The 115343-nt window shown below is 68.2% G+C and carries 98 protein-coding genes, 2 tRNA genes and 3 pseudogenes (1 of these 103 running past the window's edge); 41 read left to right on the top strand and 62 right to left on the bottom strand.

Annotation, left to right across the window (positions count from 1 at the left end):
• Positions 1 to 225: the start of a lytic polysaccharide monooxygenase auxiliary activity family 9 protein gene (locus YWY_RS0102695; protein WP_028846352.1), read on the bottom strand. Its footprint begins 288 nt before the window's first position; 225 of the gene's 513 nt are visible here — the first part of the coding sequence; its start codon is at positions 223 to 225; its stop codon lies beyond the left edge, outside the window.
• A gap of 158 nt (positions 226 to 383) precedes the next feature.
• Between YWY_RS0102695 and YWY_RS19950 the strand changes: the two genes are divergently transcribed.
• Positions 384 to 932: a GNAT family N-acetyltransferase gene (locus tag YWY_RS19950; protein WP_051309682.1), complete on the top strand. Its 549-nt coding sequence runs from the start codon at positions 384 to 386 to the stop codon at positions 930 to 932.
• Positions 933 to 939: 7 nt separating this feature from the next.
• Here the strand turns inward: YWY_RS19950 and YWY_RS0102685 are convergent, their stop codons facing one another.
• Positions 940 to 2586, bottom strand: coding sequence for a PucR family transcriptional regulator (locus tag YWY_RS0102685; protein WP_028846351.1), 1647 nt, complete (start codon positions 2584 to 2586; stop codon positions 940 to 942).
• Between the two features lie 135 nt (positions 2587 to 2721).
• Between YWY_RS0102685 and YWY_RS0102680 the strand changes: the two genes are divergently transcribed.
• Positions 2722 to 4014, top strand: a complete 1293-nt coding sequence (locus YWY_RS0102680) for an aspartate aminotransferase family protein (protein ID WP_028846350.1) — start codon at positions 2722 to 2724, stop codon at positions 4012 to 4014.
• Positions 4011 to 5504, top strand: coding sequence for a CoA-acylating methylmalonate-semialdehyde dehydrogenase (locus tag YWY_RS0102675; RefSeq protein WP_028846349.1), 1494 nt, complete (start codon positions 4011 to 4013; stop codon positions 5502 to 5504). The genes YWY_RS0102680 and YWY_RS0102675 overlap by 4 nt, the downstream gene beginning before the upstream one ends.
• Before the next feature lie 81 nt (positions 5505 to 5585).
• Here the strand turns inward: YWY_RS0102675 and YWY_RS0102670 are convergent, their stop codons facing one another.
• From YWY_RS0102670 to YWY_RS0102660, 3 genes are all read right to left on the bottom strand, one after another.
• Positions 5586 to 6560: a formylglycine-generating enzyme family protein gene (locus YWY_RS0102670; protein ID WP_028846348.1), complete on the bottom strand. Its 975-nt coding sequence runs from the start codon at positions 6558 to 6560 to the stop codon at positions 5586 to 5588.
• A gap of 67 nt (positions 6561 to 6627) precedes the next feature.
• Entirely contained in the window at positions 6628 to 8991 is a 2364-nt protein-coding gene (locus YWY_RS0102665; RefSeq protein ID WP_028846347.1) for an arylsulfatase, read from the bottom strand.
• A 283-nt stretch (positions 8992 to 9274) separates the two neighbouring features.
• The gene (locus YWY_RS0102660) at positions 9275 to 10051 is read right to left on the bottom strand and encodes an IclR family transcriptional regulator (protein ID WP_028846346.1); all 777 of its coding nucleotides are present in this window, start codon (positions 10049 to 10051) and stop codon (positions 9275 to 9277) included.
• Positions 10052 to 10317: 266 nt separating this feature from the next.
• Here YWY_RS0102660 and YWY_RS0102655 point away from each other — a divergent pair, with 266 nt between their 5' ends.
• Both YWY_RS0102655 and betA read left to right on the top strand, forming a co-directional pair.
• On the top strand, positions 10318 to 11802 hold the full coding sequence (locus tag YWY_RS0102655; RefSeq protein WP_028846345.1) for an aldehyde dehydrogenase family protein: 1485 nt from the start codon (positions 10318 to 10320) through the stop codon (positions 11800 to 11802).
• Positions 11799 to 13517 (top strand): choline dehydrogenase, encoded by a 1719-nt coding sequence (betA, locus tag YWY_RS19945; RefSeq protein ID WP_051309579.1) that lies wholly within the window; start codon positions 11799 to 11801, stop codon positions 13515 to 13517. Before YWY_RS0102655 ends, betA begins: the two co-directional genes overlap by 4 nt.
• Before the next feature lie 64 nt (positions 13518 to 13581).
• Here the strand turns inward: betA and YWY_RS0102645 are convergent, their stop codons facing one another.
• Genes YWY_RS0102645 through YWY_RS0102635 form a run of 3 tightly spaced genes read right to left on the bottom strand, consistent with a single transcriptional unit; the run spans position 13582 to position 17109 of the window.
• Entirely contained in the window at positions 13582 to 16206 is a 2625-nt protein-coding gene (locus YWY_RS0102645) for a valine--tRNA ligase (RefSeq protein WP_028846344.1), read from the bottom strand.
• Between the two features lie 33 nt (positions 16207 to 16239).
• Complete coding sequence (locus tag YWY_RS19940; protein ID WP_051309577.1) at positions 16240 to 16728, bottom strand: SRPBCC family protein; 489 nt, start codon at positions 16726 to 16728, stop codon at positions 16240 to 16242.
• Between the two features lie 33 nt (positions 16729 to 16761).
• Complete coding sequence (locus YWY_RS0102635) at positions 16762 to 17109, bottom strand: DUF488 domain-containing protein (RefSeq protein WP_028846343.1); 348 nt, start codon at positions 17107 to 17109, stop codon at positions 16762 to 16764.
• 75 nt (positions 17110 to 17184) lie between these two features.
• Here YWY_RS0102635 and YWY_RS19935 point away from each other — a divergent pair, with 75 nt between their 5' ends.
• Complete coding sequence (locus tag YWY_RS19935) at positions 17185 to 19512, top strand: FdhF/YdeP family oxidoreductase (RefSeq protein ID WP_051309680.1); 2328 nt, start codon at positions 17185 to 17187, stop codon at positions 19510 to 19512.
• Here the strand turns inward: YWY_RS19935 and YWY_RS0102625 are convergent.
• A complete protein-coding gene (locus YWY_RS0102625; protein WP_028846342.1) occupies positions 19493 to 20152 on the bottom strand; it encodes a GOLPH3/VPS74 family protein in 660 nt (219 codons plus the stop codon). The two genes, YWY_RS19935 and YWY_RS0102625, sit on opposite strands and share 20 nt — an antisense overlap.
• A 62-nt stretch (positions 20153 to 20214) precedes the next feature.
• Here YWY_RS0102625 and fdhD point away from each other — a divergent pair, with 62 nt between their 5' ends.
• Positions 20215 to 21087, top strand: coding sequence for a formate dehydrogenase accessory sulfurtransferase FdhD (fdhD, locus tag YWY_RS0102620; RefSeq protein ID WP_028846341.1), 873 nt, complete (start codon positions 20215 to 20217; stop codon positions 21085 to 21087).
• A 313-nt stretch (positions 21088 to 21400) separates the two neighbouring features.
• Here fdhD and clpX read toward each other — a convergent pair whose 3' ends face one another.
• The 6 genes from clpX to YWY_RS0102585 form a co-directional block, all read right to left on the bottom strand.
• The gene (clpX, locus tag YWY_RS0102615) at positions 21401 to 22696 is read right to left on the bottom strand and encodes an ATP-dependent Clp protease ATP-binding subunit ClpX (protein WP_028846340.1); all 1296 of its coding nucleotides are present in this window, start codon (positions 22694 to 22696) and stop codon (positions 21401 to 21403) included.
• 299 nt (positions 22697 to 22995) lie between these two features.
• Positions 22996 to 23634, bottom strand: coding sequence for an ATP-dependent Clp protease proteolytic subunit (locus YWY_RS0102605; RefSeq protein WP_028846339.1), 639 nt, complete (start codon positions 23632 to 23634; stop codon positions 22996 to 22998).
• Between the two features lie 17 nt (positions 23635 to 23651).
• Positions 23652 to 24263, bottom strand: a complete 612-nt coding sequence (locus YWY_RS0102600) for a ClpP family protease (protein WP_028846338.1) — start codon at positions 24261 to 24263, stop codon at positions 23652 to 23654.
• A 143-nt stretch (positions 24264 to 24406) separates the two neighbouring features.
• Positions 24407 to 25810, bottom strand: coding sequence for a trigger factor (gene tig / locus YWY_RS19930; protein ID WP_038044337.1), 1404 nt, complete (start codon positions 25808 to 25810; stop codon positions 24407 to 24409).
• 284 nt (positions 25811 to 26094) lie between these two features.
• Positions 26095 to 26307 (bottom strand): KTSC domain-containing protein, encoded by a 213-nt coding sequence (locus YWY_RS0102590; protein ID WP_028846337.1) that lies wholly within the window; start codon positions 26305 to 26307, stop codon positions 26095 to 26097.
• A 123-nt stretch (positions 26308 to 26430) separates the two neighbouring features.
• Positions 26431 to 26504, bottom strand: a tRNA-Pro gene (locus tag YWY_RS0102585).
• 79 nt (positions 26505 to 26583) lie between these two features.
• On the opposite strand from YWY_RS0102585, the gene YWY_RS0102580 reads away from it, so the two are divergent.
• Positions 26584 to 26654, top strand: a tRNA-Gly gene (locus YWY_RS0102580).
• A gap of 22 nt (positions 26655 to 26676) precedes the next feature.
• Here the strand turns inward: YWY_RS0102580 and YWY_RS0102575 are convergent.
• A complete protein-coding gene (locus tag YWY_RS0102575) occupies positions 26677 to 27207 on the bottom strand; it encodes a cytidine/deoxycytidylate deaminase family protein (RefSeq protein ID WP_028846336.1) in 531 nt (176 codons plus the stop codon).
• 189 nt (positions 27208 to 27396) lie between these two features.
• Positions 27397 to 27765, bottom strand: coding sequence for a hypothetical protein (locus YWY_RS0102570; protein ID WP_156899080.1), 369 nt, complete (start codon positions 27763 to 27765; stop codon positions 27397 to 27399).
• 212 nt (positions 27766 to 27977) lie between these two features.
• On the opposite strand from YWY_RS0102570, the gene YWY_RS0102565 reads away from it, so the two are divergent.
• Positions 27978 to 28760: a hypothetical protein gene (locus YWY_RS0102565; RefSeq protein ID WP_028846334.1), complete on the top strand. Its 783-nt coding sequence runs from the start codon at positions 27978 to 27980 to the stop codon at positions 28758 to 28760.
• 112 nt (positions 28761 to 28872) lie between these two features.
• Here YWY_RS0102565 and YWY_RS0102560 read toward each other — a convergent pair whose 3' ends face one another.
• The 3 genes from YWY_RS0102560 to YWY_RS0102550 form a co-directional block, all read right to left on the bottom strand.
• Positions 28873 to 29769, bottom strand: coding sequence for an acyl-CoA desaturase (locus tag YWY_RS0102560; protein WP_051309677.1), 897 nt, complete (start codon positions 29767 to 29769; stop codon positions 28873 to 28875).
• Positions 29770 to 30034: 265 nt separating this feature from the next.
• Positions 30035 to 30841, bottom strand: coding sequence for an Fpg/Nei family DNA glycosylase (locus YWY_RS0102555; RefSeq protein WP_028846332.1), 807 nt, complete (start codon positions 30839 to 30841; stop codon positions 30035 to 30037).
• Entirely contained in the window at positions 30842 to 31336 is a 495-nt protein-coding gene (locus YWY_RS0102550; protein WP_028846331.1) for a ribose-5-phosphate isomerase, read from the bottom strand. It abuts the gene before it with no gap.
• A gap of 109 nt (positions 31337 to 31445) precedes the next feature.
• Here YWY_RS0102550 and YWY_RS0102545 point away from each other — a divergent pair, with 109 nt between their 5' ends.
• Positions 31446 to 32117: an MBL fold metallo-hydrolase gene (locus YWY_RS0102545; protein WP_028846330.1), complete on the top strand. Its 672-nt coding sequence runs from the start codon at positions 31446 to 31448 to the stop codon at positions 32115 to 32117.
• Here the strand turns inward: YWY_RS0102545 and YWY_RS0102540 are convergent.
• On the bottom strand, positions 32098 to 33531 hold the full coding sequence (locus YWY_RS0102540) for an aldehyde dehydrogenase family protein (RefSeq protein ID WP_028846329.1): 1434 nt from the start codon (positions 33529 to 33531) through the stop codon (positions 32098 to 32100). The genes YWY_RS0102545 and YWY_RS0102540 overlap by 20 nt on opposite strands.
• Before the next feature lie 126 nt (positions 33532 to 33657).
• On the opposite strand from YWY_RS0102540, the gene YWY_RS0102535 reads away from it, so the two are divergent.
• The gene (locus tag YWY_RS0102535; RefSeq protein ID WP_038044336.1) at positions 33658 to 34191 is read left to right on the top strand and encodes a DinB family protein; all 534 of its coding nucleotides are present in this window, start codon (positions 33658 to 33660) and stop codon (positions 34189 to 34191) included.
• Positions 34192 to 34673: 482 nt separating this feature from the next.
• Here the strand turns inward: YWY_RS0102535 and YWY_RS0102530 are convergent, their stop codons facing one another.
• A complete protein-coding gene (locus tag YWY_RS0102530; protein WP_028846327.1) occupies positions 34674 to 35312 on the bottom strand; it encodes a mycothiol-dependent nitroreductase Rv2466c family protein in 639 nt (212 codons plus the stop codon).
• 169 nt (positions 35313 to 35481) lie between these two features.
• Here YWY_RS0102530 and pepN point away from each other — a divergent pair, with 169 nt between their 5' ends.
• Entirely contained in the window at positions 35482 to 38040 is a 2559-nt protein-coding gene (gene pepN, locus YWY_RS0102525) for an aminopeptidase N (protein ID WP_028846326.1), read from the top strand.
• A gap of 143 nt (positions 38041 to 38183) precedes the next feature.
• Here pepN and YWY_RS0102520 read toward each other — a convergent pair whose 3' ends face one another.
• The 3 genes from YWY_RS0102520 to YWY_RS0102510 form a co-directional block, all read right to left on the bottom strand.
• The gene (locus tag YWY_RS0102520) at positions 38184 to 38663 is read right to left on the bottom strand and encodes a DUF5130 family protein (protein ID WP_028846325.1); all 480 of its coding nucleotides are present in this window, start codon (positions 38661 to 38663) and stop codon (positions 38184 to 38186) included.
• Positions 38650 to 38883: an aa3-type cytochrome oxidase subunit CtaJ gene (ctaJ, locus tag YWY_RS0102515; protein WP_245566540.1), complete on the bottom strand. Its 234-nt coding sequence runs from the start codon at positions 38881 to 38883 to the stop codon at positions 38650 to 38652. Before ctaJ ends, YWY_RS0102520 begins: the two co-directional genes overlap by 14 nt.
• 80 nt (positions 38884 to 38963) lie before the next feature.
• On the bottom strand, positions 38964 to 39461 hold the full coding sequence (locus tag YWY_RS0102510; RefSeq protein WP_028846323.1) for an HNH endonuclease: 498 nt from the start codon (positions 39459 to 39461) through the stop codon (positions 38964 to 38966).
• Between the two features lie 332 nt (positions 39462 to 39793).
• Here YWY_RS0102510 and YWY_RS0102505 point away from each other — a divergent pair, with 332 nt between their 5' ends.
• Genes YWY_RS0102505 through YWY_RS0102495 form a run of 3 tightly spaced genes read left to right on the top strand, consistent with a single transcriptional unit; the run spans position 39794 to position 42745 of the window.
• Positions 39794 to 40789 (top strand): mechanosensitive ion channel domain-containing protein, encoded by a 996-nt coding sequence (locus YWY_RS0102505; protein WP_038044386.1) that lies wholly within the window; start codon positions 39794 to 39796, stop codon positions 40787 to 40789.
• A 13-nt stretch (positions 40790 to 40802) separates the two neighbouring features.
• Positions 40803 to 41195: a globin gene (locus YWY_RS0102500; RefSeq protein WP_245566529.1), complete on the top strand. Its 393-nt coding sequence runs from the start codon at positions 40803 to 40805 to the stop codon at positions 41193 to 41195.
• Positions 41192 to 42745, top strand: a complete 1554-nt coding sequence (locus YWY_RS0102495) for a glycoside hydrolase family 13 protein (RefSeq protein WP_028846320.1) — start codon at positions 41192 to 41194, stop codon at positions 42743 to 42745. The genes YWY_RS0102500 and YWY_RS0102495 overlap by 4 nt, the downstream gene beginning before the upstream one ends.
• Before the next feature lie 88 nt (positions 42746 to 42833).
• Here the strand turns inward: YWY_RS0102495 and YWY_RS0102490 are convergent, their stop codons facing one another.
• The 7 genes from YWY_RS0102490 to YWY_RS0102460 all read right to left on the bottom strand — a co-directional run bounded on the left by YWY_RS0102490 (position 42834) and on the right by YWY_RS0102460 (position 56820).
• The gene (locus YWY_RS0102490; RefSeq protein WP_028846319.1) at positions 42834 to 43493 is read right to left on the bottom strand and encodes a DUF8185 domain-containing protein; all 660 of its coding nucleotides are present in this window, start codon (positions 43491 to 43493) and stop codon (positions 42834 to 42836) included.
• An 84-nt stretch (positions 43494 to 43577) separates the two neighbouring features.
• Positions 43578 to 43931, bottom strand: coding sequence for an SSI family serine proteinase inhibitor (locus tag YWY_RS19925; protein WP_051309575.1), 354 nt, complete (start codon positions 43929 to 43931; stop codon positions 43578 to 43580).
• Between the two features lie 313 nt (positions 43932 to 44244).
• Positions 44245 to 49212 carry an NAD-glutamate dehydrogenase gene (locus YWY_RS0102480; RefSeq protein ID WP_028846318.1) on the bottom strand — a complete coding sequence of 1656 codons (4968 nt, stop codon included), beginning with the start codon at positions 49210 to 49212 and terminating at the stop codon, positions 44245 to 44247.
• 407 nt (positions 49213 to 49619) lie between these two features.
• On the bottom strand, positions 49620 to 52430 hold the full coding sequence (locus tag YWY_RS0102475; protein WP_028846317.1) for a hypothetical protein: 2811 nt from the start codon (positions 52428 to 52430) through the stop codon (positions 49620 to 49622).
• Between the two features lie 46 nt (positions 52431 to 52476).
• A complete protein-coding gene (gene ettA / locus YWY_RS0102470) occupies positions 52477 to 54153 on the bottom strand; it encodes an energy-dependent translational throttle protein EttA (protein ID WP_028846316.1) in 1677 nt (558 codons plus the stop codon).
• Positions 54154 to 54340: 187 nt separating this feature from the next.
• Positions 54341 to 54745: a single-stranded DNA-binding protein gene (gene ssb / locus YWY_RS19920; protein ID WP_051309573.1), complete on the bottom strand. Its 405-nt coding sequence runs from the start codon at positions 54743 to 54745 to the stop codon at positions 54341 to 54343.
• A gap of 116 nt (positions 54746 to 54861) precedes the next feature.
• Positions 54862 to 56820, bottom strand: a complete 1959-nt coding sequence (locus YWY_RS0102460) for a bifunctional copper resistance protein CopD/cytochrome c oxidase assembly protein (RefSeq protein ID WP_084608907.1) — start codon at positions 56818 to 56820, stop codon at positions 54862 to 54864.
• Positions 56821 to 57033: 213 nt separating this feature from the next.
• On the opposite strand from YWY_RS0102460, the gene YWY_RS0102455 reads away from it, so the two are divergent.
• The gene (locus tag YWY_RS0102455; RefSeq protein ID WP_245566528.1) at positions 57034 to 57495 is read left to right on the top strand and encodes a peptidase inhibitor family I36 protein; all 462 of its coding nucleotides are present in this window, start codon (positions 57034 to 57036) and stop codon (positions 57493 to 57495) included.
• A 19-nt stretch (positions 57496 to 57514) separates the two neighbouring features.
• Here YWY_RS0102455 and YWY_RS0102450 read toward each other — a convergent pair whose 3' ends face one another.
• Positions 57515 to 57943 (bottom strand): SRPBCC family protein, encoded by a 429-nt coding sequence (locus YWY_RS0102450; RefSeq protein ID WP_245566527.1) that lies wholly within the window; start codon positions 57941 to 57943, stop codon positions 57515 to 57517.
• 196 nt (positions 57944 to 58139) lie between these two features.
• Positions 58140 to 59066 (bottom strand): LLM class F420-dependent oxidoreductase, encoded by a 927-nt coding sequence (locus tag YWY_RS0102445; protein ID WP_028846312.1) that lies wholly within the window; start codon positions 59064 to 59066, stop codon positions 58140 to 58142.
• Positions 59067 to 59123: 57 nt separating this feature from the next.
• On the opposite strand from YWY_RS0102445, the gene YWY_RS19915 reads away from it, so the two are divergent.
• Positions 59124 to 60287: an MFS transporter gene (locus tag YWY_RS19915; protein WP_051309569.1), complete on the top strand. Its 1164-nt coding sequence runs from the start codon at positions 59124 to 59126 to the stop codon at positions 60285 to 60287.
• A 29-nt stretch (positions 60288 to 60316) separates the two neighbouring features.
• On the opposite strand, the gene YWY_RS19910 is transcribed toward YWY_RS19915, so the two are convergent.
• On the bottom strand, positions 60317 to 61024 hold the full coding sequence (locus YWY_RS19910; RefSeq protein ID WP_245566526.1) for a tryptophan-rich sensory protein: 708 nt from the start codon (positions 61022 to 61024) through the stop codon (positions 60317 to 60319).
• Between the two features lie 378 nt (positions 61025 to 61402).
• On the opposite strand from YWY_RS19910, the gene YWY_RS0102430 reads away from it, so the two are divergent.
• The 10 genes from YWY_RS0102430 to YWY_RS0102390 all read left to right on the top strand — a co-directional run bounded on the left by YWY_RS0102430 (position 61403) and on the right by YWY_RS0102390 (position 70232).
• Positions 61403 to 62335: a glutathione S-transferase family protein gene (locus YWY_RS0102430; RefSeq protein WP_051309567.1), complete on the top strand. Its 933-nt coding sequence runs from the start codon at positions 61403 to 61405 to the stop codon at positions 62333 to 62335.
• A 1198-nt stretch (positions 62336 to 63533) separates the two neighbouring features.
• Complete coding sequence (locus tag YWY_RS19905; RefSeq protein WP_245566525.1) at positions 63534 to 64466, top strand: GntR family transcriptional regulator; 933 nt, start codon at positions 63534 to 63536, stop codon at positions 64464 to 64466.
• A gap of 99 nt (positions 64467 to 64565) precedes the next feature.
• Positions 64566 to 65585 (top strand): 1-aminocyclopropane-1-carboxylate deaminase, encoded by a 1020-nt coding sequence (locus tag YWY_RS0102420; protein WP_028846310.1) that lies wholly within the window; start codon positions 64566 to 64568, stop codon positions 65583 to 65585.
• A gap of 633 nt (positions 65586 to 66218) precedes the next feature.
• A complete protein-coding gene (locus YWY_RS24510; RefSeq protein WP_028846309.1) occupies positions 66219 to 66875 on the top strand; it encodes a class I SAM-dependent methyltransferase in 657 nt (218 codons plus the stop codon).
• Positions 66876 to 67244: 369 nt separating this feature from the next.
• Complete coding sequence (locus YWY_RS0102410; protein WP_245566524.1) at positions 67245 to 67988, top strand: SigB/SigF/SigG family RNA polymerase sigma factor; 744 nt, start codon at positions 67245 to 67247, stop codon at positions 67986 to 67988.
• A gap of 22 nt (positions 67989 to 68010) precedes the next feature.
• Positions 68011 to 68268: a DUF6158 family protein gene (locus tag YWY_RS0102405; protein WP_028846307.1), complete on the top strand. Its 258-nt coding sequence runs from the start codon at positions 68011 to 68013 to the stop codon at positions 68266 to 68268.
• A gap of 31 nt (positions 68269 to 68299) precedes the next feature.
• A complete protein-coding gene (locus YWY_RS19900) occupies positions 68300 to 68935 on the top strand; it encodes a TetR/AcrR family transcriptional regulator (protein WP_051309564.1) in 636 nt (211 codons plus the stop codon).
• Between the two features lie 462 nt (positions 68936 to 69397).
• Entirely contained in the window at positions 69398 to 69541 is a 144-nt protein-coding gene (locus YWY_RS24860) for a class I SAM-dependent methyltransferase (protein ID WP_342665087.1), read from the top strand.
• Between the two features lie 27 nt (positions 69542 to 69568).
• Positions 69569 to 70036 (top strand): methyltransferase, encoded by a 468-nt coding sequence (locus tag YWY_RS19895; RefSeq protein ID WP_342665091.1) that lies wholly within the window; start codon positions 69569 to 69571, stop codon positions 70034 to 70036.
• Entirely contained in the window at positions 70023 to 70232 is a 210-nt protein-coding gene (locus YWY_RS0102390) for a CDGSH iron-sulfur domain-containing protein (protein WP_028846306.1), read from the top strand. Before YWY_RS19895 ends, YWY_RS0102390 begins: the two co-directional genes overlap by 14 nt.
• 44 nt (positions 70233 to 70276) lie before the next feature.
• Here YWY_RS0102390 and YWY_RS19890 read toward each other — a convergent pair.
• The 3 genes and pseudogenes from YWY_RS19890 to YWY_RS24985 all read right to left on the bottom strand — a co-directional run bounded on the left by YWY_RS19890 (position 70277) and on the right by YWY_RS24985 (position 72778).
• A pseudogene (locus YWY_RS19890) lies at positions 70277 to 71262 on the bottom strand (iron-containing redox enzyme family protein).
• Positions 71259 to 72359, bottom strand: coding sequence for a carboxylate-amine ligase (locus YWY_RS19885; protein ID WP_038044334.1), 1101 nt, complete (start codon positions 72357 to 72359; stop codon positions 71259 to 71261). The pseudogene YWY_RS19890 and the gene YWY_RS19885 overlap by 4 nt, the downstream one beginning before the upstream one ends.
• Positions 72356 to 72778 (bottom strand): DUF6098 family protein, encoded by a 423-nt coding sequence (locus YWY_RS24985; protein ID WP_425426108.1) that lies wholly within the window; start codon positions 72776 to 72778, stop codon positions 72356 to 72358. The genes YWY_RS19885 and YWY_RS24985 overlap by 4 nt, the downstream gene beginning before the upstream one ends.
• Before the next feature lie 141 nt (positions 72779 to 72919).
• Here YWY_RS24985 and YWY_RS0102370 point away from each other — a divergent pair, with 141 nt between their 5' ends.
• Together YWY_RS0102370 and YWY_RS0102365 are read left to right on the top strand one after the other, a co-directional pair.
• On the top strand, positions 72920 to 73105 hold the full coding sequence (locus YWY_RS0102370; RefSeq protein WP_028846305.1) for a hypothetical protein: 186 nt from the start codon (positions 72920 to 72922) through the stop codon (positions 73103 to 73105).
• 40 nt (positions 73106 to 73145) lie between these two features.
• On the top strand, positions 73146 to 74933 hold the full coding sequence (locus YWY_RS0102365; protein ID WP_028846304.1) for a thiamine pyrophosphate-requiring protein: 1788 nt from the start codon (positions 73146 to 73148) through the stop codon (positions 74931 to 74933).
• Here YWY_RS0102365 and YWY_RS19875 read toward each other — a convergent pair whose 3' ends face one another.
• The 4 genes from YWY_RS19875 to YWY_RS24975 form a co-directional block, all read right to left on the bottom strand.
• Positions 74934 to 77414, bottom strand: a complete 2481-nt coding sequence (locus YWY_RS19875) for a molybdopterin oxidoreductase family protein (protein ID WP_038044333.1) — start codon at positions 77412 to 77414, stop codon at positions 74934 to 74936.
• Between the two features lie 35 nt (positions 77415 to 77449).
• Positions 77450 to 77692, bottom strand: a complete 243-nt coding sequence (locus tag YWY_RS23040) for a cytochrome c oxidase assembly protein (protein ID WP_028846303.1) — start codon at positions 77690 to 77692, stop codon at positions 77450 to 77452.
• 105 nt (positions 77693 to 77797) lie between these two features.
• Positions 77798 to 78196, bottom strand: coding sequence for a cytochrome c oxidase assembly protein (locus tag YWY_RS24980; RefSeq protein ID WP_169725206.1), 399 nt, complete (start codon positions 78194 to 78196; stop codon positions 77798 to 77800).
• Between the two features lie 34 nt (positions 78197 to 78230).
• Positions 78231 to 78698: a DUF2243 domain-containing protein gene (locus tag YWY_RS24975; protein ID WP_425426107.1), complete on the bottom strand. Its 468-nt coding sequence runs from the start codon at positions 78696 to 78698 to the stop codon at positions 78231 to 78233.
• Positions 78699 to 78992: 294 nt separating this feature from the next.
• Between YWY_RS24975 and YWY_RS0102340 the strand changes: the two genes are divergently transcribed.
• Complete coding sequence (locus YWY_RS0102340; protein WP_028846301.1) at positions 78993 to 79400, top strand: hypothetical protein; 408 nt, start codon at positions 78993 to 78995, stop codon at positions 79398 to 79400.
• A gap of 161 nt (positions 79401 to 79561) precedes the next feature.
• Here the strand turns inward: YWY_RS0102340 and YWY_RS0102335 are convergent, their stop codons facing one another.
• From YWY_RS0102335 to YWY_RS0102325, 3 genes are all read right to left on the bottom strand, one after another.
• Positions 79562 to 80764 (bottom strand): NlpC/P60 family protein, encoded by a 1203-nt coding sequence (locus YWY_RS0102335; RefSeq protein WP_028846300.1) that lies wholly within the window; start codon positions 80762 to 80764, stop codon positions 79562 to 79564.
• 34 nt (positions 80765 to 80798) lie between these two features.
• Positions 80799 to 81143: a hypothetical protein gene (locus YWY_RS0102330; RefSeq protein ID WP_245566523.1), complete on the bottom strand. Its 345-nt coding sequence runs from the start codon at positions 81141 to 81143 to the stop codon at positions 80799 to 80801.
• Between the two features lie 185 nt (positions 81144 to 81328).
• The gene (locus YWY_RS0102325) at positions 81329 to 82075 is read right to left on the bottom strand and encodes a DUF4328 domain-containing protein (protein WP_028846298.1); all 747 of its coding nucleotides are present in this window, start codon (positions 82073 to 82075) and stop codon (positions 81329 to 81331) included.
• A 743-nt stretch (positions 82076 to 82818) separates the two neighbouring features.
• Between YWY_RS0102325 and YWY_RS19860 the strand changes: the two genes are divergently transcribed.
• The 11 genes from YWY_RS19860 to YWY_RS19845 all read left to right on the top strand — a co-directional run bounded on the left by YWY_RS19860 (position 82819) and on the right by YWY_RS19845 (position 93479).
• Positions 82819 to 83601 (top strand): GntR family transcriptional regulator, encoded by a 783-nt coding sequence (locus tag YWY_RS19860; protein WP_051309560.1) that lies wholly within the window; start codon positions 82819 to 82821, stop codon positions 83599 to 83601.
• A complete protein-coding gene (locus YWY_RS0102310) occupies positions 83598 to 85052 on the top strand; it encodes an NAD-dependent succinate-semialdehyde dehydrogenase (protein ID WP_038044332.1) in 1455 nt (484 codons plus the stop codon). The genes YWY_RS19860 and YWY_RS0102310 overlap by 4 nt, the downstream gene beginning before the upstream one ends.
• Positions 85045 to 86724: a thiamine pyrophosphate-dependent enzyme gene (locus YWY_RS19855; protein ID WP_084608833.1), complete on the top strand. Its 1680-nt coding sequence runs from the start codon at positions 85045 to 85047 to the stop codon at positions 86722 to 86724. The genes YWY_RS0102310 and YWY_RS19855 overlap by 8 nt, the downstream gene beginning before the upstream one ends.
• The gene (locus YWY_RS0102300; RefSeq protein WP_245566029.1) at positions 86708 to 87580 is read left to right on the top strand and encodes an ABC transporter ATP-binding protein; all 873 of its coding nucleotides are present in this window, start codon (positions 86708 to 86710) and stop codon (positions 87578 to 87580) included. Before YWY_RS19855 ends, YWY_RS0102300 begins: the two co-directional genes overlap by 17 nt.
• 83 nt (positions 87581 to 87663) lie before the next feature.
• On the top strand, positions 87664 to 88425 hold the full coding sequence (locus YWY_RS0102295; RefSeq protein ID WP_028846294.1) for an ABC transporter permease: 762 nt from the start codon (positions 87664 to 87666) through the stop codon (positions 88423 to 88425).
• Between the two features lie 83 nt (positions 88426 to 88508).
• Complete coding sequence (locus YWY_RS0102290; RefSeq protein ID WP_169725205.1) at positions 88509 to 89552, top strand: ABC transporter substrate-binding protein; 1044 nt, start codon at positions 88509 to 88511, stop codon at positions 89550 to 89552.
• Positions 89549 to 90268, top strand: coding sequence for an aconitase family protein (locus tag YWY_RS24855; protein WP_028846292.1), 720 nt, complete (start codon positions 89549 to 89551; stop codon positions 90266 to 90268). The genes YWY_RS0102290 and YWY_RS24855 overlap by 4 nt, the downstream gene beginning before the upstream one ends.
• Before the next feature lie 135 nt (positions 90269 to 90403).
• Positions 90404 to 90844 (top strand): aconitase family protein, encoded by a 441-nt coding sequence (locus YWY_RS24850; protein WP_028846291.1) that lies wholly within the window; start codon positions 90404 to 90406, stop codon positions 90842 to 90844.
• Positions 90831 to 91361 (top strand): LeuD/DmdB family oxidoreductase small subunit, encoded by a 531-nt coding sequence (locus YWY_RS0102275; RefSeq protein WP_038044331.1) that lies wholly within the window; start codon positions 90831 to 90833, stop codon positions 91359 to 91361. Before YWY_RS24850 ends, YWY_RS0102275 begins: the two co-directional genes overlap by 14 nt.
• Before the next feature lie 130 nt (positions 91362 to 91491).
• Positions 91492 to 92319 (top strand): enoyl-CoA hydratase/isomerase family protein, encoded by an 828-nt coding sequence (locus YWY_RS19850; protein ID WP_169720989.1) that lies wholly within the window; start codon positions 91492 to 91494, stop codon positions 92317 to 92319.
• Positions 92316 to 93479: a TetR/AcrR family transcriptional regulator gene (locus tag YWY_RS19845; protein WP_051309552.1), complete on the top strand. Its 1164-nt coding sequence runs from the start codon at positions 92316 to 92318 to the stop codon at positions 93477 to 93479. The genes YWY_RS19850 and YWY_RS19845 overlap by 4 nt, the downstream gene beginning before the upstream one ends.
• A gap of 138 nt (positions 93480 to 93617) precedes the next feature.
• Here the strand turns inward: YWY_RS19845 and YWY_RS23030 are convergent, their stop codons facing one another.
• From YWY_RS23030 to YWY_RS19815, 17 genes and pseudogenes are all read right to left on the bottom strand, one after another.
• Positions 93618 to 94970 carry an alpha/beta hydrolase gene (locus YWY_RS23030; protein ID WP_156899075.1) on the bottom strand — a complete coding sequence of 451 codons (1353 nt, stop codon included), beginning with the start codon at positions 94968 to 94970 and terminating at the stop codon, positions 93618 to 93620.
• A 92-nt stretch (positions 94971 to 95062) separates the two neighbouring features.
• Positions 95063 to 96610, bottom strand: coding sequence for an acyl-CoA synthetase (locus YWY_RS0102255; RefSeq protein ID WP_028846289.1), 1548 nt, complete (start codon positions 96608 to 96610; stop codon positions 95063 to 95065).
• 121 nt (positions 96611 to 96731) lie between these two features.
• Positions 96732 to 98786, bottom strand: a complete 2055-nt coding sequence (locus tag YWY_RS0102250; RefSeq protein WP_028846288.1) for a heavy metal translocating P-type ATPase — start codon at positions 98784 to 98786, stop codon at positions 96732 to 96734.
• A gap of 83 nt (positions 98787 to 98869) precedes the next feature.
• Entirely contained in the window at positions 98870 to 99631 is a 762-nt protein-coding gene (locus YWY_RS0102245; protein ID WP_051309548.1) for a cache domain-containing protein, read from the bottom strand.
• Positions 99628 to 100371 (bottom strand): FadR/GntR family transcriptional regulator, encoded by a 744-nt coding sequence (locus YWY_RS0102240; RefSeq protein ID WP_038044330.1) that lies wholly within the window; start codon positions 100369 to 100371, stop codon positions 99628 to 99630. The genes YWY_RS0102245 and YWY_RS0102240 overlap by 4 nt, the downstream gene beginning before the upstream one ends.
• A gap of 15 nt (positions 100372 to 100386) precedes the next feature.
• Positions 100387 to 102003 carry a PucR family transcriptional regulator gene (locus YWY_RS0102235; RefSeq protein WP_028846285.1) on the bottom strand — a complete coding sequence of 539 codons (1617 nt, stop codon included), beginning with the start codon at positions 102001 to 102003 and terminating at the stop codon, positions 100387 to 100389.
• 50 nt (positions 102004 to 102053) lie between these two features.
• A complete protein-coding gene (locus tag YWY_RS19835; protein WP_038044329.1) occupies positions 102054 to 103085 on the bottom strand; it encodes an NAD(P)H-dependent amine dehydrogenase family protein in 1032 nt (343 codons plus the stop codon).
• A gap of 82 nt (positions 103086 to 103167) precedes the next feature.
• Positions 103168 to 104694, bottom strand: a complete 1527-nt coding sequence (locus YWY_RS19830; RefSeq protein WP_038044328.1) for an APC family permease — start codon at positions 104692 to 104694, stop codon at positions 103168 to 103170.
• Between the two features lie 262 nt (positions 104695 to 104956).
• Positions 104957 to 105247, bottom strand: coding sequence for a hypothetical protein (locus YWY_RS19825; RefSeq protein ID WP_051309544.1), 291 nt, complete (start codon positions 105245 to 105247; stop codon positions 104957 to 104959).
• Between the two features lie 3 nt (positions 105248 to 105250).
• Positions 105251 to 106759 carry an FAD-binding oxidoreductase gene (locus YWY_RS0102215; RefSeq protein WP_028846284.1) on the bottom strand — a complete coding sequence of 503 codons (1509 nt, stop codon included), beginning with the start codon at positions 106757 to 106759 and terminating at the stop codon, positions 105251 to 105253.
• A complete protein-coding gene (locus YWY_RS0102210) occupies positions 106756 to 108036 on the bottom strand; it encodes a (Fe-S)-binding protein (protein ID WP_084608826.1) in 1281 nt (426 codons plus the stop codon). The genes YWY_RS0102215 and YWY_RS0102210 overlap by 4 nt, the downstream gene beginning before the upstream one ends.
• A gap of 33 nt (positions 108037 to 108069) precedes the next feature.
• On the bottom strand, positions 108070 to 109503 hold the full coding sequence (locus YWY_RS0102205) for an aminobutyraldehyde dehydrogenase (RefSeq protein ID WP_028846282.1): 1434 nt from the start codon (positions 109501 to 109503) through the stop codon (positions 108070 to 108072).
• A gap of 101 nt (positions 109504 to 109604) precedes the next feature.
• Complete coding sequence (locus tag YWY_RS19820; RefSeq protein WP_038044326.1) at positions 109605 to 111164, bottom strand: AMP-binding protein; 1560 nt, start codon at positions 111162 to 111164, stop codon at positions 109605 to 109607.
• A complete protein-coding gene (locus YWY_RS0102195; RefSeq protein ID WP_342665086.1) occupies positions 111161 to 112042 on the bottom strand; it encodes a hypothetical protein in 882 nt (293 codons plus the stop codon). The genes YWY_RS19820 and YWY_RS0102195 overlap by 4 nt, the downstream gene beginning before the upstream one ends.
• Before the next feature lie 382 nt (positions 112043 to 112424).
• Positions 112425 to 112631: pseudogene (locus YWY_RS0102190) on the bottom strand (integrase core domain-containing protein); the annotation flags it as partial.
• 16 nt (positions 112632 to 112647) lie between these two features.
• On the bottom strand, positions 112648 to 113724 hold the full coding sequence (locus tag YWY_RS0102185; protein WP_156899074.1) for an IS110 family RNA-guided transposase: 1077 nt from the start codon (positions 113722 to 113724) through the stop codon (positions 112648 to 112650).
• A gap of 220 nt (positions 113725 to 113944) precedes the next feature.
• Positions 113945 to 114846 (bottom strand): annotated as a pseudogene (locus YWY_RS19815) (IS3 family transposase); the annotation flags it as partial.
• Positions 114847 to 115343 lie beyond the last annotated feature (497 nt).

The following is a 115343-nucleotide window of genomic DNA, read 5'->3' as shown; positions in this document are numbered from 1 at the left end:
CCTGGCATTGCCGCCACTGCAGCTGCGCAGGCCCTTCGGCCCTTCGACGCTCTGCGGCTCCCAGGTGATCTGCCCGCATTGCACGATGCCTTGCGCGCACTGGGCTTGCCTGCTCGGCGGGTTGGAGATGTATCCGTGTGCACTGGCCGACGCGGTGGGGAGCACCAGCATGGCCAACGGCGTCAAGGCCACGGCGGCGAGCATCGTCGAGATGCGTTTGGTCATGATTCCTCCTCGATACGGCAGGGACCTCGAGACGAGATGTGGTCTAGACCACTTTTCAGCATGACTCCCGCGCTCACCTGCGCCTAGGCCGTGCCGGCCGGCCTGCCCGTTCATGCCATCGGCACGTGTTCGCTCCGACACCGCTAAGGTGCACGTTGGTGCACTCTTTGGACTTACCGCTCAAAACCGACCGGCTCGTGCTCCGTCCGCATCGGCCGGAAGACGCCGCGGAGTTGCTCAGGTTCCACTCCCGGCCCGACGTCGCGCGCTACCTGCTCGTCGGGCCCTGGACGGCGGAGTACGCCGAGCAGGAGGTCGCCAAGCGCATCCCCAAGACCGGCCTGGACACCGACGCCAAAGCGCTCGCGCTGGTGCTGGAGCACGACGGCGTCGTCATCGGGGACCTCGGGCTGTGGACCACCGAGCATCCCCGGCTGGCCGAGATCGGCTGGACCCTCGACCCCGACTACGGCGGCCGGGGCCTGGCGGCGGAAGCGGCGCGTGCGGTGCTGTCCGCCGCGTTCGAGGTGTACGGACTGCACCGGGTGGCCGCGCAAATGGACGCGCGCAACACCGCTTCGGCCCGGCTGGCCAGGCGCGTGGGCATGCGACAGGAGGCCCACTTGCGCCGGAACTGGTGGTGCAAGGGCGAGTGGACCGACACGCTGATCTTCGCCAGGCTCGCCGACGACCCGCCGCCGCCGTGACGCGCCGTCAGCGCGACTGGCGGATCTCCCGGGCGAGCAACGCGACGTAGAGCGACAGCACCGACTCCGGGTCGTCCAGCGAGACACCGAGAACCTGCTCTATGCGCGCCAACTGCTGGTAGTAGGCGGTGCGCGAGAGGTGCGCCGCGGCAGCCGCAGCGGACTTGTTGCCGCCGTGCACGCAGTAGTGCTTGAGCGTGTCCACCAGGCGGCTCCCTCGTGCCTCGTCACGCGCCAGCAGGGGGCCGAGCTCGCGCTCGGTGAACGCCACGACGCGTTCGTCGTCGGCCAGCAGGTGCAGCAGGCCGCGCAACCGCACGTCGTGCAGCCGGTGGAATCCCTTCGATTCCCCCGAGGGATTCGGCTGCACCGGTACCGCCCTGGCGACCTGCCCGGCTTCCAGCAGGCTGCGGCGTGCCTGGGAGATCTCCTCGACCGCCGTCCCGACGCCGATCACCACCGGCATCGGCTGCGCCGCCGCGGCGGAGGCCCGGTGAATGGACGACGACAGCCTGGACAGCACGGTGTCCACGTCCGCTTGCAGGGGAAGCGACAGCAACACCGTGACGTCGGTGTCGTCGACGACGCCGACGAGCGCGTCGACTCGTGTGCGGCGCGCGGCCAGCACGGTCGCTTCCGCCAGGTCACGCAGCACTTCCTGGGTCGCCATCGCCATCGCAGGCCGCCGCCCCGGCGGGGTGAGCGTGCGCGGACGCACCGACACCCCGACCAGCCTGCGATGCTGCAGCGGCACCCCCAGCGCGTTCGCCCGTGCGGCCAGGTCGGTCGGCGCGACCGGCGACGACACCAGCTCGGACAGCAAGGTTCGGTGGGCGTGCCGCTCCAGGCTCTCCCGTTCCCGTGCCGCCAGCCGGTGCACGGCCAATGCCGAAGCGGCCCGCTCGATGAGCACGATCAGCCGGTGGTTGGGTTCCTCGGGGCACATCAGCACCAGCCGGCCCCAGTCGTTGCGCCTGGCCCCGACCACCGTCACCAGCCAGCCGGCATCCTCGTCCCACCCGGTGCGCTCGTCCACCGTCACCGCTTTCGACCGCTCCGCCCAGTTGGCCAGCAGCTCGCTCGCCGACTCGCCCGCGGTGTCGTAGGCGAGCACGTCGTGGCCGAGCGTCTCCAGCACCACCGGGCGCCCGCACGCCGCCACGACCTCCCGGAGCACTTCCGCGGGCTCGGCACCCGCGACGGTGAGCGCGGTGAACGTCTCGTGAATCTGTTCCGCGGCACGCAGCTCGGCGACCTGCGCCTCGGAGATCATCCCGGCGATCGCCTCGGTCACCGCGACGTAGCGGGTCTCCTCGGCGAGCGTGATCACCGGCAGGTCACGCCGGTCCGCGGCGGCGATCAGCGCGGGCGGCAGCCGGTCGGTCCACCGGCGCACCAGCTCGATCACCAGGCCGGCGATCCCGATCTCGGCCAGCTGGTCGATGTAGGCGGCGAGCCCGTCGTCGTCCTTGGGCATCGCCACGCCGGTGGTGAGCACCAGCTCGCCGCCGCTGAGCAGCTGTGCGACCTCGGGCACCTCGACCACGTGCACCCAGCGCACCCGGTTGTTCAGCCCACCGGCCCCGGCCACCACGCTGGGCCGCCCGACCCGCAGCGGCTCCAGCCGCAGCACCTCGGAAATCGTCGGATACACCGGTTTCTCCTCCCCCTCGCGGCGGCCGTGCCGGCGTAAGTTTCCCGCCGGTTAAGACACAATGTACGGCGATTGCCGCGCAGGCGATACATGTTGTGCATGGTGTCCGCCGGTGGCCGCGGCGACACTCGAGACATGGAGCTCATCGATCGGCACCGCGCCGTGCTACCCAGCTGGCTGGCGCTGTACTACGACGAACCCATCGAGATCGTGCACGGCAACGGACGGCGGGTGACCGACTCGACTGGTCGAACCTACCTGGACTTCTTCGCGGGCATCCTGACCAACGCCCTGGGCTACGGGGTGGCCGAGGTCAACGACGCGGTCCGCAAGCAGCTCGACTCCGGGGTGCTGCACACCTCGACGCTGTATCTCATCCGCAGCCAGGTCGAGCTCGCCGAGCGGATCGCCGAGCTGTCCGGCATCCCCGACGCCAAGGTGTTCTTCACCAACTCCGGGACCGAGGCCAACGAGACCGCGCTGCTGCTGGCCACCCAGTACCGCCGCAGCGACCAGGTGCTGGCCATCCGCAACAGCTACCACGGCCGGGCGTTCGCCACCGTCGGCGTCACCGGCAACCGGGGCTGGTCGGCCAGCGCGCTGTCGCCGGTGCGGGTGTCCTACGTGCACGGCGGCTACCGGTACCGCAGCCCGTTCGCGCACCTCGACGACGAGGAGTACATCCAGGCCTGTGTGGACGACCTGCGCGATGTGCTCCAAACGGCGACCTCGGGCGACGTGGCATGCATGATCGCCGAGCCCATCCAGGGCGTCGGCGGGTTCACCGTGCCACCGGACGGCCTCTACGCGGCTTTCAAGGAGGTCCTGGACGAGTACGGCATCTTGTTCATCTCCGACGAGGTGCAGACCGGCTGGGGCCGCACCGGGGAGCACTACTGGGGCATCCAGGCGCACGGGGTCACGCCGGATCTGATGACGTTCGCCAAGGGCCTCGGCAACGGCTTGGCGATCGGTGGTGTGGTCGGGCGCGCGGAGATCATGGACTGCTTGAGCGCCAACTCGATCTCCACGTTCGGCGGCAACCCGGTGGCCACCGCCGGCGCGCTGGCGGTGCTCGACTACGTGGAGTCGCACGACTTGCAACGCAACGCCGCTGTGCAAGGCGCCAGGCTGCTCACCGGCCTGCAGGCGATCGCCAACGATCACGACATCATCGGTGAAGTGCGAGGAAAGGGGCTGATGGTCGGCATCGAGCTCGTCGAGCCGGGCGGGAAGGTTCCCAGCCCGACCCTGGCGACGGCGGTGTTGGAGGAGACCCGGGCACGGGGTGTTCTGGTGGGCAAGGGCGGTCTGCACGGCAACGTCATCCGGCTGGCCCCACCGATGACGATCACGACCGAGGAAATCGACGAAGGCTTGGCAGCCATTCGGGACGCCGTGGCGGCGGCACAGGAGGTTACGCGATGACCGCGCGAATCACGCACTGGATCGACGGCAAGCTGTGGGACGGTGAGGCCGAGCGCAGCGGTGAGGTCTACAACCCGGCGACGGGTGAGGTCACCGCGCGGGTCGACTTCGCCGGCCCCAAGGAGATCGAGGCCGCCGTGGCCAGCGCGAAGGCCGCGTTCCCGAAGTGGCGGGACACCTCGCTGGCGAAGCGGCAGGCGGTGCTGTTCGCCTTCCGCAGCCTGCTCGACGCCAAGCGGCGCGAGCTGGCCGAGATCATCACCAGCGAGCACGGCAAGGTGGTCGACGACGCGCTGGGCGAGATCGCCCGCGGCATCGAGTCGGTCGACTTCGCCTGCGGCATCCCCGCGCTGCTCAAGGGCGGCTTCAGCGAGAACGTCTCGACCAACATCGACGTGTACTCGATCCGGCAGCCGCTCGGCGTGGTCGGCATCATCTCGCCGTTCAACTTCCCGGCCATGGTGCCGCTGTGGTTCATCCCGGCCGCGCTGGCGTGCGGGAACGCCGTCGTGCTCAAGCCGAGCGAGAAGGATCCGTCCGCGTCGATCCTGCTCGCCCAGCTGCTGAAGGAGGCGGGCCTGCCGGACGGCGTGTTCACCGTGCTGCACGGTGACAAGGTGGCCGTGGACGGCCTGCTGGCGCACGAGGACGTCAAGGCGATCTCGTTCGTCGGTTCCACCCCGGTGGCGCGCTACATCTACGCCACCGGCACCTCGCACGGCAAGCGGGTGCAAGCGCTCGGCGGCGCGAAGAACCACATGGTGGTGCTGCCCGACGCGGACATCGACCGCGCGGCCGACGCCGCCGTGTCGGCCGGTTTCGGCTCGGCGGGTGAGCGCTGCATGGCGGTGTCCGTGGTGGTCGCGGTCGACCCGATCGGTGACGAGCTGGTCGACAAGATCGTGGAGCGGGCCAAGAAACTGCACGTCGGAGACGGCAAGCGGGCGGGATGCCAGATGGGCCCGCTGGTGACCAAGCAGCACCGGGACAAGGTGGCCTCGTACATCGACGCCGGCCTGGAAGCGGGCGCCAAGCTGGTGCTGGACGGCCGCGAGCACACCATCGACGGCGAGCCCGGCGGCTTCTGGCTCGGCCCCACGGTGTTCGACCACGTCAAGCCGGACATGTCGATCTACACCGACGAGATCTTCGGCCCGGTGCTGTCCGTAGTGCGCGCCGGCTCGTACCCGGAGGCGGTGGAGCTGATCAACAGCAACCAGTACGGCAACGGCACCGCGATCTTCACCAACGACGGTGGTGCGGCGCGCCGGTTCCAGCACGAGATCGAGGTCGGCATGGTCGGCGTGAACGTGCCCATCCCGGTCCCGGTCGGGTACTACTCGTTCGGCGGCTGGAAGGCGTCGCTGTTCGGCGACACGCATGCCTACGGACCCGACGCGGTGCACTTCTTCACCCGCACCAAGGTGATCACCAGCCGCTGGCTCGACCCGTCGCACGGCGGAGTCGACCTCGGCTTCCCGCAGAACTGATTCATCACTGATCCGGTCGTTCACCGACCGCTGGGCGCCCGTCGCAGCGATGCGGCGGGCGCCTGCTGCTTCGGGCGGTCGTCAGCTCCGCGGGACGTCGGCGGCGACCCGGAATCCGGTGTTCCCGGTGGACGAGTCCGGCGTCAGTCCTTGCCGGGCGCTGACCCGGTAGCGGCGGCAGTACGACTCGTGGCAGAGGTACGAACCGCCGCGCGTGCTGCGCAGCACGCCCGACTCGGGTCCGCGCGGGTTGTCACCGACGCGACGCAGGTAGTACGTCGGGTCGAACCAGTCATGGCACCATTCCCACACGTTTCCGGTCATGTTGTAGAGACCGAAAGCGTTGGGCTCGTACTCCCGCACCGGACATGTACCCAGCCACCCGTCGGCTTCGGTGTTGTGCTGTGGGAAGGTTCCCTGCCAGACGTTCATCCGGTGCTTGCCGCCGGGTTCGAGCTCGTCGCCCCACGGAAACGCGCAGCCGGTGAGCCCGCCGCGGGCGGCGTACTCCCACTCGGCTTCGGTCGGCAGCCGTACCCCCGCCCACGCGCAGTAGGCCGCCGCATCATGCCACGACACGTGCACCACCGGGTGGTCCTCCAGCCCGTCGAGATCGGACTGCGGACCGCACGGATGCCGCCAGTCTGCGCCCTCGACCTGCCGCCACCACGGCGCCGCCGCCACCCCGCGGGTCGGTGGGAAGTCGTCCGGGAGCAGGCCCGCGAAGACGAACGACCAGCCGTACCGTTCCGCCTCGGTGCGGTAGCCGGTGGCCTCGACGAAGGCGGCGAACTCGGCGTTGGTCACCGCGGTCGGGCTGATCAGGAACGGGGCGAGCCGCACCCGGTGCACCGGTCCTTCCCCGTCCTCCGGATACGCCCGAGGATCCTCGCTGCCCATGAGGAATTCGCCGCCGTCGAGCCGGATCAGGCCATCGGTGCCGGGCGGGTCGCCGGGCGGCCGAGCGTCAGGCGAACGAGCCGATGTGCGCGCCGCCGGAACCTCCGGCCGCGCCCCGGAGGCCCGCGATGCCGACACCTCGGGTGACTGCGGCATAGCCGGGGCGCCGCCTGGACCCGTGCGTGCGGCGGAGACACCGCAACAGCCGGAACGTCCGCCGCCGTCACTCGTGGGCGGCACGGCACCGCTCCCTCGCCTGCTCGCTGGCCAGATCGCTGCACTGGTCGTCGGCAAGATCGAACCGCACCGTGTGCAGCGTGCCGGTGAACGCGTTGTCGACCACCGGATAGTCGTCGGTCACCGGGGTCGCCCGGTCGCAGCCGACGTCGAAGGTCTCGTCGAAGGCGAAGTAGTACGGGATCGTCGCCTCGATCTGTCCTTGCGCCACCTTCTCCCCGTCGACCAGCAGCGCCCCGGTGCCGCCGCGACCGACCCCGCCGCCGTGGTACCTGAAGTCGAACACCAACTCGTGCCTGCCGGGCAGCAGCGGTGCCGGGGCGGTGATCTTCTGCACGGACAGCCCGAAGTAGTTGTAGGCATAGCTCGGCTTGCCGTCCACCAGGTAGAACGACCAGCCGCCGAAGCGACCGCCCTGCGCCACGATCACCCCGCCTGCGCCGCCGTCCGGGATCTCCACCTGGGCGGTGATGGTGAACGAGCGGTTCTTGACGTTCGGCGCGGTCTCCTCGGTCAGGCGCAGCCCTGGGCCGTGGAACGTGATGACGTTGCGGTCGCCGTGCAGGTCGAGCCTGCCCGCTTCCTTGGGGTTCTCCCGCTCGGTCATCCGGTCGTCGAGCGGGAAGACGTTGTGCTTGGCCGCTTCGATCATGAACAGCTGCTGCAGCTCGCGCAGCTTCTCCGGGTGCTCGGCAGCCAGGTCGCGCGCCTGGGAGAAGTCCTCGGCCACGTGGTACAGCTCCCAGACGTCGTCGTCGTAGGAGCGCGGTGTGCCGGACTGCACCATCTCCCACGGCGTGCCGTGCCGGGTGACCGCCATCCAGCCGTCGTGGTAGATGCCGCGGTTGCCGACCATTTCGAAGTACTGCACCCGCCGCCGGTCCTCGGCGTCCGGGTCGTCGAACGTGTAGCGCATGCTGGTGCCCTCGATGGGCTGCTGCGCCACCCCGTCGACCGAGGCCGGCTGCGGGATCCCGGCCACGTCCAGGATCGTCGGCATGATGTCGATGACGTGGTGGAACTGCTGCCGGATGCCGCCGCGGTCGGCGATCCCGTTCGGCCAGTGCATGATCATGCCGTCCCGGGTGCCGCCGAAGTGGGAGGCGACCTGCTTGGTCCACTGGAACGGGGTGTTCATCGCCAGCGCCCAGCCGACCGGCCCGTGCACGTGGGTGGTCGGATCGCCCAGCACGTCGTCGTGCGCGTTGATGAACTCGGCGGAGTCGACCAGCCCGCTGGCGATCCGGTGCTCGTTCAGCGTGCCGCCGACACCGCCCTCCCCGGAAGCGCCGTTGTCGCCCAGGATGTAGACGATCAGCGTGTCGTCCAGCACGCCTAGCCGTTCCAACGCGTCCACCAGCCGCCCGACCTGCACGTCGGTGTGCTCGGCGAACCCGGCGTACAGCTCCATCAACGAGGCCGCCGCCCGCTTCTCGGCGCCGGACAGCTCGTCCCAGTGCGGCACGTCGTCCGGCCACGGCGCCAGCTCGGTGTCCGGTGGCACGACACCCAGCTCTTTCTGCCGCTGCAGGGTGATCTCGCGCTGTCGGTCCCAGCCGTGGTCGAACTTGCCCCGGTACTTCTCCCGGTACTCCTTGGGCACGTGGTACGGCGCGTGCGTGGCGCCGAAGGCCAGATAGACGAAGAACGGCACATCCGGCTTGAGGGTGTGCTGGTCGGTGATCCAGGAGATCGCCTGGTCCACCAGGTCCTCGGACAGGTGGTAGCCGTCCTCGGGGCGGCGGTCCGGCTCGATCGGCGTGGTGCCGTCGAACAGCAGCGGATACCAGTGGTTCATCTCCGCGCCGAGAAAGCCGTAGAACTTCTCGAACCCTTCCCCGGTCGGCCACCGGTCGAACGGGCCGGCAGGGCTGACGTCCCGCACCGGCGTCTGGTGCCACTTGCCGAACGCCGCCGTGTTGTACCCGTTGCCCGCCAGCACTTGGGCCAACGTGGCCGCACTGCGCGGCCGGATGCCGTTGTACCCGGGGGCGGCGCTGCACATCTCGGTGGTCACGCCCATTCCCACCGAATGGTGGTTGCGCCCGGTCAGCAACGCCTGCCGGGTCGGTGAGCACAGCGCCGTGACATGGAAACGGGTGTAGCGCAGGCCGCCTGCGGCCAGCCGCTCGGCCGTGGGCATGTGGCAGGGCCCGCCGTAGGCGCTCGGTGCCCCGTAGCCCATGTCGTCGATGAGCACCACCACCACGTTCGGCGCGCCCTCCGGGGGACGCACTGGCCGCGGCGGCGAGAAGGGCGGGTGCTGGTTGCGCACATCGACCGCCGTCGCCGACGGGCGGGGATCGTCCGGTATCGGCAGGTGATACCTGCCGGCGTGCGGTTCAGGCATCGCGGTACTCCCTCGGTGCTCGCCTGCGCGACACGAACCGTGCAGCCTCGCCACTTCGCCCAGCCCCGGCTCCTGCGGCGCACGCGCAGGCCTCGGTCGGCGCGACGCATGGAAGGCATACAGGCACCGCCACGTCCACGACGGTCGGGAGGCCAAGCCGAAGCGGCTGGGTCGCGTAGTACGCAACTAATTGGCCTATATGCAACTTCGACGATGCAGTCGGACGGCCGGGGTTGTCAATACCGCCCAATGGGCGAACGATCGGGTGCCGCTTACGACCGGATCACCGGTGGCCCAGGCGCGCGGACAGCTCGCGCGCAGCTACCTGCAGCTCGGCGACCATCTCGCGCATCTGCTTGCGCTTCATCCGGTAGGCCGGCCCGGAGGCGCTGATTGCAGCGATCACGGCGTCCCCCCTGCCGTGCACCGGCACCGCGACGCCGTGCAAGCCAGGTTCGAACTCCTCGATGGCCACCGCGTAGCCGTCGCGGCGTACCCGCTCCAGTTCCTCGCGGAGCCTGCGCGGGTCGGTGATCGTGCGCGGCGCGACCGCCTCCAGCTCCTTGCTCAGGATCTCGTCCTGCTGCGCCCGTGACGCGGCGGCCAGCAGCACTTTGCCACTGGAGGACGTGTGCGGAGGCGTCCGCTGTCCGATCCAGTTCTGTGTCGACACCGCCGCAGGGCCGCGCGCCTCGCAGATGTTGATGACGTCGGCGCCGTCGAGCACCGCGATGTGCACCGATTCGCCGAGCTTGTCCGCCAGCTCCTCGCACAACGGCGTCCCGACCCGGACGATCTCGGACTGACGACCGAGGGCCCCGGTGAAGCGCAGCACGCCGATGCCCAGGGTGAAGCGGCCGCGCTCGCCGTGCTGCTCCACCAGCTCGCGCGCCTGCAACGTGGCCACCAGGCGGGAAGCGGTCGACTTGTGGACGCCGAGGTGTTCGGCGATCTCGGTGATGCCTGCCTCGCCCGCGCTCGCGAGCAGTTCCAGGATCGCGATGGCGCGATCGACCGACTGCACCACGCCCGCCTCACGGTCGTGCGGCGAGTTGCCCATGTCGCAACAGTAATCGCTACCCTGGCGGCTGGCGCCGCGATGTGACGACCCGCCGCAACCTCCGTGACTCTGTTGCGCATCAGTACACTGGTTTCGGACTACGCAACTTTGGCCGTCGGTCGGCGTGTGCGCCGCGACGGCCGAGCGTAGGGTGGGCTCGGCACGCCGTACGCCGTCGACGAGGACGGCGGCTCCCGGACGGGCCGCGTCGGCCCGCGGAGCTCGACGTGCCGGAACGACGTACCCGAGCGGATGACTTCGGCGGCATGAAGGACTTGTTCATCGCGGGGGCCTGGACCAATTCCACGGCACAGACGCCCGCCACACGCACGATCTACAACCCGTTCGACGGCTCGGAGCTGGCGACCGTCTCGGAGGCCACGGCGGAGGATGTCGACGCCGCAGTGGCCGCGGCGAAGCGTGCCCAGCCCGAGTGGTGGGGGTCGACCAGCGCCACCGAGCGGGGCGACCTGCTGCGCCGGGTCGCGGACCTGCTGGTGCGGGACCGCGAGGAGCTGGCGCGCACCGAGTGCCTCGACACCGGAAAGACCGTCAAGGAGGGCCGCATCGACGTCGACGACGTCGTGTCGGTCTTCCGCTACTACGCGGACCTGGCGGACAAGGACGCCGGGCGCGTGGTCGACACCGGCAATCCGGACGCGATCAGCCGCATCGTCCACGAACCGGTGGGGGTCTGCGCGCTCATCGCGCCGTGGAACTACCCGCTGCTGCAGATCTCCTGGAAGATCGCTCCGGCGCTGGCCGCGGGCAACGCCGTGGTCGTCAAACCGAGCGAGCTGACGCCGATGACCACCATCCACCTGGTCCGGCTGCTCGCCGAAGCCGGTGTCCCGGACGGCGTGGTCAACCTCGTGCTTGGGTCGGGGGCCGTGGTGGGCGAACGCATGGTCTCCCATCCGGACGTGGACATGGTCTCGTTCACCGGCGGGCTGGCCACCGGACGGCGGATCATGGCCGCCGCCGCGGCCGGGCCGAAGCGGGTCGCGCTCGAGCTGGGCGGCAAGAACCCGAACGTGGTCTTCGCCGACGTCGACCTCGACACGGCGGTGGACTACGCCCTCGCCGCGGCGTTCCTGCACTCCGGCCAGGTGTGTTCCGCCGGTTCGCGGCTGATCCTGCACGAGGACATCCACGACGACTTCGTCGCCGAAATGGCCCGCCGGGCCGAGGCGATCGTGCTGGGCAACGGCCTGGACGACGACACCGAATGCGGGCCGCTGATCTCCGCCGAGCACCGCGCGAAGGTGGAGAAGTACATCGAGCAGGCGGTCGCCGACGGGGCGCGGCTGGTGTGCGGCGGCACCCGGCCGGACGACCCCGAGCTGCGCGACGGCTACTTCCTGCGGCCGACGATCTTCACCGACGTCGCCTCGGACTCGGCCATCGTGCAGGAGGAAGTCTTCGGACCGGTGGTCACCGTCGAGCGGTTCCGCACCGAGGAAGAAGCCGTCCGGCTGGCCAACGACACCGAGTACGGCCTGGCCGGCGCCGTGTGGACCAACGACGCCTCGCGCGCCCAGCGGGTCGCCGGGGCGCTGCGGCACGGCACCGTCTGGATCAACGACTACCACCCGTACCTGCCGCAGGCCGAGTGGGGCGGCTTCGGCAAGTCCGGGATCGGCCGGGAACTGGGGCCGACCGGGCTGGACGAGTACCGGGAAAGCAAGCACATCTACCAGAACACGCGGCCCGCGCCGCTGCGCTGGTTCGCCGGGAACGGAGGCGTATGAGCACCGCGACGTACGACTACGTGATCGTGGGCGGCGGTTCGGCCGGTTGCGTGCTGGCGAACCGGCTGTCCGCCGACCCGTCGACGACCGTCCTCGTGCTGGAAGCCGGCCGGAGCGACTTCTCCTGGGACATCTTCACGCACATGCCGGCGGCGTTGACGATGGTGATCGGCAACCCGCTGTACGACTGGCGCTACGAGTCCGAGCCCGAGCCGTACATGGGCGGCCGCCGCGTCTACCACGGCCGCGGCAAGATGCTGGGCGGCTCCAGCTCCATCAACGGCATGATCTTCCAGCGCGGCAACCCGATGGACCTGGAGCGCTGGGCGTCCGACCCGGGCATGGAGACCTGGGACTATGCGCACTGCCTGCCCTACTTCAAGAAGATGGAGCACTGCACGGCGGGCGCGGACGACTGGCGCGGCCAGGGCGGCCCGCTCTGGCTGGAGCGCGGCCCGGCCACCAACCCGCTGTTCTCCGCCTTCCTGGAGGCGGCGACCCAGGCCGGCTACCCGCTCACCGACGACGTCAACGGCTACCGGCAGGAAGGCTTCGCGCGGTTCGACCGCACCATCAAGAACGGCAGGCGCTGGTCGGCCGCTCGCGCCTACCTGCACCCGGTCAAGCACCGGGAGAACCTGACCGTGAAGACCCTCTGCCACGTGCACCGGGTGGTCTTCGGCGGGCCGGACGGCAAGCGCGCCGTGGGCGTGGAGTACACCCGCTTCGGCAGCCGCCGCGTGCGCCGGGTCAGCGCGGGAGAGGTCATCCTGTGCGGCGGCGCCTTCAACACCCCGCAGCTGCTCCAGCTGTCCGGGGTGGGTGATCCCGAGCTGCTGCGCCCGCTCGGCATCGACGTGGTCGCGCCGCTGCCGGGCGTCGGCCAGAACCTGCAGGACCACCTCGAGGTGTACGTGCAGCATGCGTGCAAGCAGCCGATCAGCCTCAACCCGGCGCTGAAGCTGCGCAACCGCCCGAAGATCGGCCTGCAGTGGCTGCTCGGCAGGAAGGGACCCGGAGCGACCAACCACTTCGAGGCGGGCGGCTTCGTCCGGGGCAACGACGAGGTCGACTACCCCAATCTGATGTTCCACTTCCTGCCGATCGCGGTGCGCTACGACGGCACACCGGTCGGCGCGGAACACGGCTACCAGGTGCACATCGGGCCGATGTACTCCGACGTGCGCGGGTCGGTGACGATCAAGTCCGCCAACCCGAAAGAGCCACCCGCGCTGCGGTTCAACTACCTGTCCACGCCGAACGACCGCAAGGAGTGGGTCGAGGCGATTCACGTGGCGCGCAAGATCCTCAGCCAGCCCGCTCTCCGACCGTACGACGCGGGCGAGATCTCGCCGGGGCCGTCGGTGCAGACCGACGAGGAGATCCTGGCTTGGGTGGCCAAGGACGCCGAGACGGCCTACCACCCGTGCGGCACCGCGCGGATGGGTATCGGCGAGAACGACGTGGTCGATCCGCTCAGCATGCGCGTGCACGGGGTGGAAGGGCTGCGCGCGGTCGACGCCTCGGTGATGCCGTACCTGACCAACGGCAACATCTACGCGCCGGTGATCATGCTCGCGGAGAAGGCAGCCGACCTGATCACGGGCAACACCCCCCTGCCGCCCGCGGATGTGCCGTTCTACCGGCACCGCAAGGAGGAACAGAAAGCCGGCGAGAAACAGAAAGCCGACGCCGAAGAGCAGCCGGAGCAGTAGCCGTCCGCAGCAGACAGCCGGCCCTCGCGACGGCGGAGGGCCGGCTGTCGCACACCTCGGGTGATCAGGCGGTCGGCAGCGCCTCCAGCCGGGCGGTGATCCGCTCGATGTCGGCTTCCGCCGCGGCCTTGCGCGCCTTGACCTTCTCCACCACGTCGGCCGGTGCCTTCTCCAGGAACGACGGGTTGGACAGCTTCTTCTCGGCCTGCTCCAGCTCCTTGCGGGCGGCGGCCAGGTCCTTCTCGGCGCGCTTGCGCTCCGCGGCCACGTCCACGGCGCCGGACAGGTCGAGTTCCACCGCCACCACGCCGCCGGTCAGGTTCACCTCGACCGAGACCGTGGCATCGAATCCGTCGTCCGGCGTGTTCAGCCGGGCCAGCGAGCGCACCGCCGCTTCGTGCGCGGCCAGCTCCGCCAGTCCGGGGCCGGACAGCCGGGCCGCCACCCGCTGCCCCGGCTTGAGGCCCTGGTCGGAGCGGAACCGCCGGATCTCGGTCACCAGCCGCTGCACGTCCGCGATCCGTCGCGCCGCCGCCTGGTCGGGCTGCTGCCCGGCCGGCTTCGGCCACTCGGCGATCACCAGCGATTCCCCGCCGGTCAGCGACGTCCACAGCACCTCGGTGACGAACGGGATCACCGGGTGCAGCAGCCGCAGCAGCGTGTCCAGCACCCGGCCGAGCACCACCCGCGTGGTCTCGGCGCGCTGGCCGCCCTCCGCCAGCTGCACCTTGGCCAGCTCCACGTACCAGTCGCAGAACTCGTCCCAGGTGAAGTGGTAGAGCGCGTCGCACAACTTGGCGAACTCGAACTGCTCGAACCGCTCGTCCACCTGCACCACGAGCTGGTCGAGCTGGTCCAGGATCCACCGGTCCGCGTCGGTGAGCTCGGCGCCCTCCGGCAGGTCCGCCACCCGCGCCCCGTTCATCAGGGCGAACCGGCTGGCGTTCCACAGCTTGGTGCAGAAGTTCCTGGACCCAGCGGCCCACTCCCGCGCGATCGCCATGTCGGCACCCGGGTTCGCCCCGCGGGCCAGAGTGAACCGGGTGGCGTCCGCGCCGAACTCGTTCAGCCAGTCCAGCGGGTCGATGACGTTGCCGCGCGACTTGGACATCTTCTTGCCCGTCGCGTCGCGGATCAGGCCGTGCAGGAACACGTGGTCGAACGGCTGCTTGCCGTCCATCGCGTAGGTGCCCAGCATCATCATCCTGGCCACCCAGAAGAACAGGATGTCGTAGCCGGTGACCAGGACGGTGGTCGGGTAGAACGTGCGCAGGTCGGCGGTGTCCTCCGGCCAGCCGAGCGTGGAGAACGGCCACAGCCCGGAGGAGAACCAGGTGTCCAGCACGTCGGGGTCCTGCTCCCACTCCCCCGGCGGCAGCTCGTCGTCCGGGCCGAGGCAGATCTCCTGGCCGTCCGGGCCGTAGTAGACCGGGATGCGGTGGCCCCACCACAACTGGCGCGAGATGCACCAGTCGTGCATGTCGTCGACCCAGTCGAAGTAGCGCTTGGCCAGCTCCGGCGGGTGGATGGTGGTCCGGCCGTCGCGCACCGCGTCGCCGGCGGCCTTCGCCAGCGGCGCCACACGCACCCACCACTGCATGGACAGCCGGGGCTCGACGATCGTGTCGCACCGCGAGCAGTGGCCGACCGCGTGCACGTACGGGCGCTTCTCCGCGACGATCCGGCCCTGCTCCCGCAGCGCCGCCACCACGGCGGGCCGTGCCTCGAACCGGTCCAGGCCCTGGAACGGGCCGGGCGCGGTGATCACGGCCTGCTCGTCCATGATCGTCAGCGCGGGCAGGTCGTGCCGCTTGCCGATCTCGAAGTCGTTCGGGTCGTGCGCCGGGGTGACCTTGACCGCACCGGTGCCGAACTCCGGGTCGACGTGCTCGTCGGCCACGATCGGGATCCGCCTGCCGGTCAGCGGCAGCTCCACCTCCGTGCCGACCAGGTGCTTGTACCGCTCGTCGTCCGGGTGCACGGCCACCGCCGTGTCGCCGAGCATCGTCTCGGCCCGGGTGGTGGCCACCACGATGGAGTTCTCCCCGTCGCCGTAGCGGATCGACACCAGCTCGCCGTCGACGTCGGCGTGCTCGACCTCGATGTCGGACAGCGCGGTGTGGCACCGCGGGCACCAGTTGATGATGCGCTCGGCGCGGTAGATCAGCCCGTCGTCGTAGAGCTTCTTGAAGATCGTCTGCACCGCGCGGGACAGCTGCTGGTCCATCGTGAAGCGCTCACGGGTCCAGTCCACGCCGTCGCCGAGGCGGCGCATCTGGGACAGGATCTTGCCGCCGTAGGTCTCCTTCCACTCCCACACGCGCTCGACGAACTTCTCGCGGCCGAGGTCGTGGCGGGACAGGCCCTCGTTGGCCAGCTCGCGCTCGACGACGTTCTGCGTCGCGATGCCCGCGTGGTCGGTGCCGGGCAGCCACAGCACGTTGTAGCCCTGCATGCGGCGGCGCCTGGTCAGCGCGTCCATCAGGGTGTGGTCCAGGGCGTGCCCCATGTGCATCGCACCGGTGACGTTCGGCGGCGGGAGCACGATGGTGTACGGCGGCTTCTCCGAGTCCGCCTCCGCCGTGAAGTAGCCCGCGTCTACCCAGCGCTGGTACAGCTCGGCCTCGTGCTCGGCCGGGTTCCATGCGGTGGGCAGATCAGTGCTGGGGCGAGAAGCGTTGTCGGTCACGTTCTGCAGTCTACGAATCCGCTGTTGGCCGCCTCACTCGGATTCCCCCTTCGCCGCCCGCCCGGCCGCACCGGGGCCGTCTCGCCGGACGAGTCGCGACCAGCGGCGATGGCGATACCGGAACAGCCACCGTGCGAACTTCGCGACCACCGGCGTGAGCATCCCGGTGTCGATCAGCACGGTGTCGGTGTATCGGCACCGTCCCGGCCCGGCCGGCTCGGCGTGCAGGGTGTGCTGCCAGCGACGCACGACGCCGCCGCGTTCCTCGCTGCGCAGCGTGCGGCTCGCCGGATCCACCTTCGCCACGGTGATGGTGTAGCGGCCGAGCGGGACGAGGCCGAGCAGGAACAGCCAGCCGGTCAGCGAATCGCCTTCTCGGGGCAGGTCGGTGTACGAGCGCAGCACCGGCAATCGGATCCACGGGCGTAGCACGTAGCTGACGGTCTCCGTCCGTTGCAGTCGCTCCCATACCGCGTCGGCGTCGGCGTTCAGCACCGACTCCACGCGCACCGTCCTGTCCATGACGGCGTCGATCCCTTTCGTCGATCCCTTTCGTCAATCGCTTTCGTCGAGCACCTTGGCCAGCACCGCGGCGTGTGAATGCCGGACGTCCCGCGTGGCCGTCAGCAACGTCACCGGTCCCCTTTCGGCCAGCTCGCGCAACCGGTCCAGCCCGCGTTGCGCGGCCTCGGACTCCAGCTCGGCGCGATAGCGGCGCGCGAACTCGGCGAAGCGCTCCGGATCGTGCCCGAACCAGCGGCGCAGTTCGGCCGACGGCGCCACGTCGGTGAGCCATTCCGCGTCCAGACTGTCCTTGCGGACGCCGCGTGGCCACACACGATCCACCAGCACACGGGTGCCGTCGCTGGGGGACGGCTCGTCGTAGACCCTGCGGACGCGCATATCGCCAGCGTAACGATCCCCAACGGCCCCTTTCGGCCCTCGGTTCCGGTTGCCAACGGGTGCATCATGGGGAACGTGGCACGCAAAGCACCCCGGACGGACATCGACGAATCGCAACTGGAAGTCAGCAAGCCGAAGGACTGGGCGGCCGGCCTTCCGGGCGTCGCCGTCTCGGTCAAACGGACGGTCGAGCAGGTCGGTCCGGTGCGCAGTGTGCGCGCACTCCGGCTGATCAACCAGCGGGACGGCTTCGACTGCCCGGGATGCGCCTGGCCGGAGCCACAGGAAGCGGCAGGCGAGAAACGCAAACCGATCGAGTTCTGCGAGAACGGCGCCAAGGCGGTCGCCGAGGAGGCCACCAAGCGGCGGGTGACACCGGAGTTCTTCGCCCAGCACCCGATCGCGGAACTGGCCGAGCGCACCGACTACTGGCTCGGCCAGCAGGGCCGGATCACCGAGCCGATGGTGTTGCGGCCGGGCGCCACGCACTACGAGCCGATCGAGTGGGACGACGCGTTCGCGCTGATCGCCGCGAAGCTGAAGGGGCTGAGCAGCCCGGACGAGGCGATCTTCTACACGTCGGGCCGCACGTCCAACGAAGCCGCGTTCGCCTATCAGCTGCTGGTCCGCAGCTTCGGGACGAACAACCTGCCGGACTGCTCCAACATGTGCCACGAGTCCTCCGGTGCGGCGCTGACCGAGACGATCGGCGTCGGCAAGGGCTCGGTCACCCTGGCCGACTTCGCCATGGCCGACCTGATCGTGGTGGTCGGCCAGAACCCGGGCACCAACCACCCGCGGATGCTGTCCGCGCTGGAACGGGCCAAGGACAACGGCGCCAAGATCATCGCGATCAACCCGTTGCCGGAAGCGGGCCTGATGCGCTTCCGCAACCCGCAGAAGGTGCGCGGGCTGATCGGCAAGGGCACCCCGCTGGCCGACGAGTTCGTCCCGGTGCGCATCGCGGGCGACCTGGCGTTGTTCACCGCCATCGGCAGGCTGCTGGTGGCCAAGGACGCGGTGGACACCGAGTTCGTCCAGCGGTACACCGCGGGCTTCGAGGACTACCGCAAGCACGTGACCGAGGTGTCGTGGGACGACATCCTCGAAGCCACCGGGCTGACCCGGGAGAAGATCGAGCGGGTCGCGGACATGTTCGCCGCCTCCGAGCGCACCATCGTGTGCTGGGCGATGGGCCTGACCCAGCACCGCAAGGCGGTGCCGACGATCCGCGAGATCGTCAACGTCCTGCTGCTGCGCGGCATGATCGGCAAACCGGGCGCGGGCGCGTGCCCGGTGCGCGGCCATTCGAACGTGCAGGGCGATCGCACCATGGGCATCTACGAGAAGATGCCGGAGCCGTTCCTGGCCGCGCTCGAGCGCGAGTTCGACATCAAGGTGCCGCGCAAGCACGGCTACGACACCGTGGAAGCGATCAAGGCGATGGCCGACGGCCGCGCGAAGGTGTTCATGGCCATGGGCGGCAACTTCGTGTCCGCCACCCCGGACACCGCGTTCACCGAGCAGGCGCTGCGGTCGTGCGAGCTGACCGTGCACGTGTCGACCAAGCTGAACCGGTCGCACGTGGTGCCCGGCCGCACCGCGCTGATCCTGCCCGCGCTCGGCAGGACGGAGCGCGACCTGCAAGCCGGCGGGGAGCAGTTCGTCACGGTCGAGGACTCCATGTCCGTCGTGCACCGTTCGCGGGGGACGCTGGCGCCTGCCGGCCCGAAACTGCGCAGCGAGGTGTCCATCGTGTGCGGCCTCGCCCGAGCGCTGTTCGGCCCGGATCACCCGGTGCCGTGGTCGTCGTTCGAGAAGGACTACGACACCATCCGGGACTACATCGCCCGCGTGGTGCCCGGCTGCGACGACTACAACGCCAAGGTGCGGCAGCCGGACGGGTTCGTGCTGCCGCATCCGCCGCGGGACCGGCGTGAGTTCCCCACCGCCACCGGGCGGGCGAACTTCACCGTCAACGAGATCGAGGTGCTGCGGGTCCCGCCCGGGCGGCTGATCCTGCAGACGCTGCGCAGCCACGACCAGTACAACACCACCATCTACGGCCTGTCCGACCGTTACCGGGGCATCGAGAACGGCCGCCGGGTGGTGCTGGTCAACGCCGAGGACCTGGCCGAGCGCGGGCTGCGCGACGGTCAGTTGGTGGACGTGATCTCCGAGTTCGAGGGCACCGAACGCCGGGCGGAGCGGTTCCGGACCGTCGCCTACCCGACACCGCGTGGCTGTGCGGCGGCGTACTTCCCGGAGGCCAACGCCCTGGTTCCGGTGCAGGCGGTCGCGGAGATCTCCAACACGCCGGCGTCGAAGTCGATCATCGTGCGCCTGGAGCCCAGGGACGACGGCCAGGACGCGGCGCGGCCGGTCACGAACCGGCCGCGGTGATGACGGGGATGATGGCGGCGGTGGCCACCACCGCGGTCATCTCCTCGATCGCCTTCCGGGTGGCGTCCGAGGCCCAGTTGCCTTCCGCGATGGCTTTGGCGCGCTGCTTGGCCAGCTTGCGGTCGGCAGCGCCGACCACCCGCGGCACCGCGTCGACGGCGTGCAGCAGGGCGATCAGCGCGGCCAGCCGCGGCTCCGGCTGGACACCGTCGACCAGGGCGCGGCGCAGGTGAGCCCGCAGTTCGGCTTCGTGCGTGGAGTCGTGGGCCGGCCATCGGGTGGTCGGGAACAGCCCGAGGATCCTGTCCCGCTCCCTGCGCAGGATGCCGCGCTGGGCCAGGTGGTCCAGCAGCCGCTCGCGCAACCCGGTGGCCAGCTTCCCGACGACGTCCTTGGGCTTGCGGCCCGCCTGGTCGGCCACTTTGCCCTGCCATGCGTCGAGCACCGGATGACCGGTGGGCGACGTGCTGCGGACCACCAGGCGTGCCTCGCGGCCCGTGCCGTCCAGCCGCACGTGGTCGAGGTCGGCCAATTCAATCAGCACGGCACCGGCCAAGGCGTAGTCGATGTTGGAACCCCACGCCTGGCGACCCGTATGGTCGTCGTAAGCGAGCAACAGGAGTTCTTCGGCGAGCAGCATCTCGCCACAGTAGTGCGTTTCGTGGCTCGCGCACAAAGGCCGCGGCGGAAGAGGTGGCACCGATGGGCAGGATCACCACGCGCACCAAGGTCCTCGCCATCAACGACGACGACGCGCGCCGACGCGAGGACGTGCTGGCGGCGGAGGAGCCGCTGGAGCTGCGGGTCGACGGGAAACCGCTGGCGGTGACCATGCGGACGCCGGGGGACGACATCGAGCTGGCCCACGGATTCCTGCTCGGCGAGGGCGTCATCGCCTCCCGTGAGGACGTGGCGGCTGCCCGCTACTGCGACAGCGTCGACGAATCAGGACGCAACACCTACAACGTGCTGGACCTGACGCTCAGCCCCGGAGTGCCCTCCCCCACCGTCGGCGTCGAGCGCAACTTCTACACGACATCGTCGTGCGGGATCTGCGGCAAGGCTGCGCTGGACGCCGTGCGCACCAAAACGCGATTCGACCCGGCGTCCGATCCCGTTCCGGTCGACCCCGCCGTCCTGGCCGGGCTGCCCGATGCCTTGCGGCAACGCCAGCGGGTGTTCGCGGCGACCGGCGGGCTGCACGCCGCCGCGTTGTTCGACCACTATGGGAAGCTGCACGTGGTGCGGGAGGACGTCGGCAGGCACAACGCCGTCGACAAGGCGATCGGATGGGCGGTGCTGCAGGGCCGGGTGCCGCTGGCCGGCGCCGGGCTGCTGGTCTCCGGCCGCGCGTCGTTCGAGCTGGTGCAGAAGGCGGCCATGGCTGGCATCCCGGTCCTCGCCGCCGTCTCGGCGCCGTCCTCGCTCGCCGTGGAGCTGGCGGCGGAGCAAGGCATGACGCTCATCGGATTCCTGCGCGGCAAGAGCATGAACGTCTACACCGGGCACCATAGGCTCACCGGAACGCTCGCACAGCCGGCTCACCGATCGGCATCGCGCGGCCCAGCCCGCTAGCGGCAGCTCCCGGTACGCCTCCTCCGGCTCGTCCTCTGCGCGGTAGACACCATCAGAAGACGCAGGCGCCCCTGACACGGGGTCTGCGCTCGCATTGCGGCTGCGCGATCGGCCCGCAATCAACGCGCGTCCCGGGCGCCGCAGCGTAGGATCACCGAGCTGCCGCTGGTCGGCTCTGTGCACCGCGACACGCTTGTCCCCTCGGACCGCGTGACCCTCCCGGCGAGAGATCGTCCAACCGGCGCGCCGCGGCACCGGACACGAAAACGGCCCACCGCCGGATGACGGTGGGCCGCGGGGAGTCCTGGTGCTGTCAGGCGGTCTTCTCGCCGCGCTCCTGCTGGGCGCGCCGCCGCGCCGGGTGCCGGGACACGATCGTCGGGTTGACGTTCTCCCGCACGGTCTGCTCGGTGATCACGACCTTGGCCACGTCCGGCCGGGACGGGATGTCGTACATCACCTGCTGCAGGACCTCCTCCATGATGGCCCGCAGCCCGCGCGCCCCGGTGCCCCGCAGCAGCGACTGGTCGGCGATCGCCTCCAGCGCGCCCTGGGTGAACTCCAGCTCCACGCCGTCCAGCTCGAACAGCTTCTTGTACTGCTTGACCAGCGCGTTGCGTGGCTCGGTGAGGATGCGCACCAGCGATTCCTTGTCCAACGCCGTCACGCTGGCCACCACCGGGAGCCGGCCGATGAACTCCGGGATGAGGCCGAACTTGATCAGATCCTCCGGCATCGTCTCGGCGAAGATGTTCTCCGACTCCAGCTCCGCCTTGGAGCGCACCTCCGCGCCGAAGCCGAGGCCGCGCTTGCCGATCCGCTCGTTGATGATCTTCTCCAGCCCGGCGAACGCGCCGGCCACGATGAACAGCACGTTCGTCGTGTCGATCTGGATGAACTCCTGGTGCGGATGCTTGCGCCCCCCCTGCGGCGGGACGGACGCCGTAGTGCCCTCCAGGATCTTCAGCAGCGCCTGCTGCACGCCCTCACCGGAGACGTCCCGCGTGATCGACGGGTTCTCGCTCTTGCGGGCGATCTTGTCGACCTCGTCGATGTAGATGATGCCGGTCTCGGCCCGCTTGACGTCGTAGTCCGCGGCCTGGATCAGCTTCAGCAGGATGTTCTCCACGTCCTCGCCCACGTAGCCGGCCTCGGTCAGCGCCGTGGCGTCGGCGATCGCGAACGGAACGTTGAGGAACTTCGCCAGCGTCTGCGCCAGGTACGTCTTGCCACAGCCGGTCGGCCCCAGCATGAGGATGTTCGACTTGGCGATCTCGACGTCGTCGTCCTTCGAGTCCTTGCCGCCCCGCGCCTCGTTCTGAATCCGCTTGTAGTGGTTGTACACCGCCACCGACAGCGAGCGCTTGGCTTCCTCTTGCCCGATCACGTACTGCTCGAGGAAGTCGTGGATCTCCTGCGGCTTGGGCAGCTCGTCGAACTTGACGTCGCGCGTCTCGGCGAGCTCTTCCTCGATGATCTCGTTGCAGAGGTCGATGCACTCGTCGCAGATGTACACGCCGGGACCGGCGATGAGCTTCTTGACCTGCTTCTGGCTCTTTCCGCAGAACGAGCACTTCAGCAGGTCGCCACCGTCGCCGATTCGCGCCATGACCTTAGACCTCTGTCCCCTCCGGTGCGACCAACCGATGCACCTGGTCCGTCCTTGTGGCCGTCGCGGGCAACGCAGCCAGTTGTCACTGTCGACGCTACCCCGTCACCAGCTCCCGCGGGAGCCATTTGCCGGCGTGCCGTAGACCGCCGTAGTGGCACCCTAGCTGCTTCACCTCGAGCGTGCCCGCCATCGACACGCCTCGCCAAGAACGGCCAGATCACGATTTCGTCGACACATGAACCCGGTCGGCTCGGCGAACCGTGCGCGGTGCCCGCAGCAAGAGCTGACAATCCAGCTTACGCGGAACCTTTCCGGTATTGCAGGACTTCGTCGACGATTCCGTACTCGAGCGCCTGCTCCGCGGTGAGGATCTTGTCGCGCTCGATGTCGGCGCGGATCTCCTCCGGGGACTTGTGGGTGTGCTTGGCCAGGGTGTGCTCGAGCAGCGACCGCACCCGCTGGATCTCGTTGGCCTGGATCTCCAGGTCCGACACCTGACCGTAGGTGCCCTGCGTCGACGGCTGGTGGATCAGCACTCGCGAGTTGGGCAGCGCGAACCGCTTGCCCTCGGTGCCCGCGGCCAGCAGCACCGCAGCGGCGGACGCGGCCTGGCCGAGGCAGTAGGTCTGGATGTCCGGCCGGACGAACTGCATCGTGTCGTAGATCGCCATCAGCGACGTGAACGAGCCGCCCGGCGAGTTGATGTACAGCACGATGTCGCGGTCCGGGTCCTCGTGCTCCAGGTGCAGCAGCTGGGCCATCACGTCGTTGGCCGAGGCGTCGTCCACCTGCACGCCGAGGAAGATCACCCGCTCCTCGTACAGCTTGTTGTACGGGTTGGACTCCTTGATGCCGTAGCTGGTGCGCTCGACGTAACTCGGCAGGACGTACCGCGACTGGGGTAGGTGCAGCTGGTGGTGGGGGTACGGGTACATCGTGTTTCCTCTCCGGGTCAGCGGGCCGAGCGGTGGTTGGCCAGCATTTCGGGCGTGAGCACCGCGTCGACGAAGCCGTACTCCTTCGCCTCCTCCGCGGTGAACCAGCGGTCCCGGTCACCGTCGGTGATGATCTGCTCGACGGTCTGGCCGGTCTGCTGCGCGGTGATCTCCGCCAGTTCTCGCTTCCACCTGCTGAAGACCTGGGCCTGGATGGCGATGTCGGACGCGGTACCGGTGACCCCGGCCGACGGCTGGTGCATCAGGATCCGCGCGTGCGGCAGGGCGTACCGCTTGCCCGGCGTGCCCGACGAGAGCAGGAACTGTCCCATCGACGCCGCCAGCCCCATCGCGTACGTCGCCACATCCGGCTCGATGAGCTGCATGGTGTCGTAGATCGCGAACCCGGCCGTCACCGAGCCACCCGGGGAGTTGATGTAGAAGCGGATGTCCTTCTCCGGGTCCTCGGCGGCCAACAGCAGCAACTGGGCAGTGATCCGGTTGGCGACCTCGTCGTTGACCTCGGAGCCGAGCACCACGATGCGCTCTTGGAGCAGCCGCTCGTACACCGAATCGGTCAGGGAAAGGCCTTGCGTGGCCGTCCGCATGCTAGGTGGTTGCTGCGTCACGTCTGCCTGCCTCACATCAGGTCCAGCGGACCGTCGTCGGTCTTGAAGGATTGCCGTCGGTGGGATGCCACCGCTGTCGTCATCGACACTAACGAACGCCGGCGGCCGGACATGCCGGATCCGGCCGCCGTTCGCTCACAGCGTCACGCGTCGGTGGCCTGCTCGCCCGCCTTGGCCTCGCCGGCGTCCTTGCCCCCGTCGTCACCGGCCTGCTGCTCCTCGCCGCCGAACAGGTCGGACAAGTCCACCTCGTTGCCGCTGGCGTCGGTCACCTTGACCTTGCGCACCACGCCCGCCAGCGCCTTGCCCCGGCGGATGTCGGCGTAGATCGCGCCCAGCTGACCGGACTGCTGCGCCCGCTGCACGTACTCGTCGGGCGAGATGCCGAAGCGCTGCGCCTGGTACACGATGCGCTCGGTCAGCTCGTTGTCGTCGACCGTCACGTTCTCCGCGTCGGCGATGCTGTCCAGCAGCAGCTGGGTGCGCACCGTCTTCTCCGCCTCGCTGCGCAGCTCCTCGTGCCACTGCTTCGGGTCCTGACCCGAAGCCTCCAGCGCCCGGTTGAGCAGCTCCTCGTCGTCGTGCGTGTCGGCCAGCTGGTGCATCGCCTCGTGCTTGCGGTTGGCCACCTCGGCCTGCACCACGCCCTCGGGCACCGGCACGTCGGCGGCCTCCAGCAGCGCCTCGAGCACCTTGTCCCGCGCCTGCACGCCCTGCTGCATGCGCTTCACCCGGCGCAGCCGCTCGCGCAGGTCGTCCCTGAGTTCGTCGATGGTGTCGAACTCGGAGGCCATCTGGGCGAACTCGTCGTCGGCCTCCGGCAGCTCGCGCTGCTTGATCGACCGCGCAGTGACCGTGACCTGCGCCTCCTGCCCGGCGTACTTGCCCGCCAGCAGCTTGGTGGTGAACGTCGCGCTCTCGTCCTTGGACAGGCCGATCAGTGCCTCGTCGATGCCCTCGACCAGCTGGCCCGAGCCGATCTCGTACGACAGGCCCTCGGTGGCGGCGTCCTCCACCGGCTCGCCGTCCACCTCGGCGGACAGGTCGATCGACACGAAGTCGCCCTGCTGGGCGGGACGGTCGACGCCGACCAGGGTGCCGAACCGCGCGCGCAGCTCGTTCAACTGCTCCTCGACCTCGTCGTCGGTCAGCTCGATGTCGTCGACGGCGATGGTCACGTCCGACAGGTCCGGGATCTCGATCTCCGGGCGCACGTCCACCTCGGCGGTGAACTCCAGGACCTCGCGGTCCTCCAGCTTGGTGACCTCGAAATCAGGCTGCCCGAGCGCCCGTACCTGCTCGGCCTGCACCGCCTCGATGTACTTGGCGGGGATCGCCTCGTTGACCACCTCTTCGAGCACTGGGCCGCGTCCGATGCGGCTCTCCAGCACGGGAGCGGGAACTTTGCCGGGACGGAAGCCGGGGATGCGGACCTGCTGCGCGATCTTGCGGTAGGCGCGGTCGAAGTTCGGCTTCAGCTCGTCGAACGGCACCTCGACATTGATCTTTACGCGCGTCGGGCTCAGCTGCTCGACGGTGCTCTTCAACGTGTGCTCCTTGAGGGCTTGACAGATGTGGACCCCGTGTTGTTCGCGGGCGATTGCCCGAGTCTAGATGCTGCGTTCGCGCGCCGTCGCAAGACCTCTGTTTTCGTGCAGGCCAGGGCACACTTCCGAGCGGCCAGTCACCGGATCGGGGCAAACCCGCGGCCGTGCGTACTCCGCCGTGTGCCGGCACGCGGATCACGCCACCACGGATTCCGATCCGGCGTTCGCCGGCACCCCGGACGGCCGCCGTGCTGCATGCGCGGCGATGGCCCGCCGGCGAGCCGTCAGCGGACCTGCCGCACGGGATACCGGTCCCTGACGGTCTGGTTGAAACAGCGGCCGGGGTTGGACGAAGCCAGCAGCGCGACGTACACGCGACGCGGCACGACGAAGTAGCGATACACCTCGCGGTTGGTGAACTCGACCTCCAGCACGGCCTCGTCCTGGGCGTAGCCGACCGATCGCAACACCGTCGACTTCACGGGCACGCGCTCCATACGTCGAACGTGCCACATCGGCGGGATCGACGGGACCGATTCGCCGCCACATCGCCCGCGAACAGCAGCGAGCCCGGAGCCACCACGTGGATCCGGGCCGCGCTCGTGCGACGGCACGAAACGTCGGGGTGACAGGATTTGAACCTGCGACCCTCCGCTCCCAAAGCGGATGCGCTACCAAGCTGCGCCACACCCCGCCGGGCCGCCTGGGCCGTGCTCGGCCAGCATATCGGTACCCGTTAAACTGGCGACGCGCCCGGTCACCGGACCGGGACTGCGGGCGTAGCTCAATGGTAGAGCCCCAGCCTTCCAAGCTGGTGGTGCGGGTTCGATTCCCGTCGCCCGCTCAACGCGATCGGCCGCCGTCGATCAGCCGGAAGCGGACGATATCGATTTTGGTGGCCTCCTCGATCCCCGGGTAGTGCGTCTGCAAGGCGTGGTGCAGGCCGGCGGACGTGGCGAAGCCGTCCCGCCGGGCGTCTTCCTCGGTGGGCTCGCCGACCGCCCCTCGACCACTTTGATGACCTCCACGAGCAACGTCGTGACGATGCCGTCCGCGTCGTGGTCGAAGACCCAGCTGACACCGCCCTGGCGCCTCGGAATCGTCGAGGCGGATCGTGCCGTCCAGCGGTCGGCGCGGATGTCCTCCAGACGGTCTTCCCACACGTACTGCCGCTGCGACACATCCGGCTCGACGGCCCGCCAGTCGGACACGTACGACAGGAAGTCGCGCACCGGGACGGCTTCACCGGGACGGCTTCGGGGGGGGCCGATCTTGGTGCGCACCACCGCGCGGATGTCCGGATCCAGGTCGAACAGCATCTGACGGCACGAACCGCACGGGGAGACGATCGTGAACTGCTCCGGGCCAGTCGCGATGGCGCCCACGGCACCGGCCACACGGGGAGACGACCACGCGGTCGTGCACCGCTGCGATGCACACCAACGGAAGCCGGGCGTGCGGCGAGGCCACGACCTGGCCGATGGCCACCGGCTCGGCGCACGGGCCGCCGATGAAGTGGTGGACGTCGATCCCGGTGAAGATGTCGCCTGCGCGAGTCGAGCACGGCCGCGGCCACCGAGTGGTCCTCAGATCGATGTGCCTCGCGCAACGTTGTCGTCGCCACCTCGACCAGGCGTTGTTCCTGCTTGGTCAGCACGGCCGAAGCCCAACCGGCGAAGATCGGGTACCTCGGCCGAACTGTCCGACAGCGATACCGACGGCCGGCGGCGCGCCAGCGCCCGGTCGATCCAGGCGCAGACGCCGAACAGCAGCGCAGCCTGCACCGCGCCCGCCAGGACGCACAACAGGGCACCCATAGGGCCGGGCGTGGGTTCGATCAGCGGCACGACACCGGCCAGCGGCCGGGCCACCAGGCACAGCGGCTCGGCCCAGTACCAGCCGTCCGGCCGTGTCACGATATACCACACGAACACGTAGCTGGCGGCGCCGAGCACGAAGACGGCGTAGCTCAATGCGAGCCAGCGCACCCGCCACGGTGTCGGCGTCGGAGTACTACTTGCCCGCATGCCCGGCTATCGGGCTGCACGCCGCGATTGTTACCGCCGGGTCGCACCACCCGGTGGCCACCGCACGGGCACGGGCAGGGAACGATACGCGCAGCGGTTTCGTTGACCGGGCAACGTGGCAACGGCTGGAAGTGGGAGCGATGGGCGAGGCAGGTCTGCTGATCATCGTGCTGATCGTGGTCGTCATGGGCGGGATCTACCTGTCCCAGCAGCGAGCCACTCAGCGCCGCGACGAACTCGAGGACGCCAAGGCGGAAGCCCGCCGCTGGGTGGAGCGGCTCGGCGGCCAGGTGCTCAACCTGACCGGCACGAACGCGGCCTCGAAACAAGCGCTCGCCGACGCGGCCGAGCGGTACACCGCCGCCGGCTCGCAACTCGAGCAAGCGCAGACCGCCCACCAAGCCCGGCTGGTCATCGACACCGCGCTGGAGGGCTTGTACTACGTGCGCGCGGCCAGGACCGCCATGGGCCTGGACCCCGGCCCCGAGCTGCCGCAGGACCGGGAGCGCGAGCGCGCCGGCGCGGTCTCCGAGTTCCGCAGCGTGGACGTCGAGGGCAAGCACTACGAGGCGTCGCCGGAGCCCGGCGACCGCACCCCGTACTACTACCCGGGCGGCCGGGTGGCCGGGCGCCCGGTGCCGCGCGGATGGTACTCCGAGCCGTGGTGGAAGCCCGCCCTGGTCGCGGGGGCGTGGGGCTTCGGCTCGATGATGCTGTTCAGCGCGCTGTTCTCCGGCATGGCCGGGATCGCCAGCGCATCGGCATGGGAAGCGGGCGCCATGAACGACGCCGAGATGGCTGGCGGTGACGCGGGCGATGCCGGCGACATGGGCGACTCCGGCGGCGACTTCGGCGGTGACTTCGGCGGCGGCGACTTCGGGGGCGGCGACTTCGGTGGTGGTTTCGACTTCGGCGGCTTCTAGGCCCGCCGGGGCACGGCATCGCACCCACCTAGAACGAAACCGGCGGGGCCGGCCGTAGTGGCCGTCACCCCGCCGGTCGTGCGCAGCAGCACATGCCGCGCGTCGACGTCGCTCAGTGTGCCTTGGACAGCTTCGCCAGCCGTTCCGGTCGCGGCCACCGCACGTCGTAGACCCAGCCGAACTTCTCGAACAGCCAGATCAGGCGCGCGGTGATGTCGATCTGCCAGCGGCCGACGCCGTGCCGGGCCGACGTGGGGTCGGCGTGGTGCAGGTTGTGCCACGACTCCCCCATCGACAGGATCGCCAGCGGCCAGAAGTTCGCCGACTTGTCCCTGGCCTTGTACGGCCGGTCGCCGATGATGTGGCAGATCGAGTTGATCGACCAGGTCACGTGGTGCACCACCGCCACACGCACCAGGCTGCCCCAGAAGAACGCGGTCAACGCGCCCCACCAGGACCAGGTGACCAGTCCGCCGATCACCGCGGGAGCAAGCAACGTGGCGACGGTGAGCGGCACAAACAGCTTGTCCACCCGCCGCATGTCCTTGTCGGCCAGCAGGTCGGGCGCGAACCGCTCCTGGTTGGTCAGCGTCCGGTTGAACAGCCAGCCCATGTGCGCGTGCCAGAAGCCGCGCAGGATCGCGCCCGGGGAGGTACCGAACGCCCACGGCGAGTGGGGGTCTCCCTCACGGTCGGAGAACGCATGGTGCCTGCGGTGGTCGGCGACCCAGTGCAGGATCGGCCCCTGCACCGCCATGCTGCCCAGGACCGCGAGCGCGATGCGCATCGGACGTTTGGCCTTGAACGATCCGTGGGTGAAGTACCGGTGGAACCCGGCGGTGATGCCCAGCACCGACAGGGTGTAGAAGAACGCCAGCAGCCCGAGGTCGAGCATGGTGACGCCCCAGCCCCACAGCAGCGGGATGGACGCGATCAGCGCGATCGCGGGAATGATGGCGAACAAGTAGACCGTGATGTGCGCAGCCAGCGGGCGCGCACCGCTCTCGATGGGTTTCGGCCCGGATCTGGGGCCGCGTCGGGCCGGGCGCTCCGGCTCCGATCGGGTCTCCGGCCCGGCCTCGTGCCGGGGACCCTGGTCATGCTTTGTCGAAGGGGAAGCGTCGACGCTCACCGTGGTTGTACCTCTCCTGTCAGGTGCGCACCGGCCGGTGCACGCGAACTTGCGGAGCAGTCGTGCCACCCCTTGCGCCCAGACGGTACACGTCCGACCGCGTTGACAGGAGGGGTCTTACCGAACTGGTCGTCGCAGGGGCTCAGCTCTGGCACGTCGGGCACCAGTAGAGCTTTCGACCCTGCAGCGTTCGCATCGCCACCGTTGTGCCACATATCAGGCAGGGACTACCCGCGCGCCGGTACACGTAAACCTCGCCCCCGTGCCGATCCTGCCGCGGCTGCCTGCCCATGGCCTGCGGGGTGTGCTCGGGACGGACCGTGTCGATGCGGCCGCGCGCGACGCCGTCGGCCATCAACGCGACCAGGTCGTCCCACAGCTGCCCGGCCCGCTCCCGGCCGATCGACCGGCCGGGCAGCATCGGGTCGATCCCGTGCCGGAACAGCACCTCCGCGCGATACACATTGCCGACACCGGCCATGATCCGCTGATCCAGCAACAACGCGGCGATCGGCGACGCCGACGACGCGATGCGGTCCAGCGCGGGCCCGGGGTCGGCGTCCGGCCGCAGCGGATCCGGCCCCAGCCTGGCCGTGATCGCCGTGACCTCGGCCTCGGTGAGCAGCTCACAGCGATTCGGGCCGCGCAGGTCGGTGGCGTGCGTCGGACCGACCAGGCGCATCCGCACCTGACCGGCCGGGGCTGGTTCGGGCCGCTCGAACTCGGTGAACGTGCCGTAGAGGCCGAGGTGGATGTGCACGACACCCTGGCCGCCGTAGTGGTGGAACAGGTGCTTGCCGTATGCCTCCGCCGCGGTGAACACCTTGCCGTCGAGCAGCGCGGCCTCCGCCGCGAAACGCCCTTGCGGGCTGGTCACCGCGACCGGGTGGCCGGCGTAACGTGCCTGGTGCAGCCGGGCCAACCGGTGCAGCGTGTGTCCTTCGGGCATTCAGCTGGTCTGCCCGTGCCCGCCCGTCTGCGGCAACGCCGGCGGGGTGCCGGTGCGCTCGTAGTCCGTCAGCTGCCCGACCCGGCGAACGTGGCGTTCGTCGGTGTCCGGCTCGGCCGCGAGGAAGGCCTCCACGATCTCCGTGGCCTCCTCGACGCTGTGCATCCGTGCCCCGATGCCGACGACCTGGGCGTGGTTGTGCTCCCGCGTCAGGCGGGCGGTCTCCACGCTCCACGCCAGCCCGGCGCGGATACCCTTGACCTTGTTGGCGGCGATCTGCTCGCCGTTGCCGGAGCCGCCGATGACGATGCCCAGGCTGCCCTCGTCGGCGGCGACCCGCCGGGCGGCCTCGACGCAGAACGGCGGATAGTCGTCGGCCGGGTCGTACTCGTAGGGCCCGACGTCCACCACGTCGTGCCCGAGCCCGCTCAGATGCTGCACCAGATGGTTCTTCAGCTCGAAACCCGCATGGTCGGCGGCAAGGTAAACACGCACGACGTGGAGTCTGCCAGCCGGATCGGTGCACACCGTTTCCGGGCCTGACGCGGTGCGTCGTGCCCCACCCTCGGTGCGGCCGCGGCGCACGCGCGGTATAGGTGAAGCGATGTCGAACGAATCCGCGCCGGGACGGTGGCTGGTGCTCGCCGACGGTGTCTACGCCCGCCGGTATGCCGAGTTGGACCAGACCCTCGGGCTGGTGGTCGGCCGGGACCGGGCGCTCGTCGTGGACACCGGCCGCGACGAGGAGCACGGCGCGGAGTTCGCGTCAGCCGTCGCCGGTCTCACCGCGTTGCCGCTGACCGTGGTCGTCACGCACGCGCATTTCGACCACTGCTTGGGCACAGCCGCCTTCCCGGGGGCGGAGGTCTGGGCCCATGAGCGGTGCCGGGTCGACGAGCGGGTCTTCGTCGAACGGGCCGAGTACTACCCCGGCGCTCCCCCGGTCCGGCTGGTCCAGCCGACGCACCGGGTACGGGAAGCGGCGGAGCTCGACCTCGGCGGCCAGACGGTACGCCTTGTCCATCCCGGCCGCGCGCACACCGATCACGACCTCGCGGTGCACGTTCCGGACGCGCGCGTGCTCTTCACCGGGGACCTGGTCGAGCAGGGAGCCGACCCGTCGATCGGGCCGGACTCCTTCCCGCAGCTGTGGCCGCACGCGCTCGACGAGCTGCTGCGCCTGGACGCGGCGACGTTCGTGCCGGGCCACGGCGACCCGGTGGACCGCGCCTTCGTCGAACGGCAGCGCGACCTGCTCAGCGCTGGATCGACTTGACTTCGAGGTACTCCTCCAGCCCGAACTTGCCGAACTCCCGGCCGATGCCCGACTGCTTGTAGCCGCCGAACGGCGCCATCGGGTTGAACGAGCCGCCGTTGACGTCCACCTGACCGGTGCGGATCCGCTTGGCGACCTCGATCGCGCGCTCGTCGCTGCCCGCGAAGACCGCGCCGCCCAGCCCGTACATCGAGTTGTTGGCGATCCGCACGGCGTCGTCGACGTCGGTGTACGGCAGCACGGACAGCACCGGGCCGAAGATCTCCTCCTGTGCGATCACCATGTCCTCCCGCACGTTGGCGAAGACCGTCGGGCGGACGAAGAAGCCGCGCTCCATGCCGTCCGGCTTCTCCGGGCCACCGCACGCCAGCGTGGCGCCTGCTTCCGCTCCCGCCCGGATGTAGCCGACCACCCGGTCGCGCTGCACCTCACTGACCATCGGCCCCAGCCGGGTCGCCGGGTCCGACGGGTCGCCCGGCTGGTACTTGGCCGCCGCGGCGACGGCGATCTCCACCGCCTGGTCGTGCAGCGACTCCGGCACCAGCATCCGGGTCCAGGCGTTGCAGCTCTGCCCGCCGTTGAGGAAGGTGTTGGCCACGCCGAGCTTGACCGCCTTGGTCAGGTCGGCGTCGTCCAGGATGACGTTGGCGGACTTCCCACCCAGCTCCAGCGCGACCCGCTTGACCGTCTGCGCGGCCGCTGCGGCGACCGCCTTGCCCGCGCGGGTCGATCCGGTGAACGAGATCATGTCCACGTCCGGGTGCTCGGCCAACCGGGCACCCACCACCGGGCCGGTGCCGTGCACGATGTTGACCACCCCGTCCGGCACACCGGCCTGCCGCAGCACCTCCACCAGGATTCCGGTGTTCAGCGGCGCCACTTCACTGGGTTTGAGCACCACCGTGCAGCCGGCGACCAGCGCCGGCGCGAGCTTGGCCATGATCTGGTGCAGCGGGTAGTTCCACGGGGTGATCGCCGCGACCACCCCGGCGGGCTCGCGCACCACCAGCGAATTGCCGATCTCCTCGGTGAACGCGAAACCGCCGCTGTCGACCAGGTCGGCGACCCCTTTGGCGGTCGTCGCGGGCAGGGTCGCCTGCACCTTGGTGGCGAACGTGATGGGGGCGCCGACCTCGGCGGAGATCAGCGCGGCAATCTCGTCCCTGCGCTCGGCGAGCCCGGCGGAGATCGCGCGCACCACCGCCGCACGGTCCTGTGGGGTGCGTGCGGCCCAGGAGGGGAAGGCCGCCACCGCGGCGGCGACGGCGGCATCGGCGTCCTCCACGGTTCCCGCGGGCACCGAACCGATGATCTCCTCGGTCGCCGGGTTGAGCACGTCGATCGACTCCGCTGACTCCGGGTGCTCGGCTCCGTCGATGAAGTGTCCGACACGGGTCAGTGCGGGCGCGGCCATGTCAACTCCTCCGCAAGTGGATGGCACGGACCCCTCCTACCTTGGCACAACTCGACCGGCCGGTAACCGTCGGTGCGCGCGGCTACCGTCAGCGAGCCACAGTCGTCCGACCCTTCAGGAGGCACCATGTCCGTGACTTCGCAGGCCGACACCGCCGGTCACGCCGTCACCGGCGAGCGAGCGGACCTGCTGTCGTCGCTGCGCAGGCACCGCGGCTTCCTGCGGCAGACCGTCCGCGGGCTCACCGACGAGCAAGCGGCCATGCGCCCCACCGTCAGCGACCTGTGTCTCGGCGGGCTGATCAAGCACGTCGCCCACTGCGAGCGGCAGTGGGTCCGGTTCACCGAGGAAGGCCCCGGCGCGATGAGCTACGACGAAGGCTCGTGGCAAGCGTGGCAGGACCAGTTCCGCATGCTTCCCGGGGAGACCCTGGCCGGTTTGCTGGCCGAGTACGACGCCGTGGCCGCAAAGACCGACGCGCTGGTCGTCACCGCCGATCTGGACGCCGAGCAGCCGCTGCCGGAAGCGCCGTGGTTCGAGCCCGGCGCGCGCTGGAGCGTGCGCCGCGTCCTGCTGCACATCATCGCCGAGACGGCCCAGCACGCCGGGCACGCCGACATCATCCGGGAAAGCATCGACGGCGCGAAGACGATGGGCTGACCGGCCTGCCCGGCATGGGCCGCGTGAGCCAGCTCCCCGGCCGGCCGACAGCACGGGGTCGCCGCACCCGACGCCCTGAGGGGTTCCAGCTCGGTCAGCGGCAAGGCCGGATCCGCGGCCACGTTCGGTGCCGGTGAAGGAGCTTGATCACGGTGGGCCGGCCGTTCCGTTACTGGCTCACCGGGGCCTGGGGGTGGCCGCGCCAGCTCCCGGACCGGCCTCCGCCGACACGGATCCACCCGCGCCACCGACCCCCGGCTTCCATTCCAGCCAGTCACCACGGTGATCCGCGGCCCCAGCCGAGCGCCAACTCCCGGACGGGGCCCGGGCTGCCCTGCCCACGCGGATCCGGCCACACCCGGCGCGTGGTTCACCAGGCGCTGCGCGCTTGCTTGCGGGCCGGCCGGGCCGGCCGCCTCACTCGGTCCTGCCGGCCCGGCTTCCGGCCCGCCGGGCTCACCCCGTCGGCGGCCGGCCCGCCGTCAGTCGAACTTCAGCTCGCCGGTGCGGCTGCGCTTGAGCTCGAAGAAGTCGGGATAACCGGCCAGCATGACCGCCCCGTCGAAGACCTTGAGCGCGTCCTCGCCACGCGGGATCGACTGCAGCACCGGGCCGAAGAACGCCACGCCGTCGACATGGATCGTCGGCGTGCCGACCTCGTCTCCCACCGGGTCCATGCCGCGGTGGTGGCTGGCCCGCAGCGCCTCGTCGTACTCGGTGGACGTGGCCGCTTCGGCCAGCTCGGCCGGAGCGCCGATCTCCGCCAGTGCTTCGGGAATGATCGACGGGTCCTCGCCACGGCCCTGGTTGTGCGCCCGGATGCCGTAGGCGGTGTAGAAGTCACGCAGCGCCTTCTGCCCCAGCTTCTGCTCGACGGCGATGGCCACCCGCACCGGCCCCCAGCCGAACTCCAACAGCTCCTTGTACTTCTCCGGCAGCTCGTCCCTGCCCTCGTTGAGCACCGACAGGCTCATCACGCCGAACCGCAGGTCGATGTCGCGGTGCTTCTCCACCTCGAGGATCCACCGCGAGGTGATCCAGGCGAACGGGCAGATCGGGTCGAAGTAGAAGTCGACCTTGGTCCGCTTCGGCGACGCCGGGCTGCCAGGTGGTGTGGTCATCGACAACTCCTTGCCGGTCGGTCAGGAAAATCCGTTTCACGCATGCCCAACCACGACAGTGGCGACGTTGTTCCCACCACCTGCGGCGACACCCGTCACTGTGTCGGACATCCGTGATTGGATGCTGCTGGATCCCAACCTTCCTTCGCGCAAACTACCGAGGTGCTTTGTGGTCGCCCCCAACTTGACTCGTGAGGAAGCCCGAAGCCGCGCCGCCCTTGTCGGCGACGCCGAGTACGACATCGAACTGGACCTGACCGACGGAGCAGGCAGGCCGGGCGAACGCACGTTCCGCTCGATCACCACGCTGACCTTCTCGGCTCGCGGGAACGGACCCTTGTGGGTCGACATCGTGGCTGAACAGGTGCGATCGGCGACTTTCAACGGCACGCAGCTGGACGTCTCCGGCTACGACGAGGAACGCGGCATCGCACTGCCCGAGCTCGCCGAGCAGAACACGGTCACCGTGGACGCCGACTGCCGGTACATGAACACCGGCGAGGGCCTGCACCGGTTCGTCGACCCGGTCGACGGCAACGTGTACCTGTACTCGCAGTTCGAAACGGCCGACGCCAAGCGGATGTTCGCCTGTTTCGACCAGCCCGACATCAAAGGCGTCTACCGGCTGACGGTGATCGCGCCGCGGGGCTGGAAGGTGGTGTCCAACGCCCCGGTCAGGACCACCTCCGAGACCCCGGAAGGCGCGATCCGGCACGAGTTCGAGCCCACCGAGAAGATCTCCACCTACCTGGTCGCGCTCGTCGCCGGCCCGTACGCGGAATGGCGTGACGAGTACCGCGACGAGCACAAGACGATCCCGCTGGGCATCTACTGCCGTGCGTCACTCGCCGAGTACATGGACGCCGACCGGCTGTTCACCGAGACCAAGCAGGGTTTCGACTTCTACCACCGCAATTTCGGCGTGCCGTACCCGTTCAAGAAGTACGACCAGCTGTTCGTGCCGGAGTTCAACGCCGGCGCGATGGAGAACGCGGGCGCGGTGACGTTCCTGGAGGACTACGTCTTCCGCAGCCGGGTCACCCGCTACTCCTACGAGCGGCGGTGCGAGACGCTGCTGCACGAAATGGCCCACATGTGGTTCGGTGACCTGGTCACCATGCGCTGGTGGGACGATTTGTGGCTGAACGAGTCGTTCGCCACGTTCGCGTCCGTGCTGGCGCAGGCCGAGGCCACCGAGTACAAGCACGCCTGGACGTCGTTCGCCAACATCGAGAAGTCGTGGGCCTACCGGCAGGACCAGCTGCCGTCCACCCACCCGGTTGCCGCCGACATCCCGGACGTGCAAGCGGTCGAGGTGAACTTCGACGGCATCACCTACGCCAAGGGCGCGTCGGTGCTCAAGCAGCTGGTCGCCTACGTGGGGCTGGAGAACTTCCTGGCCGGGCTCAAGGTCTACTTCGCCAGGCACGCCTGGCAGAACGCCACGCTGGCGGACCTGCTGGCCGCGCTGGAGGAAGCGTCCGGCCGCGACCTGTCGTGGTGGAGCGCGCAGTGGCTGGAGACCACCGGCCTGAACGAGCTGCGTCCGTCGTTCGAAGTCGACGAGGAGGGCAAGTTCACCTGGTTCGCGGTCAAGCAGGGCGGCGCCAAGCCGGGCAAGGGCGAGCTGCGCACGCACCGGATCGCCGTCGGCATCTACGACGACGTGGACGGCAAGCTGGTGCGCACCCACCGGGTCGAGCTGGACATCGACGGCGAGTCCACCACCGTGGAGGAGCTCGCCGGTGTGCCGCGCGGCAAACTGGTGCTGGTCAACGACGACGACCTGACCTACTGCGCGCTGCGGCTGGACCCGGATTCGCTGCAGACGCTCGTCGAGCGCATCGGCGACATCGCCGAGCCGCTGCCACGCACCCTGTGCTGGTCGGCCGCCTGGGAGATGACCAGGGATGCCGAGTTCAAGGCGCGTGACTTCGTCGCGCTGGCCTGCCGCGGCTTGCCCGCGGAGACCGAGGTGGGTGTGGTGCAGCGAGTGTTGCTGCAGGCCCAGACGGCGCTGTCCTCCTACGCCGACCAGGAGTGGGCCGCCAAGGAAGGCTGGCCAGCGTTCACCGCCGCGGTGCTCGACATGGCGCGCAACGCCGAGCCCGGCTCGGACCACCAGCTGGCCTTCGTCAACGCGCTGACCGGCTCGGTGCTGGACGCCGAGACGCTGGACGTGCTGGCAGCCTGGCGTGACGGGTCGCAGACGCTGCAGGGCTTGACCGTCGACACCGACCTGCGCTGGCGGCTGCTGCACGCGCTGGTGGCGCACGGCAGGGCGGACAAGGCGGAGATCGACGCCGAACTGGAGCGGGACAACACCGCGACCGGCAAACGTCACGCCGAGCGGGCGCTGGCACTACGGCCCACGGCGGCGGCGAAAGCCGAGGCGTGGGAGCGCGCGGTGTACGACGACGAGCTGCCGAACGCCATCAACGACGCGATCATCGCCGGGTTCAGCCATCCGGGGCAGAAGCACCTGCTGGCCGAGTACGTCAAGCAGTACTTCGCCGTGGTGGACGACGTCTGGCGCCGGCGCAGCCCGGAGCGGGCGCAGGCGGTGGTCAACGGGCTGTTCCCGACGTGGGCGGTGGAGGACTCGACCGTGGCCGCCGCGGACGCCTGGCTGTCCGAGGAGCGGCCGCCCGCGTTGCGGAGGCTGGTGACCGAGGGACGCGCGACCGTCGTGCGGGCGCTGGCCGCACGCGACTGCGACCGCGGCTGAGCCAACGACAAAGCGCCGGGCCCGGCAGCACGACCGGGCCCGGCGCTGACGTTTCCCATGGTCTGCGGGCGTGCGAAACGATCCTCCGGCAGGTCACCGCCGACACGGCCGGGCAGCCGCCAGTGGCCGCCCGGTACCTGCGGTCAGCGAATGTGACCCGCCTGCTCGTCCAGCATGCGCAGGCCGTTGATCAGCCCGCCGACCAAGTCGCCCTCCTTGAACGAGGCGACCATGTTCATCACCGCGAGCTTGCACGCACGGGCGGGCAACCTGGCCGAGGCCACCTCGCCGGTGACCAGCTCGAGCACCCGCTCCCCCGGCGAGACGGCGATCAGCACCGCACGCGGGGCGTCCTTGCCGAGCCGGCGCAGCAGCTGCTCGGCCTCCGCCCGGCTGTCCTCGCCGAGCTTGCCCAGGTAGATGGTGAAGAGCAGCCCGGTGTCCCGGCTGGCCAGGGTCAGCGCCTCGTCCAGGCGGTCGAGCTGGGCCGGGGTGAACGGGTGATCGGGCTCGGCGGGCTCGTACGGCTTGGCGGCGGAGACCCGGCCGCTGAGCGTGATCGCGGCGCCGGGCTCCAGCGTGCTCGGGTCGACCTTCGGGAACGTGACCTCACCAGCTGCCACGGGCACCTCCCACGGTCATACGGTCGGGATCGAATTCGTCGAGGCCCTCCGGGGCCGGCGGCAGCACGCCGGGGTGGGCACTCCACCACTGCGGCGGGAAGTCCCAGTCCTGGCCAGGGCGGTAACGCTTGCGACCGGTCAGCTTCGACCGCATGGTCAGCAGGCCGATGACGGCGCAGATGGCGGCAGGGATCGCCGCGAAGATCAGGATCGTCTCCATCACGCTCACGCGTGCAGGGTAGCCGATCCGGTTTCGGCCCACCGACCGCGCCGAGCGTCGACGTGTCCTGGGTCCCTCCGCTAGGCGACCGAGCCGAGGTACAGCCGCCACTCCGGGGCGGCGTGTTCCACTTCGGCGAGCAACCGCCAGTGCGGTCCGCGCGGTGCGACCGGCTCGACCCGCAACGACCAGCCGAGCTCGGACAGCAACCGGTCGGCCTTGCGGTGGTTGCACCTGGCGCAGCTGGCCACGCAGTTCAACCAGCTGTGCTTGCCGCCGCGGCTCTTGGGCACGATGTGGTCGATGGTCTCCGCCCGGCCGCCGCAGTAGGCGCAGCGGTAGCCGTCCCGGTGCATCAGGGCCGCGCGCGTGAGCGGGACTTTGGCCCGGTAAGGTACCCGCACGTAGTTGTTCAACCTGATGACCGACGGCAGCGGCACTGTGGCCGAAGCCGAGTGCAGCACCATCCCGGACGGGTGCCCGTGAACCACCTCGGCCTTGCCGCAGACGAGCATCACGATGGCTCGGCGCAGCGGCAACGCGGTCAGTGGCTCGAACGTGGCATTCAGCAGAAGCACGCGGGTACGCGTCCAGTGCTGGCGTAATCGGCTCGATGGCGAGGCGTCTCCGTTGGTATGGTGGCCCTCCTTGTGCCGCCTCGCCTGGCGCCGGGATGGACCGCCACCCGAGGAACGGGTGGCCCCTGGTATGGGGATCGTCTCTGACTTCGGCACTCGACTACCTCCGTACCGTGCAGGCATAGTCCGTGCTGTCCACGCCTAGTCGACCATGTCTTGAGCAGAAACGCACGTCTCTTTTGCGACGTGTTACGTGACAGCGGCCGCGGCACGAGTGTGGACGATGGAATGAACGAGACAATGAACGTGGCATGAAGGGAGCGGTCACGGCCGTGGTTCAGCTCGATCTCAACGAGCCGCCGGAGTGCGTTGCGGACGCCGGTTCGTGGTGTCAGCAGGTGTGGCACCTGACCGGCAACAGCTGGCTGGCCGGCTCGGCGGAGTGGCTGGTGGCCAAACCACTGGCGATCGTGCTGACGATCGTCGTCGCGCTCCTGGTGCGATGGCTGATCCACCGGCTGATCGACCGGCTCACCCGGCTGCCCTCCGCAGCAGGCGACGACCAGAAGCGGCCTGCACTGCTGCGGCCGTTGAAGGAGAAGGCGCCGAACCTGCTGAACTCCACCCTGATGGAACGGCGCAGGCAGCGCGCCAAGACGATCGGCTCGGTGCTGAAGTCGGTGGCGTCGTTCCTCATCTTCAGCATCGCGGTGATGCAGATCCTGTCGGTGCTGGGCGTCAACCTCGCGCCGATCCTGGCCTCGGCGGGGATCGCGGGCGTGGCACTCGGCTTCGGTGCGCAGAACCTGGTCAAGGACTTCCTGTCCGGCCTGTTCATGATGGCCGAGGACCAGTACGGGGTGGGCGACATCGTCGACCTCGGCGACGCCAGTGGCGTGGTCGAGTCGGTCGGCCTGCGCATCACCACGCTGCGGGACATCAACGGCACCGTGTGGTACGTCCGCAACGGCGAGATCCTGCGGGTCGGCAACTCCAGCCAGGGGCACGCCAACGCCGTGGTGGACATGCTGCTCGCACCGGGGTCGGACATCGACCGGGCCAGCCGGATCATGCAGGACGTGGCCACCGAGGTCACCGCCGAGGAACCCATCTCGGCCGACGTACTGGAACCACCGAACCTGCTCGGTGTGAACTCCATCACGGCGGAAGGCATCACGCTGCGTCTGACGGTGAAGGTGAAAGCGGGCAGGCAGTACGCGGTCGAGCGCGCGTTGCGGGCACGCATCACCACCGCACTCACCGACGCCGGGTTCGAGACCCCGTCGTACCGGCTGTTGGTGCCGCGCAGCGACGGCAAGCAGAAGTGACAGGATGGACGGCGTGACCGAGCAGCAGGAGCAGCAGACGTTCTACGAAGCGGTCGGTGGCGAGGAGACCTTCCGCAAGCTCGTCGCCCGCTTCTACCAGGAAGTCGCCGAGGACGAGGTGCTGCGGCCGCTGTACCCGGAGGAGGACCTGGGCCCGGCGGAGGAGCGGCTGCGGCTGTTCCTCATGCAGTACTGGGGCGGCCCGCACACCTATTCCGACCGGCGCGGCCACCCACGGCTGCGGATGCGGCACGCGCCCTACAAGATCGGCCCGATCGAACGGGACGCGTGGCTGCGCTGCATGCGGGTGGCGGTGGACGAGAGCGGCATCGAAGAGCCGTACCGGACCCAGTTGTGGCAGTACCTGGAAATGGCCGCCAACAGCATGATGAACTCGTGGATGTGACCGAGGCGCTCGACTGGTGGCGCACCGCCACCGTCTACCAGATCTACGTCCGCTCGTTCGCCGACAGCAACGGTGACGGCGTGGGAGATCTCGAGGGCATTCGCAGCAGGCTGGACTACCTGAAGGATCTCGGCGTCGACGCGGTGTGGCTGACACCGTTCTACCCGTCCCCCATGGTGGACAACGGCTACGACGTGGCAGATCCACGCGACGTCGATCCGCTGTTCGGGGACCTGGCCACGTTCGACCGATTGCTGGCCGACGCGCACGCGCGAGGCATCAAGGTCACCGTGGACGTGGTGCCGAACCACACCAGCTCGCAGCACCCGTGGTTCCAAGCCGCTCTGGCCTCCCCGCCGGGCAGTCCGGAGCGGGCCAGGTACTGGTTCCGCGACGGCAAGGGTCCCGACGGTGACGAGCCGCCGAACAACTGGCAGAGCTGCTTCAAGGGCCCGGCGTGGACCCGGGTCGCCGACGGGCAGTGGTACCTGCACCTGTTCACGCCGGAGCAGCCGGATCTGAACTGGAGCAATCCGGAAGTGGTCGCCGACTTCCACCGGACGTTGCGGTTCTGGCTGGACCGCGGGGTGGACGGCTTCCGGATCGACGTGGCGCACGGCATGGCCAAGCCCGCCGACCTGCCGGACATGGACCCGCGGGCGATGTTCAACGTGGTGGAGCATGCCAACTACTACGACCCGCGGCTGAACAACGAGGGCGTTCTGGAACTGCACGAGGGCATCCGCCGGGTGCTCGACGAGTACCCGGGAACGGCTGCCATCGGCGAGGTCTGGACGTTCGACGACGAGCAGATGAGCCAGTACATCGCGCCCGGCCGGCTGCACCTGGGTTTCGACTTCCGACTGGCGCTCACCGAGTTCGACGCCGACAAGCTGCGTGCCGCGATCGACCGCTCGCTGGCGGCGCCGCTGAGCGTCGGTGCCCCGCCCACGTGGACGTTGAGCAATCACGACGTGTGGCGGCAGGTCAGCAGGTACGGCGACGGTGAGATTGGGCTGGCCAGGGCACGCGCCATGGCGCTGGTGGAGCTGGCCCTGCCCGGCGTGGTCTACCTGTACAACGGCGAAGAGCTCGGCCTGCCCAACGGCCCGCTGACCGAAGAGCAGAGCACCGACCCGGGCGGCACGTCGGACATGCAGGGCTCCCGCGACGTCGCGCGCATCCCGCTGCCGTGGTCCGGTGACATGCCGCCGTTCGGCTTCACCACCGGACAGCGGACGTGGCTGCCCATGCCCGTCGAGTGGGCCGACCGCACGGTGGAGAAGCAGGAGGCCGACCGGTCGTCGACGCTGTGGCTCTACCGGGACGCGTTGCGGTTGCGCAAGACCCACCCCGCGATGTCCGGGGACACGGTGAGCTGGGAAGACGCTCCCCCGGGGTGCTTCGTCATGCGCAGAGAGGGCGGGTTGCGGTGCGTGCTGAACTCCTCGGACGCACCGGTGGACCTGCCGCCCGGCGAAGTACTGCTGGCCAGCTCGCAGGTACAGGACGGCAAACTGCAGCCCAACGCGGCGGCCTGGCTGGTCTAGGCGCTTCGACCGGGGCCCGGCCGGACCGACGTGAGGCGTGCTCGGTTGTCAAGGCGCTGACTCACGCGCCTTCCGTGCCGGGCATGGCTCAGAAGACCAGTGGCAGCAGGGCGTGCCGACGGCGTACCACCGCGCCGTAGCGGGCGTCGATGCGCATCCAGGATTCGTTGGCGCGGACGCGCACCACATCGTCGGCGTGCTCGTCCTGCTGGCCGGTGAATCCCATGCCCGCCAGCGCGAACAGGCACCGCATCGGAACCTTCAGGTCGACCTCGCCGTTGGACACGGTCAGCACCGGCTGGTCCAGCAGGGATGCGGGCGGGTTGCCCATCGGGCCGGCGTTCTCCTTGGCCACGGTCAGGCCGCGTTCGGTGAGGTCACTGATCACCGAGACCGGCACGTCGTCGATGATCGGCCAGGTGCCTTGGGGCGGCAGTTCGGAGCGCCACAGCAGATCGCGCGCCGGACCTGGGTCGACCTCGGCGGACCGTGCCACGGTGAGGGCCGCGAGCAGTTCGTTGCCGCTGACGGTCACGTCCGCCGGCGTCAGCTCGGCCAGCACCGCTCTGGTCGCCAAGACCTCGAACGGTGTGGTCGCCCACGCCTCCACCATGCCGACGGTGTCCGTGCCGCTGTTGTGCCGCACACGCATCCGGATCGGCACCTGGGCGTCCAGCCGGACCGCGCGGGCCACGAACGCCGCCAGGTTCTCCCGCTGTGCCGGGTCCTCGAAGCGCAGTGCGGTCACATGCTCAAACTACCAACGCGGGTCGTCATGACGACGCCCCACCAGCCCGGGAGTCACTGGTGGGGCGTCAACGGGCGGGGCCTGTCAGAAATCGAACAGGGGGCCTTTCTCGGTGCGCATCACGCACCGGTTGGGGAACGTCTCGGCGTACCGCACTGCCCTGCCCTGCCAGTGGCCGATGAGCCGCGCGTGCACCGGCCGGTAGATCAGCACGCAGGGATCCTCGGAGTACGAGACGGCGGCCGCATCACCGTTCGTTTCGGTCAGGACGGCGCACGCCTCGTCGGCGCGCGGATGAGTGCCGCCTGCCGGGTCGCATTCCAGCGCGACCCCGGTCGAGGCACCACTTTCGTCCTCGACGACGAGATGCAGTTGACTCGCGCGCGGCTGGCCCGCGCTCACGCCCGGCTGCAGCACTCCGAGCAGCAGCGCAGGCATGACCAGAACTGTGGCTAGACGTGATACTCGCATGACGCCGCTCACGCTATGCCGACCCACTCCGGACGCCGCGACAACGCTCCGACGCGACGGTGAGAATCGCCCCATCGGGTTTGCTCGCCATCTGTCGGGCACGCAGACGGCCGGACCGGCAATTGCCGACGGTGCGTCGGACAACCCGGCCCGGCCGCCTGGTGAATGGCTGCGGCCGGTGGCACCGAGCTGGTGCGACCGCGGTCGTTGCCGGTGCGACGGCGGTCGTTCCGGCCCGGTGAGCGGCCCGGCTACGACCGGGCCCGGGTGACCACCGTCCTCACCGCGCCATGCTGCGCAATTGCCGCGTCGCCACGGACAGCGTGGCCAGGTCCAGCTTGCCGACGCGGGCGATGTCGTCCAGCGCCACCCTGGCGCGGGCCAGGCGCGAACTGTTGGCCCGCTCCCACTGCTCGATCTTGGCGTCGACCGGGTCACCGGGATCGCTGATCCGCAGCGCGTCCAGCGTGATCGCCCGCAACGACAGGTAGATGTCGTCGCGCAGGGCCAGCCGAGCCAGCGCGTGCCAGCGGTTGCCGCGCTCCAGGGCGGTCACCGACGTCAGCATCCGGTTGATGCCCAGATGCTCGGACAGCGCGTAGTAGAGCTCGGCGGTCTCCAGCGGGCTGCGCTCCCGGTCGACACCGATTTCCTGTTCGGCCAGCTCGGCCACCTCGGTGACGTCCAGCAAGCCGTAGGTGAACAGCAGCGCGGCGACCCTGCCCGCGAGGTCCTCCGGCACGCCGTCGGCAATCAGCTCGTCGCGTCGGGCGTTCAGCACGTCCAGCTCTTCGCCACGCAGCAGCTCCGGCACCTTCGGCTGCAGCGCCCTGACCACCCCGGAGAACCGGTTGATCTCCGCGCCGACCGCCAGCGGCTGCGGCCGCGAGGACAACCACCAGCGCGCGGCGCGGTCCAGCAGCCTGCGGGTCTCCAGCACCATGCGGTCGGCGACGTCGGTGGACACCACGTTGTCCAGCGCCTCGATGTCCCGCCACACCGCAGGCAGGTCGAACACCCTGGTCACCACCATGTAGGCGCGGACCGCGTCAGTCGCCGTCGCGTTCATCTCCTCGGCCAGGCGGAAGGCGTACGACAGGCCTGCGCCGTCGACCACCTCGTTGACCACCTGGGTGGTGATGATCTGCCGCTTCAGCGGATGCTGCTGGATCGCCTCGGCGAACCGCTCCCGCAACGGCGTCGGGAAGTACAGCGGCAGGCGCTGCGCGAAGACGTCCTGGTCGGGCAGATCGGAGTCGATCAGTTCGTCCTTCAGATCGAGCTTGACGTGGGCCAGGATGGTGGCCAGCTCCGGGGAGGTGAGCCCTTCGCCGTCGGCGATGAGCTTCTTGAACTCCTGGTTGCTGGGCAGCGCCTCGAGCTGGCGATCCAGGCCCGCCTTCTCCTCCAGGTAGGACACCAGCCGCTGGTGCACCGACGCCATCGGGGCGGCGTGCGCGCGGGAGACGCCCAACACCGCGTTCTGCCGGTAGTTGTGCCGCAGCACCAGCTCGGCGACCTCGTCGGTCATCGACTCCAGCAACGGCACGCGCTCGTCCTGGCTCAGCTCGCCGCGTGCGATGGCCTGCTCGAGCAGGATCTTGATGTTGACCTCGTGGTCGGAACTGTCCACGCCCGCGGAGTTGTCCAGCGCGTCGGTGTTGATCTTGCCACCGTTGCGGGCGAACTCGATCCGGCCCCGCTGGGTGAAGCCCAGGTTGCCGCCTTCGCCGACCACCTTGACCCGCAGCTGGTTGCCGTCCACCCGCACCGCGTCGTTGGTCTTGTCGCCGGCGTCGGCGTGGCTTTCCGTGCTCGCTTTGACGTAGGTGCCGATGCCGCCGTTCCACAGCAGGTCGACCGGCGCCAGCAGGATCGCCCGGACCAGCTCGTTCGGCGTCAGCTTCGTCACCTCGTCCGGCAGGCCGAGTGCCCGGCGCATCTCCGGGGTGACGACGACCGTCTTGGCAGAGCGTTCGAACACGCCTCCGCCTTTGCTGATCAGGCTTCGGTCGTAATCGGCCCACGTCGACCGCGGCAGCTCGAACAGCCGCTTGCGCTCGCGGAACGAGATCGCCGGGTCCGGGTCCGGGTCGACGAAGATGTGCAAGTGGTTGAACGCCGCAACCAGGCGGATGTGCTCGGACAGCAGCATGCCGTTGCCGAACACGTCGCCGGACATGTCGCCGATGCCGACCACGGTGAAGTCCTGCGTCTGGGTGTCGATGCCCAGCTCCCGGAAGTGCCGCTTCACCGATTCCCACGCGCCGCGGGCGGTGATGCCCATTTCCTTGTGGTCGTAGCCGGCTGAACCGCCCGAGGCGAACGCGTCGCCGAGCCAGTGCCCGTAGGCCAGGCTCACCTCGTTGGCGATGTCGGAGAAGGTCGCCGTGCCCTTGTCGGCCGCCACCACCAGGTAGCTGTCGTCGTCGTCGTACCGGACGACCTGGGGGGCAGGCACCGTCTTGCCGTCCCGACGGTTGTCGGTCAGGTCCAGCAGGCCGGAGATGAACATCCGGTAGCAGGCGATCCCCTCGGCCTGCAGGGCTTCCCGGTCGGCGGCGGGATCACCGGTGGGCGCGGGCGGGTTCTTCACCACGAAACCGCCCTTGGCGCCGACCGGCACGATCACCGAGTTCTTGACCGCCTGCGCCTTGACCAGGCCGAGGATCTCGGTGCGGTAGTCCTCGCGCCGGTCCGACCAGCGCAGCCCGCCGCGGGCCACCGAACCGAAGCGCAGGTGGACGCCCTCCACCCGGGGCGAGCAGACGAAGATCTCGAACCGCGGCCGTGGCTCGGGCAGGTCGGGCACCGCCGTCGGCTCCAGCTTGAACGACAGGTACGAGCGGTGCTCGCCGTTGTCGTCGGTGCGGTAGTAGTTGGTCCGCAGCGTGGCTTTGATGAGTGTGAGCAGGCCGCGCAGGATGCGGTCCTCGTCGAGGCTTTCCACCGAGTCGATCATCGACTCGATCTCAGCCGCGCGCTGCTCGACGCGGTTCCGCCGCTCCGGCGTCACCTCCTCGCCGTCGGCGACGTCGAACTTCAGCTCGAACAGGTCGATCAGCGCGGCCGCCACCTGCGGGTTGGCCAGCACGGTCCGCTCGATGTAGGCCTGCGAGTACGGGGTGCCCGCCTGCTGCAGGTAGCGGGAGTAGGCGCGCAGCACCGACGTCTGCCGCCAGGTCAAGCCGCTGCGCAGCACCAGGCCGTTGAGCCCGTCGATCTCCGCGGCGCCGTCCCACATGGCACGGAACGCGTCCTGGAAGCGCTTGCCCAGGTCGCTGAGTGACTCCGGATCGGCGACCTTCTCCAGCGTCTGCTGGTCCACCCGCAGGCCGAAGTCGTAGATCCACGCCCGGCTGCCGTCGGGCATGGTGATGTCGTACGGCCGCTGGTCGATGACCTCGACGTCCATCTTCTGCAGCATCGGCAGCAGCTTGGACAGCGAGACCCCTTCACCCGCCAGGTAGAGCTTGAACCGGTGGGTGGCCTCGTCGTGCTCGTCCTGGCAGGCGTACAGCTGCATCCCAAGGTCGCCCGGCCCGGACAGTGATTCCAACTGCCGCAGGTCGCGCAGGCCAGTGACGGCGTCGAAGTCCTCCTTGTAGGCCTCCGGCAGCGCCGCCGCGAGACGTTCCCCGAGCTGAGTGGCCGGCTCGTCGCGGTGGCTCTGCAGCACGCCTGCGGCCACTCGCTCCTCGTGAATGGCCTCGATGAGCTGGTCCTCCCAGCCGCGCACCGCCGTGGTGAGCCGCTGCTGGATGCGGCGCATGTCCGGCTCGATCTGCTTGTCCGGGTCGGTGTAGGCGGTGAAATGCACCTGGGCGAACAGCGTCTCGCCCAGCCGGACGGCGAACTCGACCTCCCGCGCCTGGAGTTCTTCGCGCAGTACCTCCTGCATGGCCTGCCGGGACCGGGTGCTGTACCGGTCGCGCGGCACGAACACCACGCACGAGAAGAAGCGGCGGTACGGGTCACGGCGCAGGAAGGCCCGGATGCGGCGCCGGTCGGCCAGGGCGATCGCGCCGGTGGCGGTGGCGTAGAGGGAGTCGGGGTCGGTGGAGAACAGCTCGGCGCGCGGCCAGCTCTGAATGACCTCGAGCATGGCCTGGCCGGAGTGCGAATCCATCGGGAAGCCCGCGCGATGGATGACGTCCCGCACCCTGCGTCCCACCACCGGGATGTCCAGCACGTCCTCGTGCAGCGCCGACGTGGTGAACATGCCGAGGAAGCGGTGCTCGCCGGTGACTTCGCCGTTGTCGTCGAAGGTCTTGACGCCGATGTAGTACGGGCGCACCGGCCGGTGGACCGTCGACCGGGCGCTGCCCGGCGTCAGCACGAGCAGGTTATTGGACAGTGCCGTTTTCGCGATGTCCGTGCCCGCGGTGAGTTTGCGGGCGGCCAGGCTGTCCTGGCGGAGCACGCCCAGGCCGGTCGCCAGGACCGCGCGGAGCACCGGCGCGTCCTCGGCCACCGGGTCCGGTTGATCCCGCACCACTTCGTACTTGCGGTAGCCGAGGAACCGAAAGTGCCCGTCCACCAGCCAGCGCAGCAGCGCGGCGCCTTCGGTCACTTCGGTGGGCGGCAGCGGCGGCGGGGACGATTCCAGTTCGTCGGCCAGCTGCAGCGCCGTCTCGGTCATCTTGACGGAGTCTTCGACGACCTCACGGACATCGGTGATGACGGAGATCAGGCCGGTCTCGACGGCCGCAGCACGCTCCGGATCGGTGATCTGGTCGACCTCCACGGAGATCCACGACTCCGCCGAGGCGCCCTCCGGCGGGTCGTCCAGGTCCGCGGCCGGGTGCAGCTGCTGCAGCGCACCCGTGACGTCCCGGGTCGCCAGCAGGATCGGGTGCACGATGCGCTGCACCGGCATCCCGGACCTGGCGAACTTGGCCACCACGCTGTCGACCAGGAACGGCATGTCGTCGGTGACGATCTGCACGACCGTGACACCCGAGGAGCCGCCGGTGGACCGGGCCGGGTTGCTGATCTTCACCACCGGCCTGCCCGGGGGGCGCCGCTCGGCCAGCTCCAGGTGGCTGCGGACCGCGGCGAGCAGGTCCTCCGGCGAGTCGTCGACGATGTCCTCCGGCGGGGCGTGCCGGAAGTACACGCGGATCAGGTCGGAGATGTCCGGCGCCAGTTGTGCTGCGGCCTCGACCAGTCGATCCCGTTGAGCCTCCAAGTCGTCGGCATCCGCCGACCCCCCAGGTGACACGCTGGAGACCTTGGTGGAAGTCATGGCGCGAACAACCTCCGTTGCGGCAACGCTGCACAGTCAACGCCTCTCACCCTAGCCTGGCGACGTTCGGCACTCGCAGCCCACGCAGTTCGATCACCGGCGGGCGATACGATCACGCTGGGCCGATAGCGCCGTCGTGGCCGGCACCACAGCCGAGGCCCGGACTGGCGCGCTCGGATGGGCTGCAGGAAGCCGGCTCGCCCGCGCTGGGAAGCTTTCATCGACGAGGTCCACACCTCGGCGCAGACTCCGAAGCCAGCTGGCTGTGGAACCGAAGCCGGCCGGGCGAGAAACCGAAACCAGCTGGCCGAGAAACCAAAACGGCCGACCAAGAAGTCGGCCGGACGAGAAACCTGGGTGTGCTGTCTGCGCAACTGACGTCAGCCGGTACCAGCGGGGTCGTCGGATCAGAGATCGCCGTGGTGGCCCCATGGCCGGTCGTCACCGGTGAAGCGTCGGCCGTTGGTCCGCCGGGACTCACCTGATCCCGCACTTTCCTCCCGCAAGCGGCGTGCCCGCGAGGACAACGACCCGGCAAGTTCGTCGTCATCCGGCCAATCGCGGAAGATGGACAGCAGGCTGTCCAACCGCGGCGGCTCGGTGCGGCCCGTCGTCGTCCTGGACCGGCCACCGGAGTCGACGGGCTTGTCTGCGCCTGATGTGGGCGAGGTTGGCGACGTCTGCGCCGAGCCGTCCGAGGTCGTGTTCGTGTCGGCCGCACGCAGTTGACGCTCCCCGTGGCCGGTGGTGGTGTCCCGACTGGTGTCCGAGGACGACTTCTGCTGAGCGTGCTTTGCCTGCCAGGAGGAACCGCTCTGGTCGTCCCTGGCCCGCGCAGCGGCAAGCAGCTCGTCGATGATCGACCGCGCCGACGCGGCATCGGAGGCCTCCTTGCGTCCGGAGACCTCTTCTCGTCCGGCGCCGCTCGAAGCCTTCTCTTCCCCGGTGCCGCCCGAAGCCGTCTCGCGGCCCGTGCCGTCCGAGGTGTGCTCGCGTCCGGGAGTGTCCTCACCGGACGCCGCATGCCTCCCACCCGTGCCCGACGCCGCCTCGGCCGGAGGCTCGGACGCCGGAATTCTCGGAAGCATCGACGTCACTTCCTGCGCGCCGGGTGGAGCTGCCTCGCGCGACGAGCCCAGCCTTGGCTGCTCGGCTGCCGCGCCCGCCAGGGACGACGTGGGGTCGGCGCCGGACCCCACCCCGGAGGCCGTCTCCGTCGCCGAGGAATCCGCCGTCGAAGCTCCCGGCGTCGACGACTCCGGTGCGCGCCTTCTTCCCCCCGTACCGACCTTGACTCCCAGCCGCTCCAACACCGACCGGGCGGCCGTCCCCCCTTCAGAGCGGCGGTGCCGCGGCGTGTGCTCCGGCTCCCGGTGCTCTTGCGTGCCGCCAGCAGCTGTCTCCGCGGCCTTGCCAGCGGGGGTTTCGGAGACGTTCCCACGTCGCGGGCCGGTGCCCTGCTCCCCATGCGCACGATGCGCCGACGACGCGTTCACGGGCTGCTGCGACGGCCCGAGCGCGGCAAGCCAGGGCCGGAGTGGCGTCGCCTCGCCTGCCGAGCCGCCTGCGGTGCCGGTGCCGCCACCGCCCGCTTGCGCCGGCTCTGCCGCGCTGCTGCCCTCTCCCCCGGCTCCGCTGCCGGCAAGCCGCAGCGGAGGTCGGCCGTGCTGCTCGCTGCGGTGGAGTGTGGGATCGAGGTCCTTCGGCAGCGAGATGGTCGGCAGGTTCAGCAACGGCAACGTGACCTTCGGCTCCGCCTTCGCGCCCTGCGCCGACGCTCCAGGGTCTTTCGCCGAGCCACTGCCTGACGTCTCGGCGGCCGGCTCGGCACTGCCGTACTTGCGCGGCAGCTCGGAAGCTGCTTTCGACGCCGCCGACGGCAACGAAGCCACCTTCGGCTCCGTGGCCGCCGTCTGCCCCGTAGCTGCCGCCTGCCGAGCCTTGGGCGCGGACAGGCCGGAAGGCGCCGATGCCCGATCCGCCCCAGTCGCGTGGGCAGACGGCTTCTCCTGCCCCCTGGCACCGCTGTCACGCGCCGAGGGAGGCTCCCCCATGCCCAGCAGCTGAGCCAGATCAACCACGCTCTCCTCGCCCCGGCCGAACTCACCGGTCAGCGCGTTGATGGCCTGTCGGCGGGCCCGGCCGTACACGTGCTCGCACCGGCGGGCCTCCCGGGCAGCGTGAAGGGCGGACCGCTCGCGGCCTGCGGCCTCCTCGACGTGGGACAGCTCGAGCCACAGCCGGGCCTCGATCCAGGTGAGGTCGTAGCGTTGCACGCTGTGCAGCGCGTCTCGCACCAGCCGCCCGGCCGCCTCGGCCTCCCCGGCGGACAGATGCAGGCGGGTCGCCAGGGCGAGCCTCAACCAGGCCAACGGCCCCACCGCGGCGGCGCGTGCCGGTCGAGACAGCACACGCTGCGCGATGTCCATGGCCCGCCGGTTCTCGCCACGGTCCAGCAATGCGCACGCCATGTCCAGTACGACCCGGGCCCGCAGCTGCATGCCGTCGTGTGCCTCGGAATCCAGCCCGTCGAGCAGGTCCAAGGCGCGCTGTCCGGTGTCCAGCGACGCGGCCAGGTCACCGTGCCGCCGCTGATGTGCCGCCGTCCTGCTGGCCACCATGGCCCGTAGCAGGATCCGGTCGACGTCCGGCAACTGCGCGTCGGAGCGGATCAGCCTGTCGGCCTCGGCGAGCGCTCTGTCCATGAACGACTGCCTGCCCACCGGCGCCATGCACCCCACGAGCTGCATCAGCGCCAGCGCCCGGCACACCGCAGGCAGATCGCGTTGGCTGAGGACGGGCCGGAGCGCGGCCAGCCCGGTCAGCGGGACACCGGCGCTGCGCGCACACACCGCCAGCTCCACTCGCATCTGCGCCGCCAGCTCGGCGTGCCCGTCGGCTTCGGCGGTGCGCAGCACCGTGACCGCCCGGTGCACCACGTCCGGCCGCTGCCCCATCCGCATGCGGGCGAACACCGACAAGCCCTCGGCGTTGACCCACAGGTGCTCCGAGCCTGCGGCCTCGGCGAGTGCCGCCGCCCGCTCGCCGAAGACCAATGCCAGCTCCGGGGCACGGAACCGCAACCGCGTTCCGTGGTCGAGCAGCCGCTCGGCGGGGGTGACATCAGGCCTGATGGCCGACAGTGCGGAGGTGCCTGCGCCGATTCGGCCTACCGCTTCGTCACGCGGGTATCCGGCAACCCCCCGCTCATCGTGCATACCTGCAGCCACAAGGCCTCCGGTGGTTGTCGGCGACGGTCGCTGGTCAGTCGCGCGTCAGCTTCCGGTACGTCACCCTATGCGGACGGGCTGCCTCAGGACCAAGCCTTTCGATCTTGTTCTTCTCGTACCCCTCGAAGTTGCCCTCGAACCAGAACCACTTCGCCGGGTTCTCCTCGGTACCTTCCCAGGCCAGGATGTGAGTCGCCACTCGGTCCAGGAACCACCGGTCGTGCGAGATCACCACAGCGCAACCGGGGAACTGCTCCAGCGCGTTCTCCAGCGAGCCCAGCGTCTCCACGTCGAGGTCGTTGGTCGGCTCGTCGAGCAGGATGAGGTTGCCGCCCTTCTTCAGCGTCAGCGCGAGGTTGAGCCGGTTGCGCTCACCACCGGACAGCACGCCCGCGGGCTTCTGCTGGTCCGGTCCCTTGAAGCCGAAGGCGCCGACGTAGGCCCGCGACGGCATCTCGGTCTCGCCGACGTGGATGTAATCGAGGCCGTCCGACACGACTTCCCAGACCGTCTTGTTCGGGTCGATGCCCTCACGCGTCTGGTCGACGTAGGACAGCTTGACCGTCTCACCGATGCGGACCGTCCCCGAATCCGGCTTCTCCAGCCCGACGATCGTCTTGAACAGCGTTGTCTTCCCGACGCCGTTCGGCCCGATGACACCGACGATGCCGTTCCGCGGCAAGCTGAACGACAGCCCGTCGATGAGCACCCGGTCGTCGAATCCCTTGCGCAGGTTCTCCACCTCGACGACCACGTCGCCCAGGCGCGGGCCGGGCGGGATCTGGATCTCCTCGAAGTCCAGCTTGCGCTGGCGCTCCGCCTCGGCGGCCATCTCCTCGTAACGCTGCAGGCGGGCACGGGACTTGGCCTGACGCGCCTTGGCGTTCGACCGGACCCACTCGAGTTCCTTCTGCAGCCGCTTGGCCAGCTTGGCGTCCTTCTTGCCCTGGATCTCCAGCCGCTCGCGCTTCTTCTCCAGGTACGTCGAGTAGTTGCCCTCGTAGCCGATGACCCGGCCGCGGTCCAGCTCCATGATCCACTGGGCCACGTTGTCCAGGAAGTACCTGTCGTGCGTGACGGCCAGGACCGCTCCCGGATAGCTGGCCAGGTGCTGCTCCAGCCACTGCACGCTCTCCGCATCCAGATGGTTGGTGGGCTCGTCCAGCAGCAGCAGGTCCGGCTTGGACAGCAGCAGCTTGCACAACGCGACCCGGCGGCGCTCGCCACCCGACAGGTGCTTGACGGGTTCGTCCGGCGGCGGGCAGCGCAGCGCGTCCATCGCCTGCTCCAGCTGTGAATCCAGCTCCCAGGCGTCGGCGTGGTCAAGCTCCTCCTGGAGCTTGCCCATCTCCTCCATCAGCTCGTCGCTGTACTCGGTCGCCAGCTTCTCGGCGATCTCGTTGAACCTGTCGAGTTTGACCTTGATCTCACCGAGGCCTTCCTCGACATTGCCGCGTACCGTCTTCTCCTCGTTCAGCGGCGGTTCCTGGAGCAGAATGCCCACGCTGGCGCCCGGCTGCAGGCGTGCTTCGCCGTTGCTCGGCTGTTCCAGGCCGGCCATGATCTTCAGCACGGTCGACTTGCCCGCGCCGTTCGGCCCCACGACGCCGATCTTGGCCCCTGGATAGAACGCGGTGCTGACGTCGTCCAAGATCACCTTGTCGCCGACCGTCTTGCGCACGTTGCGCATGGTGTAGATGAACTCGGCCATCTGTCAGACTGCCCCCGCCCCGCTCGTCCGAGCACGTCGTACCGCTGTAGTCATGAAGTCTGATGGTAGAGGCGGCGTCCTCGCGGTCGTTCGGCGGCCGTCGGCTGCCGAAGCTCCGACCGGGCCCGCCAGACGGGTGACCTCGATGTCCGCCTGATGCACGACGCTGTCCTTCCGATCGTCTCCCCTACGCTGCCTGCGCTTGTGCACTCGGATGCCCTTCGCCGAGACGAAGCCTGCGCACCTCGGCAACCGCCCTGGTCAGATTCGGTCCGACCGCGTAGGCGTCCAGCTCCGTCGCGTACCGCGTCTTGCCGCCGTCCTCGTACTCGCGCGTTCGCAGCCGGCCACACACGATCACGTCGTCCCCTTTCGACAGCGACATGGCGACGTTGCGAGCCAGTCGGCGCCAGCAGGTGACCCACACCGAGAACTTGCGTCCGTCGACCCAATCGCCCAGCGACTTGTCGAACTTGCGCTCGGTGCTGATCACCAGGAATCCGGCCATCTCGTTGCCTTCACCGACGGCGCGCCGCTCGACGTCGGTAGCCACTCGACCGTTGACGGTCACCACCGTCTCACCCGTTGCCATCTCCCCCACTCCTTGATCCGGCCTGGTCCGTACTCAGACTGCGGCAATGGGACGACTCGACCCAGCTCGCGACCGAACAGCTGTGGACAACCGGTGCCTGTGGACAACTCCAGCGGCTACTGCGCGTCGTTGGTCTTGCCCGCCATGCGCGCCAGCATTGCGTTGTACGCGGCCAGCTCCTCGTCGGTGTCACCCGCCCGGCGCGCCCTCCGCTCCGCTCGCTGCGCTTCGCGCTCGTCGGCCTGCGCCCACTGGACCATCAAGGCGACAAGCACGATCAACGCGGGAATCTCGCCGAAACCCCACGCGATGCCGCCGCCGAGGCGTTGATCGGTGAGCAGATCGGTGACCCAGGGGAGCCTCAGCTGGGCGTAGAACTGCTCGCCGATGACCGTTTGCGAGCTCATCAGGATGACGCCGAAGAAGGCGTGGAACGGCATCGACAGGAACATGATCCCGAGCCTGCCGAGCGGCATCAGCCTGCGCGGTGCCGGATCAACCCCGATCAGCGGCCAGAAGAACAAGTACCCGGCCAGCAGGAAGTGCGCATTCATGGCCAGGTGCGCCCAGTGGTACTCGAGCGCGACGTCGAACAAGCCGGAGAAGTAGAGGAGGTAGAACACCCCGACGAACTGCAGCATGGCCACGATCGGCTGGGTGAGGAACCGCGCGACCGGTGAGTTCACCGCGGCGAGCAGCCATTCCCGGGGACCGGGCGGAGCGCTCTTCCCGGCCGGAGGCAAGGCGCGCAGGGCCAGCGTCGTGGCACCGCCGAGGACAAGCAGCACCGGCGCCACCATGGACAGCAGCATGTGACCACCCATGTGCACGCTGAACATCGCCGGCGAATAGCGCCCGATGCCGGACGAGGTCGCGATCAGCAACGTGGCGCACCCGGCGAGCCATGCCACGGTGCGCCCCACCGGCCAGTGGTCACCTCGCTGGTGCAACCGCCGCACCCCGGCCAGGTAGAGGACGGCGAGAACGATCGCTGCCGTTCCGAAGACGAGGTCGAAGCGCCAGTCGAACAGCAACCGCCACACCGTCGGCGGGCCGCTGAGGTCGTAACCGACAAGCAGTTCGACTCGGCCCGGGACGGCCGCTTCGTCCGGGCTCGGCGTACGGCCGAGCGCGGCGGCGATGCCGAACGTCAGGCACATCACGAGGATCTCGACGCCGGCCAGCTGCAGCAGCGGCCGCCTGGTGCCGGTTTCCTGGAGTGCCCGGACCCCGCGAACCCGTTGCTGCTGACCGAACACCCCGAGCACCCCCAAGGCGACGATCTTGGCCAGCAGCAACAGGCCGTAGGTGGTGCCGAACAGCTCTGCGGGGGTGACCCGGACCAGGCCGTTCACCACACCCGAGGCCGCCATGACGATCCAGCAGACCAGCGCGAGCCGGGAGAACCGCCTGGCCGCCAGCGAGAGGTTGGTGCTGCCTCGCCTGCCGAGCGCGACCAGGGCGATCAAGCCGCCCACCCACAGCGCGGCGGCCACGAAGTGGTAGAGCAGGCTGTTGGTCGCCACGTCGTGGTCACCGCCGGTCGCAGAGTGCCCGGTGAGGGCGAGCGGCACCAAGCCGAGCAACGAGAACCCGAAGAGAGTGGCCGTCCACCCCCAGGTCAACGTCAGGTGGCAGCCGACCGCCACGATCAGTGCCACGCAGGCGGTGATCAGCCACGCGCGCGGCACGGAGAGGGCCTCGACCAGGACGACGAACACCTCCGGGTCGAGTACCTGCTGCACCGGACGGCCTGCGCTCTCCGCGGCACTGAAGAACGAGCTGGCCAGGGCGAAGACGACCCAGAGCCACGCGGCAACGCCGGCGGTCCGCACGGCACCGTACCCGTCAGCCGCGAGGACGCCCGATCGCTGCGGCGGGACCAGGAACGCAGCCAGCAGCAACGACCCGATGACCACGACCGCGGACACTTCCGCCAGCAGCCGCACGACCGTCACCCCATAGGTCGTCAAGGGACCGGGATCGCGCAGACCAGTGATCCCGGAGAGGTTGGTGCCGCCCGTCTGCAGGAGCAAGACCACCGCAACGAGCACAGCCAGCAGGCTTCCCAGCATCACCAAAGAGGTGACCCCGGAAACCTTGCGCTTGGTCGTCGACTGCTCCGTGGGCACGGATCGAAGCCTAGGCCCACGCCACCACGGGTGGACGCGCGGGCGTACCACACAATGCCGCGGAACACACGCGCGAGCGCGCAAATTGTGGACAGCTCGACCGATCTTGCGAGTTGTCCACAGATTCGTCCGCGTCCCGCCGCACCGGCAGTGATCATGCGAGGGTTGATCGCGGAAAAACCTCTGGGGGAGGAAACCATGATCCGCAGCATGATCATTCACGCACGGCGTTCATTGGTCGTCGCAGTCGGCATCTGTGCCGTGCTGGGTGCCGGCCTCACATCGGCGGGGTCCGCCGACGCAGCTCAACGGCCCGCGCTGGCAGCGAGAGCGGTGGCCGAGGAGCAATGCGACCCCGGTGAATTCTGCAGCTGGGAGAAGCAGAACTATCAGGGCGGCGTCCATCGCATCGATCTGCTCAGCGCCAACCCCGACGAGTGCGTTCCGCTGCCGGACGACCACGACGCACGCTCGTTCGTCAACCGCATGCGCCAAGCCGTGACCGTGTACCAGGGCAGGGATTGCTCGACCGAAGGCGAGTTCTCCACCTACCCCGGAGGCGGAACGTACGTTCCGCAGACTCGCTTTGTCGTGCGCGCTGTCCAGGTGTGGGAATGAGGCCGGGCAGCGACGGCCGTCAGGTCGATTCGGCGAGAGCTGCCAGTTTGTTCAACGAGGCGAGCAGGTTCTCCTCGGTCGTTCTGCGCGCCCGGCTCAGCCGCTTGGGGTCGTTCAGCTGCGTCCAGTCGTAGGTGTGCGTGACGCGGGTGCGCGACTCACCCAGGGGCTCGAGCTCCCAGCGCCAGAGGTGACCCGGCGGTTGCTTGCCGGGCTCGGCGGGACGCCACGCAATCCGGCGGTTCTCGACGAACTCGACGACGTGGTTCTCCCGCACGCCGCCGCTGGTCAGGTGCATCAAGAAGACATCGCCGACCCTGGCGACGCGTTGCTCGCTGCCTGCTCGGGACAGGTTGCTGTTGCCGTCCCATCTCGGTTGCTGTGTGGGGTCGGCAATCAGGTCGAACAGCTTCTCGGCACTCGCGGCGACCTCGCGGCTGGCAGTCACGATGTGCGACTCTGCGGCGTCGGAACCAACGGCGTCAGAAACCATGCGCACATCGAAGCACTGTCGTGTGCACCGCCGCTACCACATTCAACGCATCGGCAGTCCACGAAGGCACTTGGGCGTCCGCCGTGCAAGGACGCCCCCAGTCTCCGCAGCGCGAGGACGCCCCCCGGTCACCGTCGGCGATCGGGCCGCATCAGCGCAACTGCGGGGCGACCTCGCTGGCGATCAGCTCGATCTGATCCAGGTCGTCCAGCTCGAGCATCTGGAGGTAGACGCGTGAAATTCCGGTCTTGTCGCGCCACTGACCCAGCTGGTCGACGATCTCCGCCGGTGTGCCGGCCAGTGGGTTGCCCACCAGGTCCTCCGGCGAACGGCCCAGCGCCTCGGCCCGCCTGGCCACGTCGGCGCTGGTCCGTCCGATCACCAGGGTGTGGGCGAGCGATCGCACCATCTCCGAGGGGTCGCGGCCGATGTCGTCGCATGCCTGCGCCACTCGCTCGAACTGACGGGAGGCGGTGTCGGCGTCGACGAACGGCACGTTGAACTCGGTGGCGTACCTGGCGGCCAGAGCCGGCGTGCGGCGCGGCCCCGTGCCACCCATGATCACCGGGATCCGGCGGCCCGGTTTCGGCAGCGCCGGGGAATCAGTCACGGTGTAGTGCTTGCCCTGGAAGGAGAACGTCTCGCCTTCCGGGGTGGCCCACAAGCCGGTGATGATCTCCAGCTGCTCTTCCAGGCGGTCGAAGCGCTCCTTGACCGACGGGAACGGGATGCCGTACGCGGTGTGCTCGGCTTCGAACCACCCGGCACCGATCCCGAACGCGATCCGTCCGCCGGACATGACGTCGGCCTGGGCGACCGCGATGGCCAGCGGCCCCGGCAGCCGGAACGTCGCCGACGTGACCAACGTGCCGAGGGCGATCGTCTTGGTCTGCACCGCCAACGCCGACAGCGTGGTCCACGCGTCGGTCGGTCCGGGCAGACCCGAACCACCCATCGTCAGGTAATGGTCGGAACGGAAGAACCCGTCCAGGCCGGCTGCTTCGGTAGCCTGAGCCACCCGCAGCAAATCGCTGTACGTGGCGCCTTGCTGCGGCTCAGTGAAGATCATGAGGTCCACGGTCGCGATGGTAGCCGTCGTGGCGTGCGAGCCGGTGAAGGGAGCGCACCCGACGACATGACGGAAGCTTCCATCGGCTGGCGTTACGTGGCGTACCAGGCCTCGGTCGATCTGGTGCCGTTCTATCCGCTCTACGCGGTGCTCTTCGCCGACAGCGGGTTGTCCGAAGCCGACATCGCCGTGTTGTTGACCGTGTGGATGGTGGCGGGCTTGCTGCTGGAGGTGCCTTCCGGGGCGCTGGCCGACACGCTGTCCCGGAGACGGCTGCTGATGGCGGGAACGACCATCCGCGCGATCGGCTTCACCTTGTGGGTCGTGTGGCCGACCATGCTCGGCTTCGCCATCGGATTCGTCCTGTGGGCGTTGGAGGAGGCGCTGAATTCCGGCACGTCGGAGGCCCTGCTCTACGACGAGCTTGCCGCCGTCGGCGCGGAGGACAACTACCAACGCTGGGCGGCGCGCACCCACACCGCGGCGCTGGCGGCGCAGCTCGTCGCCACGGTTTCGGCCGCGCCCCTGTTCGCGTGGGGCGGTTATGCGCTGATCGCCGCGGTCTCCGCCGGTGCCGGGCTGGTGGGCGTCGCCTTGATCGCTTCGATGCCCGAGCGGTCGCGGGTGGAAAAGGTCGACGGCGGTTGGCGCCGGTGGGTGTCCATGTTGCGGTCGGGCACGGGCGAGGCAAGCCGCTCCCCGTGGGTGCGGCGTCGCGTGCTGATCTACGCCGTGCTGGTCGGGTGCACAGCACTGGACGAGGCGTTTCCGTTGCTGGCCGTCGAGGTCGGCGTCGCGACCGCGCTTGTTCCCCTGGTGATCGGCGCGACCGTGCTCGGGCAGCTCACCGGGTCTGCTTTGGGTGGCCGCCGGATGAGCGACCAGCCGCTCGCCCTGATGCTGTTGATCGCGACGGCGATGATCGTGGGTGGGGCGCTGGCCCGGTCGGTGTGGGGTTTCGTGCCGATCACACTCGGATACGGTGCCCTCCAGTACGGCATCGTGCTTGCCGACGCCAGGCTGCAGGAGTCGGTGGAGGGTCCGGCGCGAGCCACGGTCACCTCGGTCGCGGGCCTCGGGGCAGGGTTTGCCGCCCTCGCCGCTTACGGCCTGTGGGGTGTCGTCGCCGAGAACTATGACAACGGGTTCGGCGTGGGCACCATCGCGCTCTTCCTGTTGCCCGCCGTGCTGCTGCTCGCGCTCGGTCGACCCGCTCCCAGCACGCGCTGATCCCAGCACCGCTGACAACGGTTCGAATCTCAACCGAACAGAACTGTTCCCCGGTTCTTGGTGCGAGCCGTTCTGATCACAACGGCGAGAACCACTCCTGCGATGGCGGCAAGGCTGACGGCAGCGACCCCGGTGTCCGTGGTGGCAACGGCTATCCAGGCGAAGGCCCAGCAGACGGCGACGGCGAATCCGACGATCGCGGGCAGCCACAACACGCCCGCAATGACGAGCACGGCCGTCACCACGAGCGCGGCGACCGCCAAGGTAGGCGAAGGCGCAGTGGCAACCGCCGCCAGCGTCGTTCCCGCCCCGGCAACCGTCGCGATGGCGACCCAACCCAGGTAGAGGGTGATCGGCAAGCGCAGCAACAGCCGGTCCGCCCAGCCACCGCCGGGAGCCCGCACCTTGTCGGCGGCGAAGGCGAGGGACAACAGCAAGGCGACGATCGCCAGCTGAGCGAGGACGAACTGGCGCTGCGTGAACAAGACGATCCAGGCCGCATTGAGCACCCCTGCCGCGACCAGCCACCATCCCGATCGACGATGCACCGTCCGGGCACGCTGCCGCGGCAGCACCTGCCGGACGGCCAAGACAAGGAACGCGGCGTAGATCAACGACCAGATGGAGAATGCAGCGCCCCCTGGTTGTAGAACCGTCGGATAGGAATTCGCCACGGAACTGACCGACTCACCCAGCAAGCCCATTCCACCGACGATCCCGCCGGCGATCTGCAGCACGCCAGCCACAACGACGGCACACGCGCGGACGGTGTCCGCTCTCGTCGGGCTCGATGTCGGCACGTTCACTGGCACCTCCTGGCAGGCCGAATGTCGCCTGGGAATACCACCAACGCCGAACTGCTATCCATCGGGACCAGCGAGGGCTCAGAGCTTCCGGTGGATCACACCCGCGCACGCACACGCGCTCGACGACACTTCCGGCGAAGTGCGCCATCCAATGTCTTCGCCGGTTTTCGGCGAAGTACCTCCTCCCATGCCTTCGCGCCATTGCCTGCCGCGACGAAGGCGACGGCACACCGAGCCGTGCAGCTGCACGGTTTGCGCCCGGCTGCGAAAAATGAGCCGAGCTGCGGGCCCGTGCGTAGGCTGATCGTCATGGCCAAGAAGTCGTTCGAGCGTGACATGAATTACATTCCCGACCGCATCACCAAGAACGCGCGCGTTCCGGAATACGGACCGGTCAAGGGCGAGCTCTGGCCGGTGGAGCCCGGCCGGTACCGGCTGATCGCGGCGGCTGCCTGTCCGTGGGCCAACCGCACCTTGATCGTGCGCAAGCTGCTCGGTCTCGAGGACGTCATTTCGGTCGGCATGCCCGGCCCGACTCACGACGAACGCAGCTGGACGTTCGATCTCGACCCGGACGGCCGTGACCCGGTCCTGGGCATCGAACGGCTGCAGGAGGCGTACTTCCGCCGCTACCCGGGCTACCCGCGCGGCATCACCGTGCCGGCCATTGTGGACATCCCGACGGGCCAGGTGGTGACGAACGACTTCCCGTGGATCACGCACGACTTCTTCTTCGAGTGGAGCGACTACCACCGGCCGGACGCGCCGAATCTGTGGCCGGAGGATCAGCGGGAAGAGATGGAAGAGGTGATGCAGCGGATCTTCGTCGGAGTGAACAACGGGGTGTACCGATGCGGGTTCGCCGGATCGCAGGAAGCCTACGACGAGGCGTACGACCTGCTCTGGGAAACCATGGACTGGCTGGAAGAGCGGTTGGCCGATCGGCGATACCTCATGGGTGACTCCATCACCGAGGCCGACGTGCGGCTGTTCACCACGCTCGTGCGGTTCGACGCGGTGTATCACGGTCACTTCAAGTGCAATCGGAACAAACTGACCGAGATGCCGGTGTTGTGGGCGTATGCGCGTGACTTGTATCAGACGCCGGGGTTCGGGGAGACGGTCGACTTCGACCAGATCAAGAAGCACTACTACGTCGTGCACAAGCACATCAACCCGACGCAGATCGTCCCGAAGGGACCGGACCCCAAGGTGTGGCTGACCCCGCACGGGCGAAGTTAGGCCGCCCGGGAGCCGAGCACCGACCGCGAGAAGACATCAGGCCACCGCGAGCCAGGGTGCCGCGCCGGCTGGGCACCGGACCATCGGACCGACCGCGAGCCGAGCGTCGGCACCGGAACCGGCAATGCCGGACCGCCGGACCCCGGCCGGTTCCGGACCGAGGCACCGGGCCGATCACGGGCCGAGGCAGCCGACCGGCAACGGGCCTGACCGAGCGGCCAACCACGAAACACGACGCCGAACCTGTCGCGAGCCGGCACCGACCGGACCTACGCCACCAGGTCGACCGGGTTGAAGCACCGGACCAACCTGACCGAAGCACCGGGTCGGTCGCGGGCCAGGATTCGGTTGCGGGCCGTGGCAGCCGGCCGACGACGAACGGAAGAGCAAACGGCCGAAACCCACGGGAACCGCGCCTGTCGCGCACCAGGCTCCGACCACGACCCACAACACCGGACCGACCCGCCCGGATCACCGCGCCGATCCCGACCAGAACGCCAGGCCGGGTGCTGACCGGGAGCAGCCGACCCGCCACAGGCCGAACCAAGCGACCGACCACACACCACAACACCGCGCCGGTCACAGGCCAAGACAGCTGGCCAACCACGAACCGGAACAGCAGACAGCCGAAACCCACGACACCGGCCCCATCGCGCACCAGGCTCCGACCACGACCCACAACACCGGACCGACCCGCCCGGATCACCGCGCCGATCCCGACCAGGACACCAGGCCGGGTGCTGACCGGGAGCAGCCGACCCGCCACAGGCCGAACCAAACAGCCGACCACAAACCACAACACCGCGCCGGTCACGAGCCAGCACCGACCAGACCCACGCCACCGAGTTGCCCCGCCCGACCGCACCGATCGCGGGCAGGCGCAACTAGCCAAGAGTGAGCCGGAACAGCAAACGGCCAAACCCGCAGATACCGGACCCATCGCGAACCAGGACCCGACCACGACCCACAACAGCGGACCGACTGACCAAGGCAGCAGACCGATCGCGGGCAGGCGCCGCAGGCCATCCGGGCACTGGAACCACTGACCACGAGCATCGGCCGGGACCTGCAACACCGGACCGACTGGCCAGGACACCGGGCCGGGCCCGGGGCGCGGCGTAGCGAACGAACCGGGTTACCGGGCTGTCGGTTGTTCGGCCCTGTCACTTCTTGCAACTAATATCTAACATGTCAGTTCATGGAACGACTGCGGCCCGTGCGGCGAACGCTGCTCCGCGATACGGCCTACCAGGCCATTCGCGACGCGATCGTGCGCGGTGAACTCCCGCCGGGCGCGACTCTCAGCAACGCCGAGCTGGCCGAGCGTTTGGGGCTGTCGCGCGCACCGATCCGCGATGCCCTCGCTCGTCTGGCCGACGAGGGGCTGGTCGAGACCAAGCCGCAGAGCTTCACTCGGGTCACTCCCCTGGCTCCGCGCGATGCTCAGGATGCAGCCGCTGTCGTGCGCGCGATGCACGAGCTGGCAGCGCGAACCGCTACACCAGACCTGACAGACGCCGACATCGCCGCAATGCGAGCCGCGAACGAACGATTCGTGGCGGCGACGCGGTCCGGTGACATCGACGCCGCTATGCGAGCTGACGACGATTTCCACGGCGTCCTGGTCCGGGTGTGCGGCAACCGCGCCGTCGCGGCCACCATCGACCGCTACACCCCGCTCATCCGCCGGCTGGAGCGGCTGCAGTTCCGCAAGGCCAGCGCCGAGCGGTCGGCGGCCCTGCACGAGGAACTGATCCGCGCGTGCGAGGCCAGGGATCCGGCCAAGGCTGTCGAGGTCACCACGCGCACCTGGCACCAACTGGAAGACCTGGCCGAGGGCACCTCATCGGCCGCGGCCTGCATCGAGGCACGGACCACGCCTCCCACCGAGGCACAGAGCAAGGGTTCCGCCGCTGCGCAGACCAAGACGATCGCCGAGACACACCGAGACACCGGCCAAGGCGTTCGTCGCAGCACGGGCCGAAACCACCACCACCACCAAGACACCGACCGAGATCACCGCCGCGAAACCGACCGGGAGCGCATCCAAGACACAGGCCACGACGACCACCAAGGCACCGACCGCGACACCGGCCGGCACGGGCCGCCCGTGATGCCGCCTGGCCCGTGAACCAGCGATCTGTGAACCCGCCCGGAACCGCGCGGTCACCGACCGCGTGAAGCCACCACGCCAAGCAGGCAAACCGCCAACCCACCATCGGAGGCAGCCATGTCCATCACGTCCTTCGACCGTTGTCCGCTGCTGTTCGGCCCCTCCCCCGTCCACCGGCTCGACCGGTTGACCGAGCACCTGGGCGGCGCGACCATCTGGGCCAAACGCGAGGACTGCAACTCCGGCATCGCCTTCGGCGGGAACAAGACCCGCAAGCTCGAGTACCTGGTCGCCGACGCACTGGCGCAGGGCTGCGACACGCTCGTCTCCATCGGCGGTGTGCAGTCCAACCACACCCGCCAGGTCGCGGCGGTCGCCGCTCGCGTCGGCATGAAATGCGTGCTGATCCAGGAAAGCTGGGTCGACTGGCCGGACGCCGTCTACGACAAGGTGGGCAACATCCTCATCAGCCGGCTCACCGGCGCCGACGTGCGCCTGGTGCAAGCCGAGTTCGGCATCGAGTTCAAAGACAGCTGGCAGCAGGCCATCCGCGAGGTCGAGGAATCCGGTGGCAAGCCCTATCCGATCCCGGCGGGTGCTTCCGACCACCCGCTCGGCGGGCTCGGCTTCGCCAACTGGGCGCATGAGGTCGCCGAGCAGGAGCGCGAGCTGGGCGTGGTGTTCGACACCATCATCGTCTGCTCGGTCACCGGCAGCACGCAGGCCGGGATGATCGCCGGCTTCGCGCAGCTCGCCGACCAAGGTGGCCCGCAGCGACGGATCATCGGGATCGACGCGTCGGCCAAACCGACCCAGACCCGCGAACAGATCGGCCGCATCGCCCGCAACACCGCCAAGCTCATCGGGCTGCAGCGCGAGCTTCGTGAGGACGAGATCGTGCTCGACGACCGCTACCACGCGGGCACCTACGGCATCCCGGACGACGCGACGCTGGAGGCCATGCGACTGGCCGCCCGCACCGAGGGCATGATCACCGACCCGGTTTACGAGGGGAAGTCGATGGCCGGGTTGATCGACCTGATCACCCGCGGAGAGATCGATCGCGACTCGAACGTGCTGTACGCGCACCTGGGCGGCCAGCCTGCCCTCAACGGCTACAGCGCCCTGTTCTCATGACACACGGCACGCCTTCGCACAGACGAGACACGGCAACGCGCACACATCGAGTGGCGTCCGGGAGCCGTCATCTGCGCGAAACCCAGCGGCGGCGAGCCCCGAGCGTGAACCGTCGGCGCCCGGGCTGAGTGGCGTGTGCGACCACGCTTTCGGAGAAGGATGCCTGGCGGCGCGGATCAGCCGACGGGTGCCGGGCAGTACCGGTCAGCCAACGACATGCCGGGCAGTACCGGTCAGCCGACCGGTGTCGCAGCGGTATCCGACACCGGCGGCAAGCCAGGCGGCGACCGGCCGTCCTCAGGTTCGGGTGACCGCGAGGCAGGAGGTATCGACCACGCCCCCAGCCCGCACCCACCACCGACCGCACGGCATTGCGATGCCCAACCACCCACGAGACCTGGCAGACCGCAAGCCAGGAGGTACCGACCACCGACGGCGAACCGGGTAGGCACTCGGAGGCTCCCAACGCGAGACGACAACGCCCACGTCGCTCACCGTGACGGCTCATGCTGGTCGCATGCCGCCTTCGAGCACGACACTCATCGAACCTTCAGCACGCCACGCGGGCTCGGATCTCCCGCACAACGGTTCGGTGACACTGGGGTCACCTCCTGCGTTCGTGAGGAGCGACCTGTGCGTCGGTGGAACCACAACGATCTCTATCACCGAGTGCTGCTGCGTCACGTACCCCCGCACTGCGACAGGGCCCTGGACGTGGGATGCGGGACGGGCACCTTCGCCAGAGCCCTCGTGGAGAAGGCTCGCGTGGTGGAGGGCATCGACCGAGCACCCGAAATGATCGCCGCTGCGCGCGCGTACACCCCGCAGCCGTCCAACGTCCACTACCGCGTCGCGGACGTGCTGGCCGAAGACTTGGGCACTCGACGCTACGACTTCATCAGCTGTCTGGCCGTGGTGCACCACTTGCCGTTCGCGACCATCATGCCGCGGCTACGGGAAGCTCTGCGCCCCGGCGGCGTGCTCGCGGTTCTCGGGCTGTACCGCGAACGCACTGCGACGGACTACGCCGTCAGCCTGGCGGCGGTGCCGCTGAACTGGCTGGGCATCGCCACCTTCGCGGTGGTCCGGCTGGCGTCCATACCGTTTCACCACCGAGACCGCCGAACCGGCAAGGGTGTCCGTCCGCCCGTGGCACCAGCCGCGATGACCTTGGCCGAGATCCGGCATCATGCCGGAACCCTGCTGCCCGGATCCGTGATCCGACGACACCTGTTCTGGCGCTACTCGCTGCTGTACCGGCGCCCAGGAGACTCCCCGGCTGCTGACTGATCGGCCGCGCGGAACAGACGCTGCTGCGTCGCACGGCAGCGGAAGACCAATCCGGTGTCCTGCCGCACGATCCGCGCACCGCGCAGCCCGACCTGACGCGAGCCCGGCACCACGTACGGAACGCCACACCACCAGGGGTAGACAGACTTGTCTGTTCTGTGGCAGGGTGATGATTCGCGGTTGAGCTGACAGCCGGACCGCCAGACAAGTGCGCGGCGCACCGGCCCGTGCAGCCCACCGTTGGGAGCTGTTTTGACCTCATCGCACACCGCCGTCCTGTCCCCGGGGCGCACCACCGAGACGCCGCGTCCCGCCGGCTCGCATGGCGAGTTCGACGCCATGGAGCCGCTTCTCGTCAAGCTCACCACCATGCATGCCGCCGATCCGGGCCGCGCACGGCTGCGCGAACGAATCATCGACGCACACCTGCCATTGGCCACCCGGCTCGCTCGCGGGTACCAGCACCGCGGCGAACCTACCGCAGACCTGATCCAGGTCGCGATCATCGGCTTGATCAAAGCCGTCGACCGCTACGAACCGGCCGTGGGACGCGGCTTCCTGCCGTACGCCATCCCTACCATCCGCGGCGAGCTGCGCCGGCATTTCCGGGACAGCACATGGGCGCTGCGCGTCCCCCGCCGTCTGAAGGAACTGCACCTCGCGCTGCAGCGCGCCGGCGACGAACTCCTCGACGAGCTCGGCCGGGCACCGCGCCCCAGCGAGCTGGCCCGTCACCTCGGCATCCCCGTGACGCAAGTGCACGAGGGACTGACCGCCGCCGCGGCGTATCACCCCAGCTCGCTGAACCGCCCCGCTGGTTCACCCGACGACCCGGGCAGTGAGGTCGGAGATCTCGTCGGCGACGTCGACGGCGGTTTCGACAACGTGCTGAACATCGCCGACCTCGAGCCGGCGCTCGCTCAGCTCCCCGAGCGGGAACGCCGCATCCTCGTGCTCCGCTTCTATCGCGAAATGACGCAGTCGGAAATCGCCCGCGTGGTCGGCCTGTCGCAGATGCACGTCTCGCGCCTGCTGGCCCAGTCGCTCCGCCAGCTCCGCGAGATCCTGTCCCAGCCCGCTCCCCTTCCCCAGTCACGCCACGACGCGGCATGATCGGCAAGGCAAGGGGGAACCAGTGACACAGGGCATTCCACCGGAACGACTGACCGACGACGACCTTCGCCGGGAACTGCGCCACCTGCACGACACCCGCCACGGCACCGTGCTCGGCGGCACCGCGTCGGCACTGCGGACCCACACGGTGCGCATGCTGGAGCTGGAGCAGGAGTTCCTCCGCCGTTTCCCCGACGAGGGCACCCCCGACCCGCGCCGCACGCGGCGCGGAAGCCGGCTCGAAGCACGGCGCGACGACACCACCCCAGGCGATCATTAGCAATGCAAAGAAAGGCGTACGGTAGACCCTCATGACGGCTGATCCCGATGACCACCGCAACCCCTACGTCGCGCGCGAACGAATACTGCGCACCGCCTACGACCTGTTCTCCCGGCGAGGAATTCGGGCAGTCGGCGTCGACGAGGTGATCGAGCGCTCGTCCGTGGCCAAAGCGACCCTCTACCGGCATTTCCGCACCAAGAACGAGCTTGTCGTCGCTTTCCTGGAGCGCAGGCAGCAGGTGTGGACGCGCGAACTGGTGCTCGACGAGTCCGGGCGCCGGGGGCAGACCCCCGAGGAGCGCCTGCTGGCCATGTTCGACGTGCTCGACGAGTGGATTCACAGCGACGACTTCGACCGCTGCACGTTCATCAACGTGCTGCTGGAGATGGGACCGGATCACCCGGTCGGCAAGGCCGCCATCGGCTACCTCGAGGAACTGCGGGACATGGTCAAGCAACGGGCCGACGAAGCCGGCCTGTACCGCACGGAGGAGTTCGCACGGTCCTGGCACATCCTGATGAAGGGATCGATCATCGCCGCCTACGAAGGCGACGGGGACGCCGCCCGGCGGGCCAAGCGCATGGCGGCGGACTTGATCGAACAGCACCGGTCACCGGACGAACCGACCCGCGTCCCGGCTGGGACCTCGGCGCCCGGGCGCTGAGCAGAAAGCTCACGTGACCACGGTGAGACCGGCCCCGGCAGACGAGGCCGGGTCGATCGATGCTCGCGGCTGAACCCGCACACGACGCGGCTGCGCGCCGCGGGGAGTACGGGCCTTCAGGCGCCCAAGACGACGCCGGTGCAACGAGGGTCGGACACTTCGGCCCATGCTTGCGACGGAGCATGCCGATCCTGCGCAACCCAGGCCTCGAGCCCACCAGTTCGCGGAGCAGAGCGGCGCTGACTTCGGGCTGACGCCCTAGGGCAAGGTCGATCTGCGGCGGCGCCCCACGGTCGCGGTGGCCGAGGTGCCCTCGCGACGCCGGAGTCGGCAAGTACGCGCAGCAGATCGGACCGGACCAGGAGCAGTGCTGCGCGTTCTGGATCGGGCAACCGGCCTTCCACCTCTGATTTCCCTTGCCACCAGCCGTTTTCGATCTGCCACGCAGAGGTATTCAGCGGCATGGAGCTCATCGCCCCACCGGGGGTCTATCGACCACAGAACGACACGTGGATGCTGGCCGAAGCGGTCGCCACCGCCGGGGTGCAGGATGCCGACGTCCTGGACGTCGGCACCGGCACCGGCGCCCTGGCCATCGCAGCGTAGCGGTCCGGCGCCCGCTCGGGCACCGGCCTGGACATCTCGGCCCGGGCCATCGCCGCGGCCTGGCTGAACGCACGCAGGCACCGGGTCCGGCTCCGCCTTCGGCGTGGCGACATCCGGACCTTGCACGGCCAGCAGTACGACGTCATCCTGTCCAACCCGCCGTACGTCCCCAGCATGCGGGCGCGAGTCACGGGCGCGGCTCGCGCCTGGGACGCCGGCATCGACGGACGCCAGGTGCTGGATCCGCTGTGCCGATCGGCGGCGCGACTGCTCCGGCCAGGGGGATTCCTCCTGCTGGTGCAATCAGCCCTGAGCGGGCCCGACCTGAGCGTGCGCATGCTGCGCGAGGCGGGCCTGCAGGCCGACATCGTGGAACGACGCACCCTGCCGTTCGGCCCGGTGCTGCGCAGCCGGGTCACGTGGCTGGAGCGCCGCGGCCTGATCGAGCCGGGCGAACGCGTCGAAGAGCTGGTGATGATCCGTGCCGAGCGATGAGCCCGCACGCCGGGTCCGGGTCAGCCGCGGCGGGCCGTTGCTGATCGAGGGCCCGGTGGAGGTCACCGGCCCGGACGGCGAGACCCGGGTGTCCGAACGGTTCGTGGTGGCGATCTGCGGATGTGGACGCAGCAAGACCTACCCGTTCTGCGACACCAGCCATCGTCGCAAGCGCCGCCGCAGGCACGACGACTGACTCCACGACCCGCCTGGGTCGCCAGCTGACCGGTCAGGCCCGACTCATGCACTACGGAGTGCCGAACGGCCGGACCGCCACGCGGCCAGCACGTGGTCGGCGAAACGTGCTTCGACGAGCTCCGTCGCCTGGATCCCCAGCACGACGTCGGCGGCCAATTCCGGCTCGTCCTTGAGCAGGGTGTCGACCACGTCGTGGCGCATGACCTGCTCATGCACCGCGTCGGCTTCGATGTGCTCGGTGTAGAAGCGCACACACCGTTCGCCGGCACCGAAGCGCCGCAACGCGGTGACGATGTTCTTCGCCGACGGCGGCGTGCTGATCTCCGCCGCCGCGAAATGCCCCACCAGCGCACCCCGCAGCGAACGGTGCAGGCCGAACATCGACATCAGGTTGACCACGGCGAGCATCGCAGCCGGCGCCGCGTCCTGGTAGTGCAGGTAGGCCGAACTCAAGCCCGCCCCGTCGAGCAGATCCGCGTAGAGCTTGGCGTGCATGTCGTCTGCGCGTCCGCCGCCGAACTCGTCGAACTCCACCGCGACCAGTGCGGCCTTCGGCCTGCCGTGCAATCGGGGAATGACCCACGCGTGCGGGTCCGCTTCCTTGAGGTGGTAGATCGACCGCAACGCGAAGTACTCGTCGAGCTGCCACCGCTCGGCGTCCTGCGCCAGGTAACCCGACAGCCCCTCGCCGTCGGCAGGCAGCACGAGCAGTTCGTCGAACTCCCCGGCCACATCGGTCCCGCCAGCGGTGTCGGCACGCAATCCGGCCAGGAATTGACGCTCCAGGTCGCGGCGCACGGACAACAGCCCGGGGTGCCACTCCCACTCCTCGCCGACCCCGGCGAGGAGTGGGAGTGCAGCTCGTAGCACACATGCAGCGCGAGCTGCAGATCCTCGCCGTACGGGTCCATCTCCGCGGGCACCTCGGGCAGGGGGCCACCAGACGTCAGAGCCTCGATGACGGCCGCGGACACGTCTCCACGTGGAGCGGGAACAGTCGCTTGCATCGCACCTCCAGCAGATGTCACGCCGGGGCTTCCCGCTGCGCGGCCGCGGTAATCGCCACGGTGTCCAGCACCGCCGACATTCCGCGTTCCGCGGCGCGACGCTGACGCTCCGCGCCGGTGCCCATGGCCAGCAGGCGGTCGACGAGCAGCCGGACTTGCTCCAGGTCGCCGGCTTCCGCCAACGCCGGACGCACATGATCGAGCAGATCGGCCAGCAGCACGATGCCGAGCGTCTGCCGTCCGGTGACCGGATCGATCGCCGGACCGGCCAGACCGTAGCGGGACGCCGCCCACAACGCGGCGGCAGCGAACGTGTCGGAACAGCCGACGGCGGGTTTCCCGGCGTCCATGTCCGCCATCTCCTGCCACACCAGCGCACGGGACAAAGCCGCTTGCAGCAGGGCACCCTCGACGTCCAGGGAAGCGTCGGCCACCCGGAATTCGAGGGTCGGCTGGGCAGGCGACGGCCGGACGACCCAGAACGTCATCCGCTCGTCGACGAGCACGCCGGTGTCGACCAGCGCCGCCAGCATCCGCTCGTAGTTCGCGGCCGAGCCGAACCGTGGCGGCACACCGCCGCCGGGCAGCCTGCTCTGCAACACCATCCGCCAGCTGCCGTAACCAGTGTCCCGGGCATCAAACAGCGGCGAGTTCACCGAGATCGCCAGCAGGGTCGGTAGCCATCGCCGCACCCGGTCCATGACCGTGATCGCCGTGTCCCGGTCCGGCACACCGACGTGGACCTGGCACGCGCAGCACCGGTAGTCGCCCAGCACCTGCCCGTAGGTCAGGACCATGCGTTCGAACCGGTCGCCCGGGGTCACCGGAGCGGCCGCGTCCACTACCGGAACACCCGCCGACTGCAGGGCGACCCCTGCTGCGCGGGCCCGCACAGCCAGCAACTCACGCAGCGAGCAGAGCTGCTTGCGAAGGTCTCCGAGCGTGGTGCACACCCCGGTGGCCGCCTCCACCTGCGCGCTCGACAGCTCGGGCTGCACGGTCGCGCCGTCCGGGCCCGCCTCCACCTGACCGATCAGGTCCGCGGCACGCGGCACCGGTCGCCCCATCACCGGGTCGACGACCAGGAATTCCTCCTCCACCCCCACGCTGAGCGTCATGAATGGGTCTCCCGTCCCGCGCCGAGGCTGCCTCGGCAGCGCTCGTGCACCTGAGCCGTCTGATCGGCGTCCAGCCGGGGGACCGGCTGGACCTCCGTCAACGGCGGCTCGTCCGCCAGACACTCGATCTCCTTTTCGGTGAGGATCCACGGTCGTGCTCCTTCCCGCAGTTCCTGCAGGGACTGGCCCGTACTGGGGGCCACCCGGTTCGCCGCGGGCGGCAACCACCACCCAGGCACCCGCACCGTGCCAACCGCCGTGCCGGGCACGGACGGGCCGCTTCGGTGGTCCTGGCTCGGGTGCGCTGCGTCCGGCCCGGGACGTGGCGGACACCTCAGCTCGGCCGGAAGCCCCGCACCGGTCACCCGCACCAGCCCACCGAGCGCCACGACGGATTCCGCGCCGCGGCTGTCGTCCATGAATGGCATGCACCGCGGCTACCCGGTGACCCCGGCGTCGAATCGCGCCGTTGCGGCGCCGGTCCTCGGCGGGCCCGCCCGGGTGTTAGCGGAGCGTCGCGGCTGGGTAGCCGCTTGTCAGGTCGGGGTGAGGAGGTCACGATGCCCACTCTGTTCGGTCGGAGCAGACGGCTCTCTGCGGCGAAGATCCGAGCGCGCGCCAAGCGGGCGGCGCTGGCCGCGTCACGTCCCGACGCCAAGCTTCATCCGGTCCAGGCCCACAAGTGCACGCCGCACACCCTCGAAGCGATCCTCGCCCCCGGCACCGTGCGGCGGCGGCCGATCTGACGCGCCGCGCCCCTGTCGTGCGCCCACCGGAGGCAGCGGAATGAGCATCACGGTCGCCGACCATCTCGTCGCACGGCTGCAGGAGTGGGGCGTCGCCCAACTGTTCGGCTACTCCGGCGACGGCATCAACGGGATCCTGGCGGCACTGGGCAGGGCGGGCAACCGGCCCCGGTTCGTACAGACCCGACACGAGGAAACCGCCGCGTTCGCCGCCGTCGGCCGGGCGAAGTTCAGCGGACGCCCCGCGGTCTGCCTGGCGACCTCCGGGCCTGGCGCGGTACACCTGCTCAACGGCCTCTACGACGCGTTGCTCGATCACGTCCCGGTGGTCGCCGTCGTCGGGCAGACCGCGCGCACCGCGATGGGCGGCAGCTACCAGCAGGAGATCGATCTGCAAGCGCTGTTCAAGGACGTCGCGCACGCCTACCTGGTGGAGATCAACGCGCCCGAACAGCTGCCGAATGCGCTGGACCGGGCCATGCGGACCGCCGAGGCACAGCGCACGGTCACCGCGCTGATCATCCCCGCCGACGTGCAGGACCTGCCCTATCGCCCGCCGGCGCACGAGTTCAAGCATGTGCCCTCCAGCCCGCCCGCGCGGCTGCGCTCGGTGACGCTGCCCGACCGCGCCGACCTGCAGGCGGCCGCGGACGTGCTCAACGCCGGATCACGGCCGGCGATCCTGATCGGGCAGGGCGCACGCGGTGCCGCGGGCGAGATCCGGCGCGTCGCCGAACTGCTCGGCGCCGGTGTCGCCAAGGCGCTGCTCGGCAAGGACGTGCTCGCCGACGATCTGCCGTACGTCACCGGCTCGATCGGGCTGCTCGGCACGCGCGCCAGCTGGCAGCTGATGTCCAACTGCGACACATTGCTGATCGTCGGCTCGAGCTTCCCCTACTCGCAGTTCCTGCCGGAGTTCGGGCAAGCACGGGCGGTGCAGATCGACCTGGACGGCGGGGCCATCGGCATGCGCTATCCGGTGGACGTACCGCTGGTCGGCGACGCCTCCGCCACCTTGCGCGCGCTGCTGCCGCTGCTGGACTCCGCGCGCGATCCTTCCTGGGGAGAGTGGGTGCGCGGCATCGTCGCGGACTGGCGATCCGTGGTCGAGCAGCAAGCGTTGCTGGACGCCGACCCGGTGAACCCGATGCGGATCGTGTGGGAGCTGTCCGCCCGTCTGCCGGAAGACGCGGTGGTGACCGGGGATTCCGGCTCGGTGGCCAACTGGTACGCGCGGCAGCTGCAGATCCGAGGGTCGATCCGGTGTTCGCTGTCCGGAACGTTGGCCTCCATGGGCAGCGGTGTGCCGTACGCGATCGGCGCGAAGTTCGCCGACCCGCATCGCCCCGTCGTCGCTTTGGTGGGCGACGGCGCCATGCAGATGAACGGCATGGCGGAGCTGCTCACCGTGCGGCATTACCACCACCTGTGGCCGGATCGCCGGTTCGCGGTCTGCGTGCTGCACAACAACGACCTCAACCAGGTCACCTGGGAACAACGAGCGCTCGGCGGGGACCCGAAGTTCGAGCCGTCCCAGACCCTGCCGGACGTTTCCTATGCCGAAGTGGCCACCGCGTTCGGGCTGGAAGGCATCCGCGTCGAGGAACCGGACGCGATCGGCCCGGCATGGGACCGCGCGCTGTCCGCCGATCACCCGGTCGTGCTCGACGTGATCTGCGATCCCGAAGTCCCGCCGGTCCCGCCGCACGTCGGGTTGGATCAGCTGTCCGCCACGGCAGCAGCGCTGGCGAAGGGTGACCGGGGAGCGTGGCGCATGCTCATGCAGGGCGTGCGCAGCAAAGCGCAGGAGTTCGCCCCCGGCGAGTGATCACCTCCAGCCCGGTTCTGCTCGCCGTCCCGCCGGGTTCTCGACGACGACCGCCCGGCCACCGCCGGCGGTGCGTGCCACGGAAACGGTTCCTGCCGGGGCGGACGCGGTGTGGGTCGGCGCGGGTGCGGTCGCCCCTTCGGCCTGGGCCACGATGGCCAGCGATGCGGCACCCGTCTTGAACAGGGGCTGTTTCGACACCGGATCCCACGACGTCGGTGTCAGCTCGTTGGCTGCGCGCTGTCGGTCGTCCGGGGCGGCATCCCAGTAGCCGTAGTGGAACGGCAGGAACAGCACACCGGGCCGGATCTCGGTGGGCCGCACCCGGGCCAGCACTTCTCCCCTGCGGGTTTCCACCCGGACCAGGTCGCCCTCAGCGAGGTCCAGGTCGACCGCGTCGGAGACGTTCACCTCCACCCACACTTCCGGAGCGGCGTCGGTCAGCTGCCAGACCCTGCCGGTCTTGGTGCGGGTGTGGAACTGGGTCAGCGTCCGCCCGGTGATCAGGTGGAAGGGGTAGACGTCGTCCGGTGGCTCCACGGGCGGCACGTAAGGCGCGGTCTTGATCATCGCCAGCCCGTTCGGATTCCACCTTCGGTACTCGTCCTCGCTCCACGGTTCGCCGGTGACCAGATTCTTGCCGTACTGCTCGCATTCGTCGGGATGCGCCGGGAAGCCGTCCGCGTACAGGCGTTCCAGTCCGTCCGGGTGGTCGGCGTTGCACGGCCAGGGAATCCCGCTGCCACCGCGCAGCTTCTCGTAGGACAGCCCGGTGTAGTCGCACGGCCGTCCAGCGCCTGCGCGCTGCCACGCGGCGAATGCGGAAGGAGCGTCGTGCCACTGCGGGAACTGCGCACCGTCCCGGTCGGCCAGCTGCATCTTGCGGGCGTAGGCCAGGAAGATGTCCAAGTCGGATCGCGCCTGGCCCGGCGGGTCGACGGCCTTGTCGGACAGGTGCACCGTCCGGTCCGCGTTGGTGAAGGTGCCGATCTTTTCGCCCCAGGCCGCGGCGGGCAAGACGACGTCAGCCAGTTCGGCGGTCTCGGTGAAGTACAGGTCCTGCACCACCAGATGCAGCTCGTCGCTGCCGAGGAGGGCACGGATGCGACCCAGCTCCGGCAGGGACACCGCCGGGTTGGTCCCGCTGACCCACAGCTGACGGATCGAACCGTCCTCGACACCGGCGAAGATGTCCATGGCCGGGGTCGGCGGACCGGAATGCGGGATGTCCGCCAGGTCCACGTTCCACAGCTCGGCCAGCTCGGCCATGTGACGCTCGTTCGCCCAGTTCCGGAACCCGGGCATGTCGCCGTCCGCGCCGCACTCGCGGGTGTTCTGCGCGGTGGGCTGACCGTTCATCTGGAACACCCCGCAGCCGGGGCGGCCGATCATCCCGCGCACCAAGTGCACGTTGTCGACGGCGACGGCGGCCGCGGTGGCTTGGTGCGACTGGTAGAAGCCCTGCAGCACGGTCGACACCAGCCGCTCGGCGGTGCCCAGCACCCGAGCGGCTTCCCGGAGCTGCGCAGCGGTGACGCCGGTGATGTCGGCGACCCGCTCGGGCGGATAGTGCGACACCATGTCCACCAGGTCCGGATAGCCGACCGTGTTGCGCTCGATCCAGTCCTCGTCGACCCATCCGTTGGCGACGATCTCGTGCAGCAGGCCGTTCATCAGCGCCATGTTGGTTCCCGGCACCGGCGCCAGGTGGATGTCCGCTTCGCGGGCCACCACGGTCGGGCGAGGATCGACGCACACCAGCACCGGCGGGTCCGCACCGCGTCGGCGGTCGAGGATGCGTTCCCACAGCACGCTCTGGGTTTCCGCGATGTTGTGCCCGTACGCGGCGATGACATCGGCGTGGTCGAAGTCGGTGTAGGAGCCGGGCTGGCCGTCGCAGCCGAAGCTTTCCTTCAGCGCCTGCGCCGCGGTGGCCGTGCACAGCCGGGTGTTGCCGTCGAGGTGCGGCGTGCCGATCCCGCCACGGGCGATGGCGGCGAGCGTGTAGTACTCCTCGAGGAAGAGCTGGCCGCTGGTGTAGAAGGCGAGCGCAGCCGGCCCGTCGCTCGCCATCAGGTCACGGCTGACCGTGGCGATCCGGTCCAGTGCGGTGTCCCAGTCGGTTTCCACGAGCTCACCGTTCTCCCGGACGAGCGGGCTGGTGAGGCGGTCGGCCGAGGCGTTGGCCTGCCAGCCGAACAGGTCCTTGACGTCCAGGCGGCCGTGATTGATCCGGTCCGTTGCGCGCCCGCGCACGCCGACCATGCGGCCGCCGGCTACCGCGATGTCCATCGCGTCGCCGTTGGAGTGCAGCACCGAGGCCGTCTGGACCCACACATCCACGTCGTCGGGCGAAACGCCCTCGTCAAGTCGCATGTCCACTCTGACCGGCCATGGCTCCCCCGCCCCGTACGGTGTGCGGGAGCCCCACGGTTCGGCGATGGCGTCCCGCTCGGCCCGGACCTTGTTCTCGCCTGCCATGGATTCGGCCTACCCGAAGTCCGGCACGACGAACCTCACGCGGTACCGGCCCGTCCGAAGCCGAAGCGTGGCGCCGACCGGGCACGGCGGGTGTACCACTGCCATGCGAGGACCGCGGCCAGCGCCATGCCGACCACGTCGCCGCCGTAGTGCATGACCTGGGCGCCAAGCTGCAGGTCAGCGGCCGCATGACTGACACCCGGCGGCGATGCCGCGAAGAGTGATTTCGCCAGCACGGCATGTGCCGCGCCCGCTCCGAGCAGGGTCAGGCCACGCACGAGCAGCCTCCACGATGCCGCACCGAACCCAGTCGACACACCGCGAACGCGACCAGCGCTCCCGCGAATACGACATGGACTTGGACAACTGCGTGCAGCAGGCCGTCATGGTGCACGGCTCCACTCAGCGATGTCCGATACAGCAGTCACAAGCCGCCGATGTCCGACACAGCGGCCACGGGCGGGAACAGGAGGGCGCCCGTTGGGCGATACTGGGCCACGGCGAGCATCCGCCTCCGGATTCCGGCCGACGCCACGCGCAACGTGAGGGGTCACCGGACGCGCGAGCACAAGCAGCGAGGCCACCATGGCGACCACGACGTGCTGCGCCGTGGATGTAGCGAACGAGCCCTCAGGAGGCCTGGCCACCAGCGCCGCCGCCAACACGAACGTTCCGTCGGCGAATTCCCCGCTGTGCCAACGCGGCCATTCGTCGCCTCGGTCGCGCAGCTGTGCCGCGCCTCTCAGGTATCCGACCGTGGCGGCCACGGCGACCGCGGCCATCATTCACTCGACCGGTGACGACCGCGGCCATCATTCACTTGACCGGTCTCGGCCCGATGCCGGGTGTCTCGCCGTGATGCTGCACACCGATCACGGGTGACTCCGTGAACGAGCCGTACGCCTCGCCCGCATCGCCAGCGCCCGCCGATCGCCAGCAGCACGAGGTCTGCCCCGCTCCACGCCAGGCCGTACGGAAGGCCAGGTCGTACGGAAGGAGGTCGACCCCGTGCCGCACCTGGTGCACGTGCAACAGCTTGTGGTGCACCGTCGCGTCGAACAGCTGGAATCCGCCCAACCCCAGGAAGAACCCAGCCCAGGCCTGCGGCCCGGACGGGGCATGCGCCGCCGCAGGTCGGCGGCCGCCACGAAACCGACGACAAGCGCGATGACCTCGGTCGTGTGCAGTACCCCGTCCGACACCAGCCCGACGGCGGTGGTGGACCGGTCGTGGCAGTGATGCCAGGAGAAGCTGGTGGACGACGATCTCGTCCACGGCCGCCATCACGGCCGCTCCCGGCACGCCGAACGCCGTCGTCGTCCGCCCGGCAAGCCCGATCCTATCGGCTCCGGCGTTGTCGTCGGTGGGCATGCGGGCGCCTTCCCGGACATCTGTCGAGCCCGCGGCTACCCGGTGCCGGGTGGCGGAAAACCAATGCCTCGAGGCTGCCGGAACACCACGCGAATCCCGCCACGTCGTCGCGTGAAGTCTGCGCATTTTGCCTACGCCGACGGCTTGGTCGCGCTACCGTGAGACGTCACCAACCGACACGCTGCCCTGCTATCGGGAGGAAGCTCGATGCACAGCCCGTCCGAATCCGTTCCACGCATGCTGGGCGACGACGAGCCGGCACGCGAGGCGATCGTGCAGGCGGCCACCGCTCCCTTGCGCGAGGCGTTCGGCGTGCGGATCCGCCTGGATGTCGGACAGGTCAACCGGATCGGGCCGTGGGTGTTCGTCCAGGGGACGATGCGGGCACGCGACGGCGGGCCTGCGAACTACGCCGGCACGGTCTACCAGGCTCGCAGCGAGGACGGCGCGCTCTCCGACGTGTTCGCGGCCCTGCTCAAGATGGACGAGAATGCGGTGTCCGACACCGACGTGCGCTCGTGGCGGTTGCTCGAGTACGCCATCGGGCCGACCGACGTGGCCTGGCTGACCTGGCCGGACGAGCACGAAGCCCCGCGTTCCCTGATCGGGGTCTGAGACTTCGCGCGAGAGCGCACACGCGCTCGATCCTCTCGCCGCCTGGTGGCTTCCCGTGCTGGATCGGCCGTGCCCACCGGCCTCACTACCGACATGTGACAGCCCGGCCAGGACGTCCGCTGGAAGGGCGTCCGAGCCGGGGCTTCGCGTCGACGTTCCCGTTACACCGGCGGGGTCAGCACCTCGACGACGTTGTTGCCGCCACCCCAGCTGACCCGCTGTGACCCGTCCGGGTTGACGTTGTTGGAGCCGATGAACTTGCCGTCCCCGGCGTAGATCACGACGTGCCCACCCCCGTTGGAGATCACCACGTCGCCCGGCTTGGCCTCGGAGAGCGGGATCGACCGCCAGCCGTCCGCCTTCAGGTTGGCCCGCAGCTGCGCCACCGACGGGCTGGCCTGCTCCTTGTCGATCAGGCCCGCCGCCTCCAGGACACCGGAGACGAAGTTCGCGCAGTTGACGTTGTTGGGCACCCACGACTGCATCGCGGGCAGCTCACCGCTCACCTTCAGGTCCGCGGCGTTGCGGCCGAGGAAGCGCTTCGCGATCTCGGCGGGGTTCTCGCCGCGCGCCTCGATCGGCTTGGCCGGCCTGCCGTCGCCGGGCACCGCGGGAGGCAGGCCACCGCCCCCGCCGCCACCACCGCCGCCACCGCCGCCGGTGACCGGCGGGGTCTTGGTGCCCACGTTCACCGGGGTCGATTCGGCGCTGGAGGTCTTGGTCCTGGACGCCTTCTCCGGCAGCAGCTTGACGAAGCCGTCCTCGATCTCCAGGCCGAGCGGCTCGAGCAGCTGGTCGATCTGCCGCTCCGCCTCGTCGAGCAGCCGCTCGATCTCTTCCTTCTTGGCGTTGGCGTCCTTCTCGTTGAGCGCGCGCAGCCGCTGGATCTCCGCCGCCGCTGCCGCGATCACGCTCTCGTCGTCCGAGCTGTTCTTGCGTGCCCTGGCCGCGGCGATCAGCTTGCGGTTCTCGGCGTCGTTGTCGTTGGCCTCCTTGGCCAGCTGGAGCACCTTCTTCTTGACGTCCTCCAGGATCTCGGAGACCCGCTCGAGCACCTTCTTGGCGGCTTCGGCGCGGTCGCTGACGTTGTAGCTGGCCTTGCTCAGCTTGTCCAGGTGCTCGGCGACGGCATCGGCGTCCTTGCCGTCCCAGTTGCGCAGGACGTCCTCGCGGAAGGCCTTCAGGTCGTCCCCGAGATCGTTGGTCTTGGTCGCTGCCCCGCTGACCTTGCGCGCCTGCTCGTTGATCGCCGCCGGGTCGAGTTTCTCCGTCTGGCTGGCGTGCTTGTCGATGGCGTCCATCGCCGGCGGGCGGTCACGCGACGGATCGTCGAGCGTGCTCAGTTGCTCCTCCGCGGTCGTCATCGGCACCTACCCCTGGTTCCCCTTGTCGTCGCGCTCACTCCCGCTTAGAGCCACCGAAGCTGTGCGCGGTTTCATCGTCGTCGTCACGCAACCGCTCGGCCGCGCTCGCCAGGGCGTCCGCCGCCGCTTGGACCAGCTCGTTCGCGGCCCTCAGTTCGCTGTTGACATTGCTGTAGAAGCCTTTGACCGTCGAGCCCGCCGACGCGGCGTTGTTCAGATGCCCGAACGCCGTGCCAGGATCACCGTCACCCAGATCGTCGCTGGTCTTGCTGTAGCCGTCGGTCAGCCCAGCAACCTTCTTGGCCAACGAGGCAATCGCCTCCGGGTCGTAACGGCGGCTCATGAACGTCCCCTCTTTCTCCGCACTCGCCACAGTCATCGCAGGCGCATGCTGTCTGCCTGGGAAGTCTATGGCGTGGTGCACGCTTGCGGGCGGCTTTCCGCAATCGCGCCCACTGTCGGGCGTCTGCGCGAATGTTGGACGCGAGATTCCGCCGAAGCGTTCCCCGAACAGCGCTCGACCGAGCTGACAACGTGAGTCAGCTCGGTCGTGCGCAGGTGTGCTTACCGACGCTGGGCGGCAGCCATCTGCCAGCTGTCGATGCGCTGGATGATCGGCACCAGGAACACCGCGGCCCCGACAACTGCCAACGCTGACACGTACGCCGCCGCCACCCCGTTGGAGAACGTCGCGCTCGGCTGGGGCGAGGTCAACGTGGTCGCCAGGTCGTACACCGAGAACAACGAAGCGAACAACGACACGATCCAGCACGTCCACCAGCCGACCAGCAAACCACGACCACTGTTGTCGTCGTCCGGCTTGCTTGCCTGCCAGATCTCCGCGACCACGCGGTAGGGCAGCAACAGATTCACGCCGGGCACGAACCACGACCAGATCGCCTTCGGCCGTGAGTGGTCCAACTGCCAGTCGGCGACGGCGCCGGCAACCGTGCTTGCCCGCCACAGCCACACCAGGAACGCCACGACGGCCCCGAACCACATCACCGTGGTCAGGTCGTTGAACAACTCCCAGGCGGCGTAGTCGTTCGCGACGTCGACCGGCGCGGAGACCTCCGTGACCTCCGACGGGACGTCGTCGGGCAGTTCGGAGAAATCCGGGGTGTAGTCCGGGTCGCGCCCGGCCGCCAGGTCGTCGAGCTGGGCAAGCACCTCGTCCGACACGGTGGGCATGGTCAGCGTCAAGATCAAGTTCAGAATCGCCACGAACACGACGGACACCGCGGCGAGGGCGCCCCGGGTGCGCGTCAGCTCGACCTGCTCTGGTTGTGGCGTGATGTCGATGGTCGTCATTCCTTCCCGTCCTCTCTCGGCTCGGTCCACATGCAGCGACCGGAGAGGCGTGGATTTGGTTGGGGTACTCGTCGTCCGAAACGGAGCGGCGGTCATGGCGCCACTCGGGCGATGACCGGACGAACCGCCCGAAGTTGATCTCACGGCGGCCCGTCAGCGCCACGTTTGCGCAGTGCAGGTGGGTCGCCGGCATCTGGGGGGCTGCTCGGCGGATTCGTCGTCGAGGGCCTGGAGTTCCACGCGCTCTACCGCACGCACCTGGTGGGAGCCCGGCTGCGGCGAGCCGGACCGCCCGTCCCCACCGGTGGACTCCGCGATCTGGTCGGTGTCGACGGCGTTGCAAAGCCTGCTGGACAACGACGACGCGGCCGTCAGCAACGACCCGCTGTACCGGCCGGTCCGGTCGTGCCGTTCCCACTGGCGCTGTTCGCGCTGCCGGCGGCGTTCGAAGCGAGCCCCTGACACCTCGCAACGGCACCGGCGATCGATGCAAGAGCTGCTACGACGGCAAGCGCGCTGTTCACGGCGAGCCAGACCAAGTGATCTTTTCGCGGTTCGACACGCTCTCGGGGCAATCCGAGGCCGACCCCGAGCGGCAACCACGGCGGCACATCAGCTTCCGCAACCGGACGCGGCGCAACGTGCCCGACATCTCCCGGTCACCCCCGGCGTCCCTTTGGCCCCTTGACCGGAGAAAATACAACTGTATATTCACGTCGACAGGAGGATCAGCATTGAATACTTTGGCAGACGATCGCGACGATTCCGGCGCTTCCGACGGCTACGACACCCCCACGCTCGCCGAGCTCTGGCGGTCCCACCGGACCGCGGCGAACGCGAGCGAAGCCGTCTATCTCGCGCTGCGCGACGCGATAGCGGCCGGGTCCATCAAGCCCGGCGAGTACCTGCGGGAGCCGGTACTCGGTGAGCTGTTCGGCATCAGCCGCACACCGATCCGCGAAGCGCTGCTGCGCCTGGAAACCGAGGGTTTCCTCGAGCGGACCACCGGCCGCAGGCTGGTGGTGGCCAGCGTGACCCCGGAAGAAGTGCTGGACGTCTACGCCGTGCGGGAAGTGCTCAACGGGCTGGCCGCACGACTGGCCGCGGAGAACGCGTCGACCACCGACCTGATCCGGCTCCGCAGGCTGCACCGGGAAATGAAGTGGGCATTCGACGACGGCGACATCGCGCGGATGGCCAGCCTCAATTTCGACTTCCACGACGCCATCTGCGTCGCCTCCCGCAACGCGTTCCTGCTGGAGATGTTGCGGAAGGCCCACGACACGCACCACCGCTACCCCGGCTCGACCTTCTCATTGCCGGAGGAAGCCGCGAAGTCGATCGAGGAGCACGACGAGATCCTCCAGGCGATCGAGTCCGGCGACGCGAAGCGCGCCGAAGAACTGGCGCAGCATCACACGGCGCGGGCGCGACAGGCCCGCATCAAGATGCTCGACGGCACCGTCGAGGAGCAGCAGCGCCAACGCAAAGCACAGGAATCGGCGAAAGCGGAGAACAATTCATGACCAGCGACACCGCGTTGGCGAGCGAGCCGACATTGTTGATCAACGGTGCGTGGCGCAGCGCGCCGGCACGGTTCGACGTCCACGACCCGGCCACCGGCGAGCGAATCGGTTCGGCCGACGACGCGGGAGTCGACGACGCGGCGGCCGCGGTCGACGCTGCGGCTGCCGCTGCGGCCGCGTGGCGAGCGACCGCACCGGACGAGCGCGCCCGAGTACTGCGCGACGCCGCGGCCGCCATCACGGCCGACGCCGACCGGCTCAGCCTGCTGTTGACCAGGGAAAACGGCAAGCCGCTCGCAGAAGCGCGGGGTGAGCTGGGGAGTACCACCGGGGCGATGACCTGGGCGGCCGAGCAAGCCCGCAGGGCCGACGGCCGGGTGATCGACCTCGGCGGCAGCAGGCGCGGCGCGGTGCTCAAGCAGCCGGTCGGCATCACCGTGGCGATCTCGCCGTGGAACTTCCCGGCCAGCATGTTCCTGCGCAAGATCGCGCTGGCCCTGGCCGCGGGCTGCACGGTGATCGCCAAGCCCGCCGAACAAACTCCCCTCATCGCCAAGGCCTTGGTCGGCCACCTCGTCGAGGCCGGCCTGCCTGCCGGCGTGCTCAACCTGCTGACCACGTCGCAGCCCGATCCGCTGGTGAAGGCACTGCTGGCCGACCCCCGGGTGGCGAAGATCAGCTTCACCGGGTCGACCGAGGTCGGGTTGATGCTGCAGCGGCACGGCGAGGGCCTGCTGAAGCGAGTGGCGCTCGAACTCGGCGGCCACGCGCCGGCGATCGTGCTGCCCGACGCGGACGTCGACGAGACCGTCGCCGGCGTGGTGGCCTCCAAGTTCCGCACCAGTGGTCAGAGCTGCATCGCCACGAATCGCCTCTACGTCCACGGATCGCTCTACGAGAGGTTCTGCGCGGCGCTGGTCGAGCGTGTCTCCCGGCTACGGGTCGGCCCGGGCACCAGCGACGGCGTCGACCTCGGGCCGCTGATCGACGAGTCCGCCCTGCGCAAACTCGAGGAGCAGGTGGCCGACGCGGTCCGACTGGGCGCGAAGGTGCTGACCGGGGGCTCGCGGCTCACCGACGGCGAACTGGGCAACGGCGCGTTCTTCAGCCCCACCGTGCTGACCGACGTCAGCGACTCGGCCGTGCTGGCCCAGCAAGAGATCTTCGGTCCGGTGCTGCCGGTGTACTCCTACGCCGACGAGCAGGACGTGATCGCCAAGGCCAATGCCACCAGCTACGGGCTGGCCGCCTACCTCTACGGCGCCGACACCGGCCACCTGTGGTCGCTGGCCGAGCGGCTCGACTTCGGCGTCATCGGCATCAACGACCCGTTCCCGCTGGCACCGCAGTTGCCGTTCGGCGGCATGAAGAACAGCGGCATCGGCCGCGAGGGCGGTTTGGAAGGAATCGACGGTTTCCTCGAGACGAAGGCGGTGGCCCAGCGTGTCTGATCTCGCTTCGGGGGTGGGCAGCGAGGCGGTCGACGCGTCCGCTGTCACCAGCAACATCGGCGCGGACGGTGTCGCCGACCAGCTCGTCGCGGGCGGAGTGTCGACGTTGTTCGGCGTGCCCGGCGTCCAGCTCGACTTCTTCGTCGACGCGCTGGCCAGGCGGCAGGAGCTGCTGACGTTCATCTCGTGCCGGCACGAGCAGGGCGCGGCCCACATGGCCGACGGCTACGCCAGGGCGAGCGGCCGGCCGGGCGTGCTCGCGGCCGTCCCCGGCCCGGGCGTGCTGAACACGATGACCGGCCTGGCCACGGCGTTCTCCTGCTCGTCGCCGGTGCTCGCCCTCGCGGTGAACTTGCCGACCTGGGCCATCGACGGCGGCCGCGGCCTGCTGCACGAGATCCGCGCGCAGGAGACCGTGTTGCGTTCGGTGACCAAATCGGTCCGGGCGGTCCGCTCGGTCGGCGATCTGACCGCGGCCGTGTGCGACGGGCTGGTCGCGGTGCGCAGCGAGCGCCCCCAACCGGTCGCCATCTCCATCCCGGAGAACCTGTTCAAGGAGGAGCTCACGGGTTCCTCCGTCGCGGTCCCCGGCAGCCCCCGCCGCGTCGTGCCGGACCCGAAGTCCGTGGCTCGCGCCGCCGAGCTGCTGGCCTCCGCGGAGCGTCCGGTCATCCTCGTCGGCGGTGGCGTCGCCGCAGCGGACGCCAGCGACGCACTCGGCGCACTCGCTTCGAAGCTTCGCGCACCCGTGGTGACGACGGCCAACGGCCGTGGCGCGCTGTCCGACCGCCACCCGTGGACGCTCACCAGTCTCGGCGGGCGCGAAGTCATCCCCGCCTCCGACCTCGTGCTGATCGTGGGCAGCCGCGGTGTCCGGATGGACGGTTCACCGCTGGTCACCGACACCCCGACGATCCTGGTCAACGCCGACCCGGCGTACTTGGGCGCACCGCACCGGCCCACCGTCGCGCTGCACAGCGACGCCCGTCTCGGCCTGGAGGCGCTGGCGGCGGAGCTCGGCGAGACCCGCTCGATGTGGATCACCGAGGACGTCAACCGGATCCGCACCCGGTGTGCGGCGCAGATCGCCGAACTCGGCGAGATCTCCGAGTGGGTCGGCGCGCTGCGCGACGGCATGGCCGACGACGACATCCTGGTCGGCGAGCTGACCCAGGTCAGTTATCTGTCCCGGGTGGCGTTCCCGGTGTACCAGCCGCGCACCTACCTCTCCGCCGGCTACCAGGGCGCCCTCGGCTACGGCCTGGCGACGGCGATCGGCGCGCAGGTGGCTCGCCCCGACGTGCGCGCGGTGTCGATCTCCGGCGACGGCGGCTTCGCCTACGGCATGGCGGAACTGCTGACCGCGGTCGCCTACCGCATCCCGGCCACGTTCGTGGTCTTCAACGACGGCGCGTACGGCAACGTGCTGCGCACCCAGCTCGAGCAGTTCGACGGCCGAACGCTCGGGACCACCTTGCACAACCCGAATTTCGCCGACCTCGGTCGGGTGTTCGGGCTGGACAGCTTCACGGCAACGTCGCCGCGTCACCTCACCCAGCTGCTGAAAGAGGCGGCGACCGCTGATCGTCCGACGCTCGTCGAGGTTCCGGTCGGGGCCTTCCCTGACCCAGGCCCACTCGTTCGGGAGGGAAGCCATGTTCCGCAAACGTAGTCAGACCACCGCCCTTGCCGACCAACCCACCGAGACATCCGAACCAGGCGGCGGCTTCCCGCAGCTGTCCATGCCGTCACCGCTGCGGCTGACCGCACAGAACGTCACGCAGGTCTTCGGCGGCCGCGGCAAGCAACCCGTGGTGGCGCTGGAGAACTTCTCCCTGGACGTCGAGCCCGGGGAGCTGGTGGCCATCGTCGGGCCGAGCGGGTGCGGGAAGACGACGTTGCTGCACGCGTTCGCCGGCCTGATCAAGCCCACCGCGGGCGAGATCCGGGTCGGCGGGCAGCAGCTCAAGTCGCCGCGGCGGGACGTGTCGATGATGTTCCAGGCGCCGACCCTGCTGCCCTGGAAGACCGTGCTCGGCAACTGCTTGTTGCCCCGCGAGCTCGAGCACCGCATCGACGAGGACGACCGCAAGCGAGCCAGAGAACTGCTCACCTGGGCAGGTCTGGGCGACTTCACCGACCGCAGACCGCACGAGCTGTCCGGCGGGATGCAGCAGCGGGTGGCGATCTGCCGCGCGCTGATGGCCAACCCGTCGGTGTTGCTGCTCGACGAACCGTTCGGCGCGCTGGACGCCATGACCCGCGAACAGATGAACGTCGACCTGCGGCGCATGTGGGCCGCCAGCGGTGTCACCACGGTCCTGATCACACACGACATCTCCGAAGCCGTTTACCTGGCCGGACGTGTCGTGGTGCTCTCGCCGCGGCCGGGACGAATCCTGGAAATCATCGACGTCCCGCTGCCCAAGGACCGGGACGTGTCGCTCATCCAGTCGCCGGAATTCGCGCAGACGTGTGGACACATCCGCTCCTACTTCATCCGGGAGGACCGCCATGCAGGTGTCTGAGCAGCGCAAACCCGACACGGAACCGGAGCACACCGAACGACTGGACACTGAAGCGGCAGCGGCTCTGCTCGACGGCGTGCGTGATGGGGGGGAAGGGCGGGCGCACGCTGCGCAAGGTGGCGCCGCCGGTGCTGCTGGCCGTCGTGGTGGCGGCAGGCTGGGAGTTCCTGCCGGGGATCCTCGGCCTGGAGAAGTTCATCCTGCCGCCGTTGTCCGACGTGCTCGCCCAGTTCGGCTCCGCGTTCCTGCTCGACCAGATGTGGACCAACGGCTTGGTGACGTTGCAGGAGACCCTGCTCGGCCTGCTGCTCGGCTCGGTGGTCGGCATCGTCGGCGGGCTCGTGCTCGGCGAGTCGGCGATCGCCAGGGCCACGTTCTACCCCTACCTGGTCGCGTTGCAGTCGTTGCCCAAGATCGCGCTCGCTCCGCTGTTCGTGATCTGGTTCGGCTTCGGCACCACGCCGAAGGTGCTGGTCGCGGCGACACTGACGTTCTTCCCGCTGCTGGTCAACACGATGAGCGGTGTGCTCAGCGTCGACCGGGCCCGGGCGCAACTGTTCCGTTCGCTGTCCGCATCACGACGACAGACCTGGACCAAACTCCTGCTGCCGTCCGCCCTGCCGTCGGTGCTAGCGGGGTTCGAGGTCGCCACCGTGCTCGCCCTGCTCGGTGCGGTGCTGGGTGAGTTCGTCTCCGCGCAAGAAGGACTCGGCGTCCTGCTGCTGCAACAACAAACCAACTACGACACCGCGGGCGTGTTCGCCACCTTGATGGTGCTGGCCGCCATCGGCGTCGTGCTCAACCAAATCGCCGTGCAGCTGCGCAAGCGGCTTGTCTTCTGGTGACCGGTGAAAGGAGAGGAATCGTCGTGAGCATTCTGCGGACAATGAGGTCCGCCGCCCGACTCTCGCTGGCGGTCCTGACATGCGTGGCAACAGCCGCTCTCGGCGCGTGCGCCGACGACAGCGGCCCCGGCGGTGACGGCAAGACCGTGACCTTCGGTGTCTCCGCCACCGCGCCAGGCGGCAACATGCTGCAGCTCGCCGTCGCGCAGGCACAAGGCTACTTCGAAGAAGAAGGCATCACGGTCCGGCCGGTCTTCCTCGGCGCGGGCGGCAAGGTGGTGCAGGCACTGGCGTCCGACAAGGTGCAGATCGGCACGGCAACGCCGGACCTGGTGCTGCAGGCCACGGAAAAGGGCCAGGACATCCGGATGTTCTACAACTGGACGTTCACCAACGTCACCCAGTTCGCCGTGTTGCCGGACAGCCCGGTCAAGTCGATCGCCGACCTGAAGGGCAAGACCGTCGGCGTGCAAGATCTCTCCTCCGGCCCGACCCAAGTGGCCAAGGCGGCCGCGGTCAAGGCGGGCCTGGACCCGAACCGCGACCTGAAGTTCGTCGCGGTGGGCTCCGGCGCGCCCGCGCTGGATGCGCTGAAGCGGCACCGGGTCGACGTGCTGGTCGCCTACGACACCTTGTTCGCGGCGATGACGTCCGGCACCGGCGAGGAGCTTCGCCTGTTCCAGCCGGAGTACATCAAGGATCTGTTCGCCTCCAGCCTGACCGCGCAGAAGGAATGGCTCGACGAGAACTCCGACCTCGCCGCGGCGTTCGGCCGCGCGTGGGCCAAGGCATCGGTTTACGCGGAAGCCAACCCGGAAGCGAGCATCGAGATGATGTTCCAGCGCTACCCGAACAGCAAGGTCGGCGCGGACGACGACGCCGCGATGAAGGCGGCCATGGCGCAGTTCACCATCCGGCAGCAGTCGCTGTACGGCGGCGGCGAGCCGCCCGCCGAGCAGACATGGGGCGAGTACTCGGAGGAATCGGTGCAGAAGTGGATCGACTTCGCCACCGAGCACAAGCTCGTCGGGCCGGGCATCAAGCCGGACCAGGTCTACACCAACGAGCTGGTCGAGAAGTTCAACGACTTCGACCCGGAGAAGATCAAGAAGGCGGCCAAGTCATGAGACAGACCGTCGCGCAGAAGATCATCGCGCGCGCCGCGGGGACGGAGACGGTCGAGGTCGGCGACTATGTGACGGTCACGCCCAACTACACGGTGATGCAGGACATCTACTTCTACAAGAACATCAAGATCTTGGAGAAGCTGGGCGTCCACGAGATCGCCTACCCCGACAAGGTCATCGCGGTGCTGGACCACACCCCGCAGGCCGCGCACGGGTCCATCTACGTGGACCGCAACCGGGAGAGCCGGGAGTTCGCCCGCCGGACCGGGTTCGACAACTTCTTCGACGTCGGCCGGGCCGGGTTGCGCCACCTGATCATGGTCGAGCAGGGCTTCGCCCGGCCGGGGCTGCTGGTGTTCTCCGACGAGCCGAACATCTCCAGCATCGGGGCGGTCGGCGCGCTGAACGTACCGATCAGCACCGAGGTGATCGTGTCGATGGTGCGCGACTCCAACTGGGTGCGGGTGCCCGCCAGCGTCCGCTTCGAGCTGGTGGGGTCGCTGCCACCGGGCGTGTGGGTCCGGGACCTCGTGCAGGCGATCTGCCACGACTACGGCGGCGGCGACGGGCTGATCCAGCGGTGCGTCGAGTTCGGCGGGCCGGCGCTGTCGACGTTGAGTCTCGACAGCAGGCAGGGACTGCTGGCCGGGATGTATCACGCAGGCGCGGACACCGCCCTCGCCGACGTGGACGACGTGGCGTTGGCGTACGTGTAGGAGCGGGCGGACGGGCGGCCGTACGAGGTCTTCACGGCCGACGCGGATGCCGAGTACGACGAGGTCAGGACGTGGGACCTCAGCGCGCTCGAACCGTTCGTCACCGCGCCGCCGAAGCACGCCGACGTCGTCCCGGTGTCGGACGTCAGCGGTCGCCGTATCACTCAGGCGACGATCGGGTCGTGCGCAAGCAATCTGCTCGACGACCTGCGTGCGGCGGCCGAGGTGCTGCGTGATCATCCGGTCGCCCCCGGCGTGACCATGTACATCACGCCGGGCAGCCCCGCGGTGTACTCGCAGGCGGCGCGGGAGGGTCTCATCGAGTTGTTCACCGAGCGCGGCGCGACCGTCCTCTCCCCCGGCTGCACCACGTGCTGGGGCTACCTGGGCGCGCTGGGCGACGGTGACGTCACCATCTCGACCAATCAGGAGCACTACCCGGGGCGCGCGGGGAGCAGGAAGGCCGACATCTACCTGTCCAGTCCGTACGTGGTCGCAGCGTCGGCCGTGGCCGGGGAGATCACCGATCCGCGGCCGCTGCTGGCCCGGGAAGGGAAACCGCATGTCCACAGCTAGTTCCACGGTGCTGCGCGGCCGGGTGTGGAAGTTCGGCGACTGGGTCAGCGGCGACGACGGGATCGTGCGGTTCTCCGAACTGCGCAATTTCGCCGACGACCACGATCCGGCGGAGCTGGCCAGGCACTGCTTCGCCGGATTGGTGCCCAACTTCGCCGAGCGCGTGACCCCCGGCGACATCGTGGTGGCCGGGCGCGGCTTCGGGATTCCCAGCCATCCCCCGGCGCCGATGGCGCTGCGGGCGGCCGGCATCGCGGCGGCCGTCGTGGAGTCGACCGACACCGCGTTCATCCGCCGCTCGTTGAACGCGGGGCTACCGGTGGTGACCTGCCCGGGCATCACGGACGCGGCGAACGAGGGCGACGTGCTGGAGGTCGATCTGGCCGCCGGGCGGGTGACGGTCAACGGCACGGTGTTCGCGGTCAAGCCGTTCGCTCCGGCCATGCTCGAGGTCGTCGACAGCGGCGGCCTGGTGCCCTATCTGGCGCGGTATCTCGCCGGCAATGCGCGCGCCTGAACCTCTGCGTGAATGACGGTTAGGTCACAGCAAATCCAGTAGCACCTCGGGTAGCCTTCTGGTGACTGCATACGTCGAATGACGTGAACTATGATAAGTCACCGGAGGGTTAGCGATGGCGGAGCGGTTCGTGCGGCTCGAGCTTGACGGCGGAATCGCCACGGTGACGCTCGACCGTCCGCCGCGCAACGCGCTCAGCCTGGCGTTGATCGATCAGCTCGTGGCGGCGTTGCGGCAGTGCGGGCGCGACCCCGAGGTGCGCGCGGTGATCCTCACCGGGGCGGGCGACATGTTCTGCGCGGGCGTCGATCTGCTCGACGGGGCAGCGTCGATTCGCACGTTGGTCGACGACGACGGCGGGGATCGCCCGGGTTACCTCGAGCCTGCCGGCCGCGTCACTGCGGTGATCGACCAGCTGCCCGTTCCCGTGGTGGCCGCGATCAACGGCGATGCGGCAGGTGGCGGCGCCACGATCCCGCTCGCCGCCGATCTCCGGTTCGCGGCCGAGGGCGCACGGTTCGTCTTTCCCTTCACGCGTCTCGGCGTGTGCCCGGAGGGTGCGTCGACGTACTACCTGCCTCGCCTCGTCGGACCGGCTGTCGCGGCAGACTGGCTGTTGTCCGGTCGCCCGGTCGACAGCGCAGAAGCGCACGCCTGCGGACTGGTCAACCGCGTCGTAGGTGCTGACGAGCTTCTTCCCGCGGCGCGCGAGTGGTGCGAGCAACTCGCTGCACGCACTTCCGCGACCGCGGTGGCGCGTACTCGCACCCTGCTTCGATCCGCACCTGGCACGCGCGCCGGTGCGTCGGCGGCGGAAAGCTCGACCATCGCCGACCTCGCTCACGAACCCGATTGCCTGGAGGGCGTTGCCGCGTTTCTCGAGCGTCGCCGACCGCGCTTCGGCGGGCGCCCTACAGTAGGTGCGCACCGGAACGGCCAAGGGGGGACATCGACGTGACGAAAGCCGTCACGGACACCACGGGCGAGAAGGCGACCAACCGTCCGCGGCAGCGGCCACGCGATCGGAAGAACCGCATCCTCGCGGCAGCGGCGCAGCGGTTCTGGACGCTCGGCTACCACCAGGTCTCCATGGCGGACATCGCCGCCGACGTGGACATCACGGCCAGTGCCCTGTACCGGCATTTCCGCGGCAAGCAGGATCTCCTCCTCGCGGTGCTGGACGAGCAGCTGCGCGCCATCGAGGAGGTCGACCCGGCACGCGCCGATGATTTCGCGGCCGAGTTCATCGATGTCTGCCTGCGGCAGCGGGAATTCGGCGTGCTGTGGGAGCGCGAGTCCGGCCACCTCCCGGACGACGAACGGGACCGATTGCGGCACCGGATCCGCGTCCTCGCGGAGCGGGCGGGTGCCGACATCGAGGACCGGTCCACCGCCGACGTGCGGTCGTGGGCGATCCTGTCGGTTCTGGAAAGCCAGTCCTACTACCACGGGCCGCTGGATCTGGCGCACGTCAAGGACGTGCTCACCCGGGCGGTCTCGGCGATTTCGACGACCCCGCTTCCGCCGGACGAGCGCGTGCTGGTGGAGCGTGCCGACGGCATCCGGCCGGCATCGCGCCGGGAGCATCTGCTGGCCGTGGCGGTGAAGTTGTTCGCGGAGCGCGGCTATCCGTCGGTGGGCTTGGACGACATCGGTGCCGCGGCAGGCATCGCCGGTCCCAGCGTGTACAACCACTTCACCACGAAGGTCGATGTGCTGTCCGCGGCACTGAACCGAGGCAACGAGACGCTGTGGCTCGGGCTGCACCAGGTTCTCTCCGCGGCATCGACACCCGCCGAGGCGCTCGACGGCCTGGCCCGGCACTACACCGAGTTCACCGTGGCCAACAGCGACATCGTCACCATCCTGATCGCCCAGACGATCAACTTGCCCGAGGACCGCATGTCGGTTTTCCGCCGGGCCCAGCGTGACTACCTCACCGAGTGGGTCACGCTGCTTCGCGGTGCCCGCCCCGAGGTCAGCGAGGACGACGCGGCCGTTCTGGTCCGGGCCGCCATCACGTTGATCAACAGCCTGGCCCGCATCCCCCACCTGCGGACGAAACCCGGCCACGTCGGCAACACGACCAGGCTTGCCCAGGCCGTGCTGCGCGCATAGCGGCCCCGCTTACCCGGGCCCTGCCAGACGCACAGCGCCCCCACCTGCCCGGCCCGCGTCGTGGCGGCCCCGCTTACCCAGCCCGCGCCGGGCACACAGCGGCCCGTGGCACCGGGTGGCGCCACGGGCCGCCTGCCGCTACAAGGTGGCGAGGATTTCGTTGGGCAGCGTGCCGAGCACGGCGTTGTTCGCATTGCCGATCCGGCGCAGCAGCTCGGCGGTGATCGGGACGGGATTCTGCTGCGTCCCGATCCCCGGCACCTGGTCGGCGACACCGACGGCGGCGTCACTGGCCGGCAACACCGCGCGCACGAACGCCGCGTTGGCCGCCTTCGCGATCGGGTCCAGCGGCGTCGGCTTCGGCGCAGGCACCTCGGGGATCACGCCCGGCCGGGTGTTCTTCGTCCCGGCTCCGCCGACGTGCCGGTCGACGAAGTCCATGATCTTCGCGTTGGTGGTGGCCGCACCCAGCTCCAGGGTGATGTCGTGCCCGGTGTTCGCGGGTGCGTACGCCTCGACGGTGGCCTTCGGGCCGTACCAGCCCCGCTCGTAGGCGGCCAGCTGAGCGTCGGACGCGCAGTCGGTACTGCCGAATCCGCAGAAGAGGTCGTCACGTTGGCCGGTGACCACGAAGACCGGGATGTCGAGGGTCCGGTCGACGTTGTTGGTGTTGTACATCGACGCGCCAGTGACCAGGTCGACCAGCGTTTTGGTGGTCTTGTGCTTCTCGTCCAGCGCGATGATCTCGGGGTCGACGTTCGCGGCGTTGTAGAAGTTCTTCCGCGAACCGGGAATGCTCGTGACGTACAGCGGGTCGAGTCCGGAGCCAGCGAACTTGGGATCGAAGATCGCGGAGTAGTTGCGTCCGATCACCTTGATCGGCCCGCCCGCGACCTCGATGGTGTGCGTGAAACCGGTGGTGACGAGAGCGTCGATGTCCTTGAACTGCCCGGCTGCCGACGAAATGGTGAGCGAACCCAGGCTGTGCCCGACGCCGACGACTTTGCTGAACTTGTGCCCGAGCTGTCCGGAGCGCAGCGCCCGCACGACCTTGTGCACCGTCTTCACGCTGGCCTGAAACGTGGAGAAGACGCTGACGGGTTTGATGGACGCACCCGACCCCATCGGGTCGATGGCCAGCGTGGCGTACCCGGCCTTGTTGGCGGCACGCACGTAGGAGTAGGTGTCCGGCTTGTACGGCATTTGCCAGTAGGTGCGGTCGTAGGTGTAGCCCGGTACCAGTAGCTGAACCGTCGTGGCGCCGTCCGGGACGCACAGAGTGCCGGAGATCGCGCCGGACTGCGTGCCGACCTTGACGGGAACTTCGACGTTCTTGCACTGCGTCGCCGGTGCCGCCGCCGGTTCGCCGACGGCCGGCACCGCGACGCCGATCGCGGCCAGCGCGACCGCGACGGCAAGGGTCAGTTTGCCTTTCTGCGCATGCTGCTTCCTCGTGATAACTGGATGACAAAAAATGCGCGCAGGAGTCACCGAGCAGCCGTCCCCGCTGGGACGGCTGCCACATCAGGTGGCCAGCGCGAAGGGAGCGGAGCCCAGCTCCGCCGACGGGCCGCTAGCTGGAGTCAGTGCACGGCACGGTGATGCTGATCCCAGTGCCTGCGACGAAGCTCCCTTTTGAGGATCTTGCCGGCACCGGACAGCGGGAGCGCATCGACGAATTCGGCACTGCGGGGGGCCTTGTACCCGGCGATGTGTTGCTTGCAGAACTCCCGCAGTTCTTCCGCCGTGGTCTGCTCGCCGGGACGCAGCACGACCACGGCGTGAACGCGTTCGCCGAGGTCGTCGTCGGGTACGCCGATGACCGCGCAGGACTCGACGGCCGGGTGCTGTGCGACGACCTTCTCGACCTCGACGCTGTAGACGTTCTCTCCCCCGCTGACGATCATGTCTTTGATCCGGTCGACGATGTAGACGTAGCCGTCATCGTCCATGTAGCCGCCGTCGCCGGTGTGCATCCAGCCGTCCCGGACCGCGGCGGCGGTGGCCTCCGGCTGGTTCCAGTAGCCCAGCATGACGTGCCCGCCGCGGCAGACGACTTCGCCGACGGTTCCCCGGGGCACTTCGTTGTCGTGCTCGTCCACGATGCGCACCTCGGCGTGCGGCGCGGCCTTGCCCGCGGCGCGGCGATGCGCCGGGTCGTGGTGGTCCTCCGGCAGCAGCAGCGTGGCGACGGGCGACAGCTCGGTCATCCCGTAGGCCTGGACGAATCCGGCGTTGGGGAACAGCTTCATCGCCTTCTCCAACACCGGTTCGGAGATCGGCGAGGCACCGTAGATCATGTGCCGCAGGCTGGACAGGTCGTACGAGCCCGCGTCGGGCTGGTTGACCAGCATGCCGATCATCGTGGGTACCAGCAGTGTGGTGGTGATCTGGTGTTCGCTGAACGCGCTGAGCACGGCGACCGGGTCGAACGCGGGCACCATGACGTGCGTACCGCCCAGCGCGGTCTGCGCAGCCCAGGCCGCACCGTCGGCGAGATGGAACATGGGAGCGGCGTGCAGCAGCCGTCCGCCCGGTTCACAGAAGTGGCCGGTGGCCGCCGACCCGAGGGCTGAGGTCAACAGGTTGGCGTGACTGAGCATGACGCCCTTGGGGTTACCCGTCGTGCCGCCCGTGTAGTAAATGCCGGCTAAGGCTTCCCCGCCACGGCGCGCGTCTTCGACGGGGTCAGCCTGGGCGATGAGATCCTCGAACCCCAGCATGCCCTCCGGCGGATCGCCCTCACCGCAGTAGATCACCGTCGTCAGGCCGCGGTGTGCCTCACGGAGGGCGGGAACCAAAGCGGAGAAAGTCTCGTCGACCACGAGGACGCGGGCCTCGCATTCGATCAATGAGTAGCTGATCTCGGCTGCCGCCCAGCGGATGTTGACCGGCACGAACACCGCATCCGCCCAGGGGACAGCCAGCAGGAACTCGGAGTAGCGGTCGGAGTTCAGCGACAGGATCGCCACCCGATCTCCGCTGCCGACGCCATTCTCTCGCAGCGCTCCGGCAAGTCGCGCCACACGGTCGGCAGTTTCGACGAAGGTTCGGACCCGGCCCGCGAAGACCGTCGAAGGCTCGTCGGGGGTCTGCTGCGCCGAACGGTGTAATCCCTGTGTCAGGTACATCTTTGCTGCCCATCCTCGCCACTCGTGTGAACGTCCGAAAGTTCCACAGGGTGCTAAGACGACCAACTCTCTGCTGGCTGTCAAGCACTTGTTCGGCTACATGTGAATGCCGGATAGTTGCTCACGACGCCGGCCGAAGGTTGACGCGGCGCAACAGCTGAGCGTTGAGGGCGACGATGATGGTGGACAGGCTCATGAGCACAGCCCCAACGGCCATTGGCAGCACGAACCCGGCCCACGCCAGCACGCCAGCCGCGAGGGGGATGGCGACGAGGTTGTAGCCGGCGGCCCACCAGAGGTTCTGCAGCATCTTGCGGTAGCTGGCCGCCGACAGACGCATAACGGCCACGACCGCACGCGGGTCGTTGGCCGCGAGCACTATGTCCGCGGATTCAATGGCGACGTCGGTGCCCGCGCCGATGGCGATGCCCACGTCGGCGCGAGCTAACGCCGGGGCGTCGTTGACGCCGTCGCCCACCATGGCCACCGTGTGCCCTCGGCGCTGCAGCTCACTGACCGCCTTGTCTTTGTCTTCGGGCAGGACCTCGGCAAACACTTCGTCGATGCCGAGGTCATCCGCAACGGTGTCAGCGACCTCCTGGGCGTCACCGGTGATGAGCGCGACCTTCACCCCGAGTCGATGAAGGGCATCGATCGCGCCCGCCGACTCCGACCTGACCTGATCCTCCAGCGCCAGTGCGCCGATCACGTCGTCGTCCCGAACGACATACAGCACGGCGGCCCCTCGTCGCTTCCACCCGTCAACCTGGGAATGGAGCTCACGAGGGATATCCCAACCCTTTTCACGCAACAGATTTGGACCGCCGACGGCGACGGCCTGACCGTCTACCATGCCAAGCACGCCACGCCCAGTCATCGCGCGCGCGTTGACGACGCCTCGTGACGTGACGCCCCGGTCGCGAGCGGCGGTGACGATGGCGCGGGCCAGCGGGTGTTCGCTTTCCGCTTCGACGCCGGCGGCCAGCGCCAGCAACTCATCTTCGGTGCTCTTCACCGCCGCGACGTCGGTGACTACATGCTCACCCTTGGTGAGGGTGCCGGTCTTGTCGAAGAGGACCACGTCGACTTCACGCGTGCGCTCGAGCGCGAGCCGATCCTTGACCAGAATGCCGTTGCGCGCGGACTTCGACGTGGAGATCGAGATGACCAGCGGGATGGCCAGGCCAAGAGCGTGCGGGCAGGCGATGATGAGCACTGTCACCGAACGCACGACCGCCGCGTCCCCATCGCCAAGCAATGCCCACACCACGACGGTGACTGCCGCCACCGCGAGCGCGACGTAGAACAGCAATGCCGCTGCACGGTCGGCAAGCACCTGAGTGCGTGACTGCGACGCCTGTGCCTCGGCGACCAAGCGCTGGATGCCCGCGAGCGCTGTGTCTTCGCCGACGGCATCGACCCGAATCCGGATCGAACTGTCGGTGGACACGCTTGCCGCGATGACACGCTCACCCTCGCCGCGGGCCACCGGTCGCGATTCGCCGGTGATCATGGATTCGTCCAGCTCGGCCGCGCCTCCGACGATCGTGCCGTCCGCGGGCACCCGCCCACCCGGCCGAACCAGCACGATGTCGCCAACCGCGAGATCGGCGATCCGCACCGTTTCCATCTGACCGTCGTGGCCGATGCGCTCGGCTTCGTCCGGCAGCAGCTCAACGAGCGCCGCGAGCGCGCCGCGAGCCTGGCCGATGGCGCGCATCTCCATCCAGTGCCCGAGCAACATGATCACGATCAGAAGGGAGAGCTCCCACCACACTTCGACGTCGAACAGGCCGAAACTGGCGGCCAAGCTGGACACGAACGCCACGGTGATCGCCATGCCGATCAGCAGCATCATGCCGGGCTGGCGAGCGCGCAGCTCGTGCACCGCTCCGACCAGGAACGGCCCACCGCCATACACGAAGATGAACGTGCCCAACACCGGCGCGATGAGCTCAGATCCCGGGAACTGAGGCGCCTGGTAGCCGAACCACATCTGCACGGTGTCGGCGTAGATCACCAGGGGGATCGTCAGCAGCAGGGACAACCAGAAGCGATCCCGGAACATCTCCGGCGAGTGTCCCGCATGCTCGTCATGTCCACCGTGGGCGCCGTGGTCGTGGTGCTGCTCCCCCGACGTCGCGGGCTCGACATGGTGGTGCGGATGATGGTCCATGACGTCCGCTCCCGTGCTTCGAAGGCAACCCAACGATACCCCCACGGGGTATCAGGCGCATGGCAAGAAGCGGCTGACGAAGCTCACCGCGGCTTTCGGGCATCGCCTTGCCCGCTAGCCAGGGCCAACCACCACCCAGTCCAGTCGCTGAGCGGCACGACGGAGTGAAAGTTCGCGGGATCATCCGCAGGGTGAGCCGGCAACCGGTCCCCGGGTATCCAGCGCACCGAGTTAGCCGCGACTACTATGCGATCGGCGTTGGCCAACACTGCATCCTCGTCGAGGCGCTGCAAAATCTTCACGAACTCGGTTTCGGCCTTATGAACGAGCACATCGGTGGCAACGACGCCTAGCAGTTTACCGTCCGATCGCACCGGCGCACTAAAAGTGAGCACGAAGTGGTTTGACCCCGAGTAATCGAGGTACGGACCGGTGAGCACCTGCGCACCATACGTTACCGCTCGGACGTACCACTCCATAGTTACGTACTCGTAGGAATCCGGGTCACTGTGGTCGATGTTGAGCCGGAGACGGTAAATCTTTCCGTTCTTTCGCTGCAACCACAGCATGTATCGCTCGTGCCCGTCAACGACGCCCGGCGCGGCGATGAATCCGTGTCCCACCATGCGGTCGACTTGGCGGATAGCCGATTCAACCTGGCTCGCCAGCGAACTCACCTCAGTGCCACTGAACCCATTACGCCGCGCTGACGGCCGTGCCCACATCTCTGTGAGCCGTCCGGCCAACTCATTCATCGGCTCCAGTTGCGCATTGAGCACAGCCGACAGCCGCGCGGCTACCTCGGGCAGCGCGGCCGCCTGATCTGTATGCCCCTGTTCGATCACGATCGGTCCTCCTCCCCCTCCACCAGTTTCAAGTGCAACCCTGCCAGACGACGTAGGTTCTGCAGAACGTGGTTCTCGGCCACAGCCTGCGCCCGCGTGGGGTTCTGCTCAGCGATCGCGCCCGCTATCTCGCGGTGCTCTTCCACGATCGCCACAGCTTCGGCCTCGTCGAGTTCGGATAGCCAAAGCAACCCGACGGTTTCGGCCTGCAGCGACACTTCCCGGCGAGTCAATCGTTCGGATCGAGTAGCGATGGCCACCTCGATGTGGAACCTGCTGTCGGCCCGCATGCAGGCCCCACGAGTCGCAGCGGAGTCCATCCGATCGACCAACGCGAGCAATTTGGTCACACTTGAATCGGACGCTCGCTCAGCGGCAAGACGAGCCGCCAAAGACGTGATCGCTCGCTGCTCATCGCAGATGTCTCGCAACGCCGACACAGGAAGCCCGGCAAGGCGCGCGCGGTCTGGGGTTTCGTCAGGTTCGATCGATCGAGTCACGAACGTGCCGCCGTTGCGCCCTCGCTTGGTTTCGACCAAGCCGCGATCGCGCAAGACCGCGATGGCATCGCGCAGAGTCATCGGCGAGACCCCAAGTTGCTCGGCGAACTCGCGCTCTGGCGGCAAGCGGTGCCCATTAGCGACCAGGCCCAGCTGGATCGCCTCGGTCAGCCGGGCCGTGAGTTCGTCGGCCCGCCCGCCGGAGTTCAACGGGGCGATCAAGGCAGCGCGCTCACCCATCACGGAATGACCGTTTCAGCCACACGTGACATTTCCGGTCTTCCGGCGGGCCGGCGCACACGCTCGCCGAGCTTCGGGATCCCCACAGCGGGTGGAGCGAATGATCTCGTTGTTGGCTCCGCACTCGTCCTCACCTTTCTCGGACGCCAAGCACGCAAGATAGACATCCACTAGCGTCGCCATGCTGCTCAGCGGGCGTTGCAGGATCGCCTCGATCTGCCCGAGCCGATAGCGAAGTGTATTCGGGTGGATAGAGAGTTCAGCCGCAGCCGCTGTCACGTTGAGATCATTCTCGAAATACACCTTCAGCGTGTGAATGAACTCCGGTCGGTCCAGCAACGGGCCGAGCACCTGATCTATTTTGACCACCAGGTCCGTCTCCGCCACGGAGTGCACCAGCCACAGAGCCAAGCCGAGCTTGTCCACCAGGCGCAGCCGACCGTCTAAATGGCGCATGGCGGTGCGTGCGCCGTGCAGCGACTGGGCGACGTCCCTCACCCGGGTGATCTCTCGGCCAGCGCCGACGACCAGGTCGAAGCGCTCGGCGAGCTCGTCAACCCAAGCGGCCAGTTCGTCTACCTCGGCCTGCATAACCACGGTGAGATCGCGCGGCTCGGCCATAGCGAGGAACGGGATGCCGCGCGCCGCGAGCGTGTCCTCCAGCATCTGCCTGCGCTCCGGCGCAACCGCACCCGCTCTATCGCCGACGTGGAAAATCGCGGCCCTGGCCGGTTTGGTGAAGTCGATGCCGAAACGCCGGAACCGCCCGGCCAGTTCCCGCTCGTCGTACGTGGTCAACGGCTCAAGGGCAGCCTTGAGTACTTCCTCGCGCACCAACTGATCCTCGACCCGCGCGGCGTCGCGTTGCAGGTCCACGAAGTCCAACAGCCTCCCGGCAAAACGCATCACGGCATGGACGAGCTCATTCGAAGCCGAGCGGCTGCCGCCCAGCACGGCCAGCCAACCCTGTTCGCGGCCGACGTCATCCATCAGCGGCATCGCGAGCAAGTCGTCCGCGGCCACCGCGGACGTGCCGACCCGCTGTCGTATTATTCGCAGCCAGACTTGCGCGCCGCGCTCGTCGGACTCGCCCAGCCGCATACGGCCGGACGCGTCGAACAGATACACCTCGCCGTGCAACAGGCGGCTCAGCCGCTGCGCCAAATCTTGCAGCGGCCAGTGGGCCTTGAACGCATCCAGCAGATAGTTCTGCATCGAAAAGGCGCGCTGAATGGACGAAAAATCCGTATCGATCAACGTCTTATTGACGAATCCGACGATTTCGCGGTAAGGCGTCTCGTAGGGCACCCGGAAAACCGGGAACTCAAGGAGTCGGGCCTCGTCCAGCAAGGCCGCCGGGGGCTGCGAGAACGCTACGTCGACGCCGAAGCCGAGGGCACAGATGCCGTCTGCGTTGAGCTCCCGGACCAGCTCACGCTGGGCATCCTCGGGCTGATCGCGCAGCCAGATGCCCAGCGTGAGCACCACCCAATCCGGAGGGATGAACTCGGTCGGATGAGCCATCTCGGAGTTGTGCGCCCCGAGGATCGGCCGCTCGCGCGCCCGCTTGTTCCCCGTCAGCAGTTCGAGCTTGAACTCCTTGTGGTCGAGGAGGTCGCCCAATGTCAGCATGCGTTTTCTCGGCCTCCTGCAACTCGTGGCTCAGTCGCGAACCGGATCACTCAACGAGTACCCCAGACATACTCGTGCAACGGGAAGGCACGATAGCGCAGCGCGGGAAGCTTCTCCACGGTGACGAAGCCTGGCTCGGCTTTGATCACGTCCGGGATGCGGTTCACCAGCTGCGTGCAGGTGGTGATCTGGGTTGGCACAGTGCCGTTCGACAGGGTCAGCTCGGGCTCTCCGGCGATGTCCCACTGGTTGATGTCTCCCTCCTCGGGCATGTAGACCCGGCCGGACATCTCGAAGGTGAACACCGGACCCTCTTCGGTGCGGATCTCGTCGACATCGGTGAAGCCGATGACTGCGCCCTCCTCAACCTCCGCCTGGAGTGCTTTGGAGTACATCCGGCTGGGAGCCAGATCGGGCCGCGTCGTAGTAGTGATCTTCGTCGGTGTCAGGCCGGTGTGCGCGACCAACGCGTCCAGCACGTTGCGCCCGAATGTCGGCGGCCGGCTGGCGCTTTTCAACCACTTATCGAACTCCGTCACCGAACTTCCCACCTGCTGGTCCCCGGCGACCTCAGGGCCGAAGTCATCGACATTCCAGCTGGCCCGGCCCGTCACCGAGTCGATCTTGTGCGCCGTTCCCATCATCATGGTGACGATGTTGACCCAGTAGACGTCTTGGTGTCCGGTACCGGTAAGCGTGGCCCCGGTGCGCTTGGCGATGGCGTCCAGCTCTTCGGTGATCTCCGGCGAAGTCTTCCACGGGTACAGCGCCTCTTCGCTCAGCGTGACCGCGTTGACGCCGTGCTCGGCGCAAGCCCGAAGTTGTTCCACTGCGTCAGCCATGTAGCTGTTGACGGCGATAACCGCGACGTCGGGCGTCGTCCGCTTGAACACCTCCGCGGGGTCGTTGCTGATCGTGACGCCCAGCTCGCCGAGCCCCGTGACGGCTCCGAGGTCCTTGCCCACTTTCGCCTCGCTGCGGGAGAGCGCTCCCACGATCTCGACACCCTTATCTAGCAACATCCGAGTAGCGATCGTGTTCATAGCGCCAACGCCATAAACGACGGCCTTAATCTTCCTCATTGAGGTCCACCTTTCTTTGGGTCTATGACGAAAAGTCATACGACACAAATCGACTACCTAGCCTTCTCCCTGTGATCAGCAGTCAGAGGCCCCCCTTTCTGCCTGCGGCTTCGGCGAAGTCCGATTCCGGTTTGACTGGTTCGGCAATCGCGTCACCATGCGGCAGGTCAGTCCGCGCGTATGGCTTGGCGATCAGCATGTAGACAAGCCCTGCCGCCACTACCAAAGCAGCGGAAAGCAAAACGTTGTAGTTGTCGTACCACGGCGCGTCTGGCGTTCGCGGCCACGCCATATTCGTCGCCGCCAGCAACTGGTAACCCAATGCGGTCAACGTGACCGGCAACCCCCACCGACCTAGCGTGAACTTCCCGCTCGGACGCCACCCCTTCAGCCGCGCCCGCAATGCGGCCATGACCACCATCATGAAGGCCAGATAAATCCCTAGGGAGGCGAAGGACACGATCTTCGTCAGCGCGTTCTCAGAAATCTTCGATGCGATCACGATACATATCGGGAGGATGGCCGTCAAAAGCAAGGCATACGGCGGCACATGCCTTTTTGCGGATATCTTCTTGAATGCGTGACTGACCGGCATCATATCGTCGCGCGCGTACGAATAGATAAGCCGGCTGGCCGCAGCTTGCAAGCTCAGGGCGCACGACAGGAACGAAATCAACACAATCCCGAGCACTACCTTGAAGCCCACCGGGCCGAACGCGCCGCGCAGCACCGTCGTGACCGGGTCTGGGTCGGCGCCGGTGATCACCGCGCCGAAGTCCGGCACAGCCAACAGCAGTGCGAAAGTAATGACGAATGAGGCCGCGCCGCCGATATAGATCGTCATGCGCATGGACCTAGGAATGCGCTTTCCAGGGTTCCTCACCTCTTCCGCGACGTCGCCACACGCCTCAAAGCCGTAGTAGAGATAAACGCCGATTAGGGCCGCAGCGAGAAATGCCGGCAGGTATGAGTTAGAACCCTCGACTCCCGCCGAGTCGAATAGGACACCGAGGCCGTGGCGCCGTTCGGTGAGCAGCAACCACCCGCCGACGGCGACCGCGCCCGCCAATTCGGCGGCAAAGCCGAAGAAGGCGACCTTCGCGAGGATCCTTGTGCCAGCGAGGTTGAGCATCATGACGATGAGAATCAACACGATCGCGCACACGATCGTCACATCGGTGGACGGCGTGATGTCCAGGAACATCGCCACGAACGGCCCGGCTCCGTAGGACACGCTGGCGATCGTGACCACCAATGCCAGCATGTAGACCCAGCCGGTGAGCCAGGCCCACCGCCTTCCCCATAATCGACGCGCCCATGGGTAAACCCCACCGGACACCGGGAACTGAGAAACGACTTCACCGAACACCAGTGCTACAAACAGTTGGCCGATCGCCGCGAGGACAACCGCCCAAATCATTGGCGGACCGCCCGTCGCAAGAGCGAACGCGAACAGGGAGTACACGCCGACTACAGGCGACAGATAGGTGAATCCCAGGGAGAAGTTCTCCCAAAGCGACATGTCGCGTTTAAATTCGGAAACGTAGCCCAGCGACGCAAGCTGTCGCGCATCTTCGTCCGGCTTTCGCACATCTGATGGGTTGCTCACCGCGACTCCCGATCCGCACGGGTCTAACCGGGCAGCGCGATAAATTTACGCGGCCTCGCCGTGCATTTATTGCGACCCAAACCGATCCGTTTTCTCTGGGGAAATTCGGCCGGCCTCGCGCAGCGGGATTGACTGCGCCCGGCTGGCGCACGATCGTCTCGGCGGGCACAGGGCGCGGCTCGTTCGTGAATGGGAGCCAGGCACCCTGTGCCAGCTAAGTCCTTCTGACAGATCATTTGCCTAAACGCGCCTTGGACGTTGGTTAACTTTTGTCTGGCTCGTCGGCTGGAATGGGGTCTGCCGCGCAATCGGCGGTTAGGGTCTCGTCCGCGAACGCCCGCTGCACGTATCTCAAATGGTCCATACGGGCAGCCGCGATCCGATGCGAGTCCCAAGCTGGCATTTTCTGTTGGCGAAACCGCGTCATCCGCCGTGGATCGACCTCGTAAATGTCGTCGAACCGCATGACGACCTGATCGGTGACCTGTCGCGGCTCTGGCGGTTGTTGCTCATCCTGCCGATAGCGTCCGAAGCGGTAAGGTTCGTCGCTCATTTCTCACACTCCGCCCTGGTACGCCTCGTCCAGGCATTGCTTCCCGGGGTTCATGATGTTGTTCGGGTCGAGCGTGCGCTTGAGCAATTTCATGACCTCCCACGACGCGCCCATCTCAATCGGAACCAGTTCCGCGTCCCCAGTCCTTGTAGAACCGTGGCATGCGGTGATCGAACCACCGTGGTCGAGCACCGTTTGGGCGATCTCACGCTTGAGCGACACGAAGGCTTGCCAGCCTTCCTCGTCCAGTTTCTCTTCCCACAAGCCCAGGTCGATCTCCAGCAGAAGGTCACCCCACGGCTTGTGCGCGCCATTGCTGTACGCGAAGCACCCCCAGTCATCGAACAGCTCGTATTTCTCCATGTACCGGGCGGTGATTTCATGCCATTTGCGCAGCACTGCCGGCACCTCGCTGTACGGCACGGCGGCATCCTCACAGTGCCAGCTCATTGGCAGCACTTGCCCATTGGCGTCACGTCCGTGAAGCGGGTTCGCATAACGGTCATGCCGAGCCGCCCAGTCCCACGGGGCGATCTCGTCGCCGATATAGCGGCCGCCCAAGCTTCGGCCAAGCTCCATCAACATCTTCGACGCCGCTTCGACCTCCGGCCGGGTGCCATACAGCGCCGCGGCGCAGACGGACTTCACCCACTTTGGCTGGACGATGTACGCCTCGTCGTCACGCCGCAGGTAATCGACCTTCTCTGGATCGAAAAGCATCACTCCGCCCAGCGTGGCGATTCCGCTCTTTCCGATCTTGGCGAAAGTGCGATAGGCCTTGTCGAAATCGTCGAACAGGAAAAACGCGGCGAACTCGGCCTCGGCCCTTGGCACCAGCTCGAGCGTCGCCTCCGTGACGATTCCGAGCGTTCCCTGGTGCCCCATGAACAGCTGCTTGAGGTGATACCCGGTCGACGACTTGCGCACCTTCCGGCCGCCACCGTCGCCAACCTGAATGATCTCGCCGGTGGGCAACACGATCTCGAAGGAAATGACCAGGTCGCGCGGATGTCCGTAGCGCGCTCCCAGCAATGACAATCCACTTGTGCCGATCCGGCCGCCGACCAGCGCGACGGCGTACGAGGCCGGATCGTCCGGATACATCACTCCATGCTGCTTCAGCGACCGATTCAACGTCTCAAGATTGATGCCTGGACCAACGGTGACGGTGTTATTCACTAGGTCGATCTCATGAATCTGGTCCATGCGTTTCAGGTCAACCAAGATCCCGCCACGCAGCGGCACTGCGCCGTCGGCAAGCCCTGTGCCGCCAGCGCGCGGCACTACCGGGATCCGGTACTCGTTGGCGAGCTTGACGACGGCCGAAACCTGCTGGGCCGTCCGCGGCAGCACGACAACGTCCGGCAGGTACTCGTCCCAGCGGTGCACCGGGAACGGCGCGGGCACCCGGGCTCTGTTGAACAAGCTGGCCTTGTCGGTCAACACCCCATCCTCGCCGACAATTCCCCGCAGCCGGTCAACCACGTGGCTGTCCACCGTGGCGGTCGTCATGCCCTGGTCCTCCCGCCAATCTCAATCCCCGCGGACTCGGCAACCATCTCCATCAGGTCCTTGACCTCGATCCCGGCCTCTTCACCAGCTGCGCTCAGCGGCCGCTCGGACCACACGCACGCACTCACCAGCGTGTCCACCTCCAGTTCTGCTGCCTTCTCCAACCTGCGGCGACTGATCTCGGCAGTGATTTCCGGCTTCTCGATCGGCAGTCCGCCGCCGCCACCGGAGCAGTACGCCCACTGGGTGACCCGGTCAACGTCCTTGAAGGTCAAACCGGGAATCGCTCGCAGGATCTCTCGGGGCGCCTCATGAATTCCCTTGCGCTTGTTCAGGCGACAGGGGTCGTGGTAAGTAACCACCCGGTCGATGGGAACGGTGAGCTTGAGCCTGCCCTGCCGGATCAGCTCGGCGACGAGATCGACGATCTGGATCACCTCGAAGTCGAACTCGTCTCCGAAGTAGGCGGGATAGTCCTCGGTGAAGTGCACGTAGTCATGCGGCTCGATCGCGATGATGCGCTTTACGCCGGACGCACGCCAGTCGTCGATATTGTGCCTGGCGAATCGCATCGACTGCTCCACATAGCCCATTTCCGCCGCTGGGCCGCCACAGCACCACTGCTCGTTCATCAAGCCGAACTCGTAACCGGCCTTCTGCAGAATCTGCGCGATGGCGCGTGGTAGCGACGTCCGATAGAAGGCTGCCTCGCAGTCGACAAACATGATGGTCTCGCCACCGATCGGGATGTCTAGTCCCTCCGCCCAGTTGCGGACGTAAGCTTGCCCGTTCGGCTGGCTGCCGTCGTCGACGCCGAGCACCGGCTCGTTCTTTAGTTCATCAGTGAGCCGATTCCATTGCTTCCACTTCTCACGGTCCAACCCCTTGTCCACCAGCATCGCCCGCGCCGCGCGCACCACCTTCACGGTCTCGGTGCGAGCGCGATAAAAGTCGCCCACCATCAATGTATTGGGGCACCGAAGCTCACAAGCCCCGCACTGGGTGCAGTGGACGTAATCGTCGGCCACGTCCTCGATATTGAGGTGGCCCTTCTCCATTGCGACAACATTCGCGTGGAAGGCCGTCGGGGTGTGGTTCTCGTTACGCGTGACCTGGGTGACTGGGCAAACTTCCCGACAGAACTTGTGTCCCGACGAGAAGCATCCGTACGCGTTTTCGTGCCACTTGTCTACAAATGCTTGCTCGACTTCGTCGAGCGGCTTAGGCATCGCCAGGTCTACGGTGTTTTTCCGTTCCGTGTGATCCGCTGTTGTCATTGACGCACCTCCGAAGTCTGGGCTGGTAAGTGATCAGGCCTTGGTCATGACGTGTTTGATGCGGGTGTAGTCCTCTAGGCCGTACATCGACATGTCCTTGCCGTAGCCCGACTTCTTGAAGCCGCCGTGCGGCATCTCCGCGACTACCGGCAAGTGGTCGTTGACCCACACGCAGCCGAATTCAAGTTCTCGAATGGCCCGGTGCGCGGACGAGAGATCCCGAGTCCAGACCGACGACGCCAATCCGAACTCGACATCGTTCGCCCACTCGAATGCCTGGTCCGCATCGTTCGCCCGCTGGACGGAGACGACCGGGCCGAACACCTCTTTTTGGACCAGGCGATCATCTTGGCTGGGATTAACCACTACGGCCGGTTCAACGAAGTAACCGGTGGCCCGCTGGGATCTGCCGCCGGTGACCACCTCGCCATCGGTTTCGTCCAGGAAATTGAGGATGGCGTCCCTGTGTCCGGCCGAGATGACTGGGCCAAGGTCAAGCTCTTCGGTTTCGGCAGGATCACCCACAGTGAGCCCCTGAACAGCCGGCACCAGGGCCTCGACCAGCTGGTCGTAGATGCCCGGTGTGGCGATGATGCGACAAGCAGCGGTGCAGTCCTGACCCGAGTTGACGTATCCCGCGACCTTCACGGCCTCGACCACTGCTTCGACGTCGGCATCGTCGAGCACCACGACAGGGGCCTTGCCGCCCAGTTCAAGGTGAACCTTGGTCACGTTCTGCGCCGCGACTCGCGCGATGTTCATTCCCGTCGCGGTGTCTCCAGTGATGGAGATCATTCCGATTCGCGGGTCGGACACCAGACTGTCGCCCATGTCGGACGCGCTGCCAGCGAGCACATTGAACACTCCGGGAGGGAAGATGTCCGCGGCGAGGTGCGCCAAGTACAGCGCGGTAAGCGGGGTAGATCGGGCTGGCTTGAGCACGCTGCAGTTGCCCGCCGCGAGCGCTGGGGCGAACTTCCACGCGGCCATCAGCAATGGGTAGTTCCACGGAGCGATTCCGGCTACCACGCCGATTGGCTCACGACGGATGTACGACTCGTAGCCGGCCAGGTACTCACCACCCGAGCGGCCTTCCAAGCACCTGGCCGCGCCGGCGAAGAAACGTATATTGTCCGCGACGAAAGGAATCTCCTCACGCGCTACCGGTAGTGGCTTGCCAACATTGCGCGATTCCAGAATGGCCAAGTGCTCCGCGTGGGCATCGATCGCATCGGCAAGCGCCAGCAGCATTTCTGCACGCTCGCCTGGAGTGGTTCGGCGCCATACGCGAAATGCTTCCTGGGCGGCCTGGACGGCAGCTTCGACATCATCCGGGCCGCTGGCCGGAACTTGCGCTAGAACTTTTTCGGTGGCGGGCTCGACGACATCGAGCTTCCTACCATCGGCGGCGTCTATTAGCAAGCCATTGACGAGGTTCTTTGTTTTGAACTCAAGCGTGCTCGACATATTTTCTCCTGCGGTCAGTTTCGGGATGACTCGACCGTTACTTGGTTGCGCGGAGGGTTGGTGATCCGATCACCTATCGCCAGCGCGATATCGCGGTATTTCTAGGCGTTCCCGCCAGGGAGATCATTTGGGAATCGTGCGAACTGCTCTTTCAGAAGGAATTTTTTAATTTTTCCGGTGGCTGTCTTGGGAAGATCCGCAAAGCGGAATAGGTCCGGAATCTTGAATCCGGCCAGCCGGGCGGCCAAATGTGCCCGCAACTCGTCTTCGGCAGCCCGCATGCCCGGTCTCAGCGTGACGACCGCGGCGGGACGTTCACCCCATCGGGGGTGCGGCATCGGGACGACCGCTGCTTCCAGAACAGCTGGATGCTCTGCAAGGGCCTGCTCCACTTCGACCGACGAGATGTTCTCACCGCCGGAGATGATGAGGTCCTTGGCTCGGTCGCGTATCTCGATGTAGCCGTCGGGATAGCGAACGGCGAGGTCACCAGTACGGAGCCAGCCGTCCGGTATCGCTGCCGCGGTTGCTACTTCGTCGCGAAAGTAGCCAGCCATGACATTGTTGCCGCGAACGGCGATCTCTCCGAGTGTGGTGCCATCGGGGGTGATCTCTGTGCCGTCTTGGTCAACTACCCGGACCTGCTGGGCCACGATGTTGCCCACACCCTGCCTCGCGTTGAGCTTGTTCCGCACCTGCTCGGGCAACGAATCCCACTCCGGATGCCAGTCGTTGATGACGATGGGGCCATACGTCTCGGTCATGCCGTATAGGTGGGTCACGTCGAAACGCAACTCACGCGCGCGACCGAGCAACGACGGCGAGGGCGGCGCGCCGCCCGTCCCGATCCACACTGGGACGGCCTGGGCGCGCTCGGAGAAGACGATGCTCGACAATACGGTCGGAGCCGCGCACAAATGCGTCACGCCCTGCTGTTCGATGGCGGCCCAAATAGCTGATTCCTCGGCTCGGGGCAGGCACACGTGCCGCGCGCCGGCGGCCGTCACCGCCCAGGTGAAACACCAGCCGTTGCAGTGGAACATAGGCAAAGTCCACAAATAGACGGATTGACCCGTCATCCGGCTGTGATAAGCCATCGCCAGGGACTGCAAGTATGCCCCGCGATGCGTGTACACGACGCCTTTCGGGCGCCCGGTCGTTCCGCTGGTGTAGTTAATCGCCAGGGCTGCATGCTCGTCGGCGACGTTTGCTTGGTACGGCTTGGCTGATCGGAGCGCTTCCTCATATTCCGGGCCGCACATCAAGGTCACAGGCTTTACCGAGGCTTGACTCAGGGCAGCCTCGGCAAGGGTTTTCAGATCCGGGCTGAAGATCAGGAATCGAGCCCCGGAATGGTCGAGGATGTAGGCGATCTCGGCGGCACTAAGCCGGACGTTCAATGTCACGAGCACGCCGCTTGCGAATGGGACACCGTAGTGGGCTTCGAGCATCTGATGCCGGTTCGGCGCCAGCACTGCCACTCGATCGCCTGGGCCCAGGCCAAGCGCCTGTAACGCACCGGCCAGCCGCTGTGTCCGGTCAAGCAGTTCGGCGTAACTGAACTGCCGGTCATCATCCACGATGGCGGTGCGCTCCGGGTACACGGCCGCGGAGCGGGTCAGAAATGCGGTTGGCGTGAGCGGCTCAGAATTGTGCATCATGGCTGGCCTCGTTGATCTACGTTGGTCCACGCGCCTCTGGAGGCGAAGCTGACCACCGGGAGCTCCGCCATGCTGCGGAGCCCCGGTGGGGCTTCGGCAACGGCAGTGACAACATTGGCAGTGACCGCAACCGTGCTGAGGTGGCTTTCGTAGCCGGCGGTCGCGACGACCTCGATGTTCTGGTCGACGCCTTCAATGCGGCAGCGATCGCCCGGAGCGATATCGTCGCCGGGCTCGAAGAAGCCGAAGTTGATCTCAAGGTCGATGACCACGCGGTCGGCTATGAGCCCGCGGGCGGCGTGCCGGACCGCGGAGACCGTGCCCGCCTCGAGCGATCGATGCCGACCGTGCCGGGCTCGGTCGGTGATGCGCACAGGTCGAACATCGTCGACCTCGATCTCATCGAGACGCCATCCCAGCCCAGATCCCAGCGCTGCCACGGACTGCTCGAAGCCGACGTGTCCGATGACCGCGCCGCGACGCTGCGCGAGTCCAAACTGCTCGGGGGTCAGCCCTAGCCCAAACTTTTCGAGGATAGCCCCGTACCTGGACATGTCTGCGCTGCGACGGATCACGACTCGGTGAGCCTGTTGGGTCATCGAGCTCAGCAATAACGGCAATGTATCCATGATGATCCCGGGGTTGGCCCCGGTGCCGAGCAACGTGACGCCATTTTGCCGCGCCAGTTCGTCGAGCTGGCGAGCCAGCCGAGGATGACTGACATGCGGGTAGGCCAGCTCCTCGCAGATACTCACCACGTTGATGCCCCGCTCCAATAGCGGCGCGACCGTCTCGGCGACGACGTCGAGCATCGAGCTTGTCGCAACTACCGCAACATCGGCATCCGGCAAGCAGGCGGAGCTGTCTACCACGGTCACACCGAGCTCCTGGCCGCCAAGCACGGAGCCAAGGTCTTTCCCCACCAGACCAGGCCGGGGGTCCGCGCCACCCTGGAGACTGACGTCCGTCCGCCGCGCGAGCACGTTCCCTATGGCAACGCCTGTCGCACCCAGACCTACTAGCGACACTCGGGTCTTCGACAACTAGGGCTCCTCGGGTCGGTCGATGTGATCCCGACTATAGGTGCTGCGCCCCTGTGTCCGGAACTGGAAAACCTACAAATTTAGAGTATTCTTTTGGGTCCCGCCACAAGACCATCGTGAGGCTTTACTTCGATCTGGCCATGATCACCATCGCCCTAAAGGTTGACTTGGACTTGCCGACGAGAGGGTCTGATGCACGAACTGGTGACAGTTTCGGTTAGGCCGCCTGGATGGCAGCGGGCTTCATGATCAGCTCGTATTCGACCGGGGTCAACCGCCCGAGAGCGGCTTGGCGACGGCGTCGGTGATAGGTCCGTTCGATCCAGGCGACGATTGCGATTCGTAGCTCCTCGCGGGTGTTCCAGACGCGGCGGTCGAGGACGTTCTTCTGCAGCAGCGAGAAGAACGACTCCATCGCGGCGTTGATGCTCCTATATCCGTCAAGCAGCGTTCGGGAGGCTCTGACGGGCGTCGCGGATGGGGCGCATCGCCGCCCAGAGCTCGCGGGCGAGGAGCCGTTTGAGGCAGCGGATGATCTCGGCTTTGGTCTTGCCTTCTGCGGTCCGTCTGGCGACGTAAGCCTTGGTCGGTTCGTGGTGCTGCATCCGCACGATCACGACCCGGTAGAGCGCTGCGTTGGCCTGGCGGTGACCGCCACGGTTGAGCCGGTGCCGTGTCGTCATTCCCGACGATGCCGGGATTGGTGCGACGCCACAGAGTCTGGCGAACGCGGCTTCGGACCGGACTCGTTCGGGGTTGTCACCGGCCACGATGAGCATTTCCGCGGCGGTGTCAGGACCGACGGCGAATGCCTTCGCCAACTCGGGGGCAGCCGAGGAGGTGAGGTCGGTCAGGATCTTCTCGTGCTCGACGATCTCGGCGTTGAGTTGCTGCCAACGTCGGGCAATCGCGCGCAGCGTATGCTTCGTGGCAGCAGCAACGGTCGTGACTCGCCCCGGACGCAGTCCGGCGCAGCGGTTGATCAACGCCATCTTCGACAACGGTTGCAGCTCTTGGCGCAGGGCGTCGGGCGCATTCACAATGACCTGTTTGAGGCTGATCATCGCTGACGTTCGAGCCTTGACGGCGATGTCCTTGGCGACCTTGACCTGCCGGATCATCTCGACCACGCCATCGGCGGACTTCGGGACCGCAGTGGCCAAGCCGGCGAGAACTGCTTTGGCGGCGTTCTCAGCATCGATGGTGTCGGATTTCCCGCGCAGCCGTCGGTCACGCCGGTCGGTGCGGACTACTTCCATTGCGCCGATCCCGCGGCGGCGGACCGCGCCAGCCAGGCCTGCGCCATACGATCCTGTGCCTTCGATCCCGAAGATCAGTTTCCCGCCGAACGAGGCCGCCCAGTCGATCAACTGGGCATAGCCGCCAGCATCGGCGACAAAGGATCGGTCATCCAAGACGGTGCCAAGGTCATCGATCGCGACCGCGACGTGGACGTACTTGTGAGTGTCGACACCGACAACGACTCGACGGTGCGACGGAACCTGTTGCATGCTCATAGTGCTTGCCTTTCCAACCGGTGAGTGACGCTGGCCGGTCGGGTGGACGGGACTGTGATGAGACTGTTGCGATCAGGCTCCTATGAGGTCACGCCCGCCCGGCCAGCACCGTGGGTGAAGCGCCTCCTGGCGGACGACAGATCAACAGCCAGGACACCCAGACTTCGGGGTCAGTCGTCAGCAAGAGTCAGGCCGCCAGGAGACGATCGACAGTCTCACAGTCGGCGGCCGCGCCGACGCGACCCATCGATCCGGCCATGTCGTGACGATTGAGCTGGTGGACCAGCTTCCTGGACCGGAACTGCGACCCGCGGTCGGTGTGCAGGACACAACCAGCCACGTCCACACCCTCAGCGCGGCGGCGAGCGACGGCGTTGTCGAGTGCAGCGACCGCGATCCGCGACTTCATCCGTGAGTCGATCGAGTAGCCGACGATCCGGTTGGAGTAGACGTCCTTGATCGCGCAGAGGTAGAGCTTGCCTTCACGGGTCCAGTGCTCGGTGATGTCGGCCAGCCACAGCCGGTTCGGGGCGCCGGCGGTGAAGTTCCGCATCACCAGGTCGTCGTGGACCGGCGGGCCTGGCTTCTTACCGTTGCGGCCGCGCCTCTTCCCGAACGCTGACCACCAGCCCAGGTCGGAGCAGATCCTCCACGCGGTCCGCTCTGCCATCGACTCACCGGCTTCCCTGGCTTCGTCGACCAGGAACCGGTAGCCGAACTCGGGGTCCTCGCGGTGAGCGTCGAACAACGCGTTGGCCCGGTAGGCCGCAGCCAGTTCGGCGTCGGTCACCGGCTTGGAGAGCCAGCGGTCGTAGGGCTGGCGGGCGATCTTGAGCACCCGGCACGTCACCGTGACGGGAACCCCGTCGTCGGCCAGCTCGCGGACGAGCGGGTACATCATTCTCCCGGCAGATGAGCCTGCGACAGATAGGCCGCAGCGCGGCGCAGGACCTCGTTCTCCTGCTCGAGCAGCTTGATCCGCTTGTTCGCCTCCCGCAGCGCGTCGGACTCGCTACCCGACTGTGGCGAGCGAGACGACCGGGCCGAGTCCTTCTCGTCGATCGCCAGCCAGCGCTTCAAGCACGACGGCGAGATACCGAAGTCCTTGACGACCTGGGCCATCGAGGCATCGGACTCCCGGTAGACCCGGATCACGTCCTCGCGAAACTCCTTGGAAAACGCCTTCGGCATGATGCACATCCTTCCAGCGCCGACACACATCGACGCAGATCGGATGTCACCTATCCGTGCAGCAGTCCCAAGAAATGTCAACCGACACTCGCGGCCCACGGGACACATCCGGCGCGGCGTCCGATCGTCAAACTGCGCCCCCGGCAGGACTCGAACCTGCGACCAAGAGATTAGTCCATGATCCTTCTCAACGTCTCGCGTTGAGCCCCATCACCCGTCGTGACCTCGCTGAATCACGATCTCGAACAGGCGCTGATGGTGGTTCGTTGGGGTTTCTTGTCGTTGATTCCTGGGGGTAAAGCGTGGCGGTGATCTTGACTTTGAGGGGGCTCCATGAAGGGTTCTCCCCGTCGGCCTGGTGCGTCTCGACCGCCTCGTGTCAAGGCCGCAACCTCTCTGCCTGACCGGAGGCGGTGGTGCCAGGCTTG

The organism is Thermocrispum agreste DSM 44070 (assembly GCF_000427905.1).
Lineage (GTDB): Bacteria > Actinomycetota > Actinomycetes > Mycobacteriales > Pseudonocardiaceae > Thermocrispum > Thermocrispum agreste.
The sequence above is the reverse complement of the archived record's forward strand: the minus strand, read 5'-3'. Positions and strand labels throughout refer to the sequence as shown.

Bases quoted from the DNA above. Each gene is read 5' to 3' on its own strand.
- YWY_RS19925 (WP_051309575.1), bottom strand. From the start codon at position 43,931: ATGCCTGCGCTGCTGCTCGGAGTGCTGCAGCCGGGCGTGAGCGCGGGC.
- YWY_RS0102430 (WP_051309567.1), top strand. From the start codon at position 61,403: ATGGCCAAGAAGTCGTTCGAGCGTGACATGAATTACATTCCCGACCGC.
- YWY_RS0102675 (WP_028846349.1), top strand. From the start codon at position 4,011: ATGACCGCGCGAATCACGCACTGGATCGACGGCAAGCTGTGGGACGGT.
- YWY_RS24985 (WP_425426108.1), bottom strand. From the start codon at position 72,778: ATGGACGACAGCCGCGGCGCGGAATCCGTCGTGGCGCTCGGTGGGCTG.
- YWY_RS24980 (WP_169725206.1), bottom strand. From the start codon at position 78,196: ATGGCCGCGGTCGCCGTGGCCGCCACGGTCGGATACCTGAGAGGCGCG.
- YWY_RS0102590 (WP_028846337.1), bottom strand. From the start codon at position 26,307: ATGGAGCGCGTGCCCGTGAAGTCGACGGTGTTGCGATCGGTCGGCTAC.
- ssb (WP_051309573.1), bottom strand. From the start codon at position 54,745: ATGGCAACGGGTGAGACGGTGGTGACCGTCAACGGTCGAGTGGCTACC.
- YWY_RS0102210 (WP_084608826.1), bottom strand. From the start codon at position 108,036: ATGACAACAGCGGATCACACGGAACGGAAAAACACCGTAGACCTGGCG.
- YWY_RS0102330 (WP_245566523.1), bottom strand. From the start codon at position 81,143: ATGACTGTGGCGAGTGCGGAGAAAGAGGGGACGTTCATGAGCCGCCGT.
- YWY_RS0102295 (WP_028846294.1), top strand. From the start codon at position 87,664: ATGGGGGGGAAGGGCGGGCGCACGCTGCGCAAGGTGGCGCCGCCGGTG.
- clpX (WP_028846340.1), bottom strand. From the start codon at position 22,696: ATGGCGCGAATCGGCGACGGTGGCGACCTGCTGAAGTGCTCGTTCTGC.
- YWY_RS19900 (WP_051309564.1), top strand. From the start codon at position 68,300: ATGACGGCTGATCCCGATGACCACCGCAACCCCTACGTCGCGCGCGAA.
- YWY_RS0102555 (WP_028846332.1), bottom strand. From the start codon at position 30,841: ATGCCCGAAGGACACACGCTGCACCGGTTGGCCCGGCTGCACCAGGCA.
- YWY_RS0102455 (WP_245566528.1), top strand. From the start codon at position 57,034: ATGCGAGGGTTGATCGCGGAAAAACCTCTGGGGGAGGAAACCATGATC.
- YWY_RS0102665 (WP_028846347.1), bottom strand. From the start codon at position 8,991: ATGCCTGAACCGCACGCCGGCAGGTATCACCTGCCGATACCGGACGAT.
- YWY_RS0102325 (WP_028846298.1), bottom strand. From the start codon at position 82,075: ATGACGACCATCGACATCACGCCACAACCAGAGCAGGTCGAGCTGACG.
- YWY_RS0102365 (WP_028846304.1), top strand. From the start codon at position 73,146: ATGAGCATCACGGTCGCCGACCATCTCGTCGCACGGCTGCAGGAGTGG.
- YWY_RS0102335 (WP_028846300.1), bottom strand. From the start codon at position 80,764: ATGACGACCGCGGAGGAGCAACTGAGCACGCTCGACGATCCGTCGCGT.
- YWY_RS0102635 (WP_028846343.1), bottom strand. From the start codon at position 17,109: ATGCGCGTCCGCAGGGTCTACGACGAGCCGTCCCCCAGCGACGGCACC.
- YWY_RS0102250 (WP_028846288.1), bottom strand. From the start codon at position 98,786: ATGGACCATCATCCGCACCACCATGTCGAGCCCGCGACGTCGGGGGAG.
- YWY_RS24975 (WP_425426107.1), bottom strand. From the start codon at position 78,698: ATGGCGGCCGTGGACGAGATCGTCGTCCACCAGCTTCTCCTGGCATCA.
- YWY_RS19915 (WP_051309569.1), top strand. From the start codon at position 59,124: ATGACGGAAGCTTCCATCGGCTGGCGTTACGTGGCGTACCAGGCCTCG.
- YWY_RS0102480 (WP_028846318.1), bottom strand. From the start codon at position 49,212: ATGACTTCCACCAAGGTCTCCAGCGTGTCACCTGGGGGGTCGGCGGAT.
- YWY_RS0102410 (WP_245566524.1), top strand. From the start codon at position 67,245: ATGCATGCCGCCGATCCGGGCCGCGCACGGCTGCGCGAACGAATCATC.
- YWY_RS0102545 (WP_028846330.1), top strand. From the start codon at position 31,446: ATGTCGAACGAATCCGCGCCGGGACGGTGGCTGGTGCTCGCCGACGGT.
- YWY_RS0102300 (WP_245566029.1), top strand. From the start codon at position 86,708: ATGTTCCGCAAACGTAGTCAGACCACCGCCCTTGCCGACCAACCCACC.
- YWY_RS0102680 (WP_028846350.1), top strand. From the start codon at position 2,722: ATGGAGCTCATCGATCGGCACCGCGCCGTGCTACCCAGCTGGCTGGCG.
- YWY_RS19825 (WP_051309544.1), bottom strand. From the start codon at position 105,247: ATGAGCGACGAACCTTACCGCTTCGGACGCTATCGGCAGGATGAGCAA.
- YWY_RS0102660 (WP_028846346.1), bottom strand. From the start codon at position 10,051: ATGGGCAACTCGCCGCACGACCGTGAGGCGGGCGTGGTGCAGTCGGTC.
- ettA (WP_028846316.1), bottom strand. From the start codon at position 54,153: ATGGCCGAGTTCATCTACACCATGCGCAACGTGCGCAAGACGGTCGGC.
- YWY_RS19905 (WP_245566525.1), top strand. From the start codon at position 63,534: ATGGAACGACTGCGGCCCGTGCGGCGAACGCTGCTCCGCGATACGGCC.
- YWY_RS24855 (WP_028846292.1), top strand. From the start codon at position 89,549: ATGAGACAGACCGTCGCGCAGAAGATCATCGCGCGCGCCGCGGGGACG.
- YWY_RS0102605 (WP_028846339.1), bottom strand. From the start codon at position 23,634: ATGTACCCGTACCCCCACCACCAGCTGCACCTACCCCAGTCGCGGTAC.
- YWY_RS0102255 (WP_028846289.1), bottom strand. From the start codon at position 96,610: ATGTACCTGACACAGGGATTACACCGTTCGGCGCAGCAGACCCCCGAC.
- YWY_RS19885 (WP_038044334.1), bottom strand. From the start codon at position 72,359: ATGACGCTCAGCGTGGGGGTGGAGGAGGAATTCCTGGTCGTCGACCCG.
- YWY_RS19875 (WP_038044333.1), bottom strand. From the start codon at position 77,414: ATGGCAGGCGAGAACAAGGTCCGGGCCGAGCGGGACGCCATCGCCGAA.
- YWY_RS0102625 (WP_028846342.1), bottom strand. From the start codon at position 20,152: ATGCTGCTCGCCGAAGAACTCCTGTTGCTCGCTTACGACGACCATACG.
- YWY_RS0102240 (WP_038044330.1), bottom strand. From the start codon at position 100,371: ATGGGTGAGCGCGCTGCCTTGATCGCCCCGTTGAACTCCGGCGGGCGG.
- YWY_RS0102185 (WP_156899074.1), bottom strand. From the start codon at position 113,724: ATGAGCATGCAACAGGTTCCGTCGCACCGTCGAGTCGTTGTCGGTGTC.
- YWY_RS0102215 (WP_028846284.1), bottom strand. From the start codon at position 106,759: ATGACGACCGCCACGGTGGACAGCCACGTGGTTGACCGGCTGCGGGGA.
- YWY_RS0102565 (WP_028846334.1), top strand. From the start codon at position 27,978: ATGGGCGAGGCAGGTCTGCTGATCATCGTGCTGATCGTGGTCGTCATG.
- ctaJ (WP_245566540.1), bottom strand. From the start codon at position 38,883: ATGGAGACGATCCTGATCTTCGCGGCGATCCCTGCCGCCATCTGCGCC.
- YWY_RS0102340 (WP_028846301.1), top strand. From the start codon at position 78,993: ATGCACAGCCCGTCCGAATCCGTTCCACGCATGCTGGGCGACGACGAG.
- YWY_RS0102475 (WP_028846317.1), bottom strand. From the start codon at position 52,430: ATGCACGATGAGCGGGGGGTTGCCGGATACCCGCGTGACGAAGCGGTA.
- YWY_RS19835 (WP_038044329.1), bottom strand. From the start codon at position 103,085: ATGAGGAAGATTAAGGCCGTCGTTTATGGCGTTGGCGCTATGAACACG.
- YWY_RS0102460 (WP_084608907.1), bottom strand. From the start codon at position 56,820: ATGCTGGGAAGCCTGCTGGCTGTGCTCGTTGCGGTGGTCTTGCTCCTG.
- YWY_RS24860 (WP_342665087.1), top strand. From the start codon at position 69,398: ATGGAGCTCATCGCCCCACCGGGGGTCTATCGACCACAGAACGACACG.
- YWY_RS0102530 (WP_028846327.1), bottom strand. From the start codon at position 35,312: ATGACCACACCACCTGGCAGCCCGGCGTCGCCGAAGCGGACCAAGGTC.
- YWY_RS0102655 (WP_028846345.1), top strand. From the start codon at position 10,318: ATGAAGGACTTGTTCATCGCGGGGGCCTGGACCAATTCCACGGCACAG.
- YWY_RS0102420 (WP_028846310.1), top strand. From the start codon at position 64,566: ATGTCCATCACGTCCTTCGACCGTTGTCCGCTGCTGTTCGGCCCCTCC.
- YWY_RS0102370 (WP_028846305.1), top strand. From the start codon at position 72,920: ATGCCCACTCTGTTCGGTCGGAGCAGACGGCTCTCTGCGGCGAAGATC.
- YWY_RS0102310 (WP_038044332.1), top strand. From the start codon at position 83,598: ATGACCAGCGACACCGCGTTGGCGAGCGAGCCGACATTGTTGATCAAC.
- YWY_RS19820 (WP_038044326.1), bottom strand. From the start codon at position 111,164: ATGATGCACAATTCTGAGCCGCTCACGCCAACCGCATTTCTGACCCGC.
- YWY_RS19940 (WP_051309577.1), bottom strand. From the start codon at position 16,728: ATGGACAGGACGGTGCGCGTGGAGTCGGTGCTGAACGCCGACGCCGAC.
- YWY_RS0102275 (WP_038044331.1), top strand. From the start codon at position 90,831: ATGTCCACAGCTAGTTCCACGGTGCTGCGCGGCCGGGTGTGGAAGTTC.
- YWY_RS0102540 (WP_028846329.1), bottom strand. From the start codon at position 33,531: ATGGCCGCGCCCGCACTGACCCGTGTCGGACACTTCATCGACGGAGCC.
- fdhD (WP_028846341.1), top strand. From the start codon at position 20,215: ATGGGCAGGATCACCACGCGCACCAAGGTCCTCGCCATCAACGACGAC.
- YWY_RS0102235 (WP_028846285.1), bottom strand. From the start codon at position 102,003: ATGCTGACATTGGGCGACCTCCTCGACCACAAGGAGTTCAAGCTCGAA.
- YWY_RS0102535 (WP_038044336.1), top strand. From the start codon at position 33,658: ATGTCCGTGACTTCGCAGGCCGACACCGCCGGTCACGCCGTCACCGGC.
- betA (WP_051309579.1), top strand. From the start codon at position 11,799: ATGAGCACCGCGACGTACGACTACGTGATCGTGGGCGGCGGTTCGGCC.
- YWY_RS0102670 (WP_028846348.1), bottom strand. From the start codon at position 6,560: ATGCCGCAGTCACCCGAGGTGTCGGCATCGCGGGCCTCCGGGGCGCGG.
- YWY_RS0102205 (WP_028846282.1), bottom strand. From the start codon at position 109,503: ATGTCGAGCACGCTTGAGTTCAAAACAAAGAACCTCGTCAATGGCTTG.